The organism is Clostridium luticellarii, from assembly GCF_002995845.1.
GTDB classification, from domain to species: Bacteria; Bacillota; Clostridia; order Clostridiales; family Clostridiaceae; genus Clostridium_B; species Clostridium_B luticellarii.
Genome location: NZ_PVXP01000001.1, coordinates 1 through 115343 on the forward strand (window position 1 = coordinate 1; position 115343 = coordinate 115343).

The 115343-nt window shown below is 36.0% G+C and carries 97 protein-coding genes, 15 tRNA genes, 6 pseudogenes and 4 riboswitches (1 of these 122 running past the window's edge); of the genes and pseudogenes, 28 read left to right on the forward strand and 90 right to left on the reverse strand.

Annotated features, from left to right (window positions below; translation table 11 throughout):
• Positions 1 to 556 precede the first annotated feature (556 nt).
• The gene (locus CLLU_RS19410; protein ID WP_338078759.1) at positions 557 to 889 is read left to right on the forward strand and encodes a flavodoxin family protein; all 333 of its coding nucleotides are present in this window, start codon (positions 557 to 559) and stop codon (positions 887 to 889) included.
• A 55-nt stretch (positions 890 to 944) separates the two neighbouring features.
• Positions 945 to 1256, forward strand: coding sequence for a hypothetical protein (locus CLLU_RS19415; RefSeq protein WP_338078760.1), 312 nt, complete (start codon positions 945 to 947; stop codon positions 1254 to 1256).
• 89 nt (positions 1257 to 1345) lie between these two features.
• Here the strand turns inward: CLLU_RS19415 and CLLU_RS00015 are convergent, their stop codons facing one another.
• The 6 genes from CLLU_RS00015 to CLLU_RS00040 form a co-directional block, all read right to left on the reverse strand.
• Entirely contained in the window at positions 1346 to 2482 is a 1137-nt protein-coding gene (locus CLLU_RS00015; RefSeq protein ID WP_106007539.1) for a DUF1648 domain-containing protein, read from the reverse strand.
• Positions 2483 to 2498: 16 nt separating this feature from the next.
• A complete protein-coding gene (locus CLLU_RS00020) occupies positions 2499 to 2885 on the reverse strand; it encodes a GntR family transcriptional regulator (RefSeq protein WP_106007540.1) in 387 nt (128 codons plus the stop codon).
• A gap of 265 nt (positions 2886 to 3150) precedes the next feature.
• Positions 3151 to 4323, reverse strand: coding sequence for a pyridoxal phosphate-dependent aminotransferase (locus tag CLLU_RS00025; RefSeq protein ID WP_106007541.1), 1173 nt, complete (start codon positions 4321 to 4323; stop codon positions 3151 to 3153).
• Between the two features lie 182 nt (positions 4324 to 4505).
• Positions 4506 to 4610: riboswitch (SAM riboswitch) on the reverse strand.
• Between the two features lie 185 nt (positions 4611 to 4795).
• On the reverse strand, positions 4796 to 5026 hold the full coding sequence (locus tag CLLU_RS00030; RefSeq protein WP_106007542.1) for a type II toxin-antitoxin system MqsA family antitoxin: 231 nt from the start codon (positions 5024 to 5026) through the stop codon (positions 4796 to 4798).
• Between the two features lie 42 nt (positions 5027 to 5068).
• Positions 5069 to 5926, reverse strand: coding sequence for a DegV family protein (locus tag CLLU_RS00035; protein WP_106007543.1), 858 nt, complete (start codon positions 5924 to 5926; stop codon positions 5069 to 5071).
• A gap of 58 nt (positions 5927 to 5984) precedes the next feature.
• A complete protein-coding gene (locus CLLU_RS00040; protein WP_106007544.1) occupies positions 5985 to 6941 on the reverse strand; it encodes an AEC family transporter in 957 nt (318 codons plus the stop codon).
• Between the two features lie 134 nt (positions 6942 to 7075).
• Between CLLU_RS00040 and CLLU_RS00045 the strand changes: the two genes are divergently transcribed.
• Positions 7076 to 8788 (forward strand): hypothetical protein, encoded by a 1713-nt coding sequence (locus CLLU_RS00045; protein ID WP_106007545.1) that lies wholly within the window; start codon positions 7076 to 7078, stop codon positions 8786 to 8788.
• 131 nt (positions 8789 to 8919) lie between these two features.
• Positions 8920 to 9792 (forward strand): UTP--glucose-1-phosphate uridylyltransferase GalU, encoded by an 873-nt coding sequence (gene galU / locus CLLU_RS00050; protein WP_106007546.1) that lies wholly within the window; start codon positions 8920 to 8922, stop codon positions 9790 to 9792.
• A gap of 90 nt (positions 9793 to 9882) precedes the next feature.
• Here the strand turns inward: galU and hemL are convergent, their stop codons facing one another.
• The 5 genes from hemL to CLLU_RS00075 form a co-directional block, all read right to left on the reverse strand.
• The gene (hemL, locus tag CLLU_RS00055; protein ID WP_106007547.1) at positions 9883 to 11157 is read right to left on the reverse strand and encodes a glutamate-1-semialdehyde 2,1-aminomutase; all 1275 of its coding nucleotides are present in this window, start codon (positions 11155 to 11157) and stop codon (positions 9883 to 9885) included.
• An 18-nt stretch (positions 11158 to 11175) separates the two neighbouring features.
• Complete coding sequence (hemA, locus tag CLLU_RS00060; RefSeq protein WP_242977443.1) at positions 11176 to 12387, reverse strand: glutamyl-tRNA reductase; 1212 nt, start codon at positions 12385 to 12387, stop codon at positions 11176 to 11178.
• A gap of 115 nt (positions 12388 to 12502) precedes the next feature.
• Positions 12503 to 12682: riboswitch (cobalamin riboswitch) on the reverse strand.
• 37 nt (positions 12683 to 12719) lie between these two features.
• Positions 12720 to 15023: a glycosyltransferase family 39 protein gene (locus CLLU_RS00065; RefSeq protein ID WP_106007548.1), complete on the reverse strand. Its 2304-nt coding sequence runs from the start codon at positions 15021 to 15023 to the stop codon at positions 12720 to 12722.
• 11 nt (positions 15024 to 15034) lie between these two features.
• On the reverse strand, positions 15035 to 15454 hold the full coding sequence (locus CLLU_RS00070) for a GtrA family protein (protein WP_106007549.1): 420 nt from the start codon (positions 15452 to 15454) through the stop codon (positions 15035 to 15037).
• Positions 15451 to 16413, reverse strand: a complete 963-nt coding sequence (locus tag CLLU_RS00075; RefSeq protein ID WP_106007550.1) for a glycosyltransferase family 2 protein — start codon at positions 16411 to 16413, stop codon at positions 15451 to 15453. Before CLLU_RS00075 ends, CLLU_RS00070 begins: the two co-directional genes overlap by 4 nt.
• 154 nt (positions 16414 to 16567) lie before the next feature.
• Here CLLU_RS00075 and CLLU_RS00080 point away from each other — a divergent pair, with 154 nt between their 5' ends.
• Both CLLU_RS00080 and CLLU_RS00085 read left to right on the forward strand, forming a co-directional pair.
• Entirely contained in the window at positions 16568 to 17245 is a 678-nt protein-coding gene (locus tag CLLU_RS00080; protein ID WP_106007551.1) for a response regulator transcription factor, read from the forward strand.
• A gap of 6 nt (positions 17246 to 17251) precedes the next feature.
• Positions 17252 to 18463, forward strand: coding sequence for a sensor histidine kinase (locus tag CLLU_RS00085; RefSeq protein ID WP_106007552.1), 1212 nt, complete (start codon positions 17252 to 17254; stop codon positions 18461 to 18463).
• Positions 18464 to 18554: 91 nt separating this feature from the next.
• Here CLLU_RS00085 and CLLU_RS00090 read toward each other — a convergent pair whose 3' ends face one another.
• From CLLU_RS00090 to CLLU_RS00115, 6 genes are all read right to left on the reverse strand, one after another.
• A complete protein-coding gene (locus tag CLLU_RS00090) occupies positions 18555 to 20006 on the reverse strand; it encodes a sodium:solute symporter family protein (protein WP_106007553.1) in 1452 nt (483 codons plus the stop codon).
• A gap of 28 nt (positions 20007 to 20034) precedes the next feature.
• On the reverse strand, positions 20035 to 20244 hold the full coding sequence (locus CLLU_RS00095; protein ID WP_106007554.1) for a DUF3311 domain-containing protein: 210 nt from the start codon (positions 20242 to 20244) through the stop codon (positions 20035 to 20037).
• Positions 20245 to 20467: 223 nt separating this feature from the next.
• Positions 20468 to 21670 (reverse strand): M20 metallopeptidase family protein, encoded by a 1203-nt coding sequence (locus tag CLLU_RS00100; protein ID WP_106007555.1) that lies wholly within the window; start codon positions 21668 to 21670, stop codon positions 20468 to 20470.
• 16 nt (positions 21671 to 21686) lie between these two features.
• A complete protein-coding gene (locus CLLU_RS00105) occupies positions 21687 to 22142 on the reverse strand; it encodes an Lrp/AsnC family transcriptional regulator (protein WP_106007556.1) in 456 nt (151 codons plus the stop codon).
• A 268-nt stretch (positions 22143 to 22410) separates the two neighbouring features.
• The gene (gene carB, locus CLLU_RS00110; RefSeq protein WP_106007557.1) at positions 22411 to 25617 is read right to left on the reverse strand and encodes a carbamoyl-phosphate synthase large subunit; all 3207 of its coding nucleotides are present in this window, start codon (positions 25615 to 25617) and stop codon (positions 22411 to 22413) included.
• A gap of 94 nt (positions 25618 to 25711) precedes the next feature.
• The gene (locus CLLU_RS00115) at positions 25712 to 26761 is read right to left on the reverse strand and encodes a carbamoyl phosphate synthase small subunit (protein WP_106007558.1); all 1050 of its coding nucleotides are present in this window, start codon (positions 26759 to 26761) and stop codon (positions 25712 to 25714) included.
• A 379-nt stretch (positions 26762 to 27140) separates the two neighbouring features.
• On the opposite strand from CLLU_RS00115, the gene CLLU_RS00120 reads away from it, so the two are divergent.
• From CLLU_RS00120 to CLLU_RS00150, 7 genes are all read left to right on the forward strand, one after another.
• A complete protein-coding gene (locus CLLU_RS00120) occupies positions 27141 to 28124 on the forward strand; it encodes an HlyD family secretion protein (protein WP_106007559.1) in 984 nt (327 codons plus the stop codon).
• An 18-nt stretch (positions 28125 to 28142) separates the two neighbouring features.
• On the forward strand, positions 28143 to 28796 hold the full coding sequence (locus CLLU_RS00125) for an HlyD family secretion protein (protein WP_106007560.1): 654 nt from the start codon (positions 28143 to 28145) through the stop codon (positions 28794 to 28796).
• 14 nt (positions 28797 to 28810) lie between these two features.
• The gene (locus CLLU_RS00130) at positions 28811 to 30406 is read left to right on the forward strand and encodes a DHA2 family efflux MFS transporter permease subunit (RefSeq protein WP_106007561.1); all 1596 of its coding nucleotides are present in this window, start codon (positions 28811 to 28813) and stop codon (positions 30404 to 30406) included.
• Positions 30372 to 30833, forward strand: coding sequence for a MarR family winged helix-turn-helix transcriptional regulator (locus CLLU_RS00135; protein ID WP_106007562.1), 462 nt, complete (start codon positions 30372 to 30374; stop codon positions 30831 to 30833). The genes CLLU_RS00130 and CLLU_RS00135 overlap by 35 nt, the downstream gene beginning before the upstream one ends.
• Before the next feature lie 380 nt (positions 30834 to 31213).
• On the forward strand, positions 31214 to 33136 hold the full coding sequence (locus CLLU_RS00140) for a PrkA family serine protein kinase (protein WP_106007563.1): 1923 nt from the start codon (positions 31214 to 31216) through the stop codon (positions 33134 to 33136).
• A 4-nt stretch (positions 33137 to 33140) separates the two neighbouring features.
• Positions 33141 to 34343, forward strand: a complete 1203-nt coding sequence (gene yhbH / locus CLLU_RS00145; RefSeq protein WP_106007564.1) for a sporulation protein YhbH — start codon at positions 33141 to 33143, stop codon at positions 34341 to 34343.
• Between the two features lie 5 nt (positions 34344 to 34348).
• Positions 34349 to 35623, forward strand: a complete 1275-nt coding sequence (locus CLLU_RS00150; protein ID WP_242977445.1) for a SpoVR family protein — start codon at positions 34349 to 34351, stop codon at positions 35621 to 35623.
• A 49-nt stretch (positions 35624 to 35672) separates the two neighbouring features.
• Here the strand turns inward: CLLU_RS00150 and CLLU_RS00155 are convergent, their stop codons facing one another.
• The 3 genes from CLLU_RS00155 to CLLU_RS00165 form a co-directional block, all read right to left on the reverse strand.
• Positions 35673 to 36497 (reverse strand): HAD family hydrolase, encoded by an 825-nt coding sequence (locus tag CLLU_RS00155; protein WP_106007565.1) that lies wholly within the window; start codon positions 36495 to 36497, stop codon positions 35673 to 35675.
• A gap of 103 nt (positions 36498 to 36600) precedes the next feature.
• Positions 36601 to 37554, reverse strand: a complete 954-nt coding sequence (locus tag CLLU_RS00160) for a hydroxyacid dehydrogenase (RefSeq protein ID WP_106007566.1) — start codon at positions 37552 to 37554, stop codon at positions 36601 to 36603.
• Positions 37555 to 37589: 35 nt separating this feature from the next.
• Positions 37590 to 38870 carry a dicarboxylate/amino acid:cation symporter gene (locus CLLU_RS00165; RefSeq protein WP_106007567.1) on the reverse strand — a complete coding sequence of 427 codons (1281 nt, stop codon included), beginning with the start codon at positions 38868 to 38870 and terminating at the stop codon, positions 37590 to 37592.
• Positions 38871 to 39025: 155 nt separating this feature from the next.
• Here CLLU_RS00165 and CLLU_RS00170 point away from each other — a divergent pair, with 155 nt between their 5' ends.
• Positions 39026 to 39877 carry an AraC family transcriptional regulator gene (locus tag CLLU_RS00170; RefSeq protein ID WP_106007568.1) on the forward strand — a complete coding sequence of 284 codons (852 nt, stop codon included), beginning with the start codon at positions 39026 to 39028 and terminating at the stop codon, positions 39875 to 39877.
• A gap of 19 nt (positions 39878 to 39896) precedes the next feature.
• Here the strand turns inward: CLLU_RS00170 and CLLU_RS00175 are convergent, their stop codons facing one another.
• A complete protein-coding gene (locus CLLU_RS00175; RefSeq protein WP_106007569.1) occupies positions 39897 to 40553 on the reverse strand; it encodes an HAD family hydrolase in 657 nt (218 codons plus the stop codon).
• A gap of 192 nt (positions 40554 to 40745) precedes the next feature.
• On the opposite strand from CLLU_RS00175, the gene CLLU_RS00180 reads away from it, so the two are divergent.
• On the forward strand, positions 40746 to 41309 hold the full coding sequence (locus CLLU_RS00180; protein ID WP_106007570.1) for a nitroreductase: 564 nt from the start codon (positions 40746 to 40748) through the stop codon (positions 41307 to 41309).
• A 56-nt stretch (positions 41310 to 41365) separates the two neighbouring features.
• Here CLLU_RS00180 and CLLU_RS00185 read toward each other — a convergent pair whose 3' ends face one another.
• The 9 genes from CLLU_RS00185 to CLLU_RS00225 all read right to left on the reverse strand — a co-directional run bounded on the left by CLLU_RS00185 (position 41366) and on the right by CLLU_RS00225 (position 53351).
• Positions 41366 to 41734: a P-II family nitrogen regulator gene (locus CLLU_RS00185; RefSeq protein ID WP_106007571.1), complete on the reverse strand. Its 369-nt coding sequence runs from the start codon at positions 41732 to 41734 to the stop codon at positions 41366 to 41368.
• 88 nt (positions 41735 to 41822) lie between these two features.
• Entirely contained in the window at positions 41823 to 43055 is a 1233-nt protein-coding gene (locus tag CLLU_RS00190; protein ID WP_106007572.1) for an ammonium transporter, read from the reverse strand.
• A 285-nt stretch (positions 43056 to 43340) separates the two neighbouring features.
• Entirely contained in the window at positions 43341 to 43793 is a 453-nt protein-coding gene (locus CLLU_RS00195) for a hypothetical protein (RefSeq protein WP_106007573.1), read from the reverse strand.
• Between the two features lies 1 nt (position 43794).
• Positions 43795 to 44598, reverse strand: a complete 804-nt coding sequence (locus tag CLLU_RS00200) for a DUF3100 domain-containing protein (protein WP_106007574.1) — start codon at positions 44596 to 44598, stop codon at positions 43795 to 43797.
• A complete protein-coding gene (locus tag CLLU_RS00205) occupies positions 44595 to 45515 on the reverse strand; it encodes a peptidase dimerization domain-containing protein (protein WP_420866700.1) in 921 nt (306 codons plus the stop codon). Before CLLU_RS00205 ends, CLLU_RS00200 begins: the two co-directional genes overlap by 4 nt.
• 1116 nt (positions 45516 to 46631) lie before the next feature.
• Positions 46632 to 48479, reverse strand: a complete 1848-nt coding sequence (locus CLLU_RS00210; RefSeq protein WP_106007576.1) for an ABC transporter ATP-binding protein — start codon at positions 48477 to 48479, stop codon at positions 46632 to 46634.
• Positions 48476 to 50701 carry an ABC transporter ATP-binding protein gene (locus CLLU_RS00215; protein WP_106007577.1) on the reverse strand — a complete coding sequence of 742 codons (2226 nt, stop codon included), beginning with the start codon at positions 50699 to 50701 and terminating at the stop codon, positions 48476 to 48478. The genes CLLU_RS00210 and CLLU_RS00215 overlap by 4 nt, the downstream gene beginning before the upstream one ends.
• Before the next feature lie 19 nt (positions 50702 to 50720).
• A complete protein-coding gene (locus tag CLLU_RS00220; protein ID WP_106007578.1) occupies positions 50721 to 51158 on the reverse strand; it encodes a MarR family winged helix-turn-helix transcriptional regulator in 438 nt (145 codons plus the stop codon).
• A gap of 189 nt (positions 51159 to 51347) precedes the next feature.
• Positions 51348 to 53351 (reverse strand): FAD-dependent oxidoreductase, encoded by a 2004-nt coding sequence (locus tag CLLU_RS00225; protein WP_106007579.1) that lies wholly within the window; start codon positions 53349 to 53351, stop codon positions 51348 to 51350.
• Positions 53352 to 53520: 169 nt separating this feature from the next.
• Between CLLU_RS00225 and CLLU_RS00230 the strand changes: the two genes are divergently transcribed.
• The 3 genes from CLLU_RS00230 to CLLU_RS00240 all read left to right on the forward strand — a co-directional run bounded on the left by CLLU_RS00230 (position 53521) and on the right by CLLU_RS00240 (position 54964).
• On the forward strand, positions 53521 to 54396 hold the full coding sequence (locus tag CLLU_RS00230; RefSeq protein WP_106007580.1) for an SDR family oxidoreductase: 876 nt from the start codon (positions 53521 to 53523) through the stop codon (positions 54394 to 54396).
• 122 nt (positions 54397 to 54518) lie between these two features.
• Entirely contained in the window at positions 54519 to 54704 is a 186-nt protein-coding gene (locus CLLU_RS00235) for a hypothetical protein (protein WP_106007581.1), read from the forward strand.
• Between the two features lie 11 nt (positions 54705 to 54715).
• A complete protein-coding gene (locus CLLU_RS00240; protein WP_106007582.1) occupies positions 54716 to 54964 on the forward strand; it encodes a spore coat protein in 249 nt (82 codons plus the stop codon).
• 62 nt (positions 54965 to 55026) lie between these two features.
• Here the strand turns inward: CLLU_RS00240 and ilvA are convergent.
• The 4 genes and pseudogenes from ilvA to CLLU_RS00260 all read right to left on the reverse strand — a co-directional run.
• A pseudogene (gene ilvA, locus CLLU_RS00245) lies at positions 55027 to 56016 on the reverse strand (threonine ammonia-lyase); the annotation flags it as partial.
• 392 nt (positions 56017 to 56408) lie between these two features.
• The gene (locus CLLU_RS00250) at positions 56409 to 57740 is read right to left on the reverse strand and encodes a cell wall-binding repeat-containing protein (RefSeq protein WP_158255864.1); all 1332 of its coding nucleotides are present in this window, start codon (positions 57738 to 57740) and stop codon (positions 56409 to 56411) included.
• Positions 57741 to 57809: 69 nt separating this feature from the next.
• On the reverse strand, positions 57810 to 61985 hold the full coding sequence (locus CLLU_RS00255; protein ID WP_106007585.1) for a 5'-nucleotidase C-terminal domain-containing protein: 4176 nt from the start codon (positions 61983 to 61985) through the stop codon (positions 57810 to 57812).
• 204 nt (positions 61986 to 62189) lie between these two features.
• Positions 62190 to 64151 carry a cellulose biosynthesis cyclic di-GMP-binding regulatory protein BcsB gene (locus CLLU_RS00260; protein ID WP_276329471.1) on the reverse strand — a complete coding sequence of 654 codons (1962 nt, stop codon included), beginning with the start codon at positions 64149 to 64151 and terminating at the stop codon, positions 62190 to 62192.
• Positions 64152 to 64253: 102 nt separating this feature from the next.
• Positions 64254 to 64337: riboswitch (cyclic di-GMP riboswitch) on the reverse strand.
• Between the two features lie 263 nt (positions 64338 to 64600).
• Between CLLU_RS00260 and CLLU_RS00265 the strand changes: the two genes are divergently transcribed.
• The 4 genes from CLLU_RS00265 to CLLU_RS00280 all read left to right on the forward strand — a co-directional run bounded on the left by CLLU_RS00265 (position 64601) and on the right by CLLU_RS00280 (position 68557).
• The gene (locus tag CLLU_RS00265) at positions 64601 to 65029 is read left to right on the forward strand and encodes a hypothetical protein (RefSeq protein WP_207655921.1); all 429 of its coding nucleotides are present in this window, start codon (positions 64601 to 64603) and stop codon (positions 65027 to 65029) included.
• A gap of 114 nt (positions 65030 to 65143) precedes the next feature.
• Positions 65144 to 65338, forward strand: coding sequence for an alpha/beta-type small acid-soluble spore protein (locus CLLU_RS00270; RefSeq protein WP_106007587.1), 195 nt, complete (start codon positions 65144 to 65146; stop codon positions 65336 to 65338).
• Between the two features lie 233 nt (positions 65339 to 65571).
• Positions 65572 to 66327 carry a C1 family peptidase gene (locus CLLU_RS00275; RefSeq protein ID WP_106007588.1) on the forward strand — a complete coding sequence of 252 codons (756 nt, stop codon included), beginning with the start codon at positions 65572 to 65574 and terminating at the stop codon, positions 66325 to 66327.
• Between the two features lie 261 nt (positions 66328 to 66588).
• Positions 66589 to 66674: riboswitch (cyclic di-GMP riboswitch) on the forward strand.
• Positions 66675 to 66850: 176 nt separating this feature from the next.
• Positions 66851 to 68557 (forward strand): cell wall-binding repeat-containing protein, encoded by a 1707-nt coding sequence (locus CLLU_RS00280; RefSeq protein WP_106007589.1) that lies wholly within the window; start codon positions 66851 to 66853, stop codon positions 68555 to 68557.
• A gap of 93 nt (positions 68558 to 68650) precedes the next feature.
• Here the strand turns inward: CLLU_RS00280 and CLLU_RS00285 are convergent, their stop codons facing one another.
• Positions 68651 to 68851, reverse strand: coding sequence for a hypothetical protein (locus tag CLLU_RS00285; protein WP_106007590.1), 201 nt, complete (start codon positions 68849 to 68851; stop codon positions 68651 to 68653).
• A gap of 207 nt (positions 68852 to 69058) precedes the next feature.
• Between CLLU_RS00285 and CLLU_RS00290 the strand changes: the two genes are divergently transcribed.
• Positions 69059 to 69667, forward strand: a complete 609-nt coding sequence (locus CLLU_RS00290) for a hypothetical protein (protein ID WP_106007591.1) — start codon at positions 69059 to 69061, stop codon at positions 69665 to 69667.
• Between the two features lie 473 nt (positions 69668 to 70140).
• Here CLLU_RS00290 and CLLU_RS00295 read toward each other — a convergent pair whose 3' ends face one another.
• The 5 genes and pseudogenes from CLLU_RS00295 to CLLU_RS00320 all read right to left on the reverse strand — a co-directional run bounded on the left by CLLU_RS00295 (position 70141) and on the right by CLLU_RS00320 (position 74382).
• Positions 70141 to 70803: a B3/B4 domain-containing protein gene (locus CLLU_RS00295; RefSeq protein WP_106007592.1), complete on the reverse strand. Its 663-nt coding sequence runs from the start codon at positions 70801 to 70803 to the stop codon at positions 70141 to 70143.
• Between the two features lie 417 nt (positions 70804 to 71220).
• Positions 71221 to 71351, reverse strand: a pseudogene (locus CLLU_RS19420) (AraC family transcriptional regulator); the annotation flags it as partial.
• A gap of 842 nt (positions 71352 to 72193) precedes the next feature.
• Positions 72194 to 72698 (reverse strand): annotated as a pseudogene (locus CLLU_RS00310) (YsnF/AvaK domain-containing protein); the annotation flags it as partial.
• A 97-nt stretch (positions 72699 to 72795) separates the two neighbouring features.
• Positions 72796 to 73254 (reverse strand): YsnF/AvaK domain-containing protein, encoded by a 459-nt coding sequence (locus tag CLLU_RS00315; RefSeq protein WP_106007594.1) that lies wholly within the window; start codon positions 73252 to 73254, stop codon positions 72796 to 72798.
• A 180-nt stretch (positions 73255 to 73434) separates the two neighbouring features.
• On the reverse strand, positions 73435 to 74382 hold the full coding sequence (locus CLLU_RS00320; protein ID WP_106007595.1) for a GH25 family lysozyme: 948 nt from the start codon (positions 74380 to 74382) through the stop codon (positions 73435 to 73437).
• 425 nt (positions 74383 to 74807) lie between these two features.
• On the opposite strand from CLLU_RS00320, the gene CLLU_RS00325 reads away from it, so the two are divergent.
• A complete protein-coding gene (locus CLLU_RS00325) occupies positions 74808 to 75116 on the forward strand; it encodes a hypothetical protein (protein ID WP_106007596.1) in 309 nt (102 codons plus the stop codon).
• Positions 75117 to 75498: 382 nt separating this feature from the next.
• Here CLLU_RS00325 and CLLU_RS00330 read toward each other — a convergent pair whose 3' ends face one another.
• The 22 genes from CLLU_RS00330 to CLLU_RS00435 form a co-directional block, all read right to left on the reverse strand.
• Positions 75499 to 76104, reverse strand: coding sequence for a hypothetical protein (locus CLLU_RS00330; protein WP_106007597.1), 606 nt, complete (start codon positions 76102 to 76104; stop codon positions 75499 to 75501).
• 25 nt (positions 76105 to 76129) lie between these two features.
• Positions 76130 to 76333 carry a hypothetical protein gene (locus tag CLLU_RS00335; protein WP_106007598.1) on the reverse strand — a complete coding sequence of 68 codons (204 nt, stop codon included), beginning with the start codon at positions 76331 to 76333 and terminating at the stop codon, positions 76130 to 76132.
• A 199-nt stretch (positions 76334 to 76532) separates the two neighbouring features.
• A complete protein-coding gene (locus CLLU_RS00340) occupies positions 76533 to 77006 on the reverse strand; it encodes a putative ABC transporter permease (RefSeq protein ID WP_106007599.1) in 474 nt (157 codons plus the stop codon).
• Positions 77007 to 77213: 207 nt separating this feature from the next.
• A tRNA-Arg gene (locus CLLU_RS00345) sits at positions 77214 to 77290 on the reverse strand.
• Between the two features lie 26 nt (positions 77291 to 77316).
• Positions 77317 to 77390 (reverse strand) — tRNA-Gly (locus tag CLLU_RS00350).
• Between the two features lie 83 nt (positions 77391 to 77473).
• A tRNA-Pro gene (locus CLLU_RS00355) sits at positions 77474 to 77549 on the reverse strand.
• 8 nt (positions 77550 to 77557) lie between these two features.
• Positions 77558 to 77633, reverse strand: a tRNA-Lys gene (locus CLLU_RS00360).
• A gap of 7 nt (positions 77634 to 77640) precedes the next feature.
• Positions 77641 to 77717: transfer RNA gene (locus tag CLLU_RS00365), tRNA-Arg, on the reverse strand.
• Positions 77718 to 77721: 4 nt separating this feature from the next.
• Positions 77722 to 77795 (reverse strand) — tRNA-Gly (locus tag CLLU_RS00370).
• 25 nt (positions 77796 to 77820) lie between these two features.
• Positions 77821 to 77895, reverse strand: a tRNA-Gly gene (locus CLLU_RS00375).
• 36 nt (positions 77896 to 77931) lie between these two features.
• A tRNA-Leu gene (locus CLLU_RS00380) sits at positions 77932 to 78015 on the reverse strand.
• 97 nt (positions 78016 to 78112) lie between these two features.
• Positions 78113 to 78188, reverse strand: a tRNA-Lys gene (locus CLLU_RS00385).
• A 6-nt stretch (positions 78189 to 78194) separates the two neighbouring features.
• A tRNA-Gln gene (locus CLLU_RS00390) sits at positions 78195 to 78269 on the reverse strand.
• Positions 78270 to 78273: 4 nt separating this feature from the next.
• Positions 78274 to 78349, reverse strand: a tRNA-His gene (locus CLLU_RS00395).
• Between the two features lie 7 nt (positions 78350 to 78356).
• Positions 78357 to 78432, reverse strand: a tRNA-Lys gene (locus CLLU_RS00400).
• A 7-nt stretch (positions 78433 to 78439) separates the two neighbouring features.
• Positions 78440 to 78516 (reverse strand) — tRNA-Arg (locus CLLU_RS00405).
• Between the two features lie 5 nt (positions 78517 to 78521).
• Positions 78522 to 78595 (reverse strand) — tRNA-Gly (locus CLLU_RS00410).
• Between the two features lie 57 nt (positions 78596 to 78652).
• A tRNA-Pro gene (locus CLLU_RS00415) sits at positions 78653 to 78728 on the reverse strand.
• A 116-nt stretch (positions 78729 to 78844) separates the two neighbouring features.
• Positions 78845 to 79315, reverse strand: coding sequence for a metallophosphoesterase (locus CLLU_RS00420; protein WP_106007600.1), 471 nt, complete (start codon positions 79313 to 79315; stop codon positions 78845 to 78847).
• A gap of 14 nt (positions 79316 to 79329) precedes the next feature.
• Positions 79330 to 79929 carry an XTP/dITP diphosphatase gene (locus CLLU_RS00425; protein ID WP_106007601.1) on the reverse strand — a complete coding sequence of 200 codons (600 nt, stop codon included), beginning with the start codon at positions 79927 to 79929 and terminating at the stop codon, positions 79330 to 79332.
• Entirely contained in the window at positions 79929 to 80675 is a 747-nt protein-coding gene (gene rph / locus CLLU_RS00430) for a ribonuclease PH (RefSeq protein WP_106007602.1), read from the reverse strand. The genes CLLU_RS00425 and rph overlap by 1 nt, the downstream gene beginning before the upstream one ends.
• Positions 80676 to 80726: 51 nt before the next feature.
• On the reverse strand, positions 80727 to 81716 hold the full coding sequence (locus tag CLLU_RS00435) for an AIR synthase family protein (protein ID WP_106007603.1): 990 nt from the start codon (positions 81714 to 81716) through the stop codon (positions 80727 to 80729).
• 94 nt (positions 81717 to 81810) lie between these two features.
• Here CLLU_RS00435 and CLLU_RS00440 point away from each other — a divergent pair, with 94 nt between their 5' ends.
• Entirely contained in the window at positions 81811 to 83211 is a 1401-nt protein-coding gene (locus tag CLLU_RS00440) for a hypothetical protein (protein WP_106007672.1), read from the forward strand.
• A gap of 340 nt (positions 83212 to 83551) precedes the next feature.
• On the opposite strand, the gene CLLU_RS00450 is transcribed toward CLLU_RS00440, so the two are convergent.
• Positions 83552 to 85162 carry a peptide ABC transporter substrate-binding protein gene (locus CLLU_RS00450; protein ID WP_106007605.1) on the reverse strand — a complete coding sequence of 537 codons (1611 nt, stop codon included), beginning with the start codon at positions 85160 to 85162 and terminating at the stop codon, positions 83552 to 83554.
• Positions 85163 to 85338: 176 nt separating this feature from the next.
• On the opposite strand from CLLU_RS00450, the gene CLLU_RS18815 reads away from it, so the two are divergent.
• A complete protein-coding gene (locus CLLU_RS18815) occupies positions 85339 to 85512 on the forward strand; it encodes a hypothetical protein (RefSeq protein ID WP_170065712.1) in 174 nt (57 codons plus the stop codon).
• A 19-nt stretch (positions 85513 to 85531) separates the two neighbouring features.
• Here CLLU_RS18815 and CLLU_RS00455 read toward each other — a convergent pair whose 3' ends face one another.
• From CLLU_RS00455 to CLLU_RS00515, 13 genes are all read right to left on the reverse strand, one after another.
• Complete coding sequence (locus tag CLLU_RS00455) at positions 85532 to 85801, reverse strand: hypothetical protein (RefSeq protein WP_106007606.1); 270 nt, start codon at positions 85799 to 85801, stop codon at positions 85532 to 85534.
• Positions 85802 to 85891: 90 nt separating this feature from the next.
• The gene (gene ligA, locus CLLU_RS00460; RefSeq protein WP_106007607.1) at positions 85892 to 87886 is read right to left on the reverse strand and encodes an NAD-dependent DNA ligase LigA; all 1995 of its coding nucleotides are present in this window, start codon (positions 87884 to 87886) and stop codon (positions 85892 to 85894) included.
• A gap of 33 nt (positions 87887 to 87919) precedes the next feature.
• Positions 87920 to 90160 carry a DNA helicase PcrA gene (gene pcrA, locus CLLU_RS00465; RefSeq protein WP_106007608.1) on the reverse strand — a complete coding sequence of 747 codons (2241 nt, stop codon included), beginning with the start codon at positions 90158 to 90160 and terminating at the stop codon, positions 87920 to 87922.
• Positions 90161 to 90345: 185 nt separating this feature from the next.
• Positions 90346 to 90639, reverse strand: coding sequence for a YerC/YecD family TrpR-related protein (locus CLLU_RS00470; protein ID WP_106007609.1), 294 nt, complete (start codon positions 90637 to 90639; stop codon positions 90346 to 90348).
• Between the two features lie 332 nt (positions 90640 to 90971).
• Positions 90972 to 91688, reverse strand: a complete 717-nt coding sequence (locus CLLU_RS00475; protein WP_106007610.1) for a pseudouridine synthase — start codon at positions 91686 to 91688, stop codon at positions 90972 to 90974.
• 164 nt (positions 91689 to 91852) lie between these two features.
• Complete coding sequence (locus CLLU_RS00480) at positions 91853 to 92524, reverse strand: lytic transglycosylase domain-containing protein (RefSeq protein ID WP_106007611.1); 672 nt, start codon at positions 92522 to 92524, stop codon at positions 91853 to 91855.
• A gap of 69 nt (positions 92525 to 92593) precedes the next feature.
• Positions 92594 to 94597 carry a triple tyrosine motif-containing protein gene (locus CLLU_RS00485; RefSeq protein WP_106007612.1) on the reverse strand — a complete coding sequence of 668 codons (2004 nt, stop codon included), beginning with the start codon at positions 94595 to 94597 and terminating at the stop codon, positions 92594 to 92596.
• Between the two features lie 144 nt (positions 94598 to 94741).
• Positions 94742 to 95176, reverse strand: coding sequence for a YaiI/YqxD family protein (locus tag CLLU_RS00490; protein WP_106007673.1), 435 nt, complete (start codon positions 95174 to 95176; stop codon positions 94742 to 94744).
• A 19-nt stretch (positions 95177 to 95195) separates the two neighbouring features.
• On the reverse strand, positions 95196 to 95426 hold the full coding sequence (locus tag CLLU_RS00495) for a hypothetical protein (RefSeq protein ID WP_106007613.1): 231 nt from the start codon (positions 95424 to 95426) through the stop codon (positions 95196 to 95198).
• Positions 95427 to 95595: 169 nt separating this feature from the next.
• The gene (locus CLLU_RS00500; protein WP_106007674.1) at positions 95596 to 96951 is read right to left on the reverse strand and encodes a glucose-6-phosphate isomerase; all 1356 of its coding nucleotides are present in this window, start codon (positions 96949 to 96951) and stop codon (positions 95596 to 95598) included.
• Between the two features lie 235 nt (positions 96952 to 97186).
• Entirely contained in the window at positions 97187 to 98074 is an 888-nt protein-coding gene (locus CLLU_RS00505; protein ID WP_106007614.1) for a DMT family transporter, read from the reverse strand.
• 423 nt (positions 98075 to 98497) lie between these two features.
• Complete coding sequence (locus CLLU_RS00510) at positions 98498 to 98692, reverse strand: hypothetical protein (RefSeq protein WP_106007615.1); 195 nt, start codon at positions 98690 to 98692, stop codon at positions 98498 to 98500.
• Between the two features lie 655 nt (positions 98693 to 99347).
• Positions 99348 to 100001: a flavodoxin family protein gene (locus CLLU_RS00515; protein ID WP_106007616.1), complete on the reverse strand. Its 654-nt coding sequence runs from the start codon at positions 99999 to 100001 to the stop codon at positions 99348 to 99350.
• 121 nt (positions 100002 to 100122) lie between these two features.
• Here CLLU_RS00515 and CLLU_RS00520 point away from each other — a divergent pair, with 121 nt between their 5' ends.
• Positions 100123 to 100464, forward strand: coding sequence for a winged helix-turn-helix transcriptional regulator (locus CLLU_RS00520; protein WP_106007617.1), 342 nt, complete (start codon positions 100123 to 100125; stop codon positions 100462 to 100464).
• A gap of 160 nt (positions 100465 to 100624) precedes the next feature.
• Here the strand turns inward: CLLU_RS00520 and CLLU_RS18650 are convergent, their stop codons facing one another.
• From CLLU_RS18650 to CLLU_RS00535, 4 genes and pseudogenes are all read right to left on the reverse strand, one after another.
• Positions 100625 to 100774 (reverse strand): hypothetical protein, encoded by a 150-nt coding sequence (locus tag CLLU_RS18650; RefSeq protein WP_158255865.1) that lies wholly within the window; start codon positions 100772 to 100774, stop codon positions 100625 to 100627.
• Positions 100775 to 100799: 25 nt separating this feature from the next.
• A complete protein-coding gene (locus CLLU_RS00525; protein WP_106007618.1) occupies positions 100800 to 101582 on the reverse strand; it encodes a GH25 family lysozyme in 783 nt (260 codons plus the stop codon).
• A 71-nt stretch (positions 101583 to 101653) separates the two neighbouring features.
• A pseudogene (locus CLLU_RS00530) lies at positions 101654 to 101905 on the reverse strand (DapH/DapD/GlmU-related protein); the annotation flags it as partial.
• A gap of 114 nt (positions 101906 to 102019) precedes the next feature.
• Positions 102020 to 102565, reverse strand: coding sequence for a flavodoxin family protein (locus CLLU_RS00535; protein ID WP_106007619.1), 546 nt, complete (start codon positions 102563 to 102565; stop codon positions 102020 to 102022).
• 69 nt (positions 102566 to 102634) lie between these two features.
• Here CLLU_RS00535 and CLLU_RS00540 point away from each other — a divergent pair.
• Positions 102635 to 102889 (forward strand): annotated as a pseudogene (locus tag CLLU_RS00540) (winged helix-turn-helix transcriptional regulator); the annotation flags it as partial.
• Between the two features lie 384 nt (positions 102890 to 103273).
• Here the strand turns inward: CLLU_RS00540 and CLLU_RS19495 are convergent.
• The 10 genes and pseudogenes from CLLU_RS19495 to CLLU_RS00585 form a co-directional block, all read right to left on the reverse strand.
• Positions 103274 to 103339: pseudogene (locus tag CLLU_RS19495) on the reverse strand (XkdX family protein); the annotation flags it as partial.
• Positions 103340 to 103635: 296 nt separating this feature from the next.
• Positions 103636 to 104058 (reverse strand): phage integrase SAM-like domain-containing protein, encoded by a 423-nt coding sequence (locus tag CLLU_RS00545; RefSeq protein WP_158255866.1) that lies wholly within the window; start codon positions 104056 to 104058, stop codon positions 103636 to 103638.
• A gap of 109 nt (positions 104059 to 104167) precedes the next feature.
• Complete coding sequence (gene guaA / locus CLLU_RS00550) at positions 104168 to 105700, reverse strand: glutamine-hydrolyzing GMP synthase (RefSeq protein ID WP_106007622.1); 1533 nt, start codon at positions 105698 to 105700, stop codon at positions 104168 to 104170.
• Between the two features lie 107 nt (positions 105701 to 105807).
• On the reverse strand, positions 105808 to 107265 hold the full coding sequence (gene guaB / locus CLLU_RS00555; protein WP_106007623.1) for an IMP dehydrogenase: 1458 nt from the start codon (positions 107263 to 107265) through the stop codon (positions 105808 to 105810).
• 271 nt (positions 107266 to 107536) lie between these two features.
• On the reverse strand, positions 107537 to 109174 hold the full coding sequence (gene groL, locus CLLU_RS00560; protein ID WP_106007624.1) for a chaperonin GroEL: 1638 nt from the start codon (positions 109172 to 109174) through the stop codon (positions 107537 to 107539).
• Between the two features lie 55 nt (positions 109175 to 109229).
• Entirely contained in the window at positions 109230 to 109514 is a 285-nt protein-coding gene (groES, locus tag CLLU_RS00565; RefSeq protein WP_106007625.1) for a co-chaperone GroES, read from the reverse strand.
• A gap of 316 nt (positions 109515 to 109830) precedes the next feature.
• Positions 109831 to 110559 (reverse strand): TVP38/TMEM64 family protein, encoded by a 729-nt coding sequence (locus CLLU_RS00570; RefSeq protein WP_106007626.1) that lies wholly within the window; start codon positions 110557 to 110559, stop codon positions 109831 to 109833.
• 116 nt (positions 110560 to 110675) lie between these two features.
• Positions 110676 to 112166, reverse strand: coding sequence for a 4Fe-4S dicluster domain-containing protein (locus CLLU_RS00575; RefSeq protein WP_106007627.1), 1491 nt, complete (start codon positions 112164 to 112166; stop codon positions 110676 to 110678).
• A gap of 319 nt (positions 112167 to 112485) precedes the next feature.
• Positions 112486 to 113394 carry a DNA-3-methyladenine glycosylase family protein gene (locus tag CLLU_RS00580; protein WP_106007628.1) on the reverse strand — a complete coding sequence of 303 codons (909 nt, stop codon included), beginning with the start codon at positions 113392 to 113394 and terminating at the stop codon, positions 112486 to 112488.
• 105 nt (positions 113395 to 113499) lie between these two features.
• Positions 113500 to 115343 carry the 3' portion of a bifunctional dihydroorotate dehydrogenase B NAD binding subunit/NADPH-dependent glutamate synthase gene (locus CLLU_RS00585; RefSeq protein WP_106007629.1) on the reverse strand. Its footprint extends 427 nt past the window's final position, so only the last 1844 of its 2271 coding nucleotides appear in the window; the start codon falls outside the window, past its right edge; the stop codon is at positions 113500 to 113502.

The window sequence follows — 115343 nt, forward strand, 5'->3', positions numbered from 1 at the left end:
ATTTAGATATATAATTTAATGCTTTTCTTATTTGAAACATTGTATTATTTAAAATTTCTATCTGCTTATTAGAAGGATATATTTGTATTTTAGATGTCACAGTGATTTCTATAAGCTCAACTCCTTTCATTAAAATAATTATATCACATATTTAATGAGATCAAAGAGCTAGGTAATTGCTGGAGGCCTTTCCTTATTTTCTGCCTAAAAATATTTTACTTACTCATCAAAAGGAAAGCGAGGTGAAAGGTGCAAGCAAAGAGTTGCCTATTGACAAGTGGCAAAGATACTCTCACTTATGGAAGTGGGAGTATCCTTGCCACGAAGAGGATGAAATATTTTAACACAACCCATGTCAATTCACAATTCACAATGTACAATGACAATTGACAGTGTACAATTTACAATTATGGTTGCAATTGAGCTGTAATATTGGTAAACTCAATTATATCAAGTAATTCTCAGGCTCAAATGGAGCTTGTTTAAGAGGAATATTGCCCCAAAAGCAACAACCCTGGGATAAATGAGTCAATATACTAAAATTGAGGAGAGGCCTATGAAAATCGTGGTGGTACATGGTACAGAACACAGAGGAAGCACCTATAACATCTGCCAGCTGTTTTTACAAAAACTGCAATCGGAAGCAAGTGAAACCACAGAATTTTTTCTGCCCAAAGACATGCCGGATTTTTGCCGCGGATGCAGTTCATGTTTCACTATAGGCGAAGAAGCATGTCCTCATTACGACCGGGTGAATCCAATCAGCAGAGCAGTTGAAAAGGCGGATCTAATCATCTTTACAAGTCCTGTATATGTATTTCACGCCAGTGGACAGATGAAGACGCTGCTGGATCATTTCGGCTTTCGATGGATGGGTACACCGTCCTAATAAAACAATGTTTTCCAAGATGGCTCTGGTCATTTCGACAGCTGCAGGCGGTGGAATGAAATCAACAATTAAAGATATCGTGGACAGCTTAACTTTCTGGGGGACAGGTAAAATATTTACCTACGGTAAAGCAGTTGCCGCCGTAAACTGGCAGGGTGTAAACGAAAAGAAAAAGATAAAAATCAACCGGGATGTAACAAAATTATCTGCTAAAATTCTACACAGATACGGCAGAGTAAAGCCCAGCTTAAAGGTAAAAATCCTCTTTTATGTTATGCGCTTTATTCATAAAAGATTTTCCTTCAATGCTGTTGATAAAGGATACTGGCAAAACCAGGGATGGCTGGGGCATAAACGCCCCTGGTAGTTTTATTCAATTGACAATTGACAATGCACGATTCACAATTTTCAATTGACAATGCACAATTGACAGTTCACAGTGCACAATTGGCAATTTTAATTTTCAGCAAGAATTGAAAAAACTATAACTGCTATTATAAATACAATCAAGCCTATATATATGGCCATTCCTCCAGGTCTTCCCGCATTTACTGTCCATCCCACACCAAATCTCTTTTCCACAAATATGGATGGATCCTCAGGATTATAATATATGGTGTTTGCCAGTTTCCAAAATTCATCATCATCCTTGTCAGTAAATTCAGATTCAACTTTTCCAGAACCTTGTTCCCCTATTTTTATATTACTTCCTCCCTGTCCGATCTTTATGGATATTACCAGGCTGATCAAAATTGTAAATATGACAAAAGCTATGATGAAAATGCCCACAAACAGGGGTGATATTTTGATTACACCAAATATCTGAATAGTGCCCACAGTTAGAAGCAGATCCACTACCACCGCCAGAAACACCGTGTATATGGACCACATTTTCCTGAACCTCCTGTTCTTTTTCACGGAAATTTCAGGGTTCAAAATATTTGTCTGCTGTTTTGACCAGCCTATGATCTTGTATGTCATGAAAATTATGACAGTTACTGCCATTTGAACGAAAGGCATCTCCCAGATCAGAAATATGGATTTGGTCTGATAACCAGTCACATTTCCTGAAAAATCCCAGTGAGTGGGTACCCTATGCGGCAGAGATGCATAATTTGCATATCCCAAAATTATATTTATCAGTATTATAAATATGGGAATCAGGAAAAGCCAGGGAGACACCAGAGTTTTATCCTTGTCTCTGGAGTAACCTATATCTACTGCCACAGCCTGCTTTTTTCCCTGGAACCAGGAGCCCGTCAACTTAAGAGCTTTAACAGCCCTGTTGGATATCATATATACCAAAAAATTTATAAAGACAAAAGCAAAAACAGTGAACAAAATCACAGCTACATCGGGAAATTCATAATTCAAGAAGCTAAACAGCAGTATAAATGGAATTCCAATCATCAAATTATTTTTTACAAATTGTCTTTTTATGTCTTTGATCTCAGCACTGTCTGTTTTATCCCCAGGTATCCTGACTCCAAATACAATTTCCTTTCTGGTGAAATTCGGTGTCAGTAAGTTGATAACAAGTACCAATAAAAATATAAAAAACAAATATATACATAAGAACAAATTTTCCTTCATAAACATTCACCTGCCTTTATTTATTTTTCACATTGTATTTTTTATATATACTGGAACACAACTTCAATATATCTTCCAATTTATTATCTCTCAAATAGGCTTCGGCCAGCAGATAGCTCAATTCCCTCACCAGCTTTTCATCAAAATTTTCATTGTCCTTAGGGTAGCTCTCATTTACAACAGCTCCCGTCCTTCTGTCTATATTCAAGTATCCATCGGATTTCAATATACTATAGGCTTTATTCACAGTATGAAGATTTATTCCTATATCCTGTGCCATCTGTCTTACAGAGGGCAGACTTTCTCCGGGTTTCAGATCCCCTGCTGCCATTCCCTCTATAATGCTCCTTTTAAGCTGTTCATAGATAGGTATCTCAGATTCAAAATCAATTTTAATTATCATGGCTTACCTCCTATTCTATTTGTTATATATAGTGTATAACAAATAGAATAAAATTGCAACACTTATTCAATGCACAGTTCACAATGCACAATTTATAGTCCATAATTGGCAAAAAAATAAAGTTCAAAGCACAAATATCAGATATCAATTAATGAAGATTTTCTTCATAGTCGAAAATCCACCAAAATTAAACTCTTATATTTGAACTCTGAACTTTCAGTAATCATTCACTGCCTGCTTACGGACCGTACATTATACATTATTACTATTCTCTATAAAATTGAGCTTTTTCCCTGAGTGTTTTAAGCTTTTCAATGGACTTTAAAAGAGTTTCGTCCTTTTTTGCAAAATGCAGCCTTATCAAATAATTCACATCCTCTTTGAAAAAACTTGACCCGGGCACCGCTCCTATTCCAACTTCTTTTGCCAGCCACTCACAGAATTTCAAATCATCTCTCACATTAAATTCCGACACATCTATGAGCACATAATAAGCCCCCTGGGGCTTTACATATTTAAGACCTGCCTCACTCAATCCCTGAAGAAACATATCTCTCTTTTTCGTATACAAATTTTTCAGCCAGCTATAGTACTCCATAGGAAGCTTGAGTCCGGCCACCACTGCTTCCTGAAGTGGTGCCGCTGCTCCCACCGTGAGAAAATCATGTACCTTCCGCACATTCTCTATTATCCTTTCGTCACCTATAACATATCCTATTCTCCATCCGGTTATGGAGTAGGTCTTTGAAAGAGAGCTGCAGCTTAAAGTTCTGTTGAACATACCCGGAAGTGAAGCAAAATAGACGTGTTTATAGGGATCCATCACAATATGCTCGTACACTTCATCGGTTATTACAAAAGAATCATATTTTTCTGCCAGACCAGCTATGAATTTCAGCTCCTCAAGAGTGAACACCTTCCCTGAAGGATTTGAAGGGTTACAGAGTATGAGGGCCTTCGGCTTCTGCTTAAATGCACTTTCAAGTTCAACCCTGTTAAAAGAAAAATCAGGCGGATAAAGTGGAACATAGATGGGCTCCGCTCCGCTTAATATGGCATCAGCAGCATAGTTTTCATAAAAAGGGGAAAACACTATGACTTTATCCCCGGGATTGCAGACAGTCATGACAGAAGCCATCATAGCTTCCGTACTCCCGCAGGTAACTACAATCTGGGTATCCGGATCTATATCAAGTCCCATGAATTTGGACTGTTTTTCTGCAAGAGCTTCTCTCAGATTCTGTGCACCCCAGGTAATGGAGTATTGGTGAGGTCCCTTAAACGCTGCTGTTTTAAGTGCTTCTTCTATTTCCCTGGGAGGATCAAAATCAGGGAAACCCTGAGATAAATTAATTGCTCCGTATTTATCCGATATTCTCGTCATTCTTCTTATAACAGAGTCGGTAAAATTAATCAATTTTCTGCTCAATTCGGGCATTATAACCACATCCTTTCAAATTATTTCATAATACATAAATCAAATGATCTTCAGATTAAGGTGAAGTTTATCCATCAGGCTGATTTTAGTCTGTTGCCGGAAATCATCATTCTCTGAGACAAACATCCTCAAATAAATAAAAAGTCCGGGGATATACCTCAGACTTAAAACCACAAAATATATTCTCATCTTTCAGCTTCTGCTGCAGGATTTAGCACCAATATACAAGTTATGTACTGGTTGCCGGGTCTCAAAGGGCCTGTTCCCTCCACCTCTCTTGATAAGTTCAAGCTTTGTATTCAATTATTTTATTAATTATAATAAATTTAATACATGCTGTCAACAGCCAATTGGATGCAACTTCAATTCGTAATTAGGTTTTATTGAATTATCTATGGTTATATTTTGTTATATTACCTTGGAATTTTGTATCTTTAAATTATATCTGGCATTATTAAGTCATAGAGGTGTATTAAGCTGCCATCTCAGAATAATTTACAACAAATATTTCAGCTTTATTTTTTACGACCTCTTCAATTATTTTTTCTAATTTTAATGCTACATCATTTTCAATGAAATATTCCCCGCATTGTTTACAAACATTTGCTGGAACATCTTTAATTATAATAATATGTCCATTTAAGTCTACAATATGATTAACTTTACCACGAGCTAGCCTAGACTTACATAAAATACAATTCATATAATTATCTCCTCCTCGTTCTCAAAGACTTCATATACAGTTTCAACTGGATTCAATTTCCATATAACATATGCCAACGGTTCCAGGTCCTGAATATACACCCACTATGGGACTTATCTGACCTATCATATATGTATTTTTCACATTGGGCAGTATTGAAATCCTCCTGCATATGCTTTCCGCATCTTCCCTGGCATTGCCATGGGCTATATACACATCACAGGGGGATTTGCTTAAAAACTCTCTTCCTATGTCTATCATCTTGTTCAATGATCTTTTTCTGCCCCTCACTTTACCGCAGGTGAAACATATACCTTGGTTGTCATCAAAATACACTATGGGTTTTATGTCCAAAGCTTCACCTATGATTCCTGATATTGCCCCTATGCGGCCTCCTTTTCTGGCATATTCCAGAGTCCCAAAGACAAAAAAGAAATGCATCCTCTTCTTTATTTCAGGTATGCAGTGTACAATCTCCTTAAAACTTTTGCCCCGATCTATAAGTTTTCCACACTCCTTCAAAATTATGCCTTCTCCAAGAGAGGTTGATTTGGAATCATAAACATATGTGGATAACTTTTCATGCCTTCCGCTTACCATCTTAAGGGCATTATATGTGCCGGAAAGTCCGCTGGAAATGGTAACTGCTATTATATGGGTATAATTTTCATTCTCCAGCTTGTTAAAAACATTTTCCATATCGTCTATGGAGGGCAGGGAGGATTTGGGAATTTCCACCTTCATATTATCATATACTTCTTTCGGAGTAATCTGAAGCTTATCTATGTATTCCCTATGTTTATATATAATCCTGAAAGGTAATATTTCTATGTTGTATTTTTTCACGGTTTCATCATCTATATCACAGGCAGAATCCGTCAAAAGTGCAATCTTTTCCATAATTTTCTCCTCCTACTCAATTTAGATTATATCATACCAAAGGTAAAATATTCAAACTCTAGAAAAGAGACAGACTTTTAAGAAGAAATATGCCTATAAATATGGTGAACATGGAGAAAAATGTAGTGAGTATTACAACATCTCCTGTAAGCTTGTAATCGGAATTCATTTCCTTTGCCATTATATAGCAGGAGACTGCAGAAGGCGCAGAAAACAATATAAATACGGCCCCCAGATCATATTTTCTAAATCCCAGTAAAAAAGCCAGGGTAACCACTATAAAAGGTATTACTACAAGCCTTCCCGCCGTAGCTATCAGTGAGTATTTCAAATTTTCTCTTACACTCTTAAACTCAAGCTGGGCACCTAATGTTATAAGAGCCAATGGGGTTCCAAGAGAAGCCACATCTGAAACCGTTCTTTCGAGAAACAAAGGCAGTTTTATGGAAAACAGCTGAAAAATTATACCCAGGAAAGATGCTATAATAAGAGGGTTTTCCACTATCTCCAGCAGAGTATATTTGATTTTACTTCCTAAACTGTTCTTGTCACCTCTTTCATCAAAAGCTGCCAAAACTAGCACTGCAAAAAAATTATAGGTGGGAATGGCTATGGGAAGTAAAATGGATATAGGCCCCATATGGGATTTCCCAAGCATGTACATCCCCATTGGAACACCAAGGAGCACAAAATTTCCCCTGTATATGGTGTGTATCATGGCAGAGGCTCTTTTCTTGTCCTTGATAAATAAAGGTACAATGATCCAAAGCAGAAATACAGAACCTGATATACACAAAAACACAAACAGCATGAGTTTAATATTTATTATACTGGTCAATTTGGACAAGTATATATTTTCAAACAGCAGTGTGGCCAATCCAACTCTAAAATTAAACTTTACAGCAGTATTTATAAATCTATCATCTATAAGTCCAATTTCTTTTATAAAATATCCCAAAGCAATTACAAGAAATATGGGCATTATTACATTGAAGCTAAAAATCAAATTATCCAATGGTCCAACCTCCAGGTCAATTGAGAACATACTCTAATCGTTCATTTATTTTAAGATTATTTTAAGTTTCATCTTAGAAGATATATGTATAATTATATCCCTATACAGGATTTCAGAAAAGGAGTTTTAATAATATGGAAAAAACATTTTCAAAACAATCCCTGTTTAAAATAATTTTGATTTTTTTAATGGCATTATCACTTTTACTCTCCATCTACAGTATAAAAAATTACAAGTCCAGTTCCTTTCCTCAAAATACAACAGGACAATTTAGAAATTTCAACGGGCAGAACGGCCAGCCGGGGAATAGAAACGGCAGTATTCAAAAGGGTCAGCCGGGAAATGCAAGCGGCAGCGCTAAAAACCGTCAATCCGGAAATACAAACAGTGGTGCTCAAAACCACCAATTTGGAAATGCCAACGGTGCTGCTCAAAACAGCCAGCCGGGAAATACGAACGGCGCTACTCAAAACCGTCAGCCTGGAAATACAAATCAACCGGCAGGACAAAATATGCAGTTTGGATCATCTTCAAAAAGCAAGTTTGCACCACTGCTCACTGTATATTTTGCGGCATTTTTGATTGTGTGCGCATACCTCTATCATATTTTCATCCGAAAAAAAAGAAAGATAAATTTAAAAGACATTGGATTCATAATTTTTTCAATGCTGTTTATAGGATTTTTCTCGAGGATTGCACTGTCCACACTCATGGAGGGATATGGCGGAGACATAAGACTGTTTCAGAGCTGGGCTTCCTCTGCAGCAAATAGCCTGTCCCAGTTTTATGTGAATACAAAATCCAGCGATTATCCGCCCCTCTACATATATATACTGGCCTTAATAGGTAAGGCATCCAGCATAGGTTTTTTACAATCCCACTATGTTCTGCTTTTGAAACTGCCTTCAATAATAGCAGACTGTACAACAGCTTACTTCATATTTAAACTGGCACAAAAGCATATTTCTCCTGCAGCAGGCATTATCCTTGGTTCATTTTACATTTTCAACCCGGCAATCTTTATGGATTCAGCACTTTGGGGACAAGTCGATTCATTTTTCACACTGTTCATAGTGATTTCACTGTTTTTACTGTCTGAAGGTAAAATTGTACTTTCCTCTGTATTCTTTACCTGCTCGGTACTCATGAAACCCCAGGGAATAATATTTTTGCCCGTGCTCTTTTTTGAAATCATAAGGAAAAGAAATGTGAAAATATTTATTAAAGCAGCCGTCTCCGCTCTGGCCACAGCTATAATAGTGATACTTCCCTTTTCAGCAGGCCAGAACTGGCTGTGGATTTTTAAATTGTATGCAGGTACCATATCTGAATATCCCTATGCTTCTGTAAATGGCTTTAACTTTTTCAACTTGATGGGCGCAAATTATGAAAAAAATACAAATATATTCTTCATATTCAGTTACAAAATATGGGGAATGGCCGCTATCACTGCAATTACAGCATTTTCTCTAGTAATCTACATGAAATTCAAAAACAATAAATGTGCCTTCTCCTGTGCACTTGTCCAAATTGCAGGTGTATTTACCTTTTCCGTGGGAATGCATGAAAGATATCTGTTCCCCGCTGCCGCCCTGTCAATTCTGGCCTTTATATATTTAAAAGACAAAAGGCTGCTCATACTGTCGGCAGGATATGCCGTTACAATCTACGGCAACATATATTACGTGCTCTTTAGAGCCTCGGGAAGCATGATGAACTCCAACTCGCACAGCCTTGTCGGAGACGGCATTTCCCTGCTGAATATAATATTGTTTTTCTACCTGGCAAAGATACTGGTCGATATCACCTTCAAAGGGAAAACCGTCAATTGTTTGAAGTCACAATAAGGTGATTTCTGAAAATGCATTCAGCACTTATTCCATATTTTTAAGAAGCTTTTAAGATTAAAAGTGAAAAATATATGTATAGAGAGGAGTGAGTTTTTAATGGAAATACTTCTTTCCATTAAAGTTAAAGTATGAAAATAAGAAAAGCTATTATCCCCGCAGCCGGTCTGGGTACAAGGTTTTTACCGGCAACAAAGGCACAGCCGAAAGAAATGATGCCTATAGTAGACAAACCAACCATACAGTATATAGTGGAAGAAGCTGTATTTTCCGGAATTGAAGAGATACTCATAATTACCGGAAAAAACAAGAGATCCATAGAAGATCATTTCGATAAATCCGTGGAACTGGAAGATGAACTGGAAAAGAGCAACAAAACAAATCTGCTGAGGCTTGTCCAAAATATATCCAGCATGACGGATATATACTACATAAGACAAAGAGAACCAAAGGGACTTGGTCATGCAGTAAGCCTGGCTAAAAATTTTATAGGAAATGAACCTTTTTCCATAATGCTGGGAGATGACATAGTAGACAGCCCTGTACCCTGTCTGAAACAGCTTATAGACTGTTACCAAAATCACAGCGGTTCCATATTGGGAGTGCAGCAGGTAGCTGAAAGTGCCATCTCCAAATACGGTATTGTTGATGGAATAAAAATTCAGGACAGGGTTTACAGAGTCAGAGACATGGTGGAAAAACCCGCTTTGAAAGATGCCCCTTCAAATATTGCAATTTTGGGAAGATATATAACCACTCCAAAAATATTTGACATTCTGGAAAGGACAAAGCCTGATAAAAAAGGAGAAATACAGCTCACAGATGCACTTAGAACCCTTTCAAAAATTGATCCCGTATATGCCTACAATTTCGAAGGTAAAAGATATGATGCCGGAGACAAGCTGGGATTCCTGGAAGCAAATATACACTATGCCTTAAAGAGAAATGACCTCAGGAAAGAACTGATGGAATATCTGGACGGCATAATGGAAAAATCCCTCTGAATAAAATGTGTGCACTGACCTATCCCTTAACTTTGCAAAACGAAAGCAGAGACAGATCAGTGCACGAAAAAATCAAGTTATTCTCAAATATCAAATTTCAAAGGAATCAAAGGCCTCTAAAAATCTGTCAATATCTTGTTCAGTGTGTTTCACGCTTAAAAACACAGCTTCAAATTGTGAAGGGGCAATATATATTCCCCTGCTTATCATATGTTCAAAATATTTTGCAAAAATATCCTGACGGCATTTTTTAGCATCACTGTAATTTTTCACTTCGGAAGCTTCTGTAAAAAACAGTGCAAACATGGCGCCGCACCTGTTCATCACTACAGGTAAGTTCTTCTTTTGAGCTATTTTTCTTATTCCATCCACCAGTTTCTGCCCGAGTTTTTCAATCTGAACATAGTACTGGGGGTAATCATGAAGCTTTTTCAAAGTGGCGAGGCCTGCAGCCACTACAATAGGGTTTCCCGACATGGTACCAGCCTGATACACAGGTCCAAGGGGCGAGAGTTTTTCCATTATATCTTTTCTTCCGCCATAAGCTCCACAGGGAAGACCCCCTCCTATGATCTTTGCCATGGTTGTAAGATCCGGCTTTATCTTGTAGATGCTCTGTGCACCTTTATAAGCAACTCTAAATCCACTCATGACCTCGTCGAATATGAGAAGGGATCCATTTTCATCACACAGTCTTCTAAGGCCCTTTAAGAAATCTTCGTCACCGGGAATCACACCCATGTTCCCCGCTACAGGCTCCACTATGACTGCAGCAATATCACTGCCATGTTTTTCAAAGATGCTTTCCACACTTGAAATATCGTTGTACTGAGCCACCAGAGTATTTTTTATGCTGTCATCAGGAACTCCTGCGCTTCCCGGGATTCCTTCCGTCATAACTCCAGAACCTGCTTCAACCAGGAAATCATCAAAATGTCCGTGGTAACAGCCTGCAAATTTTATTATTTTATTCCTTCCCGTATATCCTCTTGCAAGCCTTACAGCGCTCATGGTAGCTTCTGTACCCGAATTCACCATTCTCAGCATTTCTACATTGTCCACGGTACTGCATATATATTTGGCCAGTTCCAGTTCAGGCTCCGTAGTTGCTCCAAAGGATATGGCCTTTTCACTGGTACTCTTTATGGCTTCCACCACATCAGGATCACAGTGTCCCAAAATCATGGGACCCCAGGAACATACAAAGTCTATGTACTCGTTCCCATCTTCATCGTATATATGAGATCCACTGCCTTTTTTTATCACGGGTGGATTCATGGCAACATCTTTAAATGCCCTCACCGGACTGTTTACTCCCCCGGGCATATATAGCTTGGACTCATTAAATATATCATCGTTTCTCATTATCAATCATCTTCCTTATCAACAAAATATTTTATTTATAAGTTTCATGTACTCCTCTTCCTTGCCTTGAAGTTTTCCCTCTTTCAAAACATTTATGGCCCTGTTTATATACACCTTGGCGGTACTCTGTATCATGGTCTCCACAAGCACTTCGTTGTCTTTGGTATACCTCTTGTTTCTAAAAGTTTTTATTCTCCTCTCACATACCTGGTCTCCAAAACTTTTTATCTTCTGTATCTCAGGAGAAATCTCATCCAAAGACTGCCATTTAAAAAATTCATCTATGGCTTCCTCAATAATATACCTGTACTTTTCCATTTTTTCTTTCCTCAGCATCTTGTTGTTCTCGTCAATGGCACTTATATGATCTATATCATACAAGTTGACACCTGGAAGCGTACTTACATCCTTGTCTACATCCCTGGGTACTGCCAAATCAAATATGAGAAATTTTTTAGGGGGAAGTTCAGCTTTTGAAATTATGCTGTGAGGCGCAGACGTACAGCTTATGATACAATCCACAGCTTTATAATAGTTCTTTCTCTCATCAAAAGTTATGAACTTAACCCATTCGTAATTTCTGTAAACCTTATCTACCTTATTCAGATTTCTGACTGCCACATATACAACTTCCGCATTTAAGGAATTCAAATACTTAAGAACAAGCTGCCCTATTTCACCAAAACCCAAAATCATATATTTTTTCATATTCCTTTTTTCAGCTTCCCTGACTGCTATAGAAGGCACAGATACAGGGATCTTGTATATTTCACAGACATTTTTAAATTTTTTGCCACAGGTTATGGTATTTTGAAACAGCCTCTGAAGCTGTCCCTTTATGGTCCTGTTCTCCACAGCAGCACTATAAGCGGTCTTAATCTGCCCCAGTATTTGATCCTCTCCCAAAATTTTGGAATGAAACCCACAGCTTACCTCCATCAGATGTTTGACAGCATCTTTATCCTTTACATAAAATATATATTTTTCAAGCTTTTCATCCCAGCCAAGGCAGTTGAACAATTCATGAACAAGAACCTGTCCCTGCAAATTGGAATCCACATAAACTTCTGTCCTGTTACAGGTACTTAAAATCAACACATTTCCTGTAATAGCGTAAATATTTTTTAGTTTTTGGGCAAGCCTTGCTGCTACAATAGAAAATTTTTGTCTTATTTCAATATCGCATTCACTCTTTACTCCAATAAGCTGTATAATTTTTATCACCTCCATCTATAAAAAATCCTTTTAACCAAAGTGTTAAAAGGATTTTTCAAAACCAATATCTGATTGCACATTCCTGTAAAATAATTCATCAATATAAGCCCCCTCTATCACTTGTAGAGTTAAATGGTGCAAAGTGCAGGCAGGTCTTCTGACTTAAGATTCATCATTCAAGGTATGCCTTCCCGGTTCCCCAGTGGCCTACTTCACCTAAATTCATCTAACACAGCTACAGGATAGTTCAGGACTTTTACCTGATTCTCTTTTAATTATTCATACTCAAACCTACACCTGTTATTAAATTCTACTTTAATTATAAACACTATTAATGAAAGATTCAACTATTTTATAGTTCCTTTTAGATCATAAAGTGACTGGGAATTCATTCCCATTCCTCCAAATCCATTTCCCCATGAATTTTTGTTTTCCACGTTATTGTCTTCATTGGTTCCATCAGATCTGCTAGTATTGGCAGCTTCATCTGTGCCTGAAATTTCATTTGTTCCCTCAGCTTTACCTGTTTCTTCAGTTGCACTGCTTCCGGAAGATGTAGTATTTTTCCACTGACTTTCCGGGACAAGTTTTCCGTTTTTCTGAACCCAGCTCATTATATCCTGTGAGTCTCTTCCCATTCCGCCTGTCAGTACATATCTTATCTCGCCTTTTTTCACCATTTCCTTGAACTGATTTAAAGTAAGTATTTTATCCGATCCGGAAAATCCTCCAAGAGGCATTATACTTTTACCACTTTCAATTATCATACTGGCTCCGGCATTGGAACTGGAAACCACAAGGGCATATCTTTCATTTTCAACATGACTGTCAAGAAATTCTATCAATTTTTTATTTTCACTGCTTGATCCATTTCTCCCCCCCGAATTTCTCATAAAATCTCCGGAACTGCTGTTTGACAAAAGTTCCAGACCTGCTGCAGGCATACTTCCATTTACACCGTGAACCACAGCAGCGGAAGATCCTAAGGCTGGTGTTACAAGTATTCCCACAAGGGCAAGCACAGAAAGTGCTTTTGCAAAATTGATATTCTTTCCCACATTCAAATTATCTCTCTTTATCAATCTATAAATTATAAGCAGGGCCGAAGAAGCAAAACACAAGGTCACAGCTGCTATGATCGCACCTTTGGCTGCTGCAGGGAGACTGCTGGCAAAATAGGACAACATAAGCAGATGTACCAGTCCTTCCACAATAAAAGCTGCGGGTAGAAGCCACGCTTTTGCACCGCTTTCTCTGTAGAGCTTCCACATGTAAGTGATACCTATGCCTGACAGTGCTGCAATTGGCGGCGCCATCATAGTGAGATAGTATTGATGAAATAGTCCTTTTGTATAGCTGAAATATATGAATTCCGGCAAAAGCCACAATATCCACATCACCAGATCCAATTTTTTCTTACTGTCAAAGGGAAACTTCAGCTTTTCAACTATGGCTGCAGCAATAAATCCAAATATGGACAAAGGCAGGAACCAAACTATCTGATCAGAGAGTACATTTTTGGAGAACAATCTGGTAACACCGGCTTCAGTCTGACCTCCAAAATTCCCTGAAAGTCCATTTCCTCCCGGTCCACCGGTACCTCTTCCCTGTGCTCCTCCCATTCCTTCTCCTGCTCCAGGTGGCATCTGCGATTGATTCCCTCCATTCTCACCGGAACTGCCATTCTGGAACTGCCCTCCGCCAGTTCCAGAAGATCCTCCCGGCGGCTGCATCATTGCTCCCCCTGGATTATTCCCATTCTGGGGCATGTTCTGCGTATTGGAGGAACTGCTGTTTTGTCGAAAACTGTTCCTGTTTCCTTCCTGTCTGTTTCCTCCCGGGCCGCCTCCCATACCTCCGTTGGTGCTGCTGAGCCTTTCAAGTCCATTGTGTCCGAATATCAATTCCATGACGGTATTGTTTGTACTACTTCCAACAAAAGGTCTGCTTGAAGAAGGAACCATATCCACTGCAAACGCCCAGCACAGAGATACTGCCACAAGCACAACAGTACTTACAATAAGGTGTTTCAATCTTTTTTTCAAAGGTGCCGCAGTGGAGATCAAATAGGTAATGTATATGGCAGGGATAACCATATAGGCCTGCAGCATCTTTATATTAAATCCCACACCTACAAGTACAAGGCTTATGAGAAGATATTTGAATTTTCCCTTTTCTGCGGCTCTGGACAAAAACATGCAGGCAAAAAGCAGCGTCATAACCAGAAGATTGTCTATGGTATTGTTTCTGCTGGCAGCCACAAAAACCGGTGTGATTGCGAGGCACAGTGCCGAAATAAGTGCTGAGATCTTTCCAAAAGATCTTTTTACTATATAATATAAAACCACAACGGATATCACCCCTGCAAGGGCCTGAGGAAGCAATATGCTCCAGCCGCTGAAGCCGAATATTTTTGCAGATATGGCCTGTATCCAGAAACCCAGCGGAGGTTTGTCAAGGGATACAAATCCACCAGGATCAGAGGCTACAAAGAAAAAATTTCTAAAACTTGCAAGCATGCTTTTTACACCAGCTGCATAGTAACTATTCCCATACCCCTCTATGCCCAGGTTGGCAAAATTCAGTACTGCAGATATAAGGATTATTGCGAACAATGCAAATCTTTCTCTTGTAAATTTTATATTTTTCATAACTTCACTCCTCAATTGAAAACCCATAATTTATATAATAAGAAATTTACTGCCTGAGCTGTGAATGTAGCTGCTATTTTCGATACATATACATTGACATTGAAATTACTCACCAGAAACTTCATCATCACTACTGTTATAAAAAGTGATGCAACGTTCACCAATATAAATTGTATCAATTCACTTAAAATATTCTTGTCTGAATTTCTTCTTTCAAAAGTCCATTTCCTGTTGAATACAAAGCTGTTCGCCACACCACAGCTGTAACCTATAACCTGGCTTGTAGTGTAATACAGTCCAATTGCACTCTGGCACAGGGTAAACACCATAAAATCCACTACTGTGTTTAAAACACCTGTAGTAGAAAACCTGCTCAGTAATTTAAGTCTCCCATTAAAAATAAAATTCATATTCCTAATCAGCTGGTTCATATTTTTTTCTGCTCACCTCTTTTTCCAATTATACTTTCAATAATATAATTTGGCCTTCCCCTGCTCTCATCAAAAATACGGCCTATATACTGGCCTATTATGCCCATACAGGAGAGCACAATTCCAAACATGATCAAGTCAATGGAAATGACAAATTGAAAATTCACAGGATTCAACCCATTTGCCGCAGCTTTTATAAAATTCACTATAAGCATAATTATTCCAATAAAAAAGGATATTCCTCCCAGATAACCCGAGAATATAAGCGGTTTATAGGAAAAAGAAGTTATGCCGTCAAAAGCCAGTTTGAACATTTTTTTAAGAGGATACTTGGTATCTCCTGCAAATCTTTCCTGTCTTACAAATTCCACATAGGTCTGCCTGTATCCAATCCAGCTCACAAGACCCCTTACATACCTGTTTTTTTCCGGCAGGGAATTTAGGACATCACATACTCTTCTGTCTATAAGCCTGAAATCTCCGGTATCCACAGGAATGTCAATGCTGGTCATACTCTTTAAAATCCTGTAAAAGGCTCCTGCTGTAAATTTTTTAAAAAAGGACTCCCCCTTTCTCTGGAACCTTTTTCCATATACCACGTCATAGCCATCTTTCCACTTCTCAATCATCTTCAGGATAACTTCAGGCGGATCCTGAAGATCCGCATCTATTACCACAACTGCCTCTCCTGACGACACCCTCATGCCTGCAGTTATGGCAGGCTGATGCCCAAAATTTCTTGAAAAGTTTACAAGCTTTATATTTTCATCTTCACCGCATATATTTTCTGCTTTTTCACGGGTCCTATCTGAGCTTCCATCATTTACAAATATGATCTCGTAAGCTTCTGAAGCGGCATCCATAACCTTTTTAAGCCTTTTATAACTTTCTTCTATCACCAATTCCTCATTATACAGAGGCACCACCACAGAATAGACAATATTTCGATTTTGCTGCATTTTATTCACCTCAATTTTCGGGAGTTTCATTTTCTATAATAATTTTGGAGTTTTAACCTTAAAAGATCCTTAAAAAGAGCGATAAATTTATAAATCTTTAAAATCCTGCACTCATGGGGTATAATCATACTATAATCAATAACGAGGTGAAATTATGAGATTGCTTTTAATTGAAGACGAAGTCATGCTTTCGGATGCCCTGGTATACATACTCAAAAAGAACAACTACAGCGTAGATGCGGTCTACGACGGAATTCAGGGCGAGGAAATGGCTGAAACTCAAATATATGACGTGATAATACTGGACAGAATGCTCCCGGGCAAAAACGGCATAGATGTTCTGAAAAACATCCGTAAAAATAAAATTCAGACACCGGTTATCATACTCACTGCCATGGACTCCGTTTCCAACAGGGTGGAAGGTCTGGACAATGGAGCAGATGATTATCTTATAAAACCTTTTTCTACAGAAGAGCTGCTGGCCAGAATAAGGGCCCTGGGAAGAAGGCATGTAGATTTTATCCAGGATGATAACATAAAATTATCTTCTCTTATTTTCGATCCCCTAAAAGGTGAAATTGAATGCGGTGAAAAAAAGATAAAACTCACTGCAAAGGAATCCCAGCTTCTGGAACTGCTGGTGCGTAACAAAAACCAGGTACTCACCAAGGATCAGATTCTGGACAGAGTATGGGGTATAGACTCCAATGTGGAAATGAACAACAATATCGAAGTATATTTTTCCTATCTCAGGAAAAAATTAAGAGAGCTGAACTGTGGTGTGAAAATTGAAACAATCAGGGGTATCGGCTACTGCCTAAAAGAGGTTTAATTAAATATGTTTAAAAAATTAAAGGTAGAATTGGTATTAATTAACTTAATACTGACAAGTATTGTACTGATAACCATATTTTCAGGAATATACATATTGATGGACAGAAGCTTTGAGCGCTCCTCCTACGCTAAAATGGCAAAGACAGCGGAGATGGAAAGTATACCGCCTTTCACCCCCCGAAACAGGAATATGAATCCCATGGAGAGCTTTTATGTGAAGACGGATGATATGGGGAATATAATTGAAGTATCTCAAAATTCTTCTCTGGATAAAGACGCATACGAAACCATGCTGAAAGATATTCTGAAAAGCAATGACTCAAGAGGAAATGTAAACTACAAGAATTACAGTCTCAGGTATTTAAAGGTTCCCAAACATTACGGCTTCATGGTGGTTTTCCTTGAAAGAACCTCAGACAATGAAATACTTCACCAATTGATCATAATATCCATAATCGTCTGCATAATAAGTCTTGTACTGGTATTCATCATAAGCCTGTTTCTCGCCAACGTATCCTTGAAGCCAATTATAGATGCCTGGAAAAAGCAACAGGCTTTCGTGGCAGATGCATCCCATGAACTTCGCACACCTCTGGCGGTCATAACCACAAATCTGGATATAGTTCTTGGAAACAGAAGTGAAACCGTAGAAGATCAGAGCAAGTGGCTTGGAAATATAAAGCTGGAAACAACCCGGATGACTAAACTCATAGAGGATCTGCTCTACCTTGCCAGATCCGATTCTTACCAGAAGGCATTGATTTTCTCCCGTTTTGATCTCAGCAGTGCAGTAACTCAGTCAATAATTCCTTTTGAAGCTGTAGCCATAAAACAGGGGATATCCATGACATCTAATATTGAACCTGGAATAAATTTCTCGGGAAATGAGGGCCGTATTAAACAGCTCATGGCAATTTTAATTCACAATGCCATTAAACATACTCCCTCTGGAAAATCCATCAGGGTAAACCTGTGCAGATTAAAAAACAAGATTCAAATAACTGTACAGGACACGGGAGAGGGCATAGCCCCGGAACATATAAATAAAATATTCGACAGATTCTATAAAGTGGATAAGGTCAGAACAAGGGCCAGTGGAAATTTCGGTCTGGGGCTTTCCATCGGGAAATCCATAGTCAGAGAACACCATGGAAATATAAGTGTGTCCAGTACACTGGGCAAAGGTTCTACCTTCAAGGTGATTTTACCCTGCTAATTAATAGGGACTGACCCCCTCCCATTTTATGGGAGGGGGTCAGTCCCTTACTTGTACTAGAAAACTTTTTATTCCACTTTATGGAATGGGGTCAGTCCCCTGCTTGTACTAGAGCTGTCTTGTTCTTATTTGTCAAAAGACTTACTATGAGTAAAACTACGGTGTTTGCCACCAATGCCACAAATCCTGCATTCCACCCATGGAAAGGATCCATCTTGTTGAGCATCAGGTAGAATACCAAAAATTCTCCCACTATAATACCTGCAAAGGCACCCTGCTTTGTTACACCTTTCTTCCAGAACAATGAAAGCACCACAATAGGGAAGAATTGTGTAACTCCAGAATAACCGGTAAGCAGTAAATTAACAAGCATATTTGGCATGAATATTGCCATTATCAGCGAAATAAATGTCAATACTATAACCACGGACTTTGACAACCTATTGATAAACTGACTGTCTGCATTTTTACCTATAGTCGCCCCGTAAATGTTGTGGGAGATCAGTACGGACGATGCAAGCAGCAGATCCGCTGCAGGCACCATTGAAGCAAGTGCACCGGCACCTCCGATTATTCCAACTGCCCAGCCCGGAAAAGTCTTCAACGAAAGTGATATAAATGCCATATCACCAGTTTTTAAACCGGGAATTACCATAAATGCAGCAAATCCAACTAACATTGGGAATATTAAACATAATGAATACAATGGCAGAAAAACTGCATTATGTTTCAGCACTTTAGGATCTTTGGCACTGAAACTATCTGCAAAAATATGAGGCCACATGTAAAATCCCATGGAGGTCAATAAAACCGTGGTCATAAACCAGGATACTCCCATGGTCTTCGTACCGCCCGGCAGAGTTAAAAAACCCGGATTTGCAGAATTTAAACTATGAAACATACCGGATATACTTCCAAAATAATGTACCGGTATGTAGATACCAAATACAACCATAGCCACAGCCATAATTATGTCTTTTATTACCGCAGTGGATGCGACACCTTTAAGTCCGCTTATATATACAAAGGCAGCCACCAAGATAAAAGCAATAACCATGGCTGTAACTCTTCCCACCACCCCTGAAGAAGCCGCCTGAATTATAATTCCAAGAGCTGTAATTTGAAGCTGCAAATACGGAAGAACAAAAATTATTCCTATTATGGCTACAAGTATTCCTAAAGATTTGCTGTTGTATTTATAGCTTATAAAATCAGCTTGTGACAAAAACTTGTGTTTCTGACCTTCTCTGGAAATTGCGGGCAGTATATAATAAGAAATAAGAAATGCCAGTCCGCTGTAAGCCAGTATATAAAAAGTAGGACCACCCTTGGTATATGCCCATCCACTTGCCCCTAAAAATGCAAAGGAAGTGTATATTTCTCCCGCCAGAACAAACCAATTCAAAAATCTTCCAAAGCTACGTCCTCCAACTGCCCATCCTTCCAAATCCAATTTTTCCCTGGTCCCTGGTATAATTCCGATTATCACAGTAGCTATGATGAAAATAAAAATTATAGCCAGTACTTGTACAGTATTTCCCATTTTGAAATTTCTCCTCTCATTAAAAATGTCATTGATTCTTTTTGTCTAAATTTTCATTTTTAAAATCCAGATGATACATGACGGCAATACATATGGTGGCAACAAATACTCCCATAAGCTCCCAAAATGCCAAAAACGGCAGTCCCAGTACAAATGGATCCACCCTGTTTACAAAAGGTATTGCAAATACCGACCATATAAATGGTATTATAAAAAGAATAACTTTAATTAATTTCATAAAACTCACCTTCTTTTATTAAATATTTATGAATATGACTTTTTTATTTTTCACCACTAAGGTATAATATAAACACCACGTAATATAAAATACCTTAGGGAGTTTTACATACAAAAAAGGAATGTTTCCAATTAGATAAAGATCAAATTGGAAACTAAAGGTAAAATACTGACAATATTTTATCTTGCCCTTTTAACTCTCTATGATCTAATTACATTTCATTCTAGAATTTTTCAAGCAATTTTAAAGCTGCATTGCTCATAACTTCCATTCCATAGCAGAGTGCCTTCTCATCTATGTCATATTTAGGATGATGCTGAGGATATATTATTCCTTTTTCACGATTTCCCACACCTACAAAAATAAAGCATCCCGGTATCTTCTGCAAATAATATGAAAAATCTTCACTGCTCATAAAAGGATTTATAGGATGGGCTTTATCACCTATTATTTCCCTTCCAGCTTTCAGCACAATGTCTGTAACCTGTGGATCATTGTCCACTACATAAGTACAAACATTCTTTTTAATATGACAATGAGCTCCTGTCATCTCACTTATGTGTTCCACAATTTTTTTGATGTGTATGAAAACCTGCTTACGAATTTCCTCATCCAATGTTCTGATAGTACCCTTCAATACTGCCTTTCCTGCTATGGCATTGTATACACGCCCTGAATTAAAAACACCAACTGATACAACTGCCTGTTTCATAGGATCTACGTCCCTTCCCACAATTGTATTCAATGCCACTACAACTTCAGAAGCCGTAAGTATGGAGTCTATTGTCTGCTGCGGCATAGAGGCATGTCCTGCTTTACCCTCGATACTTATTTCAAATTCATCACTTGCACCCATCATAGGTCCGGATGATATTCCCACAGTTCCGATTTTAAGAGGCTGCCATAAATGTGCCCCTATAACAGCATCTACTCCGTCCAGTCCACCGTCTTTTATAATGGCGTCTGCTCCGGAACCATCACTTACTTCTTCCTCACTGGGCTGGAATATGAACCTGATATTTCCCTTGATTTTATCACGCACTTCATATAAAATTTTTGCAACTCCAAGAAGCATGGATATATGTCCATCATGTCCACATGCATGACATGCACCTGGATTTTGGGATTGATATGGTTTGCCGCATTCATCATCTATGGCAAGTGCATCAATATCTGCACGAATTGCTATGGTTTTTCCCGGTTTACCGCCCTTTAAATCTGCAATTACACCAGTTCCGCCGGCTTTTCTGATATCCAGTTCCTTCAACGTACCCAATATTTCAATGATCTTTTTCTGAGTGTTAAATTCCCTTTTGCTGATTTCAGGATGCATGTGAAAATATCTCCTAAACTCCACTACCTCGGGATAATATTTTTCAGCCAATTCCTTTAAATCTCCAACATCTTCTACTTGTACTGTATTCATAAAAAAACCTCCTAATTCATTTAACCTTATCAGGTAATGTTAAATTAACCTTTTTTACTGTAGAAAGTACGATTATTGCTTTAACTCTTTCTATTCCATCAATATATTTTATTCTGTGGAGAATTTTTTGAAGAGTTTCTGTATCCCTGGTAACAACTTTGAGCATGAAATCAAAATCGCCTACAAGGTAACTATATTCTACAATTTCATCTTCATTTTCAATTATCTTTATAAATTTATCCGTAAAAACCGGATCCTTCAAGCTCACAAATAATATGGAAGTTAGATTCTTGTTGAATTTTTTATTGTTTACAATTATTGTATATTTTTTAATCACACCTGAATTATATAATTTTTTCAATCTATCGCTTACAGCAGGTATAGATAAATTTATAATATTACTGATCTCTGAAATTGAAATTCTGGCATTTTTCTGCAATAATTTTAATATCCTGATATCAATATTGTCCATATTAAAAAACCTCTCCGCAATCTATAAGATAGATTATATCCCTTATACCAAGTTGATTAAATACGATCCAACTAATTGCATAAAAATTAATGTATTTTATTCTTATATCCTTAATTTTTTAACAATTTATAAACATATACAGCGTTAATTTTAAAATTTTAATGCATTTACTTTACAACAGCACATTCGTAAATGACAGTTTATTATTTATGAATATAATAATTTAATATTTTATCAATTATTTATCTGAATATTTAATAAAACTCTACTAATTATATTCAGAAAATACTTGTAAATTATTATCATCCAGGTGTCTGCCCATTACATAAGCCATAGCTCTGAAAGTATCCAGAGAAGTTATAACTTCTATATTTCTTTCCACCGCTGCCCTTCTTATATGAAACCCATCCCTGGTGGAATCATTTCCTTTAGTAGGTGTATTTATTACCATATCAACTTCTTCATTTTTAATGATATCTATTATATTAGGATTTATTTCATGCATTTTTCTCACTTCTTTTACTTCAATTCCATTATTTCTTAAAAGCTCTGCTGTATTTTTAGTAGCCATAAATTTAATACCCATTTTATGGATTTCTCTTGCTATGGGCAAAAATTCTTCTTTATCATGATCTCCTATGGTTGCAAGTATGATTCCTTTTTTCATACTGGAAAACATTCCTGCAGCTATAAATCCTTTGTAAAGTGCTCCTGTAAGAGTGGTTGACACTCCCAGCACCTCACCTGTGGATCTCATTTCAGGTCCCAGAGAAACCTCCACGTTTGGGAGTTTCTGCGTAGAAAACACAGGAACTTTTACAGCTACTATATCCGGCTCCTTTGAGATACCCACTCCATATCCAATATCCAAAAGTTTTTCACCCAGAGTAACCCTGGTTGCAATGTCAACTATAGGAACTCCGCTCACCTTGCTTATATAGGGAACCGTTCTTGAAGCTCTCGGGTTTACTTCTATTACATAGAGATTTCCCTTGTATTCTATAAACTGTATATTTATCATTCCCTTTATACCTATGCCAAGTGCAAGTTTCACGGTATAGTCCAGTATTTTTTTCTTCATTTCATCACTTATGTTCTGGCTTGGATACATGGTTATACTGTCTCCGGAATGAACTCCTGCCCTTTCAAGATGTTCCATAATTCCCGGTACCAGCACATTTTCTCCATCACATATGGCATCTACTTCTATTTCTCTTCCCATAAGATATTTGTCTATCAGTATGGGATTCTTTTTATCTTTTCTAAAAGCCATGGACAGATAATAGGAAAGCTCCTTTTCATCATAAGTTATTTCCATGCCCTGCCCTCCAAGTACATAAGAAGGCCTTACCAGGACCGGAAATCCAACTCTCTGTGCCTCTTCAATACCTTCCTCTACAGACCATACACCTTTTCCTCTGGGTCTCTGGATATCCAATTTCTGCAGCAGCAGGTCAAATTTTTTCCTGTCTTCTGCCACATCTATCTGATCTGCAGTAGTACCCAAAGTTATTATTCCCTTTTCCTTTAAAAATTCTGCCAGTTTTATGGCAGTTTCTCCTCCGAACTGCAGTATCACTCCATAGGGTTTTTCCTTATCCAGTATGCTGAGCACATCCTCTTCCGTTATAGGCTCAAAGTAAAGCTTATCTGAAATATCAAAATCCGTGCTCACGGTTTCAGGATTATTATTTATTATTATAGTTTCTATATTTAGCTTTTTAAGAGTTTTTATACAGTGTACTGAAGCATAGTCAAATTCTATGCCCTGACCTATCCTGATTGGACCGGAGCCTATTACCACAACTTTCCTGCCGGAGGAAACCTGAACTTCATCATACTTTTCGTAGGTAGAATAGTAGTAAGGTGAAAGAGCTTCAAATTCACCTGCACAGGTATCCACCATTTTATAGGAAGGAGTTATGTTCCATATTCTCCTGAGCCTGTAGATTTCATCTGGTGAAACCACAAGCATATCCGCTATTCCCTTGTCAGAAAATCCCTTTCTTTTAAGCACTGCCAGCCGCTGCTTGTTTAGATCTCCTATACTGCCGGATTTCAATTTTTCCTCTTCATCTATTATCCATTTGAATTTTCGTATAAAAAACATATCCATACCGGTGAGTTCTGCTAACTTTTCCATTTTATATTTCCGTCTTAAAAGTTCCGCCAGTGCAAATATCCTTTCATCATCAGGATATTTTATACTGTCTTTAAGCTGTTCCATGGTAAAACTTTTAAATTTCTTATAGTCCAGAGAATAGGCTCCCAGTTCAAGAGATCTTATTCCCTTTAGAAAAGCAGCTTCAAAATTACTGCCTATTGCCATTATTTCACCTGTGGCCATCATCTTAGTTCCAAGTTCCCTGTCTGCACTTTCAAATTTGTCAAAAGGCCATTTTGGTATTTTTATAACCACATAATCCAGAGAAGGCTCGAAGCAGGCATAGGTTTTCCTGGTAACTGCATTTTTTATTTCATCCAGATTATATCCAAGAGCTATTTTGGCTGCCACTTTTGCAATGGGATACCCTGTGGCCTTGGAAGCAAGAGCAGATGAACGGCTGACCCTGGGGTTTATTTCTATAACCGCATACTGGAGGGAATGTGGATTAAGTGCCAGCTGTACATTGCAGCCGCCTTCTATTTTAACTTCATTTATTATGTCTATGGATGCAGTTCTCAGCATCTGATACTCCTTGTCCGACAGTGTCTGGCTTGGAGCCACCACTATGCTGTCTCCTGTATGAATCCCCACCGGGTCTATATTTTCCATATTGCACACCGTTATGCAATTTCCCGCGGCATCCCTCATGACCTCATACTCTATTTCCTTCCATCCTTTTATGCTCTTTTCCAGCAGTACCTGTCCTATGGAGCTGAGCTCAAGTCCCGATTTCAGTATTATCTCCAATTCCTCTTCAGTTTCTGCTATTCCGCCGCCGGTACCGCCCAAAGTATAGGCAGGTCTGACTATTACAGGATATCCTATTTTATCTGCAAATTTTTTCCCGCTCTCAACATCAGTTATAATTTCACTTTCCACCACGGGCTGGCCTATCCTGTTCATGGCCTCCTTGAACAACTCCCTGTCTTCACCCTTTTTTATGGATTCTATGGAAGTACCTATTATGTTTACGTGGTACTTTTCAAGTATTCCGCCTTCATGCAGTTCCAAGGCAAGATTCAGGGCTGTCTGTCCACCCATACATGCCAGCAGGCTGTCGGGTCTTTCTTTATCTATTATTTTTTCCACAAATTCTACCGTAAGAGGTTCTATATAGACCTTGTCCGCTACCTCCCTGTCCGTCATTATAGTAGCAGGATTGCTGTTTACAAGTATTACCTCGGCTCCCTCTTCTCTCAGTGATTCACAGGCCTGGGTTCCTGAATAATCAAATTCGGCTGCCTGTCCTATGATTATTGGTCCGGATCCTATTACAAGTACTTTTTTAATATCTCTATTTAAAGGCATGATGCCACTCCTTCCTACAATTTACAATTTACAATTAAAAATTTACAATACACAGCTGCCAACTGTTAACTTTCAATTGTCATCTGCCATCTGACTAAAGTGCATACTTCATAAATTCATGAAATATATAGTTGTTGTCCTCCGGTCCAGGACACGCTTCTGGATGAAACTGCACGGAAAATATAGGCAGGGTTTTGTGCTTCATTCCCTCTATAGTACCGTCATTCAGGCTCACGTGGGTTATCTCCATGGTTTCAGGTAACTTGTTCACATAGTAACCATGATTCTGGGAGGTTATCCTGACTTTACCGGTTGTAAGATCTTTTACAGGATGGTTGCACCCCCTGTGGCCAAATTTGAGTTTTGCCGTAGTTCCCCCAAGCGCCAGTGCCAGAAGCTGATGTCCAAGACATATTCCCACAATGGGCTTTTTACCCAGGAGCTTTTTTATATTTTCTATCTCAGACTTCAAATCACCTGGATCTCCCGGTCCATTTGACAAAAATATCAAATCGGGATCAATGGCAAGTATATCTTCCGACTTTGTGTTTGATGGAAACACCGTCACGCTGCATTGTCTGTCTACAAATGCTTTTATCATGCTCTTTTTAATGCCAAAATCCAAAACTGCTATACTTTTCTTTCCTCTTCCCACTGTATACTTTTCCTTTGTACTCACTTCAGATACTGCATCCTTGTTGGAAAAGGATGCAATTGTACTTTTTACAGTATCAAAATCCAGATTTTCCCCGGTTATGATTCCCTTCATAGTACCCCTTGATCTCAATATCTTGGTAAGCTCTCTGGTGTCAATTCCGGAAAGTCCCACAATTTTATTCGTTTCAAGATAGTCATCAAGCTCTATTTCCGATTTGAAATTACTGGAATAATCACATATTTCTCTTACAATGAGGCCTTTCACTTTTGGTGAATCTGATTCCAGATCATTTAAATCAACTCCGTAGTTCCCAATAAGAGGATATGTCATGGTCACTATCTGCCCATAATAGGAAGGATCTGTAAGTATTTCCCCATAACCTGTCATTCCTGTATTAAATACCACTTCACCTGTACTATCCTGCAGATATCCAAAAGCTTCTCCTTGAAATACATCTCCATTTTCCAATATAAGTTTTGCTTTCATAAGTTACCTCCTGTATTTTTACAAGTAAAAATACACTTATTCATCCTTAAAAACAAAATGGCAATAAAAAAATTATTATATGATAATTTTTTTATTGCCATATTTACAAAATTATTCACTTTTTTAAACATATAAAAAAAGTCCATTTTAATACAATCCCTTTCTGGCCTCACAGGACCAATTTAAAGTGTATTTTTCACTCTAAAACTCTATTTGAATTAATTTTAATTAAAATATCAATTTATGTCAAGCCCATAGTTTATATTTATGCAGAAATATATTCCATAATATGCTTGAACATGAAATTAATTAGTAATATAATAGTCATTGTTTCTATCCAAACAATATCTATACGAACTATAATTAAAAGGAGGCAAAAATGAAAAAATTAACTCTATTTTGTTTAATTGCAGTAATATTCTTAAGCGGCTGCAGCTCTACAAGCACATCAAATACATCTAACGAGAAAAAAATTCAGCAAAGCTCCAGCACATCCAGCACACAATTTTTAATGGGTGGCAAAATTGCAACAAATGAACAGGCAGACATAGCTTCCAAAATTTCAGCCAGAGTTTCCGAAATATCCGTGGATCTGGGCTCAAAAGTAAAAGAGGGAGATGTGATTATCAAACTGGATACAACAGATCTGCAGGGTCAGGTTGACCAGGCCAAGGCAGCAGTGGACACCGCAAATGCAAATCTTGCCAACGCCCAGAACAGCACCCGCCCTGAACAAATGGCACAGGCCCAGGCCTCTGTAGACAGTGCCTCTGAAAATTATAACACCGTCAAAAAGAACTATGATCGTGTACAAGCATTGGTGGCTGCCGGAGCAGAAACTCAGCAAAATTTGGATTCTTTAAACCAGCAGCTTTCAGCTGCGCAGGCACAATATAAAACCGCCCAGGAACAGCTGGAGCTGCTGAAAAACGGGCCTACAGAATCCAGCATAAATGTGTACAAGGCTCAGGTAAATCAGTCCGAGGCTGCTCTAAAAACTGCACAGACAGCTCTCAGCAATGCAGCCATAACTTCTCCTATCTCCGGGGTGGTAAACATGAAAAAAATAAACGTAGGAGATACAGTTACCCCGGGGACAGCCCTTCTTTCCATAATTAATTCCAGCAACCTGTATATAAATGCCTATGCACCATTTGAAATTGTAGCCCAGCTCAGGGAAGGTGAAGAGGTAGTGGTAAGAGTATCTGACTTACCGGATAAAGAATTCAGAGGTAAAATATCCGTCATAAATTCAAACCTGGATTCTGAAACAAGAGATACACTTGTAAAAGTAGCTCTTGTCGACAGTGACTCCCGTTTAAAGCCTGGAATGTTTGCAGAAATAGGATTAAAAAAACAATAAAGGAAGGTATTTTAAAATATGAAAGAAAAACGAAAGGTGCTAATTATATCTATATTGATAATCATAGCTGCAGCACTTGGCAGCATAGGATTTTATTACTGGTATGAAAATACCTATTATGTTTCAACAGACGATGCAAGAGTAGATGCAGATTTAGTCAATGTGACCCCCCAGATCAGCGGGAAACTATTGGAATCCAATATAGAGGAAGGAGATACGGTTATAAAAAATCAGATACTGGCCCGTCAGGAGATGACAAACATTCCGGATTCAGATATAGATGAATCCCTTATAAGATCACCCATCAACGGTATAGTGGTCAAAAAACAGGGAACTATAGGTGAAATCTGGTCCCCAGGTCAAACTCTGGCCACACTGATAGATCCGAATAAGCTGTACATATCCGCCAACATAGAGGAGACCAAGCTGGGGAAAATAAGAATAGGACAGAAGGTTACAATTACCATAGATGAATATGGCTCAAAAAAATTTACAGGTAAAGTCAAGTCCATAGGAGAAGCAGCTCAATCTGCTCTGTCAATCCTTCCATCCACCACCAGCGGCACTTTTACAAAAGTAGTGCAGAGAATACCTATAAAAATTTCACTTGATAAATTCAATAACAAGATACTTCCAGGTACCAATGCTGTTGTAAAAATTCACATCAAGTAATGAGGTGATGTATAATGGAAGAAAACAATAATGATTCCCTGTACAGCTGGATGGCATTAATCGTAGTAGTAATAGGCACCTTTATGTCCATACTCGACAGCAGTATAGTAAATATAGCTATTCCGAAGATGATGGCGGTTTTTGGAGTGTCCATGAGTGATTCAAAATGGATACTCACTGCATATACCCTGGCACTTGGAGCAATAATACCCCTGACTGGATATTTACAGGATTTATTTGGCTCCAAAAAAATATATATGTTTGCATTATCCATGTTTACTGCCGGCTCCATGCTGTGTGGATTTTCCTGGAGCAACACTTCCATGATATGTTTTCGTGTTATCCAGGCTATTGGCGGAGGTATGATAATGCCGGTGGGAATGTCCATGATTTATGAGATATTTCCAAGAGACAAAATAGGCCTGGCTCTTGGAGTGTGGGGAATAGCCGCCATGGCAGCACCTTCAATAGGACCTACGCTGGGAGGATATATTATTGAAAAGATGGACTGGAGGCTTATCTTCAACATAAATGTTCCCATAGGAATAATAGGTGTGATACTGGCAGCCATTCTTCTGAAAGATTCAGGAAATAGAAATCACAAGCCCTTTGACATAATTGGATTTTTATCCTCCACTATAGGCATAGTGAGTATATTATATGTTTTAGGGGAGTGGACCTCAATTGACTGGACCAAAATGAGATATACTATGTTTCTTGTTCTTGGATGTCTCAGTATGATACTGTTTACAGTTAATGAGCTCACCCACCCGGATCCTCTGCTGGATCTCCGTATTTTCAAGCTCACTGATTTTACTCTCAGCCAGATTGTAATTTCCGTGTTATCCCTGGCACTTATGGGCGGTATGTACGTTGTCCCGCTGTTTTTACAAAATATAAGAGGATATACTGCAATGGATACAGGACTTATCATGCTGCCTGCTGCCCTTGTCATGGGTCTTTTTATGCCTATAAGCGGAAATTTATTCGACAAAATTGGTGCAAAACCAATTGCAGCACCAGGTATTGTAATTCTAGGCATAAGTTCCTATCATCTGTCCACTTTGATCAACATAAATTCTACAAAGGAGTCCATAATCCTGGCCTTATGCCTGAGATCTGTTGGAATAGGCCTTGCAATGATGCCAATCAACACCGCGGGCATGAATGTGGTTCCCCAAAATCTCATAGGAAAGGCTTCCGCTATTTCCAACACCATAAGACAGATAACGGGTTCCATCAGTATAACCATAATGTCCACAATCATACAGAGTAAGACCAATTATAATTACCTAAAGTTATCAGAGCAGGTTAATGTTTACAACAATGTCTCCAATAATACCATAAGTGAATTGACTAAAGCATATATGCAGAGCGGTCAGTCACAATCATCGGCTAAATACTCGGCAATATCCTACATAGCCAAAATGATACAGGGTCAAGCCACCTTAGATGCCATGGCCTATGCTCTTGCTGTAACTTCCGCCGTAGTGGTGCTTGCTGTAATACTGGTCTTAATGATGAAAGACAAAAAAATTCCTAAAAATACAAATAATGAAGGAGAAATGATAAAATATGAAGGAGGAATTAATAGAAAAACAATCGGATGAGATAATAAGGCTTTTTAAAAGTATTCATACCGTGATGGGATGCAAATTACAGAGCTTTGCAAAACGCTACGGCTTTACAGCTCCTCAAATTGCAGTTATATTCCATTTGTATAAGGCGCCTGGTATTACCCTCAATGAACTGAGCAGCCATCTTATGCTCACAAAAAGCACCGTATCAGGCATAGTAACACGTTTGGTAAATCAAGGAGTGGTGATACGGGAAATACCCAAAGCCAACAGGAGGACCATAAGGCTGTCCATTTCTGAAGATTTTAAAAAACATAATGATATATTAAATATGAAGAAGGCCCTCATTTCCGGCTGCATATCGGATATTATCAGAAATATGGACCCGGATAAAGTAGAAGAATTTATTAAGGCATTAAAAAACTTCACATATTTATTGAACAAGCACAGTCCCAAATGATTTTGTATGTGATCAATTTTGTAATTGATCACATATCTATATTTAGAACTAATCTCCATAATTGGTTTCTATAATATCGTAAACATGCTGTACAAGTATATTGACAAAATTAAAGTAAAGCAATATAATAAACTTCAATAAACTAAAAGCAAGATTTTCTTATTTCAAATGTTTATTCGGATCTAAAGGAACTCTTTAGCATATACACTCATATACTAATGCTAAAACTTTACTATCTCTACAGAATATTTTCTTAAAATTTATAAGGTACTTTTTTAATATTATTTAGAATTCATACATATGTAATGTTATTACCAAATACATAATAATCATTCATCCTGCGTAAGTATTTAAATATAAATTAGGGAGGAGAGGTGACTATGAATTTTAAGGAAATAATAGAAAAAGATAGAGAAGTTCGAAAAAAGCATGAGTTTGAGGGTACTTTTCTTGAATATCTTCAAATCGTAAAAGATAATCCCCAGATAGTAAAATTGGCTCATAAAAGAATGTACGACATTATAATAAGCAAAGGCTTTGAAGTATTGAAGCCTGAAGAAAATCCAAGAATCAAAAAATTATATGGCAATGAATCAATCAGAAAATACAATTTTTTTAAAGATGAGTTTTTTGGAATTGACAAGGTACTAATGAAGCTTGTAAATTATTTTCATTCTGCAGCGATGAGGGGTGAAGAATCAAGGCAGGTACTTTATCTGGTGGGTCCAGTTGGAGCAGGTAAATCCTCTTTGGTAGACTCAATTAAAAAGGCACTGGAAACTTCAGAACCCATCTACTCTCTGAAGGGCTGCCCTATGAGGGAAGAGCCCCTGCACCTTATACCAAATCATTTGAAACCTGATTTTGAAAAAATGCTGGGTGTAGAGATCGAAGGAGATCTGTGCCCTGTATGCAAATACAGATTAAAACATGATTATAAGGGAGAATATGAAAAATTTCCTGTGGTAACCAACGATTTTTCCATTCGATCAAGAAAAGGTATTGGAGTAGTACCTCCAGTTGATCCAAATAACCAGGATACGTCAGTTCTCACAGGTTCCATTGATATATCAAAAATGGATATGTATCCGGAAGATGATCCAAGGATATTTTCATTAAACGGTGCATTCAATGTTGGAAATAGAGGACTTGTAGAATTCATAGAAGTTTTTAAAAATGATGTGGAGTATCTGCACACAATTATCACGGCTACTCAGGAGAAATCTATTCCATCTCCAGGAAAGGGTTCAATGATCTATTTTGATGGAATTATTTTAGCTCATTCCAATGAATCGGAGTGGAATAAATTCAAATCCGACCACACCAATGAAGCAATACTGGATAGAATAGTAAAGATTGAAGTACCCTATTGTATGGAATTAAATGAAGAAGTGAAGATATATAAAAAAATACTCGGCAAGAGCCAATTCAACGCCCATATAGCCCCCCACACTATTGAAACTGCAGCCATGTTTGCAATTCTCTCCAGACTTTCACCTTCAAACAAGGTGGATCCTATTACAAAATTGAGAATTTACAATGGAGAGGATATAGTTGAAAAGGGAAGCACCAAAAAAATCGACTTTTCGGAATTAAAGGAAGAAGCAGGCATGAGGGAAGGTATGACTGGAATCTCCACAAGATTTATAATCAAGGCTTTAGACGATGCCCTTTCCAATTCCGAATACAACTGCATAAACCCGTTGAGTGTAATGGAGAGTCTGATAAAGTCGGTAAAGGATCTTGATATAGCCGAGGATGATAAGAAGAGATATTTGACATTCCTAAAGGATTCTATAAGAAAAGAATACAACAAGATACTTGAGAAGGAAGTAACCAAGGCATTTATACACAGCTTCAAGGAACAGGCTGAAAGTCTTTTCGACAATTACCTGGATCACGCTGAAGCCTATGTAAATAGAAACAAGATAAAAGATCGCTCTACAGGTGAAGAGCTGGAGCCGGATGAAGTGTTCATGAGGTCCATAGAGGAGCACATAGGCATTTCTGAAAGTTCTGCAAAAGGGTTCAGAACAGATGTCACTTCATATATGTTCTACGTTATAAGAAATGGTGGCAAAATCGACTATACTTCCTATGAACCCCTGAAAGAGGCCATTGAGAAAAAGCTCACCACATCTGTAAAAGAACTGTCGAGAATTATAACCAAATCCAAAGTAAGGGACAAGGAACAGGACGAAAAATACAATTCCATGGTAGAGGAAATGAAGGCAAACGGATACTGCGATCACTGCTGTGATGTTATTTTGAAATACGCTGCCAACAATTTGTGGAAGGATTGATCTTATGGCTATTTTCAGAGAATTCGATACGGCTCATCACGATAGATCCCTGGAGGACAGAAGACGTCACAGACAGCTGGTGGAAAAATCAATTAAAGACAATCTGGCAGATATAATATCCGAAGAAAGCATTATAGGTCAGAGCAAGAATAAAAAAATTAAGATTCCCATAAAAGGCATTAAAGAATATCAATTTATATATGGAGACAACAGTCCTGGTGTTGGAAGCGGCAATGGCTCCCAGAAAAGAGGAGACAAAATTGGAAAAGCTTCCGGGAAAAAAGGTTCTGGATCCGGAAACAAAGGTGCCGGAAATGAAGAAGGGGAAGATATTTACGAAACAGAAATAACCATAGAGGATCTCATAAATTATCTTCTGGAGGATTTGGAGCTTCCACTCATGGAAAAGAAAAAATATTCTGATCTGTTGTCAAAGTATTCTCTGAAAAAATCAGGTTATCAAAAAAATGGCATAAATCCAAGACTGGCTAAAAAAAGGACTGTCATCGAAAAGCTTAAAAGACAGCAGAATATAAAAAGGGACCTCAAAGAAGCGGAGGAAGAACTTCCGGATATGAAAATACAGGAATATAAAGAGAGGAAGTCAAAATTTCACTTCAGACAGGACGATCTAAGATATTTCAGAGTTAAAAACAAGCCAAAACGGGAATTAAATGCAGCTGTCATCTGTGTAATGGATACTTCAGGCTCCATGGACAGTACTAGAAAATTTTTGGCAAGATCTTTTTTCTTCATCCTGTATCAATTTGTAAGAATGAAATACAGCAATGTGGAAGTAAAATTCATAGCTCATTCCACTACAGCCAAAGTGGTTACGGAAAATGAATTTTTCCACAAGGTGGAATCAGGAGGAACCTATATATCCAGCGGCCTGCAGAAGGCCCTGGAGGTAATTGAAGAAAATTACAATCCTGCTTACTGGAACGTATACACCTTCTATGTGAGCGATGGTGACAACTGGAGTGAGGACAATGAAAGAGCTTTAAAATCCGGAGGGTCACTGTGTGAAATATGCAATCTCTTCAGCTATGCGGAAATCATGCCCAGCTCCTACGGCAGTAATATAAAAAGGATTTTTGAGGATGGAATAAAGAACAAAAATTTTGCAGTGGTCACCATAAATGAAAAACGGGATTTATGGAAATCCCTGAAGAAAATACTGCAAAAAGATGTGGAAGGAAGGTGATTTCCTTGGAATATACAAGTATGGATTTAAGAAACTGGTGTGATATTATAGAAAATGCCTCCAGAAAGGCAGGACTTGACTTTTATCCTCAGGAATTTGAGATTGTAGATTACAAGGATATGATAGGTTATGAGGCCTATTCAGGCATGCCTTCCCGATATCCTCACTGGAGCTTTGGGAAGTCCTACGACAAGGCGGATTCACTTTACAAATACAATATTTCGGGTCTTCCCTATGAAATGGTGATAAATTCAAATCCCTGCCTTGCCTATTTGATGAAGGACAACAGCCTGCTGCTGCAGATTCTGACCATGGCCCACGTGTACGGCCACAATGATTTCTTTAAAAACAACCGGCTATTTAAGGAAGGCACCCGGGCATCCTACACTATTGAAATGTTCAAAAACAATGCGGACATGATAAGAGAATATGTGAATGATCCAAGCATAGGATATAATGGCGTGGAAAAAATTCTAAATTCAGCCCATTCCATAAGATTCCAAGCTAATAGAACCATCGGCATGGCAAAACCTAAAGATGACGCCGAGGAACCCAAGGATGATCTGATAGCTTTTATTGTAAAACATGGTGATCTGGAGGAATGGCAGAAAAATGTGTTAAATATAGTGAGAGCGGAAACCGCATATTTTTTACCGCAGATTGAAACAAAAATTATGAATGAAGGCTGGGCCAGCTACTGGCACTATAAAACTTTAAACCAGCTGGATCTATCACCTTCCCTTCATCTTGAATTCATAAAGAGGCACAATGATGTCATAACACCTCTTGTAGGAATGATAAATCCATATTATCTTGGTTTCAAAATGTTTCAGGATCTGGAAAAAAGATATGGAATGGATAAAATATTTGAAGTAAGGGCTCTGGAAAGAGATGAGTCTTTTATAAGGAGATATTTGACAGAAGAATTGTGCAACGAGATGAACCTATTTCAGTACGCAGAAAAAGGCAGCAATTATGTTGTAGAGGAGATTTCAGACCACAGCGGGTGGACCAAAATCAGAAGCACCCTGTGCAGCACCTGCGGTATCAACATGATACCAAATATTGTGGTTGATGATATATCAAAAAAAGACAATACACTTGTATTAAGGCATATTTACGAGGGAAGGGAATTGAATTCAACTTATATGGAGGCAACTTTAAAACACATTTTTGATCTATGGAAATATCCCGTGGAGTTAAACACCGTTATAGACAAGAATAAAACAAAAGTATGCTGTGAAGAGAGTAAAAAAATCTCCTATACAACTTTACGGTAGGTTTGAAACTAAGAGGATAGGAAATGATTTTAAACATCATTTCCTATCTTTATTTTGTATTAAATTGAAGAAATCTGGCCACACCATCGTCATTATTTGAATCTATAATATCTGTTGCCAAATCCTTCAGCTGCTTATATGCATTTTTTACTGCATACTTTTCATCTGCAATTCTAAAAAGGGATTCATCATTTAAATTATCCCCAAAACAAATCATTTTATCTATTTTAAGGTATTTCTTTAAAAATTCAGCCGCCCAGCTTTTATTTCCACGGCTGTTTGTGACCTCCAGCCAGAAAAACCCCTTTGAATATATTTCTTCAGTATAGTGACAGCTTGCATCCAGGTTGCTTTTAAAGAGCTGATAAGTTTTGTCCAAACGCCCTTTTTCCTCTATGGCAAATATATTTATTACATTGTAATCCACAGGCACTGAATAATTGTCCACCAGAGTAAGTCTCTTATCCCTGGATGCTCTTCTAAAGTTTGTGTATATTTCCTGCCCTCTGTTGAATACCCCCTTGTAGAATATTTTTTTATTTCCCTTTGAGTCCACAGACGATACAAAGGGATATACATGCCTGGATTCATAATAATCCAAAATAAATTTTACAGAACTTCTATCCAGATAGTTCTCAACAATATTCTCACCTGAAACAGGGTCATACACAAATACGCCATTATTTAAAATCATGGGCAGATTTAAATTCAATGGCCTCAGTACATCATGGCAGGCTTCATAGGATCTCGCTGTAGCAACAGTAAACTTCATCCCGGAAGCTATGAGATCATTTATAATTGCAGCTGAATTTTTGCTTATAATCCGTTTTGAATTCAATAAAGTACCATCTAAATCTGAAATGTATAGCTTCAAAATTTTCCTCCATTTTTCTTAAACTATTTACAGTAATATTGCTGCTAATTTTTATTCTGCCATTATAGCATTGGATTAAATCCTTACAGTTCACAATCTGCGGTTAATTGTCCTCTACCGGCACAGGCCAGGATGGTTCTCTGCCGCTTAGTACTTCATGTACGCCAATGGCAGAATGAAGAGACATCCTCTTTATGGCTTCCCTGGTGTGAGCTGCAGTATGAGGGGTTACAATAACATTGTCAAGTTTTAAAAGCGGATTATCCTTTGACGGAATTTCCCCGGCAAATACATCCACAGCAGCCCCTGCAATTTTTCCATTTATCAGGGCATCCACCAGAGCACTTTCATCCACTATTTCCCCTCTGGCCGTATTTACAAGAAAAGCCCCCGGCTTCATAAGCGAAATTTCTCTCCTGCCTATCATGTGTCTTGTGGATTCATTCAAAGGCACACTTAAACTTACAAAATCTGAATTTGAAAGAAGGTAATCAAGATTATCCGTAAGCTGAACACCTTCCATTTTACCAGATTCGATATGGCGTTTAAAACCTATCACCTTCATTTTAAATCCTCTGTAAGCCATAGAAGCCACAACATTTCCTATACGCCCCATGCCAACAATTCCAAGGACTTTTTCTCTGACATCCGATCCCAAAAAATTTCTTATACCAAAATTCCCATTTTTCAATTCTCTGTCATAGAGAAAAAATCTTTTAGCCAGAGCTACAATAAGGCCCATGGTGTACTCGGCTACTGAATCCTTGTTTGATTCAGGACCATAGGTAACTTGTATTCCTCTCTTTTTTGCAGCTTTTAAATCTACATTGTCAAATCCCACCCCGAACCTGGATATTACTTTTAATTTTGGAGCGGAATTTATTATATTTTCTGTAATAGACGCCATTCTCACCAATATTGCATCACAGTCCCTGACTTCTTTTACAAGAGTTTTTTCATCTATATCTGATGCCATCTTTATTCCATAACCGTATTTTCTGAGATATTCTTTGCCCTCATCATCTATATCTTCAGTTATCAAAACTTTACAGCCCATATTATACCCCCTTTAGAAAATTTACAATTCAAAATTTATTTATGACTTCCCGGGTTATCCTGGACTTTGACCGTGGACAAAAGCCACTGCTTCCCCTCCACAAGTCTGGATATCATCATGCTGGATACTGTATTCCCCGTAGAATTCAGTACAGTAGCCGGTGCATCTATTATAACACTTATAACTGCAATTATGGGAAGCAGTTCTGGCGGAAAATTATATATACTCAATATGAGCATTTCTCCAATCATACCTCCGCTTGGAATAGCTGCCATAACAGCTCCCACTAAAAACGCTACAAAAATTATTGATAATATGGATGAAGGACTTGTCATATTCTTTCCAAAGAGCCCGAACAAAAAAGTAATCTTCATGACTCCGCCAATGACAGACCCATCTTTATGGATATTCGCTCCCATTGGAATTACAGTTTCCGCCACATCCTCCGGTACTCCCATTTTTTTCGTAAATTTCAGATTGACAGGAATGGTGGCCGCACTGGAACAGGTAGCCAGAGCTGTTATGGTAGGCATCATAGCATTTTTCCAGAATACACCTATAGCTCTCTTTCCGCCGGATAAGAAGGCATACAGGGTGAAAACACCAAAATAATAAACCAAAGCTATAATTATATATAAAATGAAGACTCTCAAGTATCCTTGAAGTATCTGACTTCCAAGAGATCCCACCACTGCAGCAAAATAACAGCCAAGACCTATGGGAGCGTAGTACATAACTATATTCACCATTTTCATAGTTACTTCTGAAGCTGCCGCCAGGAATTTTGCAACAGGTTCAGCTTTCTCTCCAAGCAGAGCTGTCGAAATTCCAAAGAGCACTGAAAATACTATGAGCTGAAGCATATTGCTTTTTGAAAGCAGAGATGAAAAATCTGAAACAGTAACAGTATTTACAAGCTGCTCTAAAATTCCGCCCTGCTTAACCTGCTGGGCTGCACCATTCCCATCAGCTACAATCTTTTTCAAGGTACTATAATCTATACCTTCAGCTGGATTTACCGCCAGAGCCCCTATGAATCCAATTATAGAAGCCACAAGTGCTGTGAATATGAATACTAAAAATGTGCCGGCCATAATACTGCCCAGCCTCTTCATACCCTTCATATTGGCTATGGCAGAAGTTACACTGAAAAACACCAGCGGTATTATTATCATAAACATGAGATTTAAAAATAAGTCCCCGAAAGGTTTTAACACTGCAGTTTTCGAACCTCCCAGTATGCCTACAACAGCCCCCAGAACTATGGATCCAAGTAATAAAATGGTGAATTTATAGTTTTTCAAAATCCTTCTCATCAATAATTACCCCCTAAATTTGATTATACTACGAAACTGAAATTCATATATTTTATTATATTCCAATTTTTTGCGATTTTTATTGTTAAAACTGCTTGAAACATTGCAAAAAATGCTGTAGCCTATAGTTAATAATAAATAAGGTGAGATAATCAATGTTAGAAGATAAAAAGATTAAAAGAAAAAGGGGCTATCTTAACAATAATTTCAGAATATTTCATTTGAAGGACAGAAAATCCATTGACTTTGAATTTCACTATCATGATTTCAACAAAATAGTAATTTTTATATCAGGCAGAACTACTTATCTCATAGAAGGCAATTCTTACAGTTTAAAACCCTGGGATATACTTCTTATAAATAATAGAGACATACACAGGGCCTTAATTGATCCTGATAAAACTTACGAGAGAATAATACTCTGGTCAAACCCGGATTTTCTAATAAAGCACAATGACAGCTGCAACCTTCTAAGCTGCTTTGAACTGGCATCAAAACAGCGGTTCAACCTGCTCAGGCTGGAAGGACTTCCTCTTGAAACCATAAAAAGACTTCTATTTGACATGGAAGCTGCGCTTAAAAACAAAGATCTGGGCTATAAAGTACTTCTGGATTCCCTTTTTATACAGCTTATGGTCTATATGAACAGGCTATTTTTAAGTCAAAGGAATCTCAAAGAACTGTCTGATATTAAGTGTGATGAAAATATAGACAGTGTTTTAAACTATATAAACAAAAATTTAAAGGTAAACCTGTCTATAGACAATATTGCCTCCCAATTTTATATGAGCAAGTACTACCTGATGCACAAATTCAGAAAACAAACAGGATATACAATTCACAATTATATACTGCAGAAAAGACTTATCATGTCCAATTTATTGATAAAAAAAGGAAAGAGCATCATGGAAGCTTGTCTAGAATCAGGCTTCAACGATTACTCAAATTTTTCAAGGGCTTTTAAGAAAATGTTTGGTCTTTCTCCCAGGGAATATTATAAAAGTTAGATACAGTTTCATTTATATATCAATTAATGGAAACAATCTGCTTAAACAGTTCTTCCACATTGTGAACAATATAAGCCGCACCTGCATTTTTCAGCTCTTCAACAGAGCCATAGCCATAAGCTACACCTATGCAATCTACTCCATTTTGGGCAGCTCCCAGAGCATCATACCTTCTGTCACCTATCATGACTGCCTTATCAGTATCTTCAATGTCATGTTTATCTATGATATACTTGATTACCTCTCCCTTTTTACCTCTTGTCCCATCCAAACCGCTGCCCACAATATCATCAAAATATTCGCTTAAATTGAAATGATTCAATATCTTTTTTGCAAATACAGTGGGTTTTGAAGTTGCAACCATCAAACTCAAATTTAAATTTTTAAGTTTTTTCAGGAGGTTTTCAATATTTTCATATACTCTGTTTTGAAATATACCTTTTGTTTTAAAATTTTCTCTATAGTATTCCACTGCCTTAATTGCCTGTCCTTCATTAAAATTGTAATACTGCATAAATGAATCTTTCAATGGAGGACCTATGAAATTTTCCAATGAGTTCAAATTTTTTACTGAAATGTGATATTTTCTTAAAGCATACTGTACTGATTTCGTTATGCCTTCTTTGGAATCTGTAAGTGTTCCATCCAAATCAAATAATATATACTTGTATTTCAATCTACTTTCTTCCTTTCTTCACAGCTTCAGATGTTTTACACATATATGATAAGAATAGCAGCTGCTGTTTTCATATTTACACTATGTATTTTATCACATATAATTTTATGAATCCATTAGTTGACAACAATTCCATGTTTCAGTATCATTCAATATAAAAGAATATTTTATATTGCAGAAAGGAGTCATGTTATGGATGTCATTGAAAGAATAAACACAAGAAGAAGTTCCAGATCTTTTACAGACAAAGAAGTTGACCAGGATACGATTCATCAATTAATTACACTGGGGACAAAAGCTGCTACAGGCTCTTACGGTCAACCCTGGGCATTTATAGTTATAAAGGATAAAAGTGAAATGCATTCCCTGTCTCAGGAAATAAAAAAATATTTGCTGGAAAACATAGAAGACTTTCCCTATTTCAAGCAATATGAGAACTGGCTTAAAAATGAGAAATTCGATGTTTTCTATGGTGCACCCTGTGTAATAGCAATTTACGGCAAAACCTCCTCCCATTGGTGTACTTATGATTGTTCTCTGGCCGCAGGAAACATAATGCTTGCCGCAAAAGAATTCGGACTTGGAACCTGCTGGATTGGATTTGCAGAATGTATATTCAATACCTGGAAGTTCAAGATAAAACACAATGTGCCGGATTACTACAAGCTGGTAAGCACGTTGATAGTGGGATATCCAGATGAAAAACCTCAAAAGCCTCCAAAAAGAAAACCTGCAACTATTTTCTATGAAAAATAGACAAAGGGGGACTGACCCCCTTACATTTTTTGTAATGGGGTCAGTCCCCAAGTTTGTCAATCTTTATCTTCATATTGAAGGGCTTTCTTACCCTCATCCCCAGTGCTTATACGTATAACATTCTCTACATTGTATACGAATATCTTTCCGTCACCCATCTCCCCGGTATGAAGCACTTTTTTGGCGGTTTCCACAACTTTATCTACCGGCACTTCACAAACCACTATCTCTATCTTAATTTTAGGCAGTAAATTGATATCCATGGTAAGTCCCCTATAGTACTCTTTATGACCTTTCTGCATCCCGCAGCCAAGAACATTTGTCACAGTCATTCCCGAAATACCGATATCCCCAAGAGCTTTTTTCAATTCATCCAATTTCCCGCTAGAAGTAATAATATCAACTCTACTAAATTTGTCAGCCATTAATTTTACCTCCTTTAACATATAACTATTATGGTATAATTTTATAGTATTCTATTTCAAAAAACCAGTCACCTTAATATAAAAACAATTAACTGTTTAATCCGCCATAACCCTGTTCACCATGTTCTGCAACATCAATTCCCGTTTCCTCAACTTTTTCACTTACTCTTATACTTCCACTTACAGCACTGATTATTTTAACTATGATAAATGTAACCAATGCAGAATAAATTATAGTTGAAACAATGGCTGTAAGCTGAATCAAAACCAGTTTCGGATCTCCATGTATCAAACCATTTGCACCAGCCGAATTTATACCTTTCCATGCAAATATTCCAGTGGCAATTCCTCCCCACATTCCACCAACACCATGACATCCAAAAGCATCCAGAGCATCATCATATCCAAATTTGGTCTTTGCAAATGTAACAGCACTATAGCAGATGACTCCGCCTATAAGTCCAATAAGTATTGATGCCAAAGGGCTTACAAAACCTGCTGCAGGTGTTATGGCTACAAGTCCTGCAAGTACACCACTGCCAACACCAAGAGAAGTTATTTTCTTTCTGTTTATATATTCACAAGTAGCCCAGCTTATGGCTGCAGCTGCTGCAGAAGTATTTGTAGTTATAAAGGCCGTTATTGTAACACTGCTTATACCCAGCGCACTTCCTGCATTAAAACCAAACCATCCAAACCAGAGTAATCCAACTCCAACACATGTAAGTGGAAGATTGCTGGGCTTGCCAACAGTTTTTCTTTTGCCAAGCATCACCGCCAGCACAAGGGCAGATACACCTGAACTTATGTGAACTACGTTACCACCTGCAAAATCCAGAGCTCCAAGAGTTTTAAGCCATCCGCCGTCTCCCCATACCCAATGGGCAATAGGATCATAAACAAAGGTTGACCACAGTATGAGAAATGCAATCCAGGGCAAAAATTTCATTCTTTCTGCCACAGCTCCTGATATAAGTGCAGGTGTTATAAGTGCAAACATCATCTGAAATATCATAAATGCCTCATGCGGAATAGTGGAAGCATAAGTAGGATTAGCTGCAAAACCCACATCCTTTAATCCGGCGAAATTAAATCCGCCCATAAATCCTCCGATATTTGTTCCGAAGGCTATTGTATACCCTATAAGCACCCATTGAATGGATACAATTGCCATAGCTGAGTAGCTGTGAAGTGTACTATTCAAAGTGTTTTTTCCCCTTACCATACCACCATAAAATGAAGCCAATCCTGGAGTCATTACAAGTACCAAAGCTGCACATATAAGTACAAATGTGGTATCTGATCCGCTTATTGCGTTCATAAAAAATACCTCCTCAAATTTAAAATTCAATTAAAATATCATAAACACATATCCCCGGGGTTTTAGAAAAACTTATTTATATAATACTAAGTTTTAATCAAATTATCAATAGCAATGTTAAAAAATTATTAAATTTATTATTTTTATATTTTCACATTATCATATACATTTTTAGGCACAGCAACACATACAATCGTTTCCAAACCACTTTATTGAATCAAAAAAAGATTGGGGACTGACCCCCTTACATTTTTTGTAAGGGGGTCAGTCCCCCGTTTCATCGTTCTATATTTTTCCGGTAATTTTCAAAACAATTTGTGCAATCAAAGTTGCAAAAATGAAGGTTCCGGTATAGACAGTAATAGCTACCACCACTATCTTCCAGCTCAATTCTTTAAAAAGTTTTAAATCTTTTCCAAGAGATAATCCTGCAAAAGCCAGAACCGGTGTTGTAAGAGCAAGCATATTTATTTTATCCAAATACTGTTTATCCAGATAAGCACCATAGGGATTAAGAGGGCATGTAACTAAAACAGCTATTATGGATACCCAAAATACCATGGGCAGATTGACGGGAATGACTTTCTTTATAATAATTCCAGCTAGCGTAATACCTATCAATATGAGCATTCCCACAAGTCCAACCTTTAAAGGCACTTTATCATTTATAGTATTTCCAACAAGGGCAATTATTCCAACTGCCAATAAAATAACAGTTTCCTGAGCTAATTTTTTCATCTTATGCTTCCCCTCTCTTTTTTCTATTTCTGCCAATTCTAGGCTGCAGCCAGTCATATAACTTATTTGCAACTGGTAAAGAGACAAACAAGGTGAAATATATTCCTATTATGGTAGTCAGCAAATTGGAAGCTGCTGAAAAGCTTGCTATCTCCTTGGCTTCCGACGGGAATACAGCTGCAATGGCACCTGAAGCTGCAGCCATCATGCTTCCTGATCCTACGCCTGAACCCATTGCCAGGGCCAGAGGATTAAATATTTTAAGAGATCCCATATAACCTGCAAGAAGTCCAATATAAGCTGCACCAAACAGTGTCCCACAGATATATATTCCCATAACTCCACGACCTTCAGGAGAATCCATACCATATTTTTCTGAAATAATAGCAATATTCGGCTCTCGATCTATTGAAAAAGTAGCACCTACGGCTTCACGGCCAAGTCCTAATAAAATGGCAATCGGAAGTCCCAGAACCACAGTTCCCAGAAAATGGCCAAGTTCCTGGAAGCACAGCGCCCAGCCTGACTCAACCAGTGCAACAATAGAAGGTCCCATAGTAGCACCTATTTTAGCCACAAACAGTATTACAGCAATTCCCATAATTTCATTGGACAAGCTCATCTCCTTATCGGAAATCAGTTTTAATTTGGGCAAACTTATAATAAGTCCCATGACCAGCGCAAAAAGCATGGGCAAAAACACCAGATATCCCGGTCCAACTTTGATTTTTTTTTCGCCGATAAGCTCGGATATTATAACCAGTATAAAAGCCAATATAAAAATTTTAATATATTTTTTTATCATTTTTCACTTTCTCCCGTCACTTTGTTAAATTCATTCAATATCTTTAAGTATTCAGATTTAGACAATTTAGGTTTGAAATTTTTAACTATATCATTTCCTTTTTCCGCACTGTTGACAAGCAAATCAATTATCGTCATAGCAAATAACTTAGCAGGAAGAACACATGCTGCATAATAATCTTCCACATTAAAATCTTTCGCATGAAGACTGCCGCTGACTCCTCCTATATAAGGATGTATGCTCGGTATCAATTGAGATACATCACCCATGTCTGTAGACGCAAAAAAATGTCCCCCCTCTAATACATTACCTGCTGGCAAAAGTGCACTGCAGTTGTCTTTATACATGCCACCTAATACACTGGAACATTCAAGAGGCAAATATCCGGGTATGGTTTTGATAATAGTTTTCGCACCCACTGCATCTCCCCCGGCTTCAAGCGCCCTGTCAACTTTTTTGTTGGTCTCTACCATGGCCTCTATGGTCTTTGCACGGACGTAGCTTTCAATTCTGACATCGTCTGGAATGCTGTTCACCACATCTCCACCCTTTGTGATTATAGGATGAAATCTTACGTAATCTTCATCTTTAAAAGTCTCCCTAAGGGCATTTACACCCATGAGTCCAATAATTGCAGCATTTAATGCATTTACTCCCTGCTCCGGTGCTTCTGCAGCATGAGCTGCCTTTCCTAGATATTGTATAGTTTTTGCCAAAAATCCATTACTGGATTCTCCTATCAATACAGTAGGCTCAGGAGAATTTTTCATGGAATGCATCATCATTGCTATATCTACATCATCAAATTCACCTTGATATATAAGCTCCTGTTTTCCACCTAAGAAATGAATTTTTCCCTGCTGCATGAGTTCCTGTCTGTAAGCAAATTCAATACATTCTTCTGAAGGCACCGCCATAAAAGTCACATTTCCATCCAATTTCTGAGAAATTCCGGATAATTTCAGTCCCAAAGCAGCACCAATTAAAGCTCCCAGCTGCAGATGATGTCCACAGGTATGAGCAGCTCCCGTTTCAGGATCCGCATTTTTGTTTCCTCTGCATATAACTGCATCCAGCTCTCCAAGTACAGCCACATTTATGCCATCGCAATTATCCTTCAATTTTGCCTTTACTCCAGTGATAGCTAGTCTATCTCTATACTTCAGCCCTATTTCATCGAAGATATTTTTCACTTTTTGTGAAGTCTTCTTTTCTTTAAATCCAAGCTCCGGTTCTCTTTCCACAGATTTTGAAAAGTTTATTATCTTTTCAGAGTTGTCATCAATTGTACTGCATACCAGCTGTTTTAATTTCTTGATTTCCTCAGTATCCATATATACCTCCTAAGTTTATTTAAATTTATCCGAACGCTACCATTGCTATACTCCCACACACTCTGTGAAAGCGACTGTCACCAAATCAAATATTTGGGATATCTGCTTTTCTCAAAGTGGGAGATAAGCACTGCTGTGCGCCTGGATAAGGTGATTCTTAGGTTCGCAATGATTTTGCTTATGAGAAAAATCTTTTTCAAGAACCTTAGAAGAGCCAATGCAGGGGTGTAACAGTTCTTAACCTGCCATGTTGTAAAACTGGAAGGTTTTAGAACTGGCAGCCATCGGATAAGTTCTGCTAAGATCCAGGTGGAGAAAAGTATTCATTATTAGCAAACTCTACCTGAGCCAAGAATCACTTGATTTCACATATATATTTGCTATCACATTAATCATAAATTTTAAAATTACATTAGTGCATAATTATCTGAGTGTGATACATATACAATATTTTAAATATGTCCGCCATAATATGAAAATTTACAAATATATATAGGCATATTTTATTACTAAGTAATATTTTTGTCAAAATTTTTATTAAAATAATTAGTAAATGTTAAATTCTTATTTTTATGAATTTTTTCAATTATTAGTGTAAGATAAAAAAAGACATTCAGGCTAAAATCCCGAATGTCTTTTTTGATAGTTTTCAATAGTCCTGATAACTTTTCATTCCTAGACTCTGATATTTGAATTCGACTAGGCAACTTCAAACTGGCTATTGTAGAGGTCTGCATACACTCCGCCCTTTTCAAGAAGTTGGCTGTGACTTCCCTGCTCAACAATATCACCATGATCCATGACAAGTATCAGATCAGCATCACGAATTGTAGATAGGCGGTGGGCAATTATAAAACTTGTACGCCCTTTCATAAGATTATCCATAGCCTTTTGAATCTGCAGCTCCGTACGGGTATCCACGGAACTTGTAGCTTCATCCAGAATAAGTATCTTAGGATTTGCAAGTATTGCCCTTGCAATGGTAAGCAGCTGCTTCTGGCCCTGGGACACATTTGAAGTCTCTTCATTCAATATCATATTATATCCATCAGGCAGTGTGTGTACAAAACTGTCCACATGAGCTGCCTTTGCAGCTGCAACAACTTCCTCATCAGTTGCATCAAGACGCCCATAACGAATGTTTTCCATTATGCTCCCATTGTAAAGCCATGCATCCTGGAGTACCATACCGAACATGGATCTGAGATCCTTCCTGGTAAAGTCCCTTATATCATGGCCGTCTACAAGTATCTGACCTGCATTTATATCATAAAAACGCATGAGAAGTTTTATGATTGTTGTTTTTCCAGCCCCGGTAGGACCTACAATGGCAATTCTCTGACCGGGCTTAACAGAAGCTGAAAAGTTATTTATGATAATTTTGTCAGGATCGTACCCAAAGTGAACATTTTTAAATTCCACATGACCCTGTATATTTTCAGGTCTTGCAACAACAGAAGTTTCAGGAGTTTCCTCTTCCTCTTCCAGAAATTCAAAAATACGCTCCGCTGATGCTGCTGTCTGCTGAAGTATATTCGAGATATTTGCAATTTGTGAAATAGGCTGTGTAAAAGATCGCACATACTGAACAAATGCCTGGATGTCACCTACCTCGATGGCTTTCTTTGCTGCCAGCCAGCCTCCCAAAATACATATTCCAACATAACCCAGATTACCTACAAAATTCATCATAGGCATCATTATACCGGATAAAAACTGAGATTTCCAGGCTGATCCAAATAGTCTTCTATTCATTCTGTTGAATTTTTCAATGCTGTCTTTTTCACCGTTAAAGGCCTTCATTACAATATGTCCACCATACATCTCTTCAACATGACCATTTAAATTCCCGAGATAATCCTGCTGCTGCTTAAAATATTTTTGTGAATATTTTACAATGAGCATTATAAACCCCATGGATACGGGAATTATACAAAGTGCTACAAGAGTCATCTGCCAGCTTATACTGAACATCATAACCAATACTCCCAGGACCATGGTAACAGAAGTGATAATCTGTCCTAAACTCTGATTGAGAGTCTGGCTCAGAGTATCCACATCATTGGTAACTCTGGACAGCACCTCACCATGATTGGTTTTGTCAAAATATTTTAAAGGCATATGGTTTATTTTTTCTGAAATATCTTTTCTGAATTTATAGCTTACCTTCATGGATACTCCAGACATTATCCAGCCCTGAACATAGGCAAATAATGATCCCACCGCATATAGAACCGCAAGCAGCACAATTATTCTGCCTATATAGACAAAATCTATACTTCCAGTACCAGATATCTTTGCCATGACACCCTCAAATAATTTAGTGGTGGCTTTTCCAAGTATCTTAGGACCTACTATGGAAAATACAGTACTTGCAACAGCAAAAATCACTACAACAGTAATTGATGTCTTATATATACCTAAATAACCCATAAGTTTTTTCATGGTATCCTTAAAATTATGAGCCTTTTCCCCGGCAATTATCATACCTCCCGGACCTCTGTTTTTCCTCACAGAGGGTCTTCGCCCGCCATTGTGTTCACTCATGCCAATTCCTCCTTAGACAGCTGTGATAATGCTATTTCCCTGTAGGTTTCACATTTCTCCATGAGTTCATCATGGGTGCCGACGCCAACTATTTTTCCCTCTTCAAGCACTACTATCTGCTGGGCATTCTTGATTGTGGAAATACGCTGGGCGACTATAAGAATGGTGCTGGATTTTGTCTCAGTATTAAGAGCCCTCCTGAGAGCCGAATCAGTTTTAAAATCAAGTGCCGAAAAACTATCATCAAATATATATATCTTTGCTTTTTTCACAAGAGCTCTGGCAATAGACAATCTCTGCTTTTGTCCTCCCGATACATTTGAACCTCCCTGAGAAATTTCACTTTCAAACTTTTCAGGTTTTTCATCAATAAATTCCTGCGCCTGTGCAATTTGGGCCGCTTTTTCTATATCATCAGCCGAGGCGTCAGCTCTAGCGTACTTCAAATTGGATTCAATAGTACCTTTAAACAACGACCCCTTTTGAGGTACATAACCAATAAGATCTCTAAGCTCATGCTGTGCAACCTTCCTTATATCAATTCCATCAATAAGAATTTGTCCCTCGGTCACATCATAAAAACGGGGTACCAAATTGATAACAGTGGACTTGCCAGAACCAGTGGAACCAATAAAAGCTGTTGTCTGACCGGGCAGTGCCTTAAAATTTATGTCACTTAATACATTTTTCTCTGCTCCCTCATATTTGAAAGAGACATTTTTAAATTCTATCACACCTCTAATTTCATCAGGAAAGTGAACAGGCTTCTCTGGATCCACAATGGAGGGCTTTATTTTCAAAACCTCATTGACTCTCTGGACAGATACTGAAGCCCTTGGTATCAAAATAAACATAAAGGACATCATGAGAAAAGCAAATATAATCTGCATGGCATACTGCATGAATGCCATCATATCTCCTACCTGCATGCTTGAATTTGCAATCTGATGTGCACCAACCCAGACTATAAGTATTGTAACACCATTCATTATGAGCATCATGGCCGGGAACATGGCAGACATGACACGGTTTATAAACAAGTTTGTATCTGTCAGATCCTGATTTGCCCTGTCAAACCTGGTTTCTTCAAATCTCTGGGTATTAAATGCCCTTACCACCATCATTCCAGACAGGTTTTCACGGGTGATCAGATTCAATTTATCTACCAGCTTCTGAACGATTTTAAATTTGGGGAAAGCAACTGCAAATATACTTCCGATAAGTCCCAATAAAACCACCACTGCCAGGGAAATAATCCAGGTCATGGAGGTGCTCTTGTTAAGAACCTTTAAAATTCCACCAACGCCAAGAATAGGCGCATATATAAGCATCCTAACTGCAAGAAAAACAACCAGCTGTATCTGGGTAATGTCATTGGTAGTCCTTGTTATCAGCGATGCTGTGGAAAATTTATTGAATTCCTCATTGGAGAAACTCTCCACTTTGACAAATAGATCTCTGCGCAGATTTTTGGAAAGCCCTGCTGCAATTCTTGCTCCTATAAGTCCCACCGCGATAGTACAGACTGCACCAAGAAGAGAAATAAGAAGCATGATTACACCCATATGAATAATATATCCACTCTGAATTTTATTTGTATCGATTCCCACTGCCTTATATTCATCCTTGACTGGATCCGATGCTGCTTGTATTATCATACTGTCACCCAGTGAAGTAAATTTTTTATTCATATTTTCACTTATCTTTAGGCGCTGTGCTTCAGGCAGTTTTGAAAACAGTGCAAATAAATCTGTATCTGCAGGTATTTTCTGCCCATTAAAGTTTATCACTCCATTTTTGGCACCAGCTTTAATCTTTTCAACACTGGAAACAGCCAAAAAAGCCTTTCCCATTACAGGATTCATCCTGCCAATCTGTGACTTATCCACATTTTTCAAAATATATAGAGGTTCACTTTCAAGTTTGGGATAATCTTTACTGTATTCGCTGTAATTTGAACTGGATTTATCCACCAGTGTATAATTTTCCAGTACTCCCTGCCTATCCCCCTCATTAATAAATAATAGAAGTCTGTTCATTTCACTTTCTCTCACTGCTTTTGGCACGGCATTTTCAATGCCACCCTGCTGTATTCCCACATTTACAACATTAGACATGTAGTCCGGCAGGGCCAGGTCACACATTGCCTGTACAAAAAGCAAAATCACTGCACTTATCACAAGCGCAATAAATGGCTTTAAATATTTCATCAACTTAAGCATTACATCATTCACTCCTCGTTCATTTTTGCCTATCCATTACTTTTTCCAATGTATACAATCCCCTGCTTATTATATCTATTTCCTCCGGAGTAGCCATATTCATCATGGATTGAAATATTTTATCAACTTCTTCATGTTTAGTATCAGCAATTTTTTTAAATTCAGGAGTAACCTCCACGTAGACTATTCTCCTGTCTTCCCTGCTCCTTGCTCTTTTTACAATATTCTGCTTCTCCAATCTGTCAATGATTCCCGATACAGTACTGTTGGACAAACTCATTTTTTCACTCAGATCACTTATTTTCATTTTTCCATGACGAATCAAATTCATAACTACAAAGAGCTGTGGTCCGGTGAGATTAAGTTCTTTAAAATGCTGTGCCATAATTTTATGTGCATTTTTCATCACTCTCTTTATTGTTCTGAGCAGCCTTATTCCATCTTCTACATCGCTCATGTCCTCTCTTCCCTTCAGAATATTCTCATATTTCGTATAAAAATATTTCGTATACAAAATGTATTTTACTTCATTATTTTATTTTAGTCAAATATATTTTTTACCACAAAAAACAGAAAGATCTCCCAGTAATTTCTGGAACATCTTTCTTCAAATTTAAAGCAAATTATCAGCTAACAATTTCCGTCATCAGCAGTTAAGTCCAATTTCATTTCCACTCCAAATTGCATCCATTATGTTGGCAGTTTGATATGCATCTCCTATCAGGTACAAGTCTGCCATTTTGCCGTTCAACTTTTCATACAATTCCCTGTTGGGTTTAAATCCAATGGCAATTACAACAGTATCTGCAGCTAAATTTTGTTTTTTAAACTTATTGTCAATAAGCAGGACACCATCCTCCGTCACCTCAAGGAGAGAATTTCCGGTGATGGTTTTAATATTATACTTTTCAAGAAGATCTATGAGCATTATTTTATTCATGTGTGGAACAGGCTTCCCTGAATTCAATATACGATCCCTGGCTTCTATAATTGTAACCTGCTTTCCCTGTTTTGCAAGATAAAGGGCAGTTTCACATCCCACAAGCCCTCCGCCGACTACAACTACATTCCCTCCTGCCTGTTTTCCGCCATTTAAAATTTCAACGGCAGTTGCAACTTTGTCTTTTTCCATGCCGGGCAGGTTTAATTTGATATCTTTTGCACCGGTGGCAATTATAATCACATCAGGTTTTTCTCTTTCAACAAGTGCCTCTGTTACTTCCGTATTAAAAATTGTTTTGATTTTAAGCTCTTTCATTTCATTTTTATACCATTCAAGCAGCCTCCTGTCATCCACCTTAAAATCCGGAACGGATCCGGGAACAACTTCCCCGCCGAGCTCTTTAGTACTTTCATAAAGTGTAACATTGTGTCCTCTCATAGTTGCAATTCTGGCTGCCTCCATTCCTGCAATTCCGCCTCCTGCAACCATAACCTTCTTTACTTTAGGTACAGGCTTTATCTCATAATATCTCTCCCTTCCAGCCGCAGGATTTACCGTGCAGCTCAAGGGTTTTCCCTCAAACCCTCTTCCAAGGCATCCTGTATGGCATCCGATACAGGGACGAATTCTTTCAGGATGATTTTCGAGAACCTTTTTAGGCCAGTATGCATCACAGAGAAGAGGTCTTCCAAGTCCTATCATATCAGCAGCTTCATTATCAAGAGCTTTTTCAGCCAAATCCGGTATACCAAGTTTTCCTGCAACTATAATAGGAATGTTCACAGCTTTTTTCAGCTCTTTTGTATAAGGAAGGTACAGTCCATCTTTCTGATAAAGTGGTGGATGTGCCCAATACCAGGCATCATATGTACCTAAATCTGTATTTAATTCATCATATCCTGCGGCCTCCAGGATTTTTGCGGCTTCAATGCCTTCTTCCAGATCCCTGCCCTTTTCAATATAATCTTCATCCGGAAGTCCGCCTTTTCTCCAATCCTTTATACAGCTCTTCACACTATATCTCAGACCCACAGGGAAATCATCCCCAACTTCAGCTTTTATCCCCTGTACTATTTCTATTGGAAGCTGCATCCTTCCCCTCAAATCTCCGCCGTATTTATCTGTTCTCCTGTTAAATATGGCCAATGTGAATTGATCCAGTAGATATCCTTCATGCACTGCATGTATCTCAACACCGTCAAATCCAGCCTGGTGTGCAATTTCAGCACCTTCAACAAATTTTGTAACTATCCATTCAACTTCCGAAGTGGTAAGAGCTCTGCAGGTAACCGTGGGATCCCAATAATTAGGAATATCCGAAGCAGATACCGGCTGAGATCTTAAAAGTGTGCCCGGTGCACCACTTCTTCCAAAGCCCATAGTAAGCTGCAAAAATATCTTTGAACCATAAGCATGAACCCGCTCCGCCATCTCACAAGATGTCATCAAAAACCTGCCTGGATTTATTGATATAATGGGAATAACACCTGGTACAACCTTATCCAGTTCATTTTCCACCTTCGTAATACTGGTTATAATAAGACCTGTTCCCCCTTTAGCCCTTTCCACATAATAGTCTATGGCTCTCTGATTATAACATCCTTCATTATCTACAAGTCCAAAAGCCCCCATAGGCGCCATGGATATTTTGTTTTTTATTTCTATTTTTCCTATCTTAATGGGTTGAAACAAAGATTTGATTTCCATATTAATTTTTCCTCCTGGCATATAATTGATAGTATTTCATAATTCCAATCTATCTGATTTTATATTTTCCACTTTCAGTTTAAATATACTGTGGAATATTATTTTTATGCATACACATACTATTTGTTGTTGAATATTTACAGAAATAGAAAAGGAGGAAATTTTAAACATGGATGATAATTTTTATCTAAATTTTACCAAAACCCTTCCCCAGCAGAAACAAAACAAACAGCCCGGAACAGAATTGGAAATGAATCCAAAGCCGGTAAGTGAGAATCCTGAATACAGGGGTTCCGATAAATTAAAAGACAAGACGGTTTTAATTACAGGAGGAGACAGCGGCATAGGGAAAGCCGTATCGATAGCTTTTGCCAAAGAAGGTGCGGATCTGGCAATAATATATTATAACGAGCAGGAGGATGCAGATAATACAAAGAAAATCATAGAAACTATCGGGAGAAAGTGCACTTTGATTCCAGGAGATGTTTCAGACTCGGATTTTTGCAAAACTGCTGTTGAAAAAGCCATAAAAGCCTACAATAAAATAGATGTTCTCGTAAATAATGCAGCAGTGCAGTTCCCTCAAAACAGCATTGAAGATATAACGGACGAGCAGCTGGAAAAAACGTTCAGAACAAATATTTTCAGCATGTTTTATATAACGAGGTCAGTGCTGCCCCACCTCAAGCCAGGCTGCTGCATAATAAACACAGCCTCTATAACCGCCTACAGGGGGAATGAGGAATTAATCGATTATTCTTCTACAAAAGGTGCAATTGTATCCTTTACCCGATCCCTGGCACTATCCCTTATAGGCAGCAATATAAGAGTAAATGCTGTTGCACCGGGTCCAATTTGGACTCCTCTCATACCTTCTTCCTACAGTCCCCAGAAAGTCGGTGAATTCGGTTCCAACACACCTATTGGAAGGCCTGGACAGCCAGTGGAACTGGCATCTGCTTATGTATTTCTGGCATCTCCCGAAGCCTCTTATATCACCGGTGAAACCATACATGTAAATGGCGGAGGCTTTATAGGTGGCTGATACAAAATCACCTGGAAAGAACTTCTTAAATTATTCACAATAATTTTTTATATTTCTGCATAATTGAAATTAAAATCAAACATAATAACTACTGGTAAAAAAAATGAAAGGGGTATTATACTATGTCACAATTAAATCAACAAGAACTTCAAAATCTCAGACATCTTATCGGAGCACATGACACAGCTTATGAAAAAATGCAGGCATATTTACAGAATTGCACTGATCCGGAGGTAAAATCATACTTTCAAAAATCAGCACAAGATGCTCAGAAAACAAAACAGCAATTGATGTCATTTTTAAATTAGGAGGGAAAAACATGCAGGATAAAATAATGGTGAACGATACGCTTTCAATGGTTAAAGGTGAATTAGCAACCTATGCAAACGTAATAGCCGAATGCGCTAATCCCAATCTCAGATCAACAATTCAACAGATCCGAAACAACTGTGAAACATCTCAATACGAACTCTATAAAATTGCCCAGTCAAAGGGCTATTACAAACCCGCAATGATGGCTGACAGCAATGATGTTCAACAGCTTAAATCACAACTTATGGGTCAATAAGACGTCTATTTACATTTATAAGTATCAGTAAAACTGATACTTATAAATTCCATTTTCTAACAATACTGCAGCGAATGCTTGCTGCTTTCCAGCTGAATTTCTATTACTTTTGCAACAGCAGCTATATCTACATTTCCACCACTTATCAATGCAACTACATTTTTACCTTCTATTCCATCTATTTTTTCTGCCAGTAATGCTGCCAGAGGCAGTGCACCAGCACCTTCAGCTATCAATTTATTCCTTTCCATTAATGAAAACATTCCAAATGCTATTTCCTCTTCGCTCACAGATACCACTTCATCCACATATTTTTTTATATAATCAAAGCACTTATCTCCAGGTGCACAGACAGATGTACCATCGGCCAGAGACTTTTTACCCGGAAGTGTAACAATTTTTCCCTGCTCCATGGAAGCCTTGGTAGAAGCTATAATTTCAGGCTGTACTCCTATAACTTTTATGGAAGGTTTTATTGATTTGACTGCTGTGGCAACACCTGATATCAACCCACCTCCGCCTATTGGGACTATTACTATATCCGTTTCCGGCAATTTATCCAGTATTTCAAGCCCTATAGTTCCCTGACCTGCCATTACATCCACATCATTATAAGGATGAACAAAGGTGGCACCGGTTTTTTTCTGAACCTCTACTGCCCTGGCATAACATTCGTCATATACCTGACCTGCCTGAATTACCTCAGCCCCATAATTTTTAGTAGCTTCTACTTTTGCCTTAGGTGCAGTAACAGGCATAACTATTGTGGATTTCACCCCAAAAGCTGTTGCTGCATAGGCAACTCCCTGGGCATGGTTTCCTGCCGAAGATGCTATAACACCTCTTTTTTTCTCATCTTCACTGAGGTTAACCAGTTTATTATATGCACCTCTCAATTTGAAAGCTCCAGTTTTCTGTTTATTTTCACATTTTAAATATAAATTACACCCACATTTTTTAGAAAAAGTACTTGTATAAAAAATGGGTGTTTCTCTAACCACACCTTTTATATTATCTTTAGCCCTTTTGATTTTTTCTAGGTTCAATTCCATAATTTATTCCCCCTAATTTAATGTTATTTAATTATTTTTATGTAAATCCTGCATTTTAATTAAATATTTAAATCAAATAATTCAATTATTTAAAAATTATTCGTCTGAATATACAACTACACGCGGTATACGGACGAGAATTTTTGATTCCATATGTTTGCGCTTTCATTACACATACATAAAAATGTAATTTATACATATATACTTTGTCATTTCAAGTATATAATAACATATAAAATAGGTTTATACAATTTAATTTTATTAATATATTTTATTCATTATTTATATTTAAAGAATTAAATATTTCTTATGTGATTCAATTCCAACATCAAAACAAGCTGTCTTAAAAACTTTTAAGACAGCTTGTCAAAATAGCGTACCTAAAATGTAAATTAATCTACATCAAACTCTGGTATATTGATTTTTGTACCATTAACATTAAGCTGACCGGAGTAACTCCCTTTGTCTAACGTAAACTTAAATTCGCAGCTTCCATCTGGATTATAGTCTTGATCAATATATTTGTAGTTTTTAGTTCCATAGGAGTATATTTCTACTGTTGCACTGCCTGCCTTTATATTGGAATCAGTATAAGTTATAGTTACATCATTTCCTTCAACATTTACAACAGGAATTTCCTCATGATTGTCTGAGTCGTCAGAACTGTCATTACCACCTGGATTACCCGGTTTAGCATCATTTTTATCCTGTATATAGCCTGCAATGCTTTCAATAATGGAATTTGGCAGTACACTTTCCCCTCCAATGGCAATTTCACGGCTGTCCTTGGTAATCTTACCCTTTATATAAGATTCGGATTCAGAAGGGAGCTTATTATACACCAGTAAAATAGGAGAATTTTTTTGAGCTGCCAAAGCCGAACCGGAGAGTGCATCGGCAAATTCATTTCCAACAGGACCGTCTCCTGCTGCAACAAATATATTATTGAAATCTATATCTTCTTCAAACTGCTTTAAAATTTTTATATTAGTGGAAAACCTGTCGCTGCCGCCAAGTCTGATTGAAGTAGTGGATAAACTTTTATTTATACTATTTTCCACACCCTTGCTCACAACACCTTCAAGGCCCAGTATATAGGAAGTGGATGGCTTTGTATTATTTATATAGTTCTGAACACTATCTGGAATATTATCTTTATCGGTCAAAAGTATAGGCATCCCCTTGACTGCAGCTATTGACGACATGGAAAGCGCATCAGCATAATTATACCCATAAGTGACGGCTATCTTATCTGCACCGCCTAATTCCTGAGCTACTTTGACAGAAGTCTCAAATCTATCTTTTCCACCTATTCTTTTGATCTCAGGTTTATTGTCCAGGGAATTTACACTGTCTACCACATTGTTAGAGATTACACCTTCCCCGCCTATAATCAATATATGCTTGACTTTTAGTCTTTCAAGTTCATTTTTAACCGAATCTGAAAGTCTGTCTGGCTCTGTCAAAAGTACAGGAGCATTATTCTTTTTAGCCAAAGGTACAGAACACAAGGCGTCAGCATATATCTGTCCATTGGCGAGCACAACATAATCTGAGCCGTCTTTCCACCCAAAATTTGAAACATCTGCTGAAGTTTCATATCTATCCTTGCCTCCGATTCTCTGGCTTACATCAGCTGATGCCGCATTTGCTGTAAATATAAAACCCTGACTAGTGATAGCATATATTATAGCAAAAACTACAGCTATTTTTTTTAGTCTCATATAATTACTATCCTCCCTTTTCATATTTGAAGAGGCAAAATATATTTTGCCTCTTTAAAACAAACTATATTAGTTAGCTACAGGTATTTCTATATAATCAGAAATAGGCTTTCCATTGTCCAATGTGTCCCACAGCATAGCTTTAACACTATAACCATCATCATTGGGTATAGTAAAACCTCCGTCCAATATAATACTTTTATTAGATTCCAAATCCTGCGAGCATTTAACATAGTTTATGAATTTATTATTCTGGAATAAAGCTTCAATTAGAGTTACAGTTTTAGCTGTGTTTAAATTATTAGTTACCTTTACCCTTACTTCGGCATCATTACCAGGTTTAAAAGAAGTTGTTTTAGTGAGGTTTTCTATTGAGAAATCCTTGTTTGGTTCGCTGCCAGGAGTAGTAATCACTGACCAGTTATTGGACACATCGGGTGTTATGGTCTTGTTGTCCTGAATATATTTGATCATCATGTTCCTAACCTGTCCATCATCTCCAAGTGCCTTGGCAGAATCATACATCACTTTTGAATCGTCCGGTACATCTTTGCCCTCTTCATTTTTAACAGTCAGACCTGCTGCTTTCATGAAACCACCGCCGCCGTTGTATCTATAATTGTTTATGGCAACTGTAAATTCGTCTGTGTCCGATACAGGCTTGCCGTTGAATTTCAAATTTTTAATTCTGTTTTCAGAGTTAACTATACCAGTATTAGGATCTACGGTACATGCAGGCTGAGTCAGATCTATGTCATAAGTTGCCCCATACAATTGATCCAGATTATAATCTGGAATATTTAAAACTGGATCTTTGACAACAGACTTGTCGGTGTCAGAAACCTGCTTATAATATCTTACCGAATACTCAAGCCATCTCTTAAGCTGTGCACCATTCATCTTTATTCCGTATAAGAAATTTTCAAAAACATACACACCCATTATATCCTGAATTTTTATATTCCCACTTGGTATATGGGCACTTGCACTCAATGGAGCTGCTATGGAAAGCTGGGTTCCTGCAGCATCTGCCTGAACTTTATTTATCAAATCCATAAGTGCAGTGGGTTCCGTGGTCTGCTTTTCTCCGGAAAAGTCCCCGGTAGATTGTCCAATTACAGTTGATATATATTTCAATGTAGCATCCTCATATGGCTGAGCCAATTTTAATATAGCCGGATCTGCCTGTATGGAAGAATCCATTTTTACAGTTTTTGTAGTAACATTAGGAGTACCATCTGCATTGAAGTTTATGTCAAGTTTTGAGACATACTGCCCCCATTTGCCGGGTTCAGTTATAGGGACTACTTTTCCGCTGGGATTCTTTAAGCTTGTATCACTGCTTATATTTGCATGAACATGTCCACACAGTATTGCATCTATGCCATCTACACCAGTAGCTATGGCCTTTACTTGATTTTCAGGTATGGTATCTGTAGCACTTTCCTCTCCGCTGTGTACACTTAATATTACAACATCAGCTTTTTCAGTATTTCTCAGTACCGGAACCCACTTCTTGGCTTCATCAACCAGATCATTGAATTGCAATCCCCTATAATTATCAGTATTTTCCCAGTTAGGTATGGTCTTTGTAGTCAGTCCCAGTATGCCAACTTTCACATCTTTGCCATTGACATTAAAAGTCTTTGTAATATACGGTTTTACAAAATTGGTATTATCCGAAGTTTTATAGGTATTTGCAGATAGTACATTTATTTTTTCCTTCTGTGCATCTGCAATTATTCTATTTAAAACATCCAGTCCATAATTGAATTCATGGTTTCCAAGAGTCCAGGAATCATATTTCATGGCCCCCATGACTTTAATCAATGGATATTCTGTAGTTGTATCTATTTTGTCATAGTAATAGGACAGCGGAGTTCCCTGAATAGTATCTCCATTATCTATCAGCATGGTATTGGGATTGGAAGCCCTGACGCTGTTTACATAAGTTGAAACCTTGGCCAGTCCCTGATCCGATTCTTTTAAAGTGGAATAATCTATGGGGAATATATTTCCGTGTATATCAGACGTACCCAATATGGATATTGCAGCCGCCGGTTCCTGGGTACTGCCGGTTTTAACCACATCTGCCGCACTGCCAACCAATAATTCTATGCTTGAACCATACTTGCTCACAGCACCAGTTACATCGGCAGTGTCATTTACAGCCAGTCCATCTACTTTAGGCATTTTGTATATATTTACACTTCCAGTGGAGTCATGTGCCATAGATGCACCTGAGTTATCAATGCTTTCAAAGGTAAGTCCCTTTATTTTCACAAGCTGTCCCTGTAAATCATCATTGAGCTTATCTACAGTAACCTCCTTGGGTGTAACTGTATTGCCGGTGCTCTCTACTTTCACATCCTCTGCAGAAGACGGCGTTATCTCCAATAATCCATAAAAGTCTGACAATGTCCCCTTTACCGTGATTTTATCTCCCTTGTGAATTGCAGAACCTTTTTCGTTATACACGCAGATTCCTGCGGTATCATCCTGCATAAATACACTCTTGCCGTTCACTACAGAAACAGTTCCCGTAAGTATGACTGAACCTGTCTGGGCCTTCCTCGCTTCTGCTATAGTCATGGATTCACCCTCACCTGTCTGATTTTGTGAAACAATTCTATTCTCTATAGCATATTTAATGGTTTTGTTTGCTCTTATATCCTCAATAAAAGCATCCCTTGCAAGTTCATGTGTGTTGGATAGTGTCTTTTTAACTTCCGAATCCGTAAATCCCAGGAATCCATCTCCGCCTGTCAGCACAAAATCCGGACCGGCCACCTTTAAAGTTTCAGTATCGCTAATAGCACTGCCGTCCTCTCTGGTTATACTGGTCACCTTGCTGCCATAGGCTCTTGAGTCATCATAGGTAAATTTTATTCCTGAAATCTGGATTCCCTTTCCACCCAGCGTATTCTTTGCATTACTAGGATCTGGATAAGTGCCAACTGCTTGTTCAAGGACGGTTTTCAATTGAGCTTTGTTCATGGACACAGTATTGATTTCATTGTCAAAAGGCATCAATGTATATATCTGGCCAACTGTTACATTTCCAGCAGGTATGTCTATTCTAAGTCCACCGTTGTTGGCAACCCCCACATCTGCCTTGGCATAATTTCTCACAACATCTGCTGCCCAGTTTCCCAATTCAGATTCACCATAGGGCTGCTGAACCTGAGCTCTGGTTACATCATCTTTAACAGTTCCAATAACTTCACTAAATGTAGGCCCTATTTCATTCTTGGCCTCAGCAACTATTGAAGCAGCTTCTGAATCTACAGCAGGGTCTGCAGCTTTATATCCATTAGGAGCATTAGTGTTAATTGCTATATAGCTATTATCAGTATTTGTAAAGGATATTTTCCCTGCTTCATCTATGTTCATTTTCAAATCAATGAAGCCTTTTGACTGAGCTCCTCCTATGACAACAGGCATACCCTTGACTGTAGCCTGCAATATGGTATGGGAATGTCCTCCCAATACTGCATCCACGTTGGTTAAAGAATTTGCAATATCAAAAATTGGGCCGGTAGCAGGAGCACTCGCGTCATTTCCCTCATGCACAACTGCCAGAACCACATCAGCTTTCTTGCTCTCTTTTAAATCCTTTGCTACAGAATTTATCTCTTCTGCAGGATCTGTAAAATTATAATCTTTTACATATGCAGGCATCACAATATTAGGCGTTTCAGTAGTTATGGCTCCTACAACTGCAATTTTAACTCCATCTTTCTCAATTATCTTATAAGGTTCAAAAACTCTTTCTCCACTGCTTTTATCACGAAGATTAGAACATACTATTGAGTATTTTGCGTCTTTCATAGTGGTGCCTGTTATCTTATCCAGTCCCCAGTCAAACTCATGATTTCCAAGTGCAGTAACTTCCATTCCTATATTGTCCATAAGTTTTTGTACTGGAACTCCAAATAAAACATTGGACACCGGTGTTCCCTGGTATAAATCTCCTCCGCCTAAAACCAAGGTTCTATCCGGATTGGAAGCTTTTATATCTTTAATGTTCTTCGCAAGCACCGCACCAGAAGGCAGAGGGGGATTGCTGGAATCTTCCAGGGCACCATGAAAATCTGTAACCTCTATTATATCAAAAGTTTTGCCAGCCGCATCTGCTTTTACGTTAATAAAAGCATTTGGAAAAACAGTAGAAAGTGTCAACAACAGAACTAATAGCCATGCAGTAATTTTTTTCTTTTTACCAATGCTAAAAATAATAATCACCTCATATTTTATCTATTTTTTGAGAATAGCATTTCTAGTGAAATTATTATAACTTAATATAATTTTAAGAACAATTTTAATAATGTTAAAAATTGTTATATAATGTTAAAAAATATTACATATTGTTAACAAATTCCATATACCTATGCAATACTCCAAAGGTTGAATTAAACAGGATCAATATTTAAATTACAATAATAATTATTATTTCTTGCCCTCATCATTTGATTTTCTGTCTACAATTTCCTTTGCCTTAAATCCTTGAGACTTCTTCATTCTATTACCAACCTCTTCAAATTGGTTACTTTTCTTTCTCAATCTAACAACAGTTATTATACACAACATCGCTAAAATCAAAATTGTCAAAAGAGCCCACCAGGGAAGGCCTGACTTATCCTCAATAGTACTTAAAATGGAACCCAATGTAACAGGAACTTTATTATCCTGTAGATCTACTGCTGCCATATTATTTATCCCTAATGCATTATCAATAATAGATATCTGATCCCTCATCTTTTGCAAATTGTCACTATTACTTAAAAATATATTGAATGCTTTCAAATTAGAATCATTATCATAAGTCACAACGTATACTCTTTTGTTAAAATTCCATGGTGATCTAACTACTTGTACTAATGTTTTATTTTTTAAGGTTTCAGGCGTTGCTTGAAGTCCTTCCTTGATTTTAAACTTTCCATTTCCCAGAGGCAGTATGGGAATTGACTCCTTGATCTTGTCAGGAAGATTTATATTGTTGAATGATCCTATAAAAATCATGTTTTTATTTTGTTGCCCATTTACAAGCTCATTACCTCCTTTTAATACATCAAAATCAAAAACTTTTTTTGATTTTTGACCCATACGCGATGCCATAATGGATGCTGTATCAAGTTGAGCAACATCAATAGTGTTTGAAAACGATAATAAAATTTCAGGCTGTTTGCTTTCATTGTATGTATTAAAATATGGGAAATTATCCAATGATGGCTGAATACCAAGTTTTCCAGGAATCAGACGTATTTGGGAATCAGAATCTATATATGTCCATGCACTATCATAGTAATCCTTAGAACAGTCTATTTTACCTATATAGTTGTATACTTCCACATCTACTTTTATCATAGATTTTTTTAAAGCACTTTCTGGAATAACAACTTTCAAACTGCCATCCTCTGCATTGGAATTTGACAATTTTGAGCTGTCCACAAGTTTTCCATCTATATAAACAGTGAGCAGAGATCTGTCAGGAACTAATATTCTAGAGTGCCTAAACTTCAAATTTATGTAGGAACCTTTTTCAGACTGCAGTCCATTGGGTTGAACAAAAGAAAAACTTGCTTTCTGATGAAATGCCCCTGAAAGATTGGTATCTGAATATCCCCAGTTGGAAAACATGTATAGTCCCTTTTTATTCTCTACAAATTTACTGTATTTGCCTTTTATATCAGAATCTACAACAATTGAAGTATCTTTTATCTGTTTCAAAAGTTCACTATTTGAAATAAAACTTGCAGATTTAGCAATTCCATTTTTATTTTTCCCACTTATTATGGTAGTATAATACGGATTTTGTGAAGATTTATCTGAGATTGACAAGAATCCCTGATCCTTATCTAACTTTTTGGCATCTACACTACTTTTAAATTCACCAGCTGGTGCAATGACAATTGAATTTCCAGTTGGTTTCTGATTTACATCACCTTCAACAACATTGTAATTTATTAAATTTCTATCTGAATAAAGATTTCCGACAGAACAGCTGAGTTTCAAAAGTGCTGAAATCAAATTGACATTTTTTATATCCGGAAGTATGAAATTCGATTTCAAGGATTTATTGGCATCAAAATCCTCAAAATAAGAAGAATAAAAATTCGAAAGTGAAGGTGAATACATGCTTTTATCCGAAATATGCACTTTGGAATCATCATATATGGTAAGCCAGTTAGCCGGATTGTCAATATCTGCACAATCCCCTGTTATAGAACGATGGCTGCTTTCAATCCTTATTTCATTTATTGAATTCACTTTCAATCTATTGACCGGTACATTCACCTGCCAGTAATCCGGAGATGTTTTGCGTATGGTATCTATCCATTCCGTAGAAATAGGTATTCCATTTACAATTACCGACATATTTGAAAGATCATTTATCAGAGTACCCGAAATAGAATAATGTAGGAATTATTATACTAACCATAGGAACTCTCCTTAAAAGTTATATGTATTCACCTAAGAATAAAATTACAAAAAAATAAAACCCACCTAACTTTAAAAGTTGGTCGGTTGCACTACTAGCTTACTATATATAAAGTGCCCAAAATAATTATATAGTTCCACGCTTCCAATAAATATATTTTTTATTATTATAACATATAAAAAGCTATAATTAAATATGTTTTATTCTAATTTTCTGCAAAATTCTCCAAAAAATTGCATTTAAAATGAAATAGAAGCAGGAAACTGTACACAGATAAACTAAACAAAATACTCACTTATTCACAAAAAATTGCTCTGCTGGTTATAAATTGTTAACAATGTTGACACTTAAATGTAATAATCTTGCATTAATATTAAATAATATAAGAATATAATATGGAAATGGAGATAATTTAATTATGAAGCTCAAAGATAAAAAAAAGTCAAGAAAATTTTCTATTTCAATTGTTTTCTATGCTGTTTCTTTAGTTATAGCAGTCGTGGGAGCTGCATTATTAGTTAATAATATTATCTTTTTTAGAAGTACAGTTAATAATTATGTAGCTCAGGGATATTCTTCTGCTGATGTTATTAAACAATTAGTACCATCCCAACTGCTTCCGGGAATATTTGAACCAATTGCTGTCTATGGAGGCATTGCAGTTATTTTATTAGGCTTGGGAATAGTCAATAAAAAGGTTTCAAAATGCCTGTCATTATTAAAGAAAGAGAATGTTTATGATACCACTGAAGAAAATACCCTAGAAGAAAATTCCAGTGAGGCAGAAAATACAGAAACATCTGAACATACGGAATTTACAGAAGAAGTTAATATCAATAAAGCCTGAATTTAAGCTGTAAATAGCTGTAAAAATTCATTTAATTACCTGGAATAATTTTTGTAGTAAAGTACAAACTGTAACTGTAGGCACTAAAATTTACTATAAAAAGGAGTGGGTAATATGGCATACAGTAATAAACCTGTAGTTCCACAGGCTAAAGAAGCCTTGAATAGATTTAAAACAGAATCAGCTAGAGAGGTTGGAGTAAATTTAAAGAATGGTTACAATGGAGATCTAACTTCCAGAGAGGCTGGTTCCATAGGCGGAAACATGGTTAAGAAAATGATTGAGGCATACGAGCAAAATTTGAAATAAATGTACAGCAAAAACCTGCATTCTCAATAATAGAGTGCAGGTTTTTTGATTATTAGCAAACTCCACCTGAGCCTAAGAATCACTTGATAAAATATGAGCACTATACAGCAAATTACATTCCAAATCTAGAGATAGTTTTCTATTTTTGTGTACCCGTTTGACATTGTTTCATATTATGTAAAGACGGATATTAATAAATTCGTCAATATGAAAAAAACAGAGGGATATAAAAAATGGTAAAAAGAAGTTATAAATTAAAACCTGATAAACAAGATATGAGAGATAAAATTTATTATTCTTCTACTATAAAACAGATCTCGAACCTTCCTAAAGAAGCAGATCTCAGAAAATATATGTCACCAATAGTGGACCAGGGAGAACTGGGAAGCTGTACAGCTAATGCTATTGTTTCAGGGCTGCGTGAGTATCTTGAAAATATATCGAAGGAGCCATATAAACAGCTAAGCCGTTTATATCTGTATTGGTGGGAAAGATTCATAGAGAATACTGTAAATGATGACAGCGGAGCTTATATTAGGGACGGAATGAAAGTGCTTAAACAGCTTGGGTGTTCTTTTGAGAATGACTATCCTTATGATATCAGCAAATTTACGGAGGAACCAACTCCAAGAGCTGTATTAAATGGAGTGTCATATACAATTGAAGAGTACAGACGTGTAAAAGATTTAAACACTTTAAAAATAGCTTTAGCTGAAAATTTGCCGGTAGTTACAGGCATAAAAGTATATTCAAGTTTTGAATCAGATGATGTGGCAGATACCGGAATAGTCCCAATGCCAGATATAACTAAAGAACAGCTGTTAGGTGGACATGCTATATTGGCAGTTGGATACAATGATAATAAAACTCAAGTTATCATGCGTAATTCCTGGGGAGAAGATTGGGGAGATAAAGGCTATTTTTATCTTCCTTACAAGTATTTTACTGACCCCAATAATTATGTTACCGATATGTGGACTGGAAAGTAATTCTGCGTTGAAACAATCCAAGAGTTCTGGAAAAATCCAGAACTCTTCTTTAATTTAATCTCTTGTGCTATTAAAAATCAAAGTATGTATTTTCATTATAATGAAAGGTTAACATATTATGCTGAAGCTTTTCTATCTGTAAATTTTGTCAAGATAAATTAACCAGCACAAGAGATTATATTAAGAATATTTAACATGCTTCTCCTTGACTTTAATAAAAATAACAATATATAATATTAATGTAAATAGAATTAAAAGTTACATTATAAATAGCAAACCTTATGAAAATGGGGGACGCAAAGCTGCGGATCTAAAGCTGTTTAAGCCATGATAGCCGGGTTGCTGATGTTTATGATTTTATAACTTTATTTATTGAGCTATAGTGCTAGAACATTAGCACTATAGCTCATTTTAATTTATATGATAATTGTATGCCATAAATAAAATATTATATTCAATACAAAAAATTAAATGAAATAAAAATTTCAGAATATAGTACAGATGATTCAAGGAGGAGATACGTATGAAAGTTTCAAAAAACATATACATTTCTGCTGCAATAATAATGTTTATACTATTAATACCAATTGTAAAAGTAAGTGCCTCTGAAGTAACGCGTTTAAGTGGACAAGACAGGTATGAGACTTCAGCCAATATCTCAAAAAATAACTGGAGTACTTCTGAAAATGTAGTTATTTCTAGTGGCCAGGGAGATGATAAATTTGCAGATTCCCTGGCGGGAACAACACTTGCCTATCAGTTGAATTCACCTATACTTTTGACAAATACAGATTATATACCTAAAGTAATATGGGATGAAATAAAAAGACTTGGTGCAAAAAATATATATTTGCTTGGTGGGACTGGAGTAGTAAGCAGTGCTGTGGAAAATGACTTGAAAAATCAAGGCTATAGCGTTGTTAGATTAAGCGGGCTAAATAGATATGAAACAGCCGTCAGGATCGGAGAAGAAGTCAAAAAATACAAACCTATTGGAGGAGTGTTTCTGACTACAGGGTATGAATTTCAATATGCCATGGCTGCTTCACCTTATGTGGGTAAAAAAAATGATATTGTATTATTTACAGATGGGTATTCATTAAATTCTACTACCAGAGATATTTTGAAAAGGATCAATATAGACAATGTAACAGTACTCGGAGGAAATACCGTCGTCTCATCTAACGTAGACAATGAACTAGTGAAAATGGGTATTGCTGTCAATAGAATAGATGGAAATACTCCCAAAGACTTTAATACTAATATACTGAATTCACTGGGGAAAAATATAGATGGGCTTGCAGTGGCCAGTAACAAAATTTTTGCAGACGGACTGTCAGGTTCTGTAGTAGCTGCCAAAGACAATCTGGGTATGGCTTTGATTGACGATAAATTTGATTATGATGTGAATATAGACAAAATGAATAAAATATTGATCTATGGTGGCTATGCTTCTGTTACACCGGAGAGCGAAAGCTACCTGGAAGGAATTAAAAGTAACTCCAATTCATCAAATAAAACAAACGGTCTTCTTTTAAGTAATGAAGAAGACTGGTATGAAGCCATAAAAGCTTCAATTTCAAATTGTCAGGATGAATTCTTATATGACAGTACTAATTCGTCCACTATGCCAAAGAATATTGTGGAAATAGTGCTTAAACAAAACCCTGATATAGATTATGTTGAAAGTTACGTAATTTCAAATGATGGTAGTATTAAATTTAATTATAGATTTTCAAAAGATGAATTGATAGATATGAAAAATAGAGCTGCTGAAAATGCAAAGGAAGTTCTCTCTAACATAATTGTGCCCAATATGACACAAATTGAAAAAGCAAAGGCAATACATGACTATATTGTAACCAATGCAAAATATGATTATGATAATTATATGAAAAATTCAGTGCCTGTACAAGATTATACTGCATATGGAATTTTAATTAATGGTACAGGCGTCTGTCAGGGATATGCATCAGCATTTAATCTGCTGGCAAAAATGTCAGGCATAAAATCTATAGCTGTAAACGGAACTGCCGGCGGAGGAATTCACATGTGGAATATGGCCATGTTAGATGGCAAAATTGGATATATAGATACAACTTGGGATGATCCAATTCCTGATAAATCAGGACAAATTATATATAATTATTTTGATATAAGTGAATCTCAGATCTCAAAAGATCATTTCTGGGATAAAGATAATTTTACTGAAGATTATTTGAATTATTGATAATATCTAATTTAATCTCTTGTGATATTAAAAATTAAAGTATGTATTTTCACTATTTTTATTATTAATCAAATGAATTAGAGTATAAAATTTCTAGAGCTTAAACAGTCTAAGTTTAGGTAAACCCGGCAAACATCCTTTGAGGTTCTTTTTACAATGGCCAGCCCAGACATTCTCTAAGTCTATTACTAAAAAGTTCGCCACTAATGCTATGATAATTATCTCACTGTCATACATTATTGAAGTATTAATATTTCTTCTGTTTTTTACAGAGTCATTAGAAAGCTCTAACATATATGTTACCTCCATTGATTATTTGCTTGTTTTTAATGAAAGGTTAACATATTATGCTGGGGCTTTTCTATCTGTAAATTATGTCAAAATAATTAAAAATAACTTTGAGAAGTTTTTATATTTTCCCGCCTACATTCTAAAAAAAGTGCATATATATTATGTGCAGAGTAAATTATCACAAAGAAAAATAAATGGAGGTAATATGAGATGTCAAACTTAAACATATTATTTACAATCATAGGACTGGCCGTGGGCGTAGGAATCACGGTATTGCTTTTCCTGCCTTATTTGAAGAAAAAAGGAATAGGTACGGAAGATATACTGCAGAGGGTTGAGGATGGTTTACAGGAGGTTAAAAAATATACGGATGCAGCAAAAGCCATAGTACCAGGCAACAAGTTCCTGAATATTTTGAGTCTTATAGAACATTATGCAGAAATAGGTGTTGAACAAGCTCAACAGCTCAATGTATCCTCACAGCTTCCTGCAGATGAAAGGAAAAAAAATGCAGAAGATTATGTATACAGTGTTTTAGATAAACTTGGTATAAAAGTGGATGACAATGTAAAGGCTATAGTTTCAGGTGTGATTGAAAGCAAAGTATATGAGCTGAAAAGCCCGGAAGAAAAAAAGTCAGCTCAGCAAACGGCAGCTCAAGTTCAAATATCACAGCTTCAAATTCAAGCTTCACAGCTCCAAAGCGAAAAGATACAACTGCAACAGGAAAACGAAAATTTAAAGAAAAAAATTGCCGATATACAAAATACTGTGGAGCCTGTGAAAGATACGGCATTTCCCGCTGACACAGCTCAATAGCTTTAACTTCAGGTTCTTAAACTGACCTGGTGAGGCTGTAAAAAAAGTCTGTAAATTAAGAAAGATAGCTTTCTATGATAAAATAAAAATCATAGGAAGCTTTTATTTATGGCGAGAAAAAAAGGGTATTACAACAAGGCAGCATTTCATTTTACTGATATCCGCCTTTAATAAATATCATAAAAGCTAATTTACAGAAAAATCTTCATACTCTCGACCTTGGAGTACAATTAATAATATATGAATTATGCAAAAGGGCAACTTACACTGTTTATAGGCTATTTATCCATTTTATTCTATTTTATCTCATCATTTTCCAAGCATACATATTTATCTATACCTGGAGGTACAATTAAATTATACCCATTCATTTCTCTGAATATCTATGAGCTGGAATATTAATATATCCATCTATATAATGTAACTTTAGTTACTCAATCTCATACTTGGACTATCGCATATTTTATAAAATATTACTTAATTATTTTAATTTCAATATCTTTTCCATTTGCATATTTTTTTAAAAGCTCCTTACCACATTTTAAATATTTATCAATACCAATTTCGCCACTAAAGGAATAAACACACATTAATATTTCACTTGTATTACTTGTTATCATGGCCCTCTCAGAATCACTTGTTGGACTTCCAAAACTGCCAATAGAATCAGTTAATACTGGAAGGTTTTCTATATTTATCTGCCTTTTACCAATGCCTTTGTAGTGTTCGTCTTTTTTACCTATTATCAGAGAAATTGGGCTGTTTAAGTTTTCAATGTTATATGAACCTACAGGAAACTTTGATTTCAACGATATTAGGTTATTAATATCTACAATATTGTTTATTTTATAAACTCCTTTTCCCTGCAATATCCTTCTTATTAATGCTTCCGAAGATAATCTATATTTACCAGGTGCTTTACCTAATTTCTTATATATTTCCCTTCCATCTTTAATCCTAGGTAATGATGCTAGTTCTTCTATATGTATTTCCTTCTTTAAGACTTCACAATAATTGTTAATTTCTTTCCATAAACTATCACTGCCGCTTTCTACATCTACATGAGATTGTATACAGCCTAGTGTCATTTCAGGACAAATTTTCTTTAATTCTTCGCAAATTACAATATCTATCATAATATAATTAAGCTCCTTTGTATTTATTAACTTTAATACATTGAGATAAAACACCAATAACAATGACTACAATACCTATTACTGCACTTATTAATATCTTTTCATCTAAAAATATGGAAATGTAGATTTTGGAATTATAAATATTAATGCTGATAAAAAATATATGAAGACACTTATTATTTTATCAAAATTAAATTTTTTACCTAAAATAGAGAACAGCGGAAAAACAAAAGTTCCACTAAGTGCTAATATATCTCCTTGTAAGCTTGTTAAATTAAAGTCTGTTATGTTTCCTTTAGTAGTTATTATGATAATTCCAAAAAAACTAATAAAAATCCCTATTAACTCTTGTATAGTAACCTTATCTTTAAATACTATATCAGTTTTCTTTTGAAATATTAATAATATACCAACCACTAGTGTTAGTTTTTTATAATTAGTTTCCATATAAAGGAACCATGAATGGGTAAAATTAATTGAGCATATGAATGAGTATGTGTATTAGATTTATTATAGCATACGATAATTGAAATCTCAGTCGCATTCATGCTTCGAACATAAAATTCAGGCAAAAACATACCAGTAATTTGATTTAAATTTTTTGTATAATAAATTCAATTCTGTATATACTATTTACATAAGGATATCAGTGTATTTAAGCTATTAGAATATTTAAAGTTTCATATAGACCAGAATGTTTGTTTCTTGGTACATTGATACTTACTTTACGCTGGGGATGATGAATCCCCGGTGTTTAAATTTATATTATATCAAACCTCATTCCAGGGACTTTCACCCCTGGCTTTTTTCCATATAAAATAAGCACCTGTTGTTATAGGTGCTTATCTATAGATTTAATTAAAATTAAATTAAGGGAGATTAAATTCTATAAAAAATCTATTGGTGGCTGCATTCATACTTAAAGTGCCCTGCAGCCATAGACACTAATGTAATTAATACTTTTTTTATTTAAGAAGTGTCGGTAATTATTATTTTATATTTCAATCCTTAAAGTTTTCTTAAAATCATTTATAAATTTAAAAATATTAAAGAGCATCCAGATAAAAGCCATGTGCTCTTCTCCACACAAAATAGGCACCCTAAATGACGGATGCCTATTTTACAATATAATTGATAGGAGATCTATTAATTTAAGTACCTTGTGGCGGCTGCATTTAAGTTTATTGTGCCCTGCAGCCATAGACACTAATTTACATTCACAATTATTTTCAAGGAGGACAATAATTAAAATAATCTGTATAAACTAAGGTTACATTTTACTTCCTTCTGATATTTATAATTATACAAAATATTTGTTACATCCTAGTTTCATACCAATAAACTATTTGTAAACATTGCAAAATTTATTAATTATCCCATATTCCTAACTTCAATATTCTTTATCGATTCCCTTATCCACAATTTTTGCATTCCCCTTAATACCGATATGAGGTATTTCCTTTTTTAGTGTCTCAGTTATATGCTTTACTTCTTCATACTGATGTTTACTAACTGAAACATCTTCTAAGTCTACCGGCCGCTTGTGTATGTCGATACGTTCTTCACTGACTGGTATTCTAATGCTTTCACTATGAGATCCCGATTTATTATGAGATTTTGAATCAGGAACAGTCTTTTCAATAATAAGTTCTTCCCGCTTTACAGGTACAGTAATATTTTTTTCTCCGGTTAAAATTTCTTTATGGATGGATACTTTACCAGTTTGTATTTTGTCCTTAGATATTTTCATCTGTTCTTCGCCAAGCTGCATTTCCACACCACTATCTCCATCATAAGGAATCTTCTTTAAAATCATTTCAATACCCTCCTTATATGTCTTATTTTAAATCATTATCCTGCCTATTAATTGCACCTACAATAATGCCCAATACAGTTAACATACTTTATCTTCCTAAAAACACCTCATAAATCATGCATTAGATTTATGAGGTGTTTTTTATTTCATAAATTTACCTAAACGCTACCACTTGATTAACGGAAGCTATGATCTTTGTTATCCACTATCTTTGCATCACCATTTGAGTTTACACGAGCTTCTTCTCTTTTTAGTTTCTCATCCACTTTCCTTGTTTCTTTAACTTCACGTTTATGAGCAGATACCTCTCCAGTTACCACAGTGTGTTTGCCCACATTGACCTGTTCTTCACTGACTGGAATGTGTATGGCCTTTTCATCACTAATTGGTGTATCACTAGATTTATTATCTACTGGTCTTCTTTCTATAACAACTTCTTCATGAGTGACTGGAACATCTACTGTTTTTGGTTCTTCAACAATTTCTTTGCTCAGTTCAACTTCACCCTTTGGAACTTTACTTTTATTTATATCAAGCTCTTCCTTATGAAGTGTAAGTCTTCCTTCATCTTTACTTTTTTTCTTCTTATCATCATCACTGCCATTGCCCAACACACTGTCAAATAAATTTTTCACAAATATTACCTCCTATAAATACATATTTTCAACTCACTAATATTTTGTCCCTGTCGTAGTAATATATCCTTTGTGAAATATGGAGCTAAAGTAAATGACTTACAATAAATAAAAATTTGGAGCATAAATTTTTTGTAATATCTTATTTTTATTAAGCAAAAAATAAAACCCTGGGCCAAATTAATGACCTGGGGTTAAAAATATACTCCATGTTTCTGGCCCTAGAATTCCATCTGTGGACCTTTGCCAGTTCTTTTGTAAATTAGTTACAGCTTGAAATGTGGATTCATCATAAATCATTTCAGTATAAGTTCCTACTTTTAAATATCCATACATAGCAAGCTTCTGTTGAATCCACAAAATCACATGACTTTTATGGCCTTTTACAATAATATCCTGTATCCCTCTCAGTGCGGCCATAGTTGCAGGGCCTGCAATACCATCTACTGCTAAACCTGCATTATAATCTATATTCAAGTTGTATTGGAGAGCTTTAATCTGCTCTTTTAATTTATCTTCATTGGAAATAGGCGGTGTATATTCTCCCGATCCTGCCAGAATATCCTCTGCAAACCAATTCAAATCTACATTTCCATCTATCCCAGGCACAAAGCCGCTTGCTGAATACTGCCAGGAAGTATTCGCATAAGGGGTGCTGCTTAATCCATATGCAGCTATCCACAGCTTAGTATTAGGATCTATATTTCCCTTAAGATAATTTTCATAGAGCCACTTATTTGTATAAACTCCAATTTTTTTACCGGTTCTCGATATAAACAATGAAATAAACTGATTAGTAAAATTTACAGCTGTCTGTTTATCCCATTCCCAGCTATAACTCTCAGGTGGCTGCTCTATATCCAGCCAATGGATAGTATCAAACACCATTCCAGATATATATCCAATAAAAGCATTTACTTCAGAACTAACATCCTGATGTCCTGCAAAATGATAAACTCCAAATAAAATTTCCAGCTGTTTACATATATTCTGCCTGTAAGACAGATATTTATCTGTATAGTAAGTTCCTTCTGTGGCCTTATTTATAACAACCTGGATTCCTGAATCTTTCACTTTTTGCCAGTCTGACACCCAATTGTTGGAGTTTATATCTATGCCCTTTAACATAAAATCTTACCTCCTTACTTATTTTTAATATATTTTCAATTTAGAAACTTGCTAATAATAGCATCAGTTTAATACAATAATAATTTTATCTATAAAATCCTCTCACCTTTTTGTCCGGCTTTTCTTTTAAATTCTTCAATAAAAAAGAGTCCTGGGCTTTCCCAAAACTCTTTACAAAGCTTTTATCACAGTTTTAATAAACCTTTGCCTTGTCGATTTCATTTTTATTTTTTAAATTTATTCTTTTATTAATTACGGAATTAAACACGGATAATATAATCCTTTTTTCGCAGAGTTGGAGCTCCGTAAAACGGTTCAGACGTAGTTCCCATAATCGCTGCATTCAAAAATGTATTTTAACTTTTATTCACAATATACTATTTCACTCATAACATATATTGTAAATAAATTTGTGGAGGAATTCAATGGATTCTAATAATAATAATGAGGGGAAAAATCAATATCCCCACAATTCTCAGCCAGTTGACTATTCAATGCAATATTCACCATACTCATGTCCAATGTTCTACGACGAACCAATAGATGATGATGAATATTATGACATGGATGAAGATGATGACATTAATGCAGGTTTTAGAAAAAGAAATCCAAGAAAGCGCAGACGTAGAAGACGAAGGCGCAGACGTAGAATTAGGCCTTTTCCTTATCATCATTCAATGGCATTAATTCTCCCGGTCATAATACCTTATGATAATTACTATGATGAGTATTAGCTATCAGAAGATGTTATTTAACCTCATATAATTTAATTAGTTTAAGCATTATAAATTCCAAATAAAATAAGCACCCCGAATGACGGATGCTTATTTTGCAATATATTTTAAAGGAGTCTAATTTTATATAGTGGCTCGTGGTGGTTGCACTTAAGTTTATAGTGCCCTGCAACCGTAGACACTAATATGCACTTGTAACTATTTTTAAAAGGAACGATTAATTTATGTAAACTAAGGTTACTTCCTTAGAACATTTATAATTATATATCATACTTGTTACATTCCAATGTCTCATCAATAAAATATTTGTAAACATTATAAAATAAAACTCATTTACAAACATAAATAAGCCCTGGGCCAAATTAACGACCCTGGGCTAAAATTATTGAACCGGCTGTGCTGAAGCCACCGCGTCAGTTGCATTCTTTGCAGGTTCAGCAGTACTCTGTATATAATCAGCAATCTTTTTCTTCAATTCTTCGTTTTCCTGCTGTAGCTTTTTTCTTTCAGTTCTAAGCTGTGAATTTTGAGTTTTGAGCTGCAATATTTCAACTTGAACTTCCGTTTGCAGATCTGACTTTTTCTCTTCTGAACTTTTCAGCTCATACACTTTACTCTCAATGGCTCCTGAAATTATGGCCTTTACATTGTCATCCACTCCTATACCAAGTTTGTCAAAAACGCTGTACACATAATCTTCTGCACTCTTTTTTCTCTGATCTGCAGTCAGTTGTGAAGATATATTAAGCTGTTCTGCTTGTCCAACGCCTATATCTGCACAGCGTTCTATGATACTTAAAATATCCAGAAGCTTGCCACCTGATACCAATACCCCAACCATATCCTTATGCAATCCATTTTCAACTTTTCCCAGTACTTCTTCAGTATCAACATCTTTCTTTTTTAAATAAGGCAAAAAAATCAACACTATGATTCCCACTCCCACGGCCAGTGCTGTAATAGTAAATAATATGCTTAAATCTGACATTTTATATTACCTCCATAATTAATTTTTATTTAACTTTTTCGCTTATTATAGAAAATAATTCTGGATAAACTAATCCAGTTTTTTTAACAGCCATTGATATAATGCGCTTAATATCTCTAGTTGTAGCTAATTTATATATCTGAAATAATCTTGCCAACAAATAGATATTCAACTGTTTAGCTTGATCTCTGTCCCTTTTAATTACTTTTACTTCCTCATCAGTATACATATTTTATTCCCTCCAAATTTATTTCTCCGTGTATATAATATATATGCATTTTTTGAAATATAGGCAGGAATTTTTTAAAATTTCTTGTAATTATTTTTAGTAGTCAAAATATACTCCGTTTTTCAAGTCTTAGAGCTCTATCTGCCAGTTTGTTCCAACCATTTTGTAAAAGCAAAAATAAAAAAGCTATCTCTAGCTTTCAATTACTCATAAATAGATCTCTATAATTTTTCAACGGCCCTGCAGGCCTTTTCTCTCCAAACAACTTATATCGCAGGTAATCATCCACATATATACAAAGCGGCATCAATATAAACCATAGTACTGCATATGTCAAACATATCTGCCCGTATAAATTAAAGGGTTCATTAGAATAATCCCATATATCAAGTCCCAACCATATGTTTAATATAACCCCTGAAGTAAATTCCAATGCAAGAGCTATAAAAGTTCCGATTACGCACTCCTGCCACATTTTCCTGTCATAGAATTTAGGATATTCATTAAGTTTTCCTATAAAGAAGGCCGCTGTTCCACCCACTACCAGCATACTTATATGTGTCCAGCCACGCCATAAACCTTCTAGAACCATGTATAGAGCACCCATTATAAATATTAGAAGTAAATCCTTATATATTTTATTTTTTAAGTTTGTGGAATTTCTGTATCCCATGTAACTTTCTCTACCTCCTCCACAGCGCTTAAAGTATCTGATAGGACTTCATATTCTAATTGTATTAATCCAACCGTATCTTTATTCCTTTTACTTTATGTTTAATTTTCCGCAAATTTCTCTAGGAAATTATATTTCAATAGAAAGTAAAGACTCTAAAATTGCGCAAAATAAAAAACACTAGAATGTAGTGTTTAAAAAGACTTATGGTGCACCCAGGGAGATTCGAACTCCCGGCCTCTGGATTCGAAGTCCATCACTCTATCCAGCTGAGCTATGGGTGCTTGTTATATTATTTTAAAAATGCAAATGGAGCGGGTGAAGAGAATCGAACTCTCATAACTAGCTTGGAAGGCTAGCACTCTACCATTGAGTTACACCCGCAAATCTATTAGTAAAATTCAATTACACAATATGTGCAAACTTAATTGAAGCCTTAAACTCAAATACTGCCTATCAATATTACATGGTCGGGGTGACAGGACTCGGACCTGCGACCTCATGGTCCCTAACCAAGCGCGCTACCATCTGCGCCACACCCCGAAACTGTATGGTGCGCCATCGGGGACTCGAACCCCGGGCAACCTGATTAAGAGTCAGATGCTCTACCAACTGAGCTAATGGCGCCTATATGTGGTGCGTCTTAAGGGATTCGAACCCCCGGCCCACGGCTTAGAAGGCCGTTGCTCTATCCAACTGAGCTAAAGACGCATGTTGGAGCGGGTGAAGAGAATCGAACTCTCATAACTAGCTTGGAAGGCTAGCACTCTACCATTGAGTTACACCCGCATTATGATTATGTCATTTTTATATTTGGAGCGGAAGACGGGATTCGAACCCGCGACGTTCACCTTGGCAAGGTGACGCTCTACCACTGAGCCACTCCCGCATAGTAACAGTAAACTTGACATTTTATTCATGATTTTGGTGCAGGTGAAGGGATTTGAACCCCCACGCCGTAGGCGCTAGATCCTAAGTCTAGTGCGTCTGCCAATTCCGCCACACCTGCATATGTAAAACAAATATTACAATTTTGATGTATTACAACTTTAACTTTTATTCTCAATTTAAAAAGAGAATTTTCAACTGTCTATCCCAAAATATATTGGTGGCTTACCGGGGAATCGAACCCCGGACAACATGATTAAAAGTCATGTGCTCTACCAACTGAGCTAGTAAACCATTAAATGGCTGGGATGGCAGGATTTGAACCTACGAATGATGGAGTCAAAGTCCATTGCCTTACCACTTGGCTACATCCCAACACTGGGGTGAACGATGGGATTCGAACCCACGACAACCAGAACCACAATCTGGCGCTCTACCAGCTGAACTACGTCCACCATACATTGGTGCGCCATCGGGGACTCGAACCCCGGGCAACCTGATTAAGAGTCAGATGCTCTACCAACTGAGCTAATGGCGCCTATATGTGGTGCGTCTTAAGGGATTCGAACCCCCGGCCCACGGCTTAGAAGGCCGTTGCTCTATCCAACTGAGCTAAAGACGCACGCTTGGAGCGGGTGAAGAGAATCGAACTCTCATAACTAGCTTGGAAGGCTAGCACTCTACCATTGAGTTACACCCGCACAATTGTTATCATATAAGTGATTTTACCACTATATAAACTTTTCATCAAATCCAAATGGTCGGGGTGACAGGGATTGAACCTGCGACCTCATGGTCCCAAACCACGCGCGCTCCCATCTGCGCCACACCCCGACATCAAAATTGATTTCAATTACACTAGAAGCTTTTCCAAACTCTTGACGACATTAATTATTCTACACGATATATATGAATTCGTCAATACCTAATTTGAGATTTTTTAGTTTTATTTAAACTCCCTTAATCACTGCATTTATAATTTCGCCTTCCAAATTTATCACTGCCACACTGTTAAATCCATCTCTTGGTATCGATGGGCTTCCCGGATTGACAAACCATATGCCATTTTCATAAATTATCTTGGATAAATGTGTATGACCGAATAAAACCACATCAGCATTTTCCTCCATGGCTTTATATTTCAGTCTAGATAGATCGTATTTCACATCGTATCTGTGCCCATGAGTTATAAAGAACTTTTTGCCGCCTATGTTCTCAATCCTTTCACCAGGAACATCCACAGAAAAATCACAATTTCCCTTTACATTTATAACAGGTCTGGTATAGAATTTTTTAATCTGGGAGACATCCTGAACATTATCCCCCAGATGAACGATTATATCCATGTCAGAAAAAATATCTCTGACTCTATGGACAAATTTCTTATCCCTATGCGTATCACTTATTACACCTATTTGCAAAATGCATATCTCCTTTAAATATATTTTCCAATTTCCTCTTTCAATCTTTTAAGTGCTTTTGCTCTATGGCTTATAGAATTTTTCAACTCAGCAGACATCTCTCCAAAAGTCATATTGTATTCTGGTACATAAAACAGAGGATCATAACCAAATTTATTGTTTCCACGTTCCTCCTCGCATATTATCCCCTCTACTTCTCCCTGAACCTGAAGTATCTTGTCGTATTTCGCCGCCAATACCATGGTACATATAAATTTTGCCCTCCTGCTCTCCCTGTCCTTATCCTTTAAAAGGTTTAAAAGTTTTTTGTTGTTCTTCTCATCATTTCCATGTTCACCTGCAAATCTTGCAGAATGTACCCCCGGCTCTCCATTTAATCCTTTGACCATAAGCCCCGAATCATCCGCCAGCACCATAAATTTATGTTCAAGTATGTCATATACGGTTTTGGCTTTCTTATAGGCATTCTCTAAAAATGTAGCTCCATCCTCTTCAATATCCAGGTCAACTCCAGCTTCTTTCATGGACAAGATATCCACAGGATACTCACAAAGTATCTGCTTAATTTCTCTTATTTTATTGTAATTATTGCTGGCAACTATCAATTTCCCCATTATTCACCACCGGTTCCTATCCATAGAGAGTCCATTTTCAAACTGTTTTTTTGAGCATTTATCATATTTTTTATACCCTTTTCCGCCAATCCCATGAGTTCTTTCAAATCTTCCTTGGTAAAGGGACTTTGTTCCCCTGTACCCTGTATTTCCACAATTTCATCCGAATCCGTCATCACTACATTCATATCCACCTTAGCTCTTGAATCCTCCAGATAACATAAGTCCAGCATTCTTATATCATTTACTATTCCCACACTTATAGCACTTACAAAATCCCTTATTGGATAAATTTTAAAAGGTGATCTCTTATGAAGTACATTTACAGCATCCACCAGTGATACAAATGCTCCAGATATGGAAGCTGTTCTGGTACCACCATCTGCCTGAATCACATCACAATCAACCCATATAGTTTTTTCTCCTATGGCTTTAAGATCCACTACAGATCTAAGCGCCCTGCCGATAAGTCTCTGTATTTCCATAGTTCTTCCGTCAACTTTTCCTCTTGTTATATCTCTTATTTTTCTAACCTGAGTAGCCCTGGGAAGCATATTATACTCGCAGGTAATCCATCCCTCCCCTTTTCCCTTTAAAAAAGGCGGCACTTTATCCTCTATAGATGCAGTGCATATTACCCTTGTGTCTCCAGTCTCTATAAGCACAGATCCTTCTGCGTATTTCGTATAATTCCTTGTTATTTTTATAGGCCTAATCTGGTCATATTTTCTACCATCAATTCGCATGTTCTACCTCCAAAACCAAAACTATATTTCACTAAATCAATTATACCTCAATTATCTTAATTTTTCCTCCAATATAAATAATTCATCACTTTTAGGAGGCATCACCTTTTCCTCTTTCCCATCGGATACCAGTATATATTGTCCCTTGGTCACCTTGCCTATTACACTGGCCTTAATGCCGTTTTGTTCCAGCATATCAACCAATCTGTCTCCATTTTCTGTAGTAATAAGCATGCTTCCGGAGGAAATAAATCTCAGTGGATCTATAGAATATTTTCTACATATTTTCCATGTTATGTTAGTTAAAGGTATCTTATCTTCGTATACTCTAAATCCCACTTTACTGGCTTTCGCGACTTCCCAAAGTGCTCCCAGAAGACCACCTTCAGTTATATCATGCATGGCATTGACACCAAATTTCCCGGACAATACTCCTTCTCTGACTACACTTATATACTTTATATAATCTTTTGCTTCATTTATTTCTTTCGGTGTAAGTATATCCTTAAGTTTTTCCTCAAAATCATTGACTGCAATGCTGGTTCCTTCCAGGCACAGATATTTTGTCACTACTATGTCATCATTCTCTTTTGCTCCTGAAGTAGACACAGCTTTATTCCTATCCCCTTTTCCTATGGCAGTACAGGAAATAACCATTTTATTTACAGCCTTAGTCACCTCTGTATGCCCGCCAAGTATTTCTATATTGAGTTTTCCTGCCTCTTCACTTATTTCTTCCATAATTTTATTTATATCCTCCAGGCAGGAATTTTCAGGTGCCAGAATAGTAACTAAAATTCCCACAGGTTCAACACCACAGGATGCTATATCATTGCAATTTATATGTACCGCAAGTTTTCCACTGTTCAAATTCGCCCCGGTAATTGGATCTGTAGACACAATACATTCCTTATCTCCAAAATTTATTACACTGCAGTCCTCTCCTATTCCGCTTCTTATCCTAACATCGCTCCTCTTTACCACCCTGCTTTTATCTATTATGGCTTTTAAATCGTTCCAATCCAGTTTTCCTATTTTCATAAAGTTTCTTCCTTTCTAAAATAAATAATCACAATTTTGAACCCTATTTCATATTATTTATATAGGGATTAATTTAATGGTAGGTGTAAATATTTTGAAATATATAGGACCTTTCTTAAAAATCAATAAAATAAAACCCACTAACGTTAAACAACAGCTGTTTTATTTCTCCAAAGAATCTTTAAAAGATATTGTACTACACTCAAAATGTGGTATTCCCACTTCAGTAGAGGGAATCATGCCCAAAAATACATCTAATTTTGATATTAACACATTTAAAAACCTTTCTCCACTCTTATGTATTTATAAAAAGGCTAATCCTATTCTCATAAATATGGATAACAGATTGTGCTGGAATGAAGATAAATTTAAAAAAGAAATAAACATAGACAGCAATGCCTTTATGACCTTGTCTCTGATGGAGCTTTCAGATTACTATAATTCCTTCAAAAACATAGACAAAAATAAATACAATTTGGGAAAACTTTATTCATTTCTGTGTAAAAAACAACTTGAATTTTACGCAGGTTATTTCAGAAACAGTGAAGGCGTATTTATCGATAAAAAATGCGAAAGCGGATCAAAATCAGCAGAGATTAGATTTATAGACAAATATAAAAAATTTAAATTTTCATCTCAAGCTCTATTGATGGCTGCATATTATAAATGCAGTACTTTAATGGAAGATGATGAAAAAGAAGATTTTAAAAACTTTTCATTTGATATACTAAATGTACTTATTGACTCAAAAGATAAGCTGTATGAAATGTCTTTTGAAGAACTCACAAAATTTTGCTTTTCTCTAAATATATTTTATGGTTACTCTAAAGACGACAAATGCAAAGATCTGTTAGTTGATATATCGGAACTCCTTTTTGAAAAATTTTATCAGGTAAATTCCCTAACCAATACGTCAAGAGAAACGGACGTGGAAAATGATTCACTGAATTATATAAATTTTACCATGATACACAAATATACAAACTTTATTAAATATAAAGATAACGCAAATTTTATATTTGAAAGGCTTTTAAAACTTTATGATTCAGAAAAGGGACTTTTTATAAAAAATACCTCTAAAAAAGATATTGAATTCACATGTCTGGAAGTTATGTTATATCTTACAGCTTTTCTGACAAATGTAGATATATATAAAAACAGAGACAAAAATAGCTTAATAGTATTGGACGTATTCAAACGCCAGCTTGTGGATTCAGGCCTGATATTAAGCTGGCCCGGAGCACCTGATTTAAATGATGCAGAACGCTATAGGAACTTTTCTCTTAAATCAGAAGATTTAATGGAGGAACAGAATTTCAGAATATCTTCCATTCCTTCACCTGAGGCTTGTGAAATAGCACCCATTTTCTGTAAATATGTAACTTACAGTATGAAAAAGAAAAAATTTAAATCCGTAAAAGCTTCTTTTGACACATATAAAAATATGTTTATATTTTTCATTACACTACATTTTTTAAAACCGGAAACTCTATAATATTCCAAGGATAAATTTTTTATCTTTAGGATATAATAATATCACTCCAGTACAAGCATTTTGTATTTTTAATTTAAATTTCAACCTGATTCTTTATAAGGAAGGTGATAGACAATGATGGATATTAACTGTTCTGAAAAATGTATACATGAAAAAGACGGAAAATGTACTCTAAATTGTATCACTACCATTACAAACCTTTCATCCCCCAAGTCAGGTTGTATGTACTTTTCCCCAAAGAATCAGATAAAGGACAAAGATCTTTTCCCTTAAAGACCATAAATATGAAAGGTTCCATAATTCATGGAACCTTTTATATTTAATACTCAATAAGCTTAAACTAATGGGCAAAATAAACTCTGTCAAGTTTTACATTTCCCATTTTATTGGCATAAACACCTTTTACATAAATTTTTGAAATAATAACTGTATCATTAAAGTACAGAGGCACTGCCGGCATATCTTGAGCTAAAGTATTTTCTATATCCCTTACTATCTCTATCTTTTGATTTCCATCCTCTTCAAATTCCGCCTGCATTAATTTGTTGTCTATCTGCAAATTTTTATATCCATATAAATCATAGGAAGAAGAAGATTTCCACATATTTAAAAATGCCAGAGGATAATCATAATCTCCTCTATAATCTACCTCCGCCATATCATAGCTTCCCTTTTTCAGTTGTTCTTTAAATTTAGACAACTCATATCCACGACAGTTTACAATTATTCCAGATTTATTTTTAATGTGCTGTGCTATATTCTCACATACCTTTTTATTTTCTACACTATCCACATATATCAAAGTTAGAGATTCATCTTTACTATAATTCAAACTTTTAATCATATCTGAAGCATTTTCCGATTGAGATGCACTTTGAAAAAATTCTCTATTTATAAATTTGCCATTTAATCCGTCGCTTACATAATCAGGTATATATGAATTAGCTGATTGAGCAGTACCTATCAGTATATTTTCCACTATCTCTTTTCTATCCACAACCATGGACACAAAATTTCTAAACTGAACATTACTTACAATATTTTGTTTTTTCATATTGAAAGCTATTGCCTTTCCCTCTAATTTAGGTACAGTTATATAATTCACTTTATTTTTTATATTTTTGATTTCTCCTAAAGGCGGATCCACAAATATATTTACTCTGTCATCCTGAAAAGCTGCCAGCGCACTTTCATTAGTCTTTAAGCCGCTGAGTATTATACTGCTGCTTTTAACTTGAGACTTATTCCAGTAATCAGAATTTTTCTTCAAGGTAATATCACCATTTTGAGATATATTGTCTATGACAAAACTTCCCGAATACAATATGGACTTATATTCCTTTTTCCAATCCACAAGTTTATAATCAATATTTCTAAGGGAGTATATAGGCTGTGCAAGTATATTCAAGAAACAGCCAGAAGGATAATTTAATCTTATACGCAGGGTTTTACTATCCAATGCATTTATGGCAACATCTTTAAAATCACTTTTCCCCTGTCTGTATTTTTCTACTCCAAATATGCAATTCAACTGTGCTGCATATATATTGTCCATATCCTTGTTCAATATATCAGAAAAAAAACTCACAAAATCATATGCAGTGATACTGGAACCATTACTCCATCTTGCATTTTCCCTTATTTTAAAGGTATAACAAGTTTTGCCTTCATCTACACTCCAACTTTCTGCCAGTCCGGGGATTATATTTCCATTTTCATCACTGCTTACCAACCCTTCAAAAGTATTGGCAAGTATATCTTTTTGTCTTACATTATCAGAATCAAGCATTAGCAAACTTTTAGGAGATTCACCCAAATTATACACCAAACTGTTCTTGTGCTCATTGTTTCCGGTTTCCTCAACTTTTTTCTCCAGTGAGCCCCCTATGAGAGTTATTGAGACAATTGAAATCATCAGCATGATGGATATTATGCAAATAAGTTTTTTCATACATATCTCCTTATTTTTATAATAATGGAATACAGTTTAAATTATTGTCAGTTATTATAAAAATAATCAAATTATATTATAATATTTTTAATATGGATTTTTTATGATATAATGTTCACGTATATTTCAATCACTTTTATATTCTTGAAATTTCAATTATATGGAGGAGTGTGAAAATGTTACTTGTAATAGAAATTTTAGGTGTGCTGACCATGTGTACTATAATGTTTGTTCTAATCTGGGGATTTATAATTTTCAAACAGACCTTGTCACAGATAAAATATAAAAACTACCTGCTGGAAAAGTTAACTCAGTATGTACATATCATTACAAAAAACAAGACAATCTAATAGATTGTCTCTTTTATATCTAAAAAACTTTCATATGCATAAAAAACATAGTTGCACAAGCTATTGCTGCACAAGTTATAGGATACACTATATTTTTAAAATTGGATCTAAAAACCATCATATTTATGGTCCATATTATCATAGTGCAAAATATGCTCCATTGCAATGTATAGTAATCATTAAAATACTTTACATATGTAAAATGATATGTAGTAAGAAGAGTTAATATCAATGCAATAATGGTGAATATAACACCCAACCATCCTAATAAACTTATTGTCTTTTTCATTTTCTCCTCCACAGGTTTTTACCTAAAGTTCCTTATATCATAAATTAAAACTATTTTTATGATAACTCTGTTTAGCTGCTTTGTAAATATTTATATCATATTTTCAAATTGATTTTCATCAATTATTTTGACTCCAAGTTCAAGTGCCTTGTCATACTTGCTTCCAGCAGCTTCTCCTGCTATAACATAATCTGTTTTTTTACTTACACTTCCTGAAACCCTGGCTCCCAGAGATTCCAATTTTTCCTTTATACTCATTCTAGTGTAATTTTTTAAGGTTCCTGTAACCACTATCGTTTTCCCCTGAAATTCATTGCTTTCTATATTTAATTCCTCGAAATAAGGTTTTATTCCCAATTTCAATAATTCATCTATACTCTTTATTATATTGTCCTGTTTGAAAAATTCTATTATACCTTTTGCCACCGTTTCTCCTATATCCTGAATAGATACAAGTTCCTCCAGCTCGGCCTTTTGAATATTTTCCAATTTATTGAATTTCTTGCACAGATCCGATGCAGTTTTTTTGCCTACATTTGGTATTCCCAAAGCATATATGAAAGAGGCCAAATCACAATTTTTACTTTTTTCAATGGAATTTACAAGATTATGCGATTTTTTTTCTCCAAACTTGTCTAAAGTCATAAGATCTTCTTTACGTATTCTGTACAAATCAGCTATGGATTTTATATTCAATTTTTCAAAAAGCTGCTCTGCAGTTTTTTCACTGAACCCTTCTATATCCATTGCTTCTCTACTTCCAAAATGAACTATGCTTTTTACCATTTGAGGTTTACAGGAAAGGGTATTTTCACAAAAATAGTGAACTCCGTCTTTTATAAGCTTACTTCCACAATAAGGACACTGTTTAGGAACTTCTATCTCCCTGGTTTTTTCCTTATCATCCTCCACTACCGACGTTATTTCCGGAATTACGTCATTGGATCTTCTCACAAATACTCTGCAGCCTATTTTTATTCCCTTTCTCCTTATATCATCCATATTGTTTAAAGTTGCCCTCTTTACTGTAGCTCCCGCCAGTTCAACCGGCTTCAAAATAGCAGTAGGCGTAACTCTTCCACTGCGGCCTACATTCCACTCCACGTCCAGAAGCTCCGTGGTAATCTCTTCAGCTTCAAACTTATATGCCAAAGCCCACTTGGGAAATTTTATGGTATAGCCCAGAATCTCCCTGGTTCTCATATCATCCACCACTATTACTACTCCATCTATATCATATTGAAGCTCTTTCCTTATACCATGTATGTACTCCAATTCTTTTTTTATTTCATCCATATTGCTACACACTTTAAGGTAGCTGTCCTGAGGCAGTCCCATTTCCCTTATAAAGCTCATCATTTCCACATAAGTTTTAAATGGCCTGCCTTCATTGTATCCTATATCATAAAAAAACGCAGAAAGATTTCTTCTGGCTGTCTCCTTTATATTCAAGTTTCTAAGAGCTCCCGCTGCACCATTTCTAAGATTTTTCAGAGGTATTTTTGCTTTTTTATTATATTCTTCAAATGCCTTTTTAGTCATGACAGCTTCCCCGTGTATCTCCACCAGACTATAATTATCTATTTTAAGAGGAAGTGACTTTATTGTTCTCGCCTGAGCTGTTATGTCTTCTCCCACGACACCCGTCCCCCTAGTTGCAGCTTTTATCAGAAGTCCTCTTTCATCGTAAGTACAATTTATAGTGAGTCCATCAAATTTTTTAGTCAGGACATATCTGAGTTTAGGCAATTTATCCTCATGAAGTAGGTTGTACTCATTTACAATTTTCTCATTTTTACGGTGCCATTCCTCTACTGCATTTATACTTTGAGCTTTGTCCAGACTCCACAATCTTCCTTTATGTACATACTTCTGAAACTGGGACAGAACAGTATCTCCTACTCTCTGAGTAGGAGAATACGGAAAAACCAATCCTGTTTCCTTTTCCAATTTTACCAGTTCATCATATTTCATGTCATATTCTTTATCTGAAATACTGGGGTCATCCTCAACATAATATTCATAGGCATATCTGTTTAATTCTTTTATAATTTTATCTATTCTGCTTACAATATCCTCACTCATCATATCACCTCATAAGTAAATTGGACATGAATTTTATACGGCTTCCAGGGGAACTATTCCGTACATCAAATTCTTTATCCCCATTTTGTCAAATACTATGGTTAGTTTTATATCATTTCCATTCTTTGATATGCTCACAATAGTTCCCACTCCAAATTTGCTGTGTCTAACCTTTATTCCCTCTTTTATGGCCTCAGGTTTCAAATACTTGTCATTGGAAATATCATTTACAGGTGAAGCTTTCACCTCGTTTGACAAAGTATGAGAAACTACCTTTTTTGTCCATGAAAAAGTATTTTTATTTAAAATACTATCTGAAAAACTGCTTACATTATTTTTCTTTACAGTATCATATTCTTTCAATCCACTAGATATTTCATCTATAAAATTTGACTGCTCATATGCCACTACTCTTCCAAACACCCTTCTACTCTCAGCAGAAGTCATGTAAAGCTGCTCTTTAGCCCTGGTTATACCAACATAGCACAGCCTTCTGGACTCTTCCATTTCTTTGGAATCATCCAGGGACTGTATACCCGGAAATATACCATTTTCCATTCCCACCATAAACACCACTGGAAATTCCAATCCCTTTGCACTGTGTACAGTCATAAGTACTACAGAATCTGCATTGTCATCAAAATTATCTATATCTGAAACCAGGGTTACCTTTTCCAGAAATGCGGAAAGAGAAGTATCCTCCGACGTAGATTCAAATTCAGAAGCAGCTGACACAAGTTCTTTTAAATTTTCCACTCTGCTTATACTGTCTGCCTCCTTGCTGTCCTTGAGTTCATCCAAATACCCTGTTATATCCAATATTTCCCTTATCAAATTAGAAACAGGTATTTTATCTCTGCTCTTGATAAAGCTATTTATTATGCTTACAAACTTTTTTATGGAATTAATGCTTCTCTTAGATAGATTCATCACTTCGTCCGCATCCAAAATAACATTGTACAGGGATTCCTCCATAGAAGCAGCAAAACTCTGTATTTTCTGCACAGTAGAATCCCCTATATTCCTTTTGGGTACATTTATTATCCTTCTCAAGCTCACATCATCAAGAGGATTATTTATAAACTTCAAATATGCCATAATATCCTTTATTTCTTTTCTGTCATAGAACTTTAAACCTCCAATTATCCTGTAAGGTATATTGGCCTTCATAAATGCATCTTCAAAAATACGGGACTGGGCATTTGTTCTGTAGAGTACTGCAAAATCCCTATACTGTCTTTGGGGACTTTTTTCTAATGTCTCTTTTATTTTAAATGCCACATATCTTCCTTCATCCATATCAGAATAAGCCCTGTATAGTTTTATCTTACCCCCGTTTTCACTTTCAGTCCTAAGTACTTTCTTCTTCCTATTGGAATTATTGCTTATGACATCATTGGCGGCTTTCAATATATTCCCCTTGGATCTGTAATTCTGTTCCAATTTTATTACCTTTGCATTTGGATAATCCTGCTCAAAATCCAGAATGTTTCTCACATCGGCACCTCTCCAGGCATAAATACACTGATCGTCGTCTCCCACCACACATATATTCTTATGACCCTGGGCCAGCAGTCTGACAAATTCATACTGAGATCTGTTGGTATCCTGGTATTCATCCACCATTATATATTTGAACTTTCTCTGATAAAATTCAAGCACATCAGAATGATCTTTAAAAAGCTCCACAGTTTTATATATCAGATCGTCAAAATCCAGAGCATTGTTGTCCTTAAGCTTCTTTTGATACAGCAAATAGACATCTGCAATTTTATTCATTCTAAAATTGCCTTCATTTTGCCTCTTGAACTGTTCAGGAGAAACCAGAACATCCTTTTGTGCACCAATTTTGTTTATTATCTCTCTATCCGTTATATCTTTGTCATTTATATTCAATTCCTTCATACATTGTTTTACAAGCACCTTTTGATCATAACTGTCATATATGGCAAAATTTTTATTATATCCAAGCTTATCTATTTCTCTTCTCAGTATTCTCACACAGCTTGAATGAAATGTAGATATCCACATGCCCTCCACTTCGTCTCCAACAAGTTCCCTTATTCTATCTTTCATCTCTCCTGCCGCCTTGTTGGTAAAAGTTATAGCCAGTATTTTTGAAGGATATATATTCAAATCTTTAATCATATGGGCCACCCTGTGGGTAAGAACTCTGGTCTTTCCGGACCCTGCTCCTGCTAGAACCAACAGTGGTCCATCTATTGTAATCACTGCCTCATACTGTTCCTTATTCAAAAGATTCTTTAGATCCATAAAATTCACTCCTAATTCTTATATTCGCACCATTGTAAATATCAAGTGATTTTCAAATTCAAGTTTAGCTGCATCTGCTTTATGTCTAATATTATAACATTTTAGCAATACTTTAATCATAATAAACATAAAAAATGTGCTGACATCCATCAACACACTTAAATTTTACTTATACTAAAAATGTTTTATTTCAACCTTTCCAATACTATCTTGTATCCATCACTTCCATAATTAAGACACCTGTTTACCCTGCTTATAGTAGCGGTACTAGCTCCTGTTGCAGCTGCAATATCCAAATATGTCTTTTTATTGCTCAGCATTTTGGCCACTTGAAGCCTTTGTTCCAAGGATTTTATCTCATTTATGGTACATATATCATCAAAAAATCTATAACATTCTTCTTTAGTCTTCAAACTCAGTACCGCTTCGCACAGATAATCCATTTCTTTACTTTCTAATTTGGATTTATAATCTCCCATGAACGCCACTCCTTATTCATGTATGTTTGACAAAACAACTTTTATTTAATTTTATCACGTATTAAAACATTAATCCATAAAACTGTAAATATTTTTGTAATATAACATTATTTATCCAATCTCAGTATACGCAAAAATGCAATTACAAAATAAAAACAGTCCATTGGGGCATGGACTGTTTGCTCATAAATAAAAAGGGGGCTATCATTCCTTTTATTTATCCTTGCACATTCATTATAGTAAAATTAAAATAAAATATCAAGTAAAACATGAATTATTTCTATAAATACTTACATAAAATTTTTATATATCTGCATTAAAATACTTCATATTTAAATTTTTTTTATTTTTTCAATTTCTTCTTTAGACAATTCTCTATATTTTCCTTCATCCAGACTATCCTCCAATTTTATGGGTCCAAATTGTATCCTTCTCAAATAAACCACATTTTTTCCCAGCGAGTTGAACATCCTCTTGATCTGGTGGAATTTGCCTTCTTGTATGATCACTTTCACCCTTGAACCATCACTGCCGGACTCCATAATATGGAGCAGTGCAGGCATGCATTTATATCCATCCTTTAATACTATTCCATTTTTAAATCTGTTAACATCGTATTCATCCAAGGATTTATCTATCTCTGCATAATATACCTTATCCACATGATTTTTAGGCGATATCAGCCTGTGATTCAATTCTCCATCATTGGTAATTATAAGCAGCCCCCTGGTATCTTTATCCAGCCTCCCTACAGGAAAAGGCTTAAATGCCTGATACTCAGGTTCCAGAATATCTATAACCGTTTCATCAAAATTGTCGAAAGTTGCAGATACAACCCCTTCCGGCTTATTCATCAAAATATATATATTTTTTCTATATTCTATATTATCTCCTGCAACTTCTATCTTACAATTGGCGGGATCTATTTTCAATGAATTGTCTCTGGCTAACATTCCATTTACTTTGACAACCCCACTTTTTATAAGCGATTTTACTTCCTTCCTGGTCCCATACCCTAAATTGGCCAATACTTTATCCAATCTATCCACTCTGTTACCTCCCTCTTCACCAACATTATATTATTCCAATATTCAAGGTAAAAAATACCGGAAAAATATTTTTTAAAAATTAATACAATTAAATAAATTGCTGCAGAACATTTTTACCAATATTCTGCAGCATCCTATATTCTATCATCTGGTTTACTTTTCTACTATCCATAATATTGCATAACCTTCTGCACATAATTCCTGGTTTCATAAGGCAGTTTGGAAATATCCGAAACACTGTCCACACCTCTGCTCTTCAAAGTCCCGGGTCCTGCATTGTATGCTGCCAGAGCCAATTCTCTAGAGTTTCCGTACATATTCAGCATATTTCTCAAATATTCCGTACCGGCATCTACATTCTGATCTATATCGTAGGGATCTGTTACTCCCAGGCTGCTGGCCGTTCCAGGCATAAGCTGCATAAGTCCCTCAGCTCCTGCAGAAGACCTGGCTTCCGGATTAAAACCGGATTCCTGTTTTATAACAGCCATTATTAGATCTTTATCAACTCCATATTTTCTGGAAGCTTTTTCTACCGCTTCATCAATATTTGAATTTCCACTTTGCACATCGCTTTTCACACTATTGTAAATAGTATTCAGCCTTTGCCCGCCTCCATATCCAAGCTTGCTTAAATCTTCGTCTCCCAAAGATAACTTGGATATATCTATATTGCCGCTGCTGTCAGAAAGTGCTTTTGTCAAGCTTTCCATAACAAGCTGGAAAGAGTCCCCATCTTGAAAAGCCTGTTTAAATATTTCAGTCATCATTTGGAACTGAAGAACTTTTTGAAGACTTTTATCCTGATCCGAAGAACTTATATTATTTACACTCATTTTCTCACCTGCTTAAAAAATATACTATATTTTTTTATCGTTTTAAATTTTATCGACTTTAGTTTACTACTATTCAGCTCTAAATGAAAGTATATCGTAATCTTCATAGGCTGCTTTACTGTACTGGCTTTTACAGAGAACCAGTATTTTGTACTCACTTTTATTAAATGGAATGAAAGTATAATAATTCTTCCTGCTGTAGCCCTGAACTAAATTCCAGTCTCCTTTTTCCAAAATATAGAACTCATAAACTACATCCTTCCCCCCTTCACTATGAACCGTAAATGTAACCGGCACACTGCAGTTAAATTTCAAATTGTCACAGGTTATTCTTGTATTTGTCACAGGAAGTGCTTCGTTTACTTCTACACATACCTTTCTTTTACAATCAAATTCCCTTTTGCTTTTAATATTTTTTGCAAAAATATCCACCTTGTATGTTCCGCTGTACTTTGGTACAAAAGCATATATCTTTTGAGGCACAAAATCTGTTTCTTCCACTTTATGGCCATTTATATTGAGTACATATTTTATAACAACATTCCTGGTGTTCTGAGTTATAGAATTTATTACGATCTCGTCTCCCACCAAAAAATGCTCTCTTGCAGGATACAATAGATAATCAATTACTGCAGGGATATAATCAAGAACCTCCAGGCTTATTATTGAATGACAGTCATATTCCCTATCAGAATACCTGTCCCTGACCCTGGTCTCCAACTCATACCTACCACTTTCATCAGGAATGAATTCCACAAGATTATCACTGCTGTAATCAATATTTTTAAATTGAATTCCATCTTTTCTTATTAAAAAGCCATATTTAAGATCAACTCCACCCGAAGCATTTACTTTAGCCTTAACAGTTTCACCTTTTAATATAGATTTATCCTTGTTTAAAATCACACCTTCAATATTAACCGGTTCTCTGCTCTTTTCATCTATAATATAATCCAAATATTCTATAGCTTCATAATTTCCATGAAAAGATTTATCCTTTACCATTAAAATAAGTTTATACTTACCCGGCTGCCTGCTTTCCCAAACATAACTGTCACAGGTAGTATATCCTGAATCCTCGCTGCAGTCTCCTTCAATCACATATCTGTACAAGACTTCTCTTCCACCTATAATCTCTGCTTTTAAAGTGATCTTGACACCGCACAGCTGAGGATAATTCATATCTGTAGTGAAATTTTTTATATAAATTTTATCATATTTTTTTACTTTAAAGTTCAAAACCGCTCTGTCATCAAATTCACTCATGGAATATATATCTTTGGCAAGACATAGAAGTCTGTATTCGCCGCTCTTTTTTTCGACATAACCTGCTATCCTCTTTGTGGAGTAATCCTGGACACATTGTGCTGCTCCCTCTGAATCTATCTTAAAAAACTTATAAAGTACAGTTCTGCCATCATCATGATCCGAATTTACTTGAAAAATCAACTCAGAGTCCTCCAGAAGATCAGAGGTCAGACATCTAAAATCAGTTATGACTACACTTTTCAGGGGATGTACCTGAAATTCCACACTTTGAAAATCATCAAAATCATTTTGTGAATCAATATTTTTACACTCCACTAATATTTCACCTTTTCCCTGACTCTTAACCACCCAGGAGAGTGTATTGTCAGCAGAATAATCTTTTATCATCTCCCACTCATCTTCTATTCTTATCCAATACCTGAACAAAAGTGGAAATTTATTAGTCTCTACTGTTACATGAAGCTTGTCCCCTAATTCTAATTCATTATTATCTATATAAATACCGCTTATCAGCTTCTCCTCTGATTTTCCTATTATATAATCCATTTTGGATATATAATCAAAACTTTTGTTACCGTCTATTTTTTTAGCCTGTACCATCAATATGTATTTACCATCTTTTTCAGGGATCCACTCCACTTTTTCTTCGCCTGTAAAATCCTTCAAGGTGTCCCATATTCCATTACATCCCACCATATACTTGTAAATAAGTTCCTGTTTCAAGTTATTATCTACATTTATAACAACCTTTGACTTTTTGGCCTGTGGACTTTTTAAACTACAATTTATAGTCAATTCATTCATCTAAATCATCCCCTATGTGAAATAATTCCTTAAATTAGATTTCCCTAACTTATATTATACTATAATTCCATATTTTGTAATAGTATTTTTATATATTTTGTTCATCACAATTTGGAAATAGATTCAGATAATAAAAACTAAATATCAATGACATGCAATCAACTTGAGCAAATTTTTTTCAAGCCTGCAATCGTCTTGTTTAGTCCGTTTCTTAGCATTAGAAGTTCTTCCACCGGATCTTCTCACTTTAGAAGATATATGTCTCTCAAAAAGAAGCTTATCTATATTATCATTGCTGTATATATATCCTTTGGGACTTATGGCATACGCATTTTTGCCAAGAGCCATAGCTGCAACTCCATAATCCTGGCTGACTACTATGTCTCCACTTTCAGTCTTATTTATAAGTGCCATATCCACACTTTGAAACCCACTGTCCACATACTCCACGACACTGTAGTCAGAATTCAAAATATGATTTAAATCACAGTACATTCTCACCTGTATATTGTTTTCCTGGGCTATATTTTCTATTATATCCTTTCCCGGACAAGCATCTGCATCCACAAGTATCTTCATATTTGTCATTCTGCCTCCTTTATTTTTTCTGTTTTTTACTGTCTTTCAACTTATCTTTGTTACTTTTTAAAAAATTAACTTTCAGCAAAACCGTAAGCCCAGCAAGGGCCAGTGCACACAAAATAGAAATAGCCAAAATTTTCACTACCGCCAAAGGATTTAGACTTGAAGTATTCACGTAATTTATCATACAGAACAAAATCATGTATATTATTAAGGATTTAATAAACACCTTCTTTGTATTCTTCATAAAAATTTCCTCCTATCAGACAAAAGCCTCATTATATTTATCATTATAGCCCAGGGCATAAATAACTGTCAATGCACACAACATGGCAATGGCCATCGTTTTCTTCAATAATTGAATGCAATAAAATATGCCTGCTCTACAACAATTAAGCCAGGCAGGCAAAACTAAATCATGAATTAAGTCTCTTTTCCAATTCCATCTTTTTATCTTCATAGCCGGGTTTGCCAAGGAGGGCAAACATATTTTTCTTATACGCCTCAACTCCAGGCTGATTGAAGGGGTTTATCTCCATCAGATACCCGCTGATTCCGCAAGCTCTCTCGAAAAAATATACCATATATCCAAAATAGTAAGCTGTCAATTCAGGTATATTTAAAATCGCCACAGGTACATTTCCGTCACTGTGAGCCAGAACAGTTCCTCTAAATGCCTGATGATTTACAAAATCCATGGATTTTCCATCCAAAAAGTTGAGTCCATCAAGATTTCCTTCATCTCTTTCTATGAACATCTCTTTCCTGGGTCTCTCCACATTTATAAAAGTCTCAAAAATTATTCTGAGTCCCTGCTGTATATATTGACCCATGGAATGCAGATCCGTTGAGAAATCCACTGAAGCAGGAAATATCCCCTTATTTTCCTTGCCCTGACTCTCTGCAAAGAGCTGCTTCCACCATTCACCAAAGTAATGAAGACAGGGTTCAAAATTCACTATCATTTCAATGGTCTTATCTTTTTTATACAATATGCTTCTAGCTGCTGCATATTGATATGAAAAATTTTCTCTCAAATCCCGAACTCTATATTCTCTCCAGGCATCCGCGGCTCCTTTCATCAACTCATCTATATCTATACCCGCTGCTGCTATAGGCAAAAGCCCCACTGCCGTAAGTACGGAATATCTGCCGCCTACATCGTCCGGTATGGTGAAGGTTTCGTAGCCCTCCTCATCCGCTGTTTTTTTCAGGGCACCTTTTTCCCTGTCTGTAGTCACATATATTCTCTCTTTAGCTCCTTCTCTGCCATACTTTTGTTCCATAATTTTTTTAAACATCCTGAAAGCAACAGCAGGTTCAATAGTCGTACCGGATTTCGAAATTACGTTTATAGATAGATCCACTTTTTCTAAAAGATGGAGCAAATCGTGCATATAAGTGGAGCTCATGTTGTTGCCTGCATAAAATACGGCTAAATTTTCCCTTCTATTTTCCGGCAGTACATTGTTGAAATTATGTGAAAGCATTTCTATAGCTGCCCTAGCTCCAAGGTATGATCCTCCTATCCCTATCACCAGTAATGCACTGGAATTCTTCCTGATCTTTTCTGCCGCAGTTTTTATTCTTTGAAATTCATCTTTATCATAGTTTACCGGCAAATCCACCCACCCCAGCGCATCACTTCCTCTTCCCGTCTTGTTTTCCAGCATGTCATGCGCAATTGATATGTCGGGCTGCATATCAATTATTTCCCTTTCTTCTATATAAGGTACTATTTTGCTCAAATCCAATTTTATGCCTTTATTTATCACAGCCAATTTCCACCTCCAGCATTTATAACTTTTTATTAATATAATAGTATACTGCTATTATTAAATCTACCTTAAAAAATACTCATTTATAATTTACCCAATATTTTTGCATCTATTATACATTCTATAAGGAAAAATACAGCTTGTCACGCCAATTGGAAAAATATTCACAAAAACTAACAAAGACTTATTAAAAATATCTTCGCAATGAGGAGGAATATTGCACTATTGCTTACCTGATTGGCATAGAGTGCAGTTTGTCAATTTTAGATAAAATTACTGCAATAAAAATGATTATACACCCAATAATCATTTTTTTCGTGAATACTTCTCCCATTAAGAGTACGGATAAAAAACATCCAAAAACCGACTCCAACGATAATATTATTGAAGCACGGGTATCAGATGTATATTTCTGTGCTGCGTTTTGTACCAGGAATGCAATAGCAGTGTTGAATATTATGAGGTATAATATTCCATATATTCCCTTAATGTCCGGAACATGCATAGGAGGTTCAAATATCAACGCACTTATCAATGTAAATATTCCTGCGGATAATAACTGCACTGTGGTTAAATTTATAGGATTTATGTTTCTTCTGGCGTAGATTCCAATCAAAATTATCTGAAAAGAATATACAACTGTAAAAAGCAGTGTCAGACTATCGCCAAAACCTATGGATATATTTTGCTGCAGACTCAAAAAGCCTATGCCTATCAAAGTTAGAAATCCCGCCAATATTGCATAGATATTAGGTATCTTTCTGATTACCAGCCAGGAAGCAAAAGGCACCATTGCAGCATAGGAAGCAGTTAAAAATGATTGTTTCCCAGGTGTAGTATATTTAAGTCCAACAGTTTGAAAGGTCTGTCCTACATACAAGATCAGACCCAGTATAATCCCAGCTATAAAACTTTGCCTGTCTATTTTTATTACCTTTTTAAAAAATATAATATATAAAATAATTCCCGAGCATAAAAACCTAAATGACAGCAAATAAAATGGAGTAATGCTTGACAAGGCTACTTTAGCAGCTATAAAACCTCCACCCCATATCAGGGCAACTAATAAAAGTGAAATATCTGCAATTAATGATTCTTTCCCGCCTGTATTTTTCACCTATATACACTCCTTGTATAATGTAGATCATAACATTCAATAAAAAACTATCTTGAATTCTTATGAATATTACAACTAACTAAAATGCTACACTTATTATACAATATTTTATTTTACAGTAGAAAAATATTTGGGCTTTTACCTTTCAAATTTCTCAGTCTGACAACTCATTTGTTCCTTGTAATACATCGCTGCCGCTATGTTATCAATCTTGCTTTATGATAAAATTAATTTAGGTAATTTGATGAATTTCTAGAAATATTTATAAAAGTAATAAAAAATACCATAAAAGAGTGTATTTTTTGCTCCAATTATAATATAATAATAAGGTATGTAGGTGAGCGATTACAGAGAAATTGTAAATTCACAAAATCATGTTATACGAGAAAAACCTATATATAAACAAGTAACTTCTCCCAAAAGTTACTTGTTGTTTTCTTTTTGTGGTTTATTTATCTCAACTTCAAAATCTTCCAAAATCTTATCTTTTGAAATATTGGTCTTGCTTCCCAAAAACATCTTAAGTTTGTCTTGATTATAGCAGAAAACCGAAATGATACATAAACTCAATACCTCGGTAATTGAAAGCACTATAATGCACAAAAAGAAAAAGTTCATTCACATTACCCCCTTCCATTGTGCCAACCTTTTATCCCTGTAATCACTCATACAGTAATGACAGAAGGGAGTAATTCTATATAACATGAATCATTACTATTAAATACATTATAGCATAATAATGGTAATATTTTAAAGATTATAAATTTATGTATTTTTTATATTTATATGAACAAATTGAAAATAATAGATAAGGAAAGAGCTCCTAGCCTATAGGAACTCTTATGGGTTAAAATGAGGTAATCGTTTAAATGTTAATTTTTGGGAAGAAACTTTCACTGGCACACTTTTATTTTACCACTATAACAGAAAAAAGCAATAGTTTAAAATATTGAGAATAATTTAGTATTTTAAATAATTTTTATTGATATCAACATAGAAAAATAACTACTAAGTTAGCTCTTTATTTAGATTAAAAGAACACAACTTAAGATATGGTTAGAATATGTTATACCATGATATGTATATTAAACAATAAAAAGTTTTTTAGAAATAAGGGAAGGGGCTCCTAAACAAACAGGAACCCTTTTGAGATTAAAAGTTTTAGATAATTACTCTTTTTCTTATATAATAGCATATATTCGCAAAAAGTCAATATCTAAAAATAATATGTGTTTCTCAGAAGTTTATACCCTTAAATATTCAAACCAATATATTAGATATTAGCTTGTTCTGCAAATCTTACTCCCATATCAAAAGCAGCTTTACAATCTTTAGGGAATTGTTCCTTCCTTACCTTAGCTTTTTTATTTTCATCAAATAGTGAGACATCATACTTCGAATAGTCATCAAATTGATATGTGTCATTAACAGCTAATGATTCACATCTGCCAAAAATTCTTTCCATATCCTCTTCCATGAATCTAAGATTTTCCCTATATTTAAATTTTTTCATTTGTTCATTAGTTATGTTCATAGTATAAATAAAACCAGTTGATATTTTTCTTCCAAAAATACTAGAATGGTTTTTATCGTATCTTAGATATGGAAATATAAGTCTTTCTAAAAATGATTTCATAACTCCCGTAATTCCTTGAAGATAAATTGGCGAACCAAGAATAATTGCATCGGCTTTTTCAGCTTTTTGAAGAACAGGTATCAAATCGTCATTAAACCCACACCTGCCATAATTTATCCCATTTTTTATTTTACAGGCAAAACAACTTACACAGCCTTTGTAATTTAATTCATAAAGATGTATAAGTTCTGTTTCGGCACCTCTTGAAGCTGCTCCCTCAAGTGCTTTATTAAGAAGGGTAGCAGTATTCTTATTTTTCCTTGGACTTCCGTTAATAGCAATTACTTTCATAAACTTTACCTCCATTATATACTTGATTTTATACTAAAAATTATATATGATTATAAGAAAATAGGTAAGTATGCACTTACTTGTTATATACTAACCTAAAAGTAAGTATAGGAGATATTATATGAAAAGCTTTGATTGTAAATATGGTAATTGTCCATTATATTATACTATATCCGTTGTTGGTGGAAAATGGAAGTGGATACTATTATGGAAATTATATGAATTCGGAGTAGTGAGATATAACAAATTAAAAACCGAATTAGAACCTATTGCGCACAAAACATTAAGCAGACAATTAAAAGAATTAGAAAAATACGACTTAATTCATAGAGAACAATATAATCAAATTCCTCCAAAAGTTGAATATTCATTAACAGAAGAAGGAAAAACATTAGTACCCATACTTAAACTCATGCATAAATGGGGCAAAGATCATGTAAATAAACAGATACATAACCCCTAGAGCAGTTTTCTACTCCAGGGATTAGAATTATTTAGCTGTCTGTACTGCTTGCATTGACTGAACTGGTGTAGTAGTCATATTTTACATAGTTCCCACAATATTCTGAATATAAGCAATCTTTTTCTTCAATGTAATAGCTTTTACTGCATCTGTATACTTTTTAACCTCTTTGCAGATCATCCTCAACCTTCTGCAGTATATCTTCCGTGTCTATTCCTTTTTTCTTCAAGCAAGGTAGGAGAATCATCGCAGTAGCTCCAACTTCTACAGTTATACCTATAATTGTAAATAATATACTCAAAGCTGACATCTTATATTACATCCCAATTAATTTTTTATTTGGCTTTTCCGTTTATTATAGAAAATAATTCTGGATAAACTAATCCAGTTTTTTCAATATCTACATAATAATCTATATTCAAGTTGTATTGTAGAGCTTCAATCTGCTCTTTCAATTTATCTACGCTGGGACTAGGTGGTGTGGATCCTCCCGCTCCTGTCAAAATATCTTTCACAAACAAATCCAAATCTACATTTCCATCTACCCCCGGCACAAAGCCGCTTGCTGAATACTGCCAGGAAGTATTCGCATAGGGATAGCTACTTACTCCATATTCAGCTATCCACGGCCTGATATTAGGGTCTATATTCCACTTTAAATAGTTCTCATAGAGCCATTTATTTGTATAAACTCCGATCTCCTTGACGGTTCTGGACATAAATAATGAAACAAACTGATTGACAAAATTTATAGCCGTCTGTTTATCCCATTTCCAGCTATAACCTTCTGGCGATTGTTCTATATCCAGCCAATGGATAGTATCAAACACCATTCCGGATATATATCCAATAAAAGCATTTACTTCAGAACTAACATCCTGATGTCCTGCAAAATGATAAACTCCAAATAAAATTTCCAGTTGTTTACATATATTCTGTATGAAATCATCCATCTTTTTTATTAAATTTTTAATTTCAGTTCTGTTTTCAGTTTCATTCTGCTCAAGCCTATCCAGCCTGTCAGAATGATTATTCAACCTTTTATCATGTAAATCTAGCTTTTCTTTTATTTGCTCATGTTTCTCCTCACATAATTCAGCATCATAATTTTCACGCATGGAGAACCTCCTGTTTTTAAGTATTAAAAATGAGCTTCAGATTTCTCTGAAACTCTTAAACATATGTAAGATTAAATATTTTCGATAACCCTACATGGATTTCCTGCTGCAATTACATCATCTGGTATATCTTTAGTTACCACACTACCTGCCCCTATAGTTACGTTGTCTCCAATTTTTACTCCCGGGCATATTATTGCTCCACCACCAATCCAAACATTATTTCCTATAATAATTGGTTTCGCAAATTCTTTACCAGTAACTCTTTCGGTAGGATCAATCGGGTGAGCAGCTGTATAAATTTGAACATTTGGTGCTAGCATTTTTTCTTTTTCACTTTTCATAATATTTTCCTTCTCCTGTTCATTAGAATCCTATCTTTTATTAAAATACTAACATTTAATTCTAATATTGCATTATATTATTAATCTAAAGTCCTACAGACTTAATCCCAATTTTTTTGCTTTTTCTAATGCATCAGTATTTTTGATATCGCCTTTATCAATTACACCAGGAACAATCAACTCTCCTACATCATTCCAACCTCTATTAATAGCGATAAGTTCATAGGATTTAACAATTCCATCAAATTTTTTCTCATCCTTTTCCTCACCACACACTAATAGCATACACTCTTTTATTTTCAAAGGCTTTTTTCCTATAATAAAAGAATATAATTTATCAATAGCAGCCTTTATTGTTGTAGGAAACGTGTACCAATAAAGTGGCGTTGCAAATACAATTAAATCAGCTTTTTCCAATAAGATTGCCAGTTCGTTAAAATCATCTTGAAATGAGCAGGCCACATATTTGCTAAAGTAAGCATTACAAACTTTACATCCCTTTATATGTTTAACCGCAGTTTCATATTTAGTTACTTTATATCCTGATTTAATAGCCCCTTCTATAAAGGAGCCTGCCATTAAATCGCTGTTTCCTCCCTTTCTGGGGCTTCCTGTTAAAACCAAAATATTCTTTTTCATAATTACCTCTCTAATTTTTATATTTTAATTTCCATTGAATTTAAATAAATTATATAATACAATAGATAAAAAATGATTATTCTATATTGGCTTGCCGAATACAAACCAGTAATTCGATATAATGAATTAAAAAGATGCATTGGTACAATTTCACACAAAACTCTAAGCATCAACTTAAAAGAACTGGAATCAGATAAGTTGATTGTACGAACTGAATGTCCCCAGATTCCTCCAAAAGTTGAATATTCCTTATCCGAAAGGGGTAAATCTCTAATTCCTGTCCTTAATACAATGTGTGAATGGGATAGGAAAAATAGAATATAATTTTACTTTTATAATCTATAATATTACTATATTTTTACTTAAAGAAATAACAATAAAAAGAATCCCGGACTTCTCCAAAACTTATTTAACAACTAAACTACGCCTTTTTTTACGTTTTAATATAGTATTCTTTGCCCTTGATTTCGCAATACCTGCAGAGCAATTTGGGTTTTCGCATATAAATAAAGCCTCTTTATCGTTATTATGCGTTGGATTAATTCTTATTAGTGGTTTACCACAATATTTACACCTTGGCAAAATAAGTCACTCTCCTTTTTATGGATAATTCTACACGAAAAGGAGAATTCCTCTATATATTTACAAAAAGTATTAAATTTAGGCAAAATAAAAAAGCTATTTCTAGCCCATATTTTGCCATATATTCTATGCTGTATAGTCCTGCCCAGTAATTGTCTTATATTCATCTGCTGTTACAATATTCTTTTGAACTGCCTACTTCACCATATCCAAAAACGCCCAGCTATTTTTATATCACATGCTCCAAAAAAATAAAATATTTACTCATTTTATATCATCCTAACTAATACCTTAATATTATTCATATGCAAACCAATTAACTGTATCTGCACCAACATGGACTGGTAAATGAAAATTACCAAAATTTACATAACAATAATTTCTATAACCTGTCTCTTAACTCCAAAACACGAACACCTGTACCTAATAGAAATTTACAAATAACCCAGCTTCTAAATTCTGCAAATCTATTCGTAGTTTGCTTGCCTTTAAGATCTCTTTAATAATATTAATAACTCTTTATCTGTATAAATGTCTTTATACACTTCTTGACGTTTTACATAGCTATAAGGGAATCTTTCAATATATCCTAATTGCATTCCATATGTTAACATTGGTGTTAGCTTTCTTATATAACTGTTAACTGTAATATCCTTTACTTTTCTTTCATGTTTCAGATATAATTTAAAATCTTCAAACATATTAATATTAATTTCTTTACAATAAAGTTCATCATTTTTTTCAAATTTAAGAAAGTATTTCAATACATTTTTATATCCTCTAATTGTATATTCACTTATCCCATTAGCTTCACATTTTTTAAAATATATTACACACAAGCCTTTAAATAATAATTTCTCTTTCTTAACAATTCCAATTGAATAGCCTGTTTTTCTACCCTTTTTTACCATTTTAAATCCTCCCATGAACAAAAAACAAAGTAGTGTACAATAATCAACTTTTTTGTTGAAAATCATACACTACTTTAAATTTACAGATGGCTGAAACCCTTGATTTGACTCATTCCCACTCGATGGTAGAAGGTGGTTTGCTGGTTATATCGTACACAATTCTGTTTACACCCTTGACTTCATTTACTATCCTTCTGGATACCTTATCCAGTACAGGATAAGGTATCTTGGCCCAGTCCGAAGTCATGGCATCCGTGGAAATAACGGCTCTAAGGGCAACAGTGTAGCAGTAGGTTCTCTCATCGCCCATTACCCCTACAGAACGTATATTGGGAAGACAGGCAAAATACTGCCATATGGATTCATCCAGCCCTGCATCAGCTATTTCCTCCCTGAATATTGCATCTGCCTCTCTGGTTATTTCAAGCTTTTCCTCAGTGATATCACCCAGAACCCTTATTGCGAGGCCAGGTCCCGGAAAAGGCTGCCTCCATACCAGTTTATGAGGTATTCCCAATTGTTCTCCTACAGCTCTCACTTCATCTTTAAACAATTCTCTCAGCGGCTCTATAAGTTTAAAATCCATATTTTCCGGAAGTCCACCTACATTATGGTGACTTTTTATGGTATCAGAAGTACCAAGACCGCTTTCCACCACATCCGGATATATGGTTCCCTGAACTAAAAATCCTATTTTTCCAAGTTTTTTAGCTTCTTCTTCAAATACCCTTATAAATTCCTCTCCTATTGTCTTTCTCTTTTTTTCAGGATCGGATATTCCCTTAAGCTTTCCCAAAAATCTGTCTGCAGCATTCACTCTAACAAAATTCATGTCAAACTGTTTTTTAAATACATGTTCCACCTGATTTCCTTCATTTTTTCGAAGGAGTCCATGGTCTACAAAAATACAGGTAAGATTTTTTCCCACAGCTTTATGTACAAGAACTGCCGCCACGGAAGAATCCACTCCTCCGGACATAGCACATATTACTTTTTGGTTTCCAACCTTTTCTCTGATAAGTTTTACTTTTTCCTCTACAAAAGAGGACATAGACCAGTCTGCTTTTAAATTGCAGATTTTAATCAAAAAATTTGTAATCATTTTTTTGCCAAAAGGAGTGTGCTGAACTTCAGGATGAAACTGAACTCCGTATATCTTTCTGTAATCATCGCCTACAGCTGCTACCGGACATTCGTCGGTAACAGCCAGAATTTTAAACCCCTCCGGTGCACGGGACACCACATCCGTATGGCTCATCCAACAGCTCTGAGATCTATCTATTCCGCTGAACAAAACGCTGTCATTATTCAACGTGACATTTGCTTTTCCATACTCTCTGACTACGGCACTCTTAACTTCTCCACCCAGATTGGCACATATGAATTGATGCCCATAACATATGCCCAAAATAGGAATCCCCAATTTAAAAATCTTCTCACTTATCTTGGGGGCATTTTCCCCATATACGCTTTTAGGACCACCGGTAAATATTATGCCAGCAGGATTTTTTTCTATTATTTTATCCAAAGGACAAGTATATGGAACTATTTCACAATATACATTGTTTTCCCTGACCCTTCTTGCTATAAGCTGATTATACTGCCCTCCAAAATCAATTACAATAACCGTCTGCCTATCCATTGATTTCCTCCTAATCACTTAAATAATTGAAGCAATTACCCTGATGTCAAGATCTAATTACATCACTCAAAAAAATCCATCTGTATATGAAAAATAATCTGGTCTTACTATTCCTGTCTCACACTGTAGTTAGGAGCTTCTCTTGTCATAGATATATCATGAGGATGGCTTTCTCTAAGTCCTGCTGAAGATTGAATCACAAAATTGGCTTTTTCATACAGATCCTTCAATGTAGGTGCCCCCAGATAGCCCATTCCTGAACGTATTCCTCCCAGAAGCTGAAATATTGTGTCTGCTACAGGTCCCTTGTAAGGTACTCTGCCTTCCACTCCCTCAGGAACTAATTTTTTATTTCCCTCCTGAAAATACCTGTCTTTGCTTCCACAAGCCATGGCAGCAAGTGAACCCATTCCCCTATAGACTTTATAGCTTCTTCCTTTATATATTTCAGTTTCACCTGGAGCTTCATCGCAGCCTGCAAACATAGAACCCATCATAGCAACTTTTGCACCTGCAGCCAATGCCTTTACTATGTCTCCTGAATACTTTATCCCTCCATCTGCAATAATAGGAATATCAAATTTATCTGCTTCCTCCACACAATCCATTATTGCTGTAAGCTGTGGCACTCCTACTCCCGATACAACTCTTGTAGTACATATGGAACCCGGTCCGATACCTACTTTCACAGAATCCGCCCCAGCTTTTATCAAATCTCTTACGGCTTCAGCTGTTGCAATATTTCCTGCAATAATCTGCAATTCCGGATACTTTGATTTTATCGTTTTAACTGCATCCAAAACTCCTTTTGAATGGCCATGAGCCGTATCCACAGTTATAATATCTACTCCCATTTTTACCAGTGCATCTACTCTCTCCATCATATCCACAGTAACTCCTACTGCTGCACCACACAAAAGTCTTCCCTTGGAATCCTTGGCACTATTGGGGAATCTCTTTACCTTTTCTATATCTTTTATGGTTATAAGACCTCTTAAATTGTTATTTTCGTCCACCAAAGGCAGCTTTTCTATTTTATGTGTTTTCAATATTTTCTTGGCTTCTTCAATTGTTGTATCTTCAGGAGCCGTTATAAGTCCTTTACTAGTCATAGCCTGGGAAATTTTTCTCTCATAATTTGTCTCAAAAACTATGTCCCTGTTTGTAATTATACCCACCAGTTTTCCATCCGTAGTTATTGGGATTCCAGATATTCTGTATTTGCTCATAAGTGCAAGGGCATCATTGATACTGTTGTCCGGTGAAAGATAAAATGGATCCGTAATCACTCCATTTTCCTGTCTTTTTACCTTGTCTACTTCTATAGACTGCTGTTCTATGGACATATTTTTATGTATTATCCCAATGCCCCCTTCTCTTGCCATGGCAATGGCCATTTTGGAATCAGTGACAGTATCCATGCTAGCGCTCATAAGAGGTATATTCAATTTGATTTTTCTTGTAAGATTAGTTTCCAGCGACACTTCCCTAGGTAAAACTTCAGACTTATTTGGTACTAAAAGCACATCATCAAAAGTATAGGCTTTTTTTAAAATCTTTGCCAATTAAATCACTCCTAAAATTATAATATATTGATAATCTTCCTTAAAATACAATTAATAAAAAGCCCTACTAAATCCATTTACGATGAAATTAATATGGCCCCATTGTGATAATTCCACTCATACTTATTAACTATTTACACCATTTTATTCAATTTATCTGTTTTTGTCAATGTGAATTTATGTTATTTTAGATCACTGGATAAAATTTCATATGTAAAATAACCCCATATCTAACGATACGGGGTTATTGAAATCTATGTGCTCTCTCTAATTAGTACATTCCTTCCATTCCGCCGCCCATTCCAGGTGCGCCTGCTCCTGGAGCTGGAGTGTTCTTTTCTGGAATATCAGCTACTGCTGCTTCTGTAGTCAAGAATGTAGCTGCTACAGATGCTGCATTTTGAAGTGCCGATCTTGTAACTTTGGTTGGATCAACTATGCCGCTGTCTACCATATTTACATATTCATCCTTCAATACATTGTATCCAATTCCAACCTGGCTGTTCTTAACTTTCTCAATTATTACAGAACCCTCAACACCTGCATTGGCTGCTATCTGTCTGATAGGTTCCTCCAGAGCTTTTCTAACTATATCTATACCAACTTTTATATCCGGTGTATCTGAAGTCAATTTTTCAACTTCTGGAATTGCATTGATATAAGCTGTTCCACCACCAGGACCCATGCCTTCTTCAACACCTGCTTTAGTAGCTGCCAGAGCATCTTCTATCCTCAATTTCTTCTCTTTTAATTCAGTTTCAGTTGCTGCTCCAACTTTTATTACAGCTACTCCACCTGCAAGTTTTGCAAGTCTTTCCTGTAATTTTTCCTTGTCAAAGTCGGAAGTAGTTTCTTCTATCTGTACTTTGATCTGGGATACTCTGTCTTTAATAGCCTGTTTATCTCCTTTTCCATTTACTATGGTTGTATTCTCTTTGTCTATTTTCACAGACTCAGCTCTTCCCAAATCCTCCAATGTAACTTCCTTTAAATCTCTTCCCAATTCTTCTGATATTACCTTGCCGCCGGTAAGTATTGATATATCCTGGAGCATTTCTTTTCTTCTGTCTCCAAAACCAGGTGCTTTTACTGCAACGCAGGTGAATGTTCCCTTCAACTTGTTTACAATCAAAGTTGCAAGAGCTTCTCCCTCTACATCTTCAGCTATTATGAGCAATTTCTTTCCCTGTTGAACTATTTTCTCAAGCAATGGAAGTAAATCTTGAATATTTGATATCTTTTTATCTGTTATCAAAATATATGGATCTTCCAATGTTGCTTCCATCTTTTCTGTATCAGTAACCATATATGGGCTTAAATAACCTCTGTCAAACTGCATACCTTCAACTACATCCAGTTCAGTTCCCATAGTTTTTGATTCCTCGACAGTTATAACGCCTTCATTTCCCACTTTTTCCATAGCATCAGCTATCAATTTACCAATTTCCTCGTCAGAAGCTGATATAGATGCAATTCTTGCTATATCATCTTTTCCCTTTACAGTTGTTGAAATCTTTTTTATTTCCTCTACAGCTTTATCCACAGCTATTCTTATACCCTGTCTTATAAGCATTGGATTTGCTCCAGCTGTAACATTTTTCAATCCTTCTCTTATTATAGCCTGAGCAAGTAAAGTTGCAGTAGTAGTTCCGTCTCCTGCCACATCATTGGTCTTTGTAGCAACTTCCTTTACAAGCTGAGCTCCCATATTTTCATAAGGATCCTCTAATTCTATTTCCTTTGCTATGGTAACACCATCATTGGTAATTAGAGGTGAACCAAATTTTTTGTCAAGTATTACATTTCTTCCTTTAGGTCCGAGGGTAATTTTTACTGTATTTGCTAATTTATTTACGCCCTCTTGCATTTTTGTTCTTGCATCTTCACTGAATAAAATACTTTTTGCCATAAAAAAACCTCCTCACAACTATGCGTTATAATAAATACTTTTTAAATTATTTTTTTTACTCAATTACGGCCAATATGTCATCCTGTCTCAAGATAGTATATTCCGTACCATCTATTTTTACTTCATTCCCAGCATATTTGGAAAACAATACCTTTTCTCCTACCTTGACTTCTACCTTTACTTCCTTTCCATCAACCACTCCACCAGGACCTACTGCTACAACTTCGGCTTCCTGTGGTTTTTCCTTAGCAGTACCTGGTAAAACGATACCACTCTTTGTGGTCTCCTCTGCCTCAATTTTTTTAATTACAACTCTGTCTCCAAGTGGTCTAATTTTCATCTAAACCCCTCCTTAAAATACTTTAGATTTATTTTAATTTAATTTTTAGCTTTTCTTGTTAGCACTCATTAATTCTGAGTGCTAATACAATTATTATAATAATGAATACCATTTATATTATCAAATTTAAATTTAGTATATATTATACTATTTTTTATAAAAAAACCGTAATTTGCTTTAATTAAATAGATATTTCAGCTTATTTCTATTAATTTCACAAATATACTAATATGGGAACAGTCTCCGGAAAACCCTACCTTATTATTATTTTCCAACTTGATTTATATATACAATAAAAAGCAATAAGCAGGTATTTTTAAACCTGCTTATTGTTTTCCGATTGAAATCTTTTTACAACTTTAGATATTATTTTTTCTCCCTTTAACACACCTACTACAAACAACAAAATCATTACTACAGCTATACTTACAAGCAGTATTTTATTTCCCGAATACATTTTTGCTCCAAAATAGGCCGAAACAATTATTCCCGGCAGTCTTGCAAAGGTTGAACACAGCACAAAATTTTTAAGACTAATGCTGGATACTCCACATATATAAGCCAAAATGTCCTTAGGTATTCCCGGAATCAAGTACAGTAAAAACACTATGGAATTCACACTTCCCAAATGCAGCACCTTATCAAAAAATTTCAGATGCCTTTTGGACACTATCTTGTCTATAAGAGGCCTCCCGTACACCCTGGCTATACCATAGTCAATTACACTGCCCGCAGTTATACCTATAATGGACAATATGCTTCCGAACAAAGTACCATATATATACCCTCCTGCAATTTGAATGATCTCTCCGGGTATAAAAAAAGCCACTACCTGCAAAACTTGGATAAGCAGAAATACCGATACTCCATATTCTCCATAAGACATTATTATATCTTTTATTCTATTTGGATCCCTGAATACATATATATATCTATGGTAATATTCATAACCAACAACAGACAATATAACAAATATCACACCTAATACCACATAAGACCTGTATTCTGCCAGTTTCTTCTTCAATTTTTTACTGTAATTTTTCACCCTGTATCACCTTGATAATATGCTGTATTTTAATACTAATTATATCCCATTAATGTTGCTGCATACTTTATTTTAAAATTAATATTAAATGCTTACAGCAATTTTACCACAATAGTTTATCTGTTTAAATTCACATCCTCAAATTTTTTTAAATTTTCATTGGAAATTACAGATTTCTTGTCGGATTGTCTGCTAAATTTAATGAGCTGTGCTCTGGATTTTATGGAATCGATCATAGTACCCGGTCCTCCGATACATCCCCCCTGACACATCATGCCCTCTATAAAATTACCATTTAGTCTTTTCAATTTGGCCATGTTCATGGTTTTCTTTATCTCGTCTTTTCCGCTTGCTTTTACAGGAGCAAAAGAAATATCTTTTTTTATTTCACCTATATAATTCTCTATGGCAGCTGTAACTCCGCCCTGCTGGGCAAATCCCCTTCCATAAAGCGAGGCATCATCTACAGATACATTTTCACATCCATCAAGTTCCACTTCAAAAGCACCCATCAGTGCAGCTAATTCCTCGAAGGTCAGAACATAATCCACTGCATCTTTTATAGATTCTCTGCTTATTTCACACTTTTTAGCAGTACAAGGTCCCACAAAGATTACAACTGCATCCTTGTCCTCCTTTTTTATCATTCTGGCCGCAGCAATCATAGGTGAAACAGTACCGGATATTCTAGATATTTCACCGGGAAATTTTTTCTCAATATATCCCACAAATCCCGGACAGCAGGAACTTGTCATATACTTGTCCCCTGAATTCATTCTCTCCGAAAATTCATTTGCTTCGTTTACAGTCACCGCATCTGCTCCACAGGCCGCCTCAACCATGCCTTTGAATCCCATCCTTTTAAAGGCGTCCTTAATTTGTCCAACTGTAACCTTGACTCCAAATTGTCCCGTTATAGCAGGGGCTACTACTGCATATACATTATTTTTTTCACACAAAGCTCTGGTTACTTCTGAAATATAACTTCTATCCGATATAGCTCCAAAAGGACATGCAGCCATACAGGCACCGCAGTTTATACAATTTTTCCTGTCTATCATGGCCTTTTTATTATCTGAATTTATCTCCAAAGCCTCTGTAGGACAAGACTTTTTACAAGGACGCATTACTTCTACTATAGCATTATAAGGGCATACTTTTTTACACATGCCGCATTCCTTACACAGCTCATGGTCTATTTGAGATCTTCCATTAATTCTCGATATAGCCTTTGCAGGACATACTTCCATGCATTTATGCTGTATACAACCTCTACAAGCTTCTGTTACACTGTACTTATATATAGGACATCTATCACAGGCAGCTGAAAGCACATACATTATATGATCCTTGTCTAAAATGCTTTTCAAATCCAAAGTGATATTATTGTTAGGAACAAACCCTGAAGCCAATAGGGCCCTTTCATATACTACTGCCCTTTCTTTATACACACAGCACCTGTATTCAGCCTTATTGTCATCTTGAATTATTTTATAGGGTACCTTTTCCAATTCCTCTTTATTCAACTTATTTTCCATAGTCAAAGAGGCAACTTCTTTTAGTACCAAATATTTTAATTTTTTCAATGGAGTTTCAAAATTTATCATTGTATCTACCTCCGCAGCAATTAGTAATATATTTTCCATTGTTTAAATTATAACAGATTATAGTTTTAAATGTAACACTATTTATAAAATCAAAAAATATTTTTTAATCCCTTATTTAGCGGCGTTCTACAATATGTTAATTTTGGATTGAATTATCATCAGATGCATTAATAAATATAGTACAGATAAAAATAGTCCAATTTTTTAGAAATTATTGTGATTTTTACAACAGTATAATTTTTTTTAGGATTATATAAAAGGTATGGCGGATTTGCCATACCTTTTATATATAATTTAGAGCTATTATTGCTTTGGATTGTCATATCTTTATATTGTTTTCCCTAGCATAGTAAAATAAATACTGCTGGGCAAATCCTGATAATTGGCCGAATTTATTTATACCAAAGTTCCTTATCTTTTTCAATGATACATCCGGAGCCAGGTAAAAATGATTCATGGCTCTTTTAACCCAGACATCCACAGGAAATGCAGAATACTTCTGCATTGAAAAAAGCATAATGCAATCTGCCACCTTGGGTCCTATTCCCATAAATTTCTGAAGTTTCTCATGGCACACTTGATCCTCCTGCATTTTGATCCAGTCAATATCGTAGGATTCATCATAATCCTGACGATTTTTAGTACCTTTGTAATAAATATTTTGTACAGTATTCACAATATATTTATTTCTAAAACCAGTCCCACAAGCTGCAAGCTCTTCCATAGTTGCATTTTTTAAATTTTCTATTTTGGGAAAGCTATAATATATTTTTCCCCTGTATTTTATACTATCTCCCCACTTTTGGCTTATATTCCTTATTGCCTTTTTTATCATTGGTATTCTATTATTGGCTGATATTATAAAGGACACGATCAGTTCAAAAGGATCCTGTTTTAAAAGCCTAATCCCCTTCCCAAAATCCACAGCTTTTTTTAGAATTGGATCTTTACCCAGTAAACTTTTTATTTCATCATAATCCCGGTATAGATCAAAATAATCCACCCATATATCCTTAAAATCTTCCCGAGATACATTATACAGCAATATATCCTTATTTCTTTTTTGAACTTCAATGACTTTTCCAAAAGCCACTCCTATATAATTTCCATTTTCTTCTCTATTCCATCTGAAGCATTGGCCGCAGTCAAATATATGAGGGAGTTCAAAATTTCTTACGTCCTTTATTACAATACCATCTTCAAAATCTTCTACATAATTAAAATCCATATATACGCTCCTTTATACAATATAGTTCAAAGTCTTGAGATAGCTTCACCAGTTACTGTGAATTACAAAAAAACTGTGCCAGAATATTCCAGCACAGTTTTTTAATTATCTCTTCAAATATTCGTCTATGGCCTTCGCTGCTTTTTTACCTGCTCCCATGGCAAGTATTACTGTTGCTGCTCCGGTTACTGCATCTCCGCCAGCATATACGCCCTCTCTGGTAGTAAGTCCTGTATCTTCCCGTGCCACCAGACATCCACGCTTATTCATTTCAAGCCCTTTTGTAGTGGAAGCTATAAGCGGATTCGGCGAAGTTCCGAGAGCCATAATCACTGTGTCTACATCCAGATCAAATTCTGAACCCTCTATTTTAACAGGTCTTCTTCTGCCAGATTCATCCGGTTCACCTAATTCCATCTTTGCACATCGAATTCCTCTGACCCATCCACTTTCATCTCCCAATATCTCTACGGGGTTTGTCAAAAGGTGGAATTTTATTCCCTCTTCTTCAGCATGATGAACTTCTTCCGCCCTAGCCGGCAGTTCCGATTCGGATCTTCTATATACTATATACACTTCTGCTCCAAGTCTCAGTGCTGTTCTTGCAGAATCCATGGCTACATTTCCTCCGCCTACTACAGCTACTTTTTTGCCAACCTTTATAGGAGTATCATAATCCTTTTTAAATGCCTTCATAAGATTGCTTCTAGTCAAAAATTCATTAGCTGAAAACACTCCATTTAAATTTTCTCCAGGTATACCCATAAATCTTGGAAGCCCTGCTCCTGAACCTATAAACACTGCCTGAAAGCCTTCTTTTTCTATAAGTTGATCTACAGTAATGGTCCTGCCCACTATCACATCTGTCTCTATTTTGACTCCCAGCTTTTTCACATTTTCCACTTCATGATTCACTACTGTGTCCTTTGGAAGTCTAAATTCCGGAATACCATATACGAGAACACCACCGGCTTTGTGCAGTGCCTCAAATATAGTTACATCATAACCAAGCTTTGCCAAATCCCCTGCACAGGTAAGCCCTGAAGGTCCACTTCCTATCACGGCAATCTTCTTCCCATTTTTAGGAAGGGTATCAGACAAATCAATGTTGTTCTCTCTGGACCAGTCTGCTACAAACCTTTCCAATTTTCCTATAGCAACAGCATCTCCCTTTTTCCCAAGTACACATTTCCCTTCGCATTGAGTTTCCTGGGGACATACTCTTCCGCAAACTGCCGGAAGTGCACTGGACTTAGCTATTATTTTGGCAGCCTCTTCAAAATTCCTGTTTTTAACTTGCTCAATAAATTTAGGTATACTTATAGAAACAGGGCACTGTGTCACACACATAGGTTTTTTGCAATTCAAACATCTGGATGCTTCCCTGACAGCTTCTTCTTCAGTATATCCAAGACACACCTCATCGAAATTAGTAGCCCTGATTTTAGGATCCTGTTCCTTTATGGGAACTCTCTTCATCCTATCCACTTTTTCTGTATTGCATTCACAGCCCTTCCTATCGAAAGTATCCCCCTCTTCTTTCTTTAATATTCTCTTTCCCTCTTCGGTTTTATACATAGCCTGCCTTCTCATAGCTTCATCAAAATCTATGAGGTGTCCATCAAACTCAGGTCCATCTACACAGGCAAATTTTACTTTTCCTCCTACCGTGACCCTGCATGCTCCACACATTCCAGTTCCATCTACCATTATAGGATTTAAACTCACTATGGTTTTGATTCCATATTTTTTAGTAAGCTGTGTTATAAACTTCATCATTATCATAGGTCCTATGGCAACTACATAATCATAATCTTTAGTTTTTTTATCAATGAGCTCTTTTAAAAGATCTGTAACAAAGCCTTTATAACCATAACTGCCATCATCAGTAGCTATGTAAAGATTGTCACAAATTGATTTTAGTTCTTCTTCAAAGAGCAAATAATTTT

Coding starts and splice junctions, on each gene's coding strand:
- CLLU_RS19410 (WP_338078759.1), top strand. CDS start 557: ATGAAAATCGTGGTGGTACATGGTACAGAACACAGAGGAAGCACCTAT.
- CLLU_RS19415 (WP_338078760.1), top strand. CDS start 945: ATGAAATCAACAATTAAAGATATCGTGGACAGCTTAACTTTCTGGGGG.
- CLLU_RS00015 (WP_106007539.1), bottom strand. CDS start 2,482: ATGAAGGAAAATTTGTTCTTATGTATATATTTGTTTTTTATATTTTTA.
- CLLU_RS00020 (WP_106007540.1), bottom strand. CDS start 2,885: ATGATAATTAAAATTGATTTTGAATCTGAGATACCTATCTATGAACAG.
- CLLU_RS00025 (WP_106007541.1), bottom strand. CDS start 4,323: ATGCCCGAATTGAGCAGAAAATTGATTAATTTTACCGACTCTGTTATA.
- CLLU_RS00030 (WP_106007542.1), bottom strand. CDS start 5,026: ATGAATTGTATTTTATGTAAGTCTAGGCTAGCTCGTGGTAAAGTTAAT.
- CLLU_RS00035 (WP_106007543.1), bottom strand. CDS start 5,926: ATGGAAAAGATTGCACTTTTGACGGATTCTGCCTGTGATATAGATGAT.
- CLLU_RS00045 (WP_106007545.1), top strand. CDS start 7,076: ATGGAAAAAACATTTTCAAAACAATCCCTGTTTAAAATAATTTTGATT.
- galU (WP_106007546.1), top strand. CDS start 8,920: ATGAAAATAAGAAAAGCTATTATCCCCGCAGCCGGTCTGGGTACAAGG.
- hemL (WP_106007547.1), bottom strand. CDS start 11,157: ATGAGAAACGATGATATATTTAATGAGTCCAAGCTATATATGCCCGGG.
- hemA (WP_242977443.1), bottom strand. CDS start 12,387: ATGGAGGTGATAAAAATTATACAGCTTATTGGAGTAAAGAGTGAATGC.
- CLLU_RS00065 (WP_106007548.1), bottom strand. CDS start 15,023: ATGAAAAATATAAAATTTACAAGAGAAAGATTTGCATTGTTCGCAATA.
- CLLU_RS00070 (WP_106007549.1), bottom strand. CDS start 15,454: ATGAACCAGCTGATTAGGAATATGAATTTTATTTTTAATGGGAGACTT.
- CLLU_RS00075 (WP_106007550.1), bottom strand. CDS start 16,413: ATGCAGCAAAATCGAAATATTGTCTATTCTGTGGTGGTGCCTCTGTAT.
- CLLU_RS00080 (WP_106007551.1), top strand. CDS start 16,568: ATGAGATTGCTTTTAATTGAAGACGAAGTCATGCTTTCGGATGCCCTG.
- CLLU_RS00085 (WP_106007552.1), top strand. CDS start 17,252: ATGTTTAAAAAATTAAAGGTAGAATTGGTATTAATTAACTTAATACTG.
- CLLU_RS00090 (WP_106007553.1), bottom strand. CDS start 20,006: ATGGGAAATACTGTACAAGTACTGGCTATAATTTTTATTTTCATCATA.
- CLLU_RS00095 (WP_106007554.1), bottom strand. CDS start 20,244: ATGAAATTAATTAAAGTTATTCTTTTTATAATACCATTTATATGGTCG.
- CLLU_RS00100 (WP_106007555.1), bottom strand. CDS start 21,670: ATGAATACAGTACAAGTAGAAGATGTTGGAGATTTAAAGGAATTGGCT.
- CLLU_RS00105 (WP_106007556.1), bottom strand. CDS start 22,142: ATGGACAATATTGATATCAGGATATTAAAATTATTGCAGAAAAATGCC.
- carB (WP_106007557.1), bottom strand. CDS start 25,617: ATGCCTTTAAATAGAGATATTAAAAAAGTACTTGTAATAGGATCCGGA.
- CLLU_RS00115 (WP_106007558.1), bottom strand. CDS start 26,761: ATGAAAGCAAAACTTATATTGGAAAATGGAGATGTATTTCAAGGAGAA.
- CLLU_RS00120 (WP_106007559.1), top strand. CDS start 27,141: ATGAAAAAATTAACTCTATTTTGTTTAATTGCAGTAATATTCTTAAGC.
- CLLU_RS00125 (WP_106007560.1), top strand. CDS start 28,143: ATGAAAGAAAAACGAAAGGTGCTAATTATATCTATATTGATAATCATA.
- CLLU_RS00130 (WP_106007561.1), top strand. CDS start 28,811: ATGGAAGAAAACAATAATGATTCCCTGTACAGCTGGATGGCATTAATC.
- CLLU_RS00135 (WP_106007562.1), top strand. CDS start 30,372: ATGAAGGAGGAATTAATAGAAAAACAATCGGATGAGATAATAAGGCTT.
- CLLU_RS00140 (WP_106007563.1), top strand. CDS start 31,214: ATGAATTTTAAGGAAATAATAGAAAAAGATAGAGAAGTTCGAAAAAAG.
- yhbH (WP_106007564.1), top strand. CDS start 33,141: ATGGCTATTTTCAGAGAATTCGATACGGCTCATCACGATAGATCCCTG.
- CLLU_RS00160 (WP_106007566.1), bottom strand. CDS start 37,554: ATGGGCTGTAAAGTTTTGATAACTGAAGATATAGATGATGAGGGCAAA.
- CLLU_RS00165 (WP_106007567.1), bottom strand. CDS start 38,870: ATGAGAAGGATTTTGAAAAACTATAAATTCACCATTTTATTACTTGGA.
- CLLU_RS00170 (WP_106007568.1), top strand. CDS start 39,026: ATGTTAGAAGATAAAAAGATTAAAAGAAAAAGGGGCTATCTTAACAAT.
- CLLU_RS00180 (WP_106007570.1), top strand. CDS start 40,746: ATGGATGTCATTGAAAGAATAAACACAAGAAGAAGTTCCAGATCTTTT.
- CLLU_RS00185 (WP_106007571.1), bottom strand. CDS start 41,734: ATGGCTGACAAATTTAGTAGAGTTGATATTATTACTTCTAGCGGGAAA.
- CLLU_RS00190 (WP_106007572.1), bottom strand. CDS start 43,055: ATGAACGCAATAAGCGGATCAGATACCACATTTGTACTTATATGTGCA.
- CLLU_RS00195 (WP_106007573.1), bottom strand. CDS start 43,793: ATGAAAAAATTAGCTCAGGAAACTGTTATTTTATTGGCAGTTGGAATA.
- CLLU_RS00200 (WP_106007574.1), bottom strand. CDS start 44,598: ATGATAAAAAAATATATTAAAATTTTTATATTGGCTTTTATACTGGTT.
- CLLU_RS00205 (WP_420866700.1), bottom strand. CDS start 45,515: ATGGCGGTGCCTTCAGAAGAATGTATTGAATTTGCTTACAGACAGGAA.
- CLLU_RS00210 (WP_106007576.1), bottom strand. CDS start 48,479: ATGAGTGAACACAATGGCGGGCGAAGACCCTCTGTGAGGAAAAACAGA.
- CLLU_RS00215 (WP_106007577.1), bottom strand. CDS start 50,701: ATGCTTAAGTTGATGAAATATTTAAAGCCATTTATTGCGCTTGTGATA.
- CLLU_RS00220 (WP_106007578.1), bottom strand. CDS start 51,158: ATGAGCGATGTAGAAGATGGAATAAGGCTGCTCAGAACAATAAAGAGA.
- CLLU_RS00225 (WP_106007579.1), bottom strand. CDS start 53,351: ATGGAAATCAAATCTTTGTTTCAACCCATTAAGATAGGAAAAATAGAA.
- CLLU_RS00230 (WP_106007580.1), top strand. CDS start 53,521: ATGGATGATAATTTTTATCTAAATTTTACCAAAACCCTTCCCCAGCAG.
- CLLU_RS00235 (WP_106007581.1), top strand. CDS start 54,519: ATGTCACAATTAAATCAACAAGAACTTCAAAATCTCAGACATCTTATC.
- CLLU_RS00240 (WP_106007582.1), top strand. CDS start 54,716: ATGCAGGATAAAATAATGGTGAACGATACGCTTTCAATGGTTAAAGGT.
- CLLU_RS00250 (WP_158255864.1), bottom strand. CDS start 57,740: ATGAGACTAAAAAAAATAGCTGTAGTTTTTGCTATAATATATGCTATC.
- CLLU_RS00265 (WP_207655921.1), top strand. CDS start 64,601: ATGAAGCTCAAAGATAAAAAAAAGTCAAGAAAATTTTCTATTTCAATT.
- CLLU_RS00270 (WP_106007587.1), top strand. CDS start 65,144: ATGGCATACAGTAATAAACCTGTAGTTCCACAGGCTAAAGAAGCCTTG.
- CLLU_RS00275 (WP_106007588.1), top strand. CDS start 65,572: ATGGTAAAAAGAAGTTATAAATTAAAACCTGATAAACAAGATATGAGA.
- CLLU_RS00280 (WP_106007589.1), top strand. CDS start 66,851: ATGAAAGTTTCAAAAAACATATACATTTCTGCTGCAATAATAATGTTT.
- CLLU_RS00285 (WP_106007590.1), bottom strand. CDS start 68,851: ATGTTAGAGCTTTCTAATGACTCTGTAAAAAACAGAAGAAATATTAAT.
- CLLU_RS00290 (WP_106007591.1), top strand. CDS start 69,059: ATGTCAAACTTAAACATATTATTTACAATCATAGGACTGGCCGTGGGC.
- CLLU_RS00295 (WP_106007592.1), bottom strand. CDS start 70,803: ATGATAGATATTGTAATTTGCGAAGAATTAAAGAAAATTTGTCCTGAA.
- CLLU_RS00320 (WP_106007595.1), bottom strand. CDS start 74,382: ATGTTAAAGGGCATAGATATAAACTCCAACAATTGGGTGTCAGACTGG.
- CLLU_RS00325 (WP_106007596.1), top strand. CDS start 74,808: ATGGATTCTAATAATAATAATGAGGGGAAAAATCAATATCCCCACAAT.
- CLLU_RS00330 (WP_106007597.1), bottom strand. CDS start 76,104: ATGTCAGATTTAAGCATATTATTTACTATTACAGCACTGGCCGTGGGA.
- CLLU_RS00335 (WP_106007598.1), bottom strand. CDS start 76,333: ATGTATACTGATGAGGAAGTAAAAGTAATTAAAAGGGACAGAGATCAA.
- CLLU_RS00340 (WP_106007599.1), bottom strand. CDS start 77,006: ATGGGATACAGAAATTCCACAAACTTAAAAAATAAAATATATAAGGAT.
- CLLU_RS00425 (WP_106007601.1), bottom strand. CDS start 79,929: ATGGGGAAATTGATAGTTGCCAGCAATAATTACAATAAAATAAGAGAA.
- rph (WP_106007602.1), bottom strand. CDS start 80,675: ATGCGAATTGATGGTAGAAAATATGACCAGATTAGGCCTATAAAAATA.
- CLLU_RS00435 (WP_106007603.1), bottom strand. CDS start 81,716: ATGAAAATAGGAAAACTGGATTGGAACGATTTAAAAGCCATAATAGAT.
- CLLU_RS00450 (WP_106007605.1), bottom strand. CDS start 85,162: ATGAAAAAACTTATTTGCATAATATCCATCATGCTGATGATTTCAATT.
- CLLU_RS18815 (WP_170065712.1), top strand. CDS start 85,339: ATGTTACTTGTAATAGAAATTTTAGGTGTGCTGACCATGTGTACTATA.
- CLLU_RS00455 (WP_106007606.1), bottom strand. CDS start 85,801: ATGAAAAAGACAATAAGTTTATTAGGATGGTTGGGTGTTATATTCACC.
- ligA (WP_106007607.1), bottom strand. CDS start 87,886: ATGAGTGAGGATATTGTAAGCAGAATAGATAAAATTATAAAAGAATTA.
- pcrA (WP_106007608.1), bottom strand. CDS start 90,160: ATGGATCTAAAGAATCTTTTGAATAAGGAACAGTATGAGGCAGTGATT.
- CLLU_RS00470 (WP_106007609.1), bottom strand. CDS start 90,639: ATGGGAGATTATAAATCCAAATTAGAAAGTAAAGAAATGGATTATCTG.
- CLLU_RS00480 (WP_106007611.1), bottom strand. CDS start 92,524: ATGAGTGTAAATAATATAAGTTCTTCGGATCAGGATAAAAGTCTTCAA.
- CLLU_RS00485 (WP_106007612.1), bottom strand. CDS start 94,597: ATGAATGAATTGACTATAAATTGTAGTTTAAAAAGTCCACAGGCCAAA.
- CLLU_RS00490 (WP_106007673.1), bottom strand. CDS start 95,176: ATGAAGATACTTGTGGATGCAGATGCTTGTCCGGGAAAGGATATAATA.
- CLLU_RS00495 (WP_106007613.1), bottom strand. CDS start 95,426: ATGAAGAATACAAAGAAGGTGTTTATTAAATCCTTAATAATATACATG.
- CLLU_RS00510 (WP_106007615.1), bottom strand. CDS start 98,692: ATGAACTTTTTCTTTTTGTGCATTATAGTGCTTTCAATTACCGAGGTA.
- CLLU_RS00515 (WP_106007616.1), bottom strand. CDS start 100,001: ATGAAAGTAATTGCTATTAACGGAAGTCCAAGGAAAAATAAGAATACT.
- CLLU_RS00520 (WP_106007617.1), top strand. CDS start 100,123: ATGAAAAGCTTTGATTGTAAATATGGTAATTGTCCATTATATTATACT.
- CLLU_RS18650 (WP_158255865.1), bottom strand. CDS start 100,774: ATGTCAGCTTTGAGTATATTATTTACAATTATAGGTATAACTGTAGAA.
- CLLU_RS00525 (WP_106007618.1), bottom strand. CDS start 101,582: ATGCGTGAAAATTATGATGCTGAATTATGTGAGGAGAAACATGAGCAA.
- CLLU_RS00535 (WP_106007619.1), bottom strand. CDS start 102,565: ATGAAAAAGAATATTTTGGTTTTAACAGGAAGCCCCAGAAAGGGAGGA.
- CLLU_RS00545 (WP_158255866.1), bottom strand. CDS start 104,058: ATGGTAAAAAAGGGTAGAAAAACAGGCTATTCAATTGGAATTGTTAAG.
- guaA (WP_106007622.1), bottom strand. CDS start 105,700: ATGGATAGGCAGACGGTTATTGTAATTGATTTTGGAGGGCAGTATAAT.
- groL (WP_106007624.1), bottom strand. CDS start 109,174: ATGGCAAAAAGTATTTTATTCAGTGAAGATGCAAGAACAAAAATGCAA.
- groES (WP_106007625.1), bottom strand. CDS start 109,514: ATGAAAATTAGACCACTTGGAGACAGAGTTGTAATTAAAAAAATTGAG.
- CLLU_RS00575 (WP_106007627.1), bottom strand. CDS start 112,166: ATGATAAATTTTGAAACTCCATTGAAAAAATTAAAATATTTGGTACTA.
- CLLU_RS00580 (WP_106007628.1), bottom strand. CDS start 113,394: ATGGATTTTAATTATGTAGAAGATTTTGAAGATGGTATTGTAATAAAG.